At 72.3% G+C, this 112,380-nt stretch carries 100 protein-coding genes and 1 pseudogene (1 of these 101 cut by a window edge); 44 read left to right on the top strand and 57 right to left on the bottom strand.

Features of this window, described 5'->3' with window-relative positions:
* Nucleotides 1-2,278 carry the 3' portion of an FAD/NAD(P)-binding protein gene (locus tag ACFVYX_RS26620; protein WP_389684066.1) on the top strand. Its footprint begins 452 nt before the window's first position, so the window shows 2,278 of its 2,730 coding nt (coding positions 453-2,730); its start codon lies beyond the left edge, outside the window; it ends in the stop codon at nucleotides 2,276-2,278.
* Nucleotides 2,279-2,324: 46 nt separating this feature from the next.
* Here ACFVYX_RS26620 and ACFVYX_RS26615 read toward each other — a convergent pair whose 3' ends face one another.
* Both ACFVYX_RS26615 and ACFVYX_RS26610 read right to left on the bottom strand, forming a co-directional pair.
* A complete protein-coding gene (locus ACFVYX_RS26615) occupies nucleotides 2,325-3,554 on the bottom strand; it encodes an MFS transporter (protein WP_389684017.1) in 1,230 nt (409 codons plus the stop codon).
* Nucleotides 3,555-3,559: 5 nt separating this feature from the next.
* Nucleotides 3,560-4,915, bottom strand: coding sequence for an NAD(P)-binding domain-containing protein (locus ACFVYX_RS26610; RefSeq protein WP_389684016.1), 1,356 nt, complete (start codon nucleotides 4,913-4,915; stop codon nucleotides 3,560-3,562).
* A gap of 188 nt (nucleotides 4,916-5,103) precedes the next feature.
* Here ACFVYX_RS26610 and ACFVYX_RS26605 point away from each other — a divergent pair, with 188 nt between their 5' ends.
* The 3 genes from ACFVYX_RS26605 to pstS all read left to right on the top strand — a co-directional run bounded on the left by ACFVYX_RS26605 (nucleotide 5,104) and on the right by pstS (nucleotide 7,359).
* Nucleotides 5,104-5,472, top strand: a complete 369-nt coding sequence (locus ACFVYX_RS26605; RefSeq protein ID WP_389684015.1) for a metalloregulator ArsR/SmtB family transcription factor — start codon at nucleotides 5,104-5,106, stop codon at nucleotides 5,470-5,472.
* A 99-nt stretch (nucleotides 5,473-5,571) separates the two neighbouring features.
* Nucleotides 5,572-6,060 carry a GNAT family N-acetyltransferase gene (locus tag ACFVYX_RS26600; protein WP_389684014.1) on the top strand — a complete coding sequence of 163 codons (489 nt, stop codon included), beginning with the start codon at nucleotides 5,572-5,574 and terminating at the stop codon, nucleotides 6,058-6,060.
* Nucleotides 6,061-6,303: 243 nt separating this feature from the next.
* On the top strand, nucleotides 6,304-7,359 hold the full coding sequence (gene pstS, locus ACFVYX_RS26595) for a phosphate ABC transporter substrate-binding protein PstS (RefSeq protein WP_389684013.1): 1,056 nt from the start codon (nucleotides 6,304-6,306) through the stop codon (nucleotides 7,357-7,359).
* An 80-nt stretch (nucleotides 7,360-7,439) separates the two neighbouring features.
* Here the strand turns inward: pstS and ACFVYX_RS26590 are convergent, their stop codons facing one another.
* From ACFVYX_RS26590 to ACFVYX_RS26580, 3 genes are all read right to left on the bottom strand, one after another.
* On the bottom strand, nucleotides 7,440-8,501 hold the full coding sequence (locus tag ACFVYX_RS26590) for an ArsO family NAD(P)H-dependent flavin-containing monooxygenase (RefSeq protein WP_389684012.1): 1,062 nt from the start codon (nucleotides 8,499-8,501) through the stop codon (nucleotides 7,440-7,442).
* Nucleotides 8,502-8,576: 75 nt separating this feature from the next.
* On the bottom strand, nucleotides 8,577-9,665 hold the full coding sequence (arsB, locus tag ACFVYX_RS26585) for an ACR3 family arsenite efflux transporter (RefSeq protein WP_389684011.1): 1,089 nt from the start codon (nucleotides 9,663-9,665) through the stop codon (nucleotides 8,577-8,579).
* Nucleotides 9,662-9,970, bottom strand: a complete 309-nt coding sequence (locus ACFVYX_RS26580) for an ArsR/SmtB family transcription factor (protein WP_389684010.1) — start codon at nucleotides 9,968-9,970, stop codon at nucleotides 9,662-9,664. The genes arsB and ACFVYX_RS26580 overlap by 4 nt, the downstream gene beginning before the upstream one ends.
* Nucleotides 9,971-10,060: 90 nt before the next feature.
* On the opposite strand from ACFVYX_RS26580, the gene ACFVYX_RS26575 reads away from it, so the two are divergent.
* From ACFVYX_RS26575 to ACFVYX_RS26565, 3 genes are all read left to right on the top strand, one after another.
* Nucleotides 10,061-10,474 (top strand): arsenate reductase ArsC, encoded by a 414-nt coding sequence (locus ACFVYX_RS26575; protein WP_389684009.1) that lies wholly within the window; start codon nucleotides 10,061-10,063, stop codon nucleotides 10,472-10,474.
* Nucleotides 10,471-11,457: a thioredoxin-disulfide reductase gene (gene trxB, locus ACFVYX_RS26570; protein ID WP_389684008.1), complete on the top strand. Its 987-nt coding sequence runs from the start codon at nucleotides 10,471-10,473 to the stop codon at nucleotides 11,455-11,457. Before ACFVYX_RS26575 ends, trxB begins: the two co-directional genes overlap by 4 nt.
* A gap of 212 nt (nucleotides 11,458-11,669) precedes the next feature.
* The gene (locus tag ACFVYX_RS26565) at nucleotides 11,670-12,104 is read left to right on the top strand and encodes a VOC family protein (protein WP_389684007.1); all 435 of its coding nucleotides are present in this window, start codon (nucleotides 11,670-11,672) and stop codon (nucleotides 12,102-12,104) included.
* Between the two features lie 172 nt (nucleotides 12,105-12,276).
* On the opposite strand, the gene ACFVYX_RS26560 is transcribed toward ACFVYX_RS26565, so the two are convergent.
* A complete protein-coding gene (locus ACFVYX_RS26560) occupies nucleotides 12,277-12,837 on the bottom strand; it encodes a CchlQ (protein ID WP_389684006.1) in 561 nt (186 codons plus the stop codon).
* A gap of 199 nt (nucleotides 12,838-13,036) precedes the next feature.
* Between ACFVYX_RS26560 and ACFVYX_RS26555 the strand changes: the two genes are divergently transcribed.
* Nucleotides 13,037-13,627 (top strand): DinB family protein, encoded by a 591-nt coding sequence (locus ACFVYX_RS26555; protein ID WP_389684005.1) that lies wholly within the window; start codon nucleotides 13,037-13,039, stop codon nucleotides 13,625-13,627.
* An 11-nt stretch (nucleotides 13,628-13,638) separates the two neighbouring features.
* On the opposite strand, the gene ACFVYX_RS26550 is transcribed toward ACFVYX_RS26555, so the two are convergent.
* The 3 genes and pseudogenes from ACFVYX_RS26550 to ACFVYX_RS26540 form a co-directional block, all read right to left on the bottom strand.
* On the bottom strand, nucleotides 13,639-13,743 hold the full coding sequence (locus tag ACFVYX_RS26550; protein WP_389684065.1) for a hypothetical protein: 105 nt from the start codon (nucleotides 13,741-13,743) through the stop codon (nucleotides 13,639-13,641).
* A gap of 274 nt (nucleotides 13,744-14,017) precedes the next feature.
* Nucleotides 14,018-15,193 (bottom strand): annotated as a pseudogene (locus ACFVYX_RS26545) (MMPL family transporter); the annotation flags it as partial.
* A gap of 122 nt (nucleotides 15,194-15,315) precedes the next feature.
* Entirely contained in the window at nucleotides 15,316-16,503 is a 1,188-nt protein-coding gene (locus ACFVYX_RS26540; RefSeq protein ID WP_389684004.1) for a serine hydrolase domain-containing protein, read from the bottom strand.
* 198 nt (nucleotides 16,504-16,701) lie between these two features.
* Here ACFVYX_RS26540 and ACFVYX_RS26535 point away from each other — a divergent pair, with 198 nt between their 5' ends.
* A complete protein-coding gene (locus ACFVYX_RS26535; protein WP_389684003.1) occupies nucleotides 16,702-18,033 on the top strand; it encodes an MFS transporter in 1,332 nt (443 codons plus the stop codon).
* 163 nt (nucleotides 18,034-18,196) lie between these two features.
* Here the strand turns inward: ACFVYX_RS26535 and ACFVYX_RS26530 are convergent, their stop codons facing one another.
* Nucleotides 18,197-18,793 carry a TetR/AcrR family transcriptional regulator gene (locus ACFVYX_RS26530; RefSeq protein ID WP_389684002.1) on the bottom strand — a complete coding sequence of 199 codons (597 nt, stop codon included), beginning with the start codon at nucleotides 18,791-18,793 and terminating at the stop codon, nucleotides 18,197-18,199.
* A 172-nt stretch (nucleotides 18,794-18,965) separates the two neighbouring features.
* Here ACFVYX_RS26530 and ACFVYX_RS26525 point away from each other — a divergent pair, with 172 nt between their 5' ends.
* Complete coding sequence (locus ACFVYX_RS26525) at nucleotides 18,966-20,531, top strand: class I adenylate-forming enzyme family protein (RefSeq protein WP_389684001.1); 1,566 nt, start codon at nucleotides 18,966-18,968, stop codon at nucleotides 20,529-20,531.
* Between the two features lie 23 nt (nucleotides 20,532-20,554).
* Complete coding sequence (locus tag ACFVYX_RS26520; protein ID WP_389684000.1) at nucleotides 20,555-21,748, top strand: acyl-CoA dehydrogenase family protein; 1,194 nt, start codon at nucleotides 20,555-20,557, stop codon at nucleotides 21,746-21,748.
* Nucleotides 21,749-21,928: 180 nt separating this feature from the next.
* Here the strand turns inward: ACFVYX_RS26520 and ACFVYX_RS26515 are convergent, their stop codons facing one another.
* Both ACFVYX_RS26515 and ACFVYX_RS26510 read right to left on the bottom strand, forming a co-directional pair.
* Entirely contained in the window at nucleotides 21,929-22,582 is a 654-nt protein-coding gene (locus tag ACFVYX_RS26515; protein ID WP_389683999.1) for a GNAT family N-acetyltransferase, read from the bottom strand.
* Nucleotides 22,579-23,499, bottom strand: coding sequence for a ThiF family adenylyltransferase (locus ACFVYX_RS26510; RefSeq protein WP_389683998.1), 921 nt, complete (start codon nucleotides 23,497-23,499; stop codon nucleotides 22,579-22,581). Before ACFVYX_RS26510 ends, ACFVYX_RS26515 begins: the two co-directional genes overlap by 4 nt.
* A gap of 33 nt (nucleotides 23,500-23,532) precedes the next feature.
* On the opposite strand from ACFVYX_RS26510, the gene ACFVYX_RS26505 reads away from it, so the two are divergent.
* The gene (locus ACFVYX_RS26505; RefSeq protein WP_389683997.1) at nucleotides 23,533-23,658 is read left to right on the top strand and encodes a hypothetical protein; all 126 of its coding nucleotides are present in this window, start codon (nucleotides 23,533-23,535) and stop codon (nucleotides 23,656-23,658) included.
* Between the two features lie 338 nt (nucleotides 23,659-23,996).
* Here the strand turns inward: ACFVYX_RS26505 and ACFVYX_RS26500 are convergent, their stop codons facing one another.
* The gene (locus ACFVYX_RS26500; RefSeq protein WP_389683996.1) at nucleotides 23,997-26,009 is read right to left on the bottom strand and encodes an ATP-binding protein; all 2,013 of its coding nucleotides are present in this window, start codon (nucleotides 26,007-26,009) and stop codon (nucleotides 23,997-23,999) included.
* Between the two features lie 577 nt (nucleotides 26,010-26,586).
* Entirely contained in the window at nucleotides 26,587-27,552 is a 966-nt protein-coding gene (locus ACFVYX_RS26495; RefSeq protein WP_389683995.1) for a pirin family protein, read from the bottom strand.
* 151 nt (nucleotides 27,553-27,703) lie between these two features.
* On the opposite strand from ACFVYX_RS26495, the gene ACFVYX_RS26490 reads away from it, so the two are divergent.
* The 3 genes from ACFVYX_RS26490 (at nucleotide 27,704) to ACFVYX_RS26480 (ending at nucleotide 29,301) form a co-directional block, all read left to right on the top strand.
* The gene (locus ACFVYX_RS26490) at nucleotides 27,704-28,051 is read left to right on the top strand and encodes a tetratricopeptide repeat protein (protein ID WP_389683994.1); all 348 of its coding nucleotides are present in this window, start codon (nucleotides 27,704-27,706) and stop codon (nucleotides 28,049-28,051) included.
* Between the two features lie 52 nt (nucleotides 28,052-28,103).
* Nucleotides 28,104-28,523, top strand: coding sequence for a DUF6153 family protein (locus ACFVYX_RS26485; RefSeq protein WP_389683993.1), 420 nt, complete (start codon nucleotides 28,104-28,106; stop codon nucleotides 28,521-28,523).
* Between the two features lie 97 nt (nucleotides 28,524-28,620).
* Nucleotides 28,621-29,301: a DUF305 domain-containing protein gene (locus ACFVYX_RS26480; RefSeq protein ID WP_389683992.1), complete on the top strand. Its 681-nt coding sequence runs from the start codon at nucleotides 28,621-28,623 to the stop codon at nucleotides 29,299-29,301.
* Between the two features lie 107 nt (nucleotides 29,302-29,408).
* Here the strand turns inward: ACFVYX_RS26480 and ACFVYX_RS26475 are convergent, their stop codons facing one another.
* Together ACFVYX_RS26475 and ACFVYX_RS26470 are read right to left on the bottom strand one after the other, a co-directional pair.
* Nucleotides 29,409-31,106 (bottom strand): amidohydrolase, encoded by a 1,698-nt coding sequence (locus ACFVYX_RS26475; RefSeq protein ID WP_389683991.1) that lies wholly within the window; start codon nucleotides 31,104-31,106, stop codon nucleotides 29,409-29,411.
* Nucleotides 31,107-31,347: 241 nt separating this feature from the next.
* The gene (locus tag ACFVYX_RS26470) at nucleotides 31,348-32,745 is read right to left on the bottom strand and encodes a purine-cytosine permease family protein (RefSeq protein ID WP_389683990.1); all 1,398 of its coding nucleotides are present in this window, start codon (nucleotides 32,743-32,745) and stop codon (nucleotides 31,348-31,350) included.
* A gap of 213 nt (nucleotides 32,746-32,958) precedes the next feature.
* Between ACFVYX_RS26470 and ACFVYX_RS26465 the strand changes: the two genes are divergently transcribed.
* Nucleotides 32,959-33,603 carry a TetR/AcrR family transcriptional regulator gene (locus tag ACFVYX_RS26465; protein WP_389684064.1) on the top strand — a complete coding sequence of 215 codons (645 nt, stop codon included), beginning with the start codon at nucleotides 32,959-32,961 and terminating at the stop codon, nucleotides 33,601-33,603.
* Between the two features lie 7 nt (nucleotides 33,604-33,610).
* Here the strand turns inward: ACFVYX_RS26465 and ACFVYX_RS26460 are convergent, their stop codons facing one another.
* Entirely contained in the window at nucleotides 33,611-35,053 is a 1,443-nt protein-coding gene (locus ACFVYX_RS26460) for a dihydrolipoyl dehydrogenase family protein (RefSeq protein WP_389683989.1), read from the bottom strand.
* Between the two features lie 115 nt (nucleotides 35,054-35,168).
* On the opposite strand from ACFVYX_RS26460, the gene trxA reads away from it, so the two are divergent.
* Nucleotides 35,169-35,534, top strand: a complete 366-nt coding sequence (trxA, locus tag ACFVYX_RS26455; protein WP_389683988.1) for a thioredoxin — start codon at nucleotides 35,169-35,171, stop codon at nucleotides 35,532-35,534.
* 256 nt (nucleotides 35,535-35,790) lie between these two features.
* Here the strand turns inward: trxA and ACFVYX_RS26450 are convergent, their stop codons facing one another.
* Both ACFVYX_RS26450 and ACFVYX_RS26445 read right to left on the bottom strand, forming a co-directional pair.
* Nucleotides 35,791-36,060, bottom strand: a complete 270-nt coding sequence (locus tag ACFVYX_RS26450) for a hypothetical protein (protein ID WP_389683987.1) — start codon at nucleotides 36,058-36,060, stop codon at nucleotides 35,791-35,793.
* Nucleotides 36,061-36,077: 17 nt separating this feature from the next.
* On the bottom strand, nucleotides 36,078-37,112 hold the full coding sequence (locus ACFVYX_RS26445; protein WP_389683986.1) for a LacI family DNA-binding transcriptional regulator: 1,035 nt from the start codon (nucleotides 37,110-37,112) through the stop codon (nucleotides 36,078-36,080).
* A gap of 153 nt (nucleotides 37,113-37,265) precedes the next feature.
* On the opposite strand from ACFVYX_RS26445, the gene ACFVYX_RS26440 reads away from it, so the two are divergent.
* The 4 genes from ACFVYX_RS26440 to ACFVYX_RS26425 all read left to right on the top strand — a co-directional run bounded on the left by ACFVYX_RS26440 (nucleotide 37,266) and on the right by ACFVYX_RS26425 (nucleotide 41,096).
* Nucleotides 37,266-38,603 (top strand): MFS transporter, encoded by a 1,338-nt coding sequence (locus tag ACFVYX_RS26440; RefSeq protein WP_389683985.1) that lies wholly within the window; start codon nucleotides 37,266-37,268, stop codon nucleotides 38,601-38,603.
* A 44-nt stretch (nucleotides 38,604-38,647) separates the two neighbouring features.
* Nucleotides 38,648-39,355, top strand: a complete 708-nt coding sequence (locus ACFVYX_RS26435; RefSeq protein WP_389683984.1) for an alpha/beta fold hydrolase — start codon at nucleotides 38,648-38,650, stop codon at nucleotides 39,353-39,355.
* A gap of 14 nt (nucleotides 39,356-39,369) precedes the next feature.
* Nucleotides 39,370-39,600 (top strand): hypothetical protein, encoded by a 231-nt coding sequence (locus tag ACFVYX_RS26430; RefSeq protein WP_329285638.1) that lies wholly within the window; start codon nucleotides 39,370-39,372, stop codon nucleotides 39,598-39,600.
* A gap of 83 nt (nucleotides 39,601-39,683) precedes the next feature.
* Nucleotides 39,684-41,096, top strand: a complete 1,413-nt coding sequence (locus tag ACFVYX_RS26425; protein ID WP_389683983.1) for a flotillin family protein — start codon at nucleotides 39,684-39,686, stop codon at nucleotides 41,094-41,096.
* 204 nt (nucleotides 41,097-41,300) lie between these two features.
* On the opposite strand, the gene ACFVYX_RS26420 is transcribed toward ACFVYX_RS26425, so the two are convergent.
* Both ACFVYX_RS26420 and ACFVYX_RS26415 read right to left on the bottom strand, forming a co-directional pair.
* Entirely contained in the window at nucleotides 41,301-41,471 is a 171-nt protein-coding gene (locus ACFVYX_RS26420) for a hypothetical protein (protein WP_389683982.1), read from the bottom strand.
* Between the two features lie 77 nt (nucleotides 41,472-41,548).
* Nucleotides 41,549-42,394 carry a TIGR02452 family protein gene (locus tag ACFVYX_RS26415; protein ID WP_389683981.1) on the bottom strand — a complete coding sequence of 282 codons (846 nt, stop codon included), beginning with the start codon at nucleotides 42,392-42,394 and terminating at the stop codon, nucleotides 41,549-41,551.
* Nucleotides 42,395-42,643: 249 nt separating this feature from the next.
* On the opposite strand from ACFVYX_RS26415, the gene egtA reads away from it, so the two are divergent.
* From egtA to egtD, 4 genes are read left to right on the top strand one after another with little or no spacing between them, the layout of a single operon-like run.
* Nucleotides 42,644-43,903: an ergothioneine biosynthesis glutamate--cysteine ligase EgtA gene (egtA, locus tag ACFVYX_RS26410; protein WP_389683980.1), complete on the top strand. Its 1,260-nt coding sequence runs from the start codon at nucleotides 42,644-42,646 to the stop codon at nucleotides 43,901-43,903.
* Nucleotides 43,900-45,225, top strand: a complete 1,326-nt coding sequence (gene egtB / locus ACFVYX_RS26405) for an ergothioneine biosynthesis protein EgtB (protein ID WP_389683979.1) — start codon at nucleotides 43,900-43,902, stop codon at nucleotides 45,223-45,225. Before egtA ends, egtB begins: the two co-directional genes overlap by 4 nt.
* On the top strand, nucleotides 45,225-45,977 hold the full coding sequence (gene egtC / locus ACFVYX_RS26400; protein WP_389683978.1) for an ergothioneine biosynthesis protein EgtC: 753 nt from the start codon (nucleotides 45,225-45,227) through the stop codon (nucleotides 45,975-45,977). The genes egtB and egtC overlap by 1 nt, the downstream gene beginning before the upstream one ends.
* On the top strand, nucleotides 45,974-46,939 hold the full coding sequence (gene egtD, locus ACFVYX_RS26395) for an L-histidine N(alpha)-methyltransferase (RefSeq protein ID WP_389683977.1): 966 nt from the start codon (nucleotides 45,974-45,976) through the stop codon (nucleotides 46,937-46,939). Before egtC ends, egtD begins: the two co-directional genes overlap by 4 nt.
* Here egtD and ACFVYX_RS26390 read toward each other — a convergent pair.
* From ACFVYX_RS26390 to ACFVYX_RS26380, 3 genes are all read right to left on the bottom strand, one after another.
* Nucleotides 46,834-47,751, bottom strand: a complete 918-nt coding sequence (locus ACFVYX_RS26390; protein ID WP_389683976.1) for a lysophospholipid acyltransferase family protein — start codon at nucleotides 47,749-47,751, stop codon at nucleotides 46,834-46,836. The two genes, egtD and ACFVYX_RS26390, sit on opposite strands and share 106 nt — an antisense overlap.
* A complete protein-coding gene (locus ACFVYX_RS26385) occupies nucleotides 47,748-48,602 on the bottom strand; it encodes a GNAT family N-acetyltransferase (RefSeq protein WP_389683975.1) in 855 nt (284 codons plus the stop codon). Before ACFVYX_RS26385 ends, ACFVYX_RS26390 begins: the two co-directional genes overlap by 4 nt.
* A 139-nt stretch (nucleotides 48,603-48,741) precedes the next feature.
* A complete protein-coding gene (locus tag ACFVYX_RS26380; protein ID WP_389683974.1) occupies nucleotides 48,742-49,992 on the bottom strand; it encodes an extracellular solute-binding protein in 1,251 nt (416 codons plus the stop codon).
* 273 nt (nucleotides 49,993-50,265) lie between these two features.
* Between ACFVYX_RS26380 and ACFVYX_RS26375 the strand changes: the two genes are divergently transcribed.
* Nucleotides 50,266-50,484, top strand: a complete 219-nt coding sequence (locus tag ACFVYX_RS26375) for a dodecin (RefSeq protein ID WP_389683973.1) — start codon at nucleotides 50,266-50,268, stop codon at nucleotides 50,482-50,484.
* A gap of 39 nt (nucleotides 50,485-50,523) precedes the next feature.
* Here ACFVYX_RS26375 and ACFVYX_RS26370 read toward each other — a convergent pair whose 3' ends face one another.
* From ACFVYX_RS26370 to ACFVYX_RS26350, 5 genes are all read right to left on the bottom strand, one after another.
* A complete protein-coding gene (locus ACFVYX_RS26370) occupies nucleotides 50,524-51,012 on the bottom strand; it encodes a hypothetical protein (protein WP_389683972.1) in 489 nt (162 codons plus the stop codon).
* Between the two features lie 28 nt (nucleotides 51,013-51,040).
* The gene (nhaA, locus tag ACFVYX_RS26365) at nucleotides 51,041-52,339 is read right to left on the bottom strand and encodes a Na+/H+ antiporter NhaA (protein WP_389683971.1); all 1,299 of its coding nucleotides are present in this window, start codon (nucleotides 52,337-52,339) and stop codon (nucleotides 51,041-51,043) included.
* A gap of 225 nt (nucleotides 52,340-52,564) precedes the next feature.
* Nucleotides 52,565-54,115, bottom strand: coding sequence for an alanine/glycine:cation symporter family protein (locus ACFVYX_RS26360; protein ID WP_389683970.1), 1,551 nt, complete (start codon nucleotides 54,113-54,115; stop codon nucleotides 52,565-52,567).
* Between the two features lie 358 nt (nucleotides 54,116-54,473).
* The gene (locus ACFVYX_RS26355) at nucleotides 54,474-59,153 is read right to left on the bottom strand and encodes a DNA repair ATPase (protein WP_389683969.1); all 4,680 of its coding nucleotides are present in this window, start codon (nucleotides 59,151-59,153) and stop codon (nucleotides 54,474-54,476) included.
* Between the two features lie 97 nt (nucleotides 59,154-59,250).
* Nucleotides 59,251-61,308 (bottom strand): flotillin family protein, encoded by a 2,058-nt coding sequence (locus tag ACFVYX_RS26350; RefSeq protein ID WP_389683968.1) that lies wholly within the window; start codon nucleotides 61,306-61,308, stop codon nucleotides 59,251-59,253.
* Between the two features lie 368 nt (nucleotides 61,309-61,676).
* On the opposite strand from ACFVYX_RS26350, the gene ACFVYX_RS26345 reads away from it, so the two are divergent.
* The gene (locus tag ACFVYX_RS26345) at nucleotides 61,677-64,046 is read left to right on the top strand and encodes an ATP-binding cassette domain-containing protein (protein WP_389683967.1); all 2,370 of its coding nucleotides are present in this window, start codon (nucleotides 61,677-61,679) and stop codon (nucleotides 64,044-64,046) included.
* Between the two features lie 15 nt (nucleotides 64,047-64,061).
* Here ACFVYX_RS26345 and ACFVYX_RS26340 read toward each other — a convergent pair whose 3' ends face one another.
* The 5 genes from ACFVYX_RS26340 to ACFVYX_RS26320 all read right to left on the bottom strand — a co-directional run bounded on the left by ACFVYX_RS26340 (nucleotide 64,062) and on the right by ACFVYX_RS26320 (nucleotide 69,016).
* Nucleotides 64,062-64,889: a tyrosinase family protein gene (locus ACFVYX_RS26340; RefSeq protein ID WP_389683966.1), complete on the bottom strand. Its 828-nt coding sequence runs from the start codon at nucleotides 64,887-64,889 to the stop codon at nucleotides 64,062-64,064.
* A gap of 24 nt (nucleotides 64,890-64,913) precedes the next feature.
* Entirely contained in the window at nucleotides 64,914-65,306 is a 393-nt protein-coding gene (locus tag ACFVYX_RS26335; RefSeq protein ID WP_389683965.1) for a tyrosinase cofactor, read from the bottom strand.
* A gap of 292 nt (nucleotides 65,307-65,598) precedes the next feature.
* A complete protein-coding gene (locus tag ACFVYX_RS26330) occupies nucleotides 65,599-66,348 on the bottom strand; it encodes a succinate dehydrogenase/fumarate reductase iron-sulfur subunit (RefSeq protein ID WP_389683964.1) in 750 nt (249 codons plus the stop codon).
* Nucleotides 66,345-68,288 carry a fumarate reductase/succinate dehydrogenase flavoprotein subunit gene (locus ACFVYX_RS26325; protein WP_389683963.1) on the bottom strand — a complete coding sequence of 648 codons (1,944 nt, stop codon included), beginning with the start codon at nucleotides 68,286-68,288 and terminating at the stop codon, nucleotides 66,345-66,347. The genes ACFVYX_RS26330 and ACFVYX_RS26325 overlap by 4 nt, the downstream gene beginning before the upstream one ends.
* A 2-nt stretch (nucleotides 68,289-68,290) precedes the next feature.
* Nucleotides 68,291-69,016 (bottom strand): succinate dehydrogenase, encoded by a 726-nt coding sequence (locus ACFVYX_RS26320; RefSeq protein ID WP_389683962.1) that lies wholly within the window; start codon nucleotides 69,014-69,016, stop codon nucleotides 68,291-68,293.
* Between the two features lie 95 nt (nucleotides 69,017-69,111).
* Here ACFVYX_RS26320 and ACFVYX_RS26315 point away from each other — a divergent pair, with 95 nt between their 5' ends.
* Both ACFVYX_RS26315 and ACFVYX_RS26310 read left to right on the top strand, forming a co-directional pair.
* Nucleotides 69,112-70,017, top strand: coding sequence for a LysR family transcriptional regulator (locus ACFVYX_RS26315; protein WP_389683961.1), 906 nt, complete (start codon nucleotides 69,112-69,114; stop codon nucleotides 70,015-70,017).
* Nucleotides 70,018-70,129: 112 nt separating this feature from the next.
* Complete coding sequence (locus ACFVYX_RS26310; protein WP_389683960.1) at nucleotides 70,130-72,304, top strand: hypothetical protein; 2,175 nt, start codon at nucleotides 70,130-70,132, stop codon at nucleotides 72,302-72,304.
* A 142-nt stretch (nucleotides 72,305-72,446) separates the two neighbouring features.
* Here ACFVYX_RS26310 and ACFVYX_RS26305 read toward each other — a convergent pair whose 3' ends face one another.
* Entirely contained in the window at nucleotides 72,447-74,618 is a 2,172-nt protein-coding gene (locus tag ACFVYX_RS26305; protein WP_389683959.1) for a putative bifunctional diguanylate cyclase/phosphodiesterase, read from the bottom strand.
* The gene (locus ACFVYX_RS26300; RefSeq protein ID WP_389683958.1) at nucleotides 74,615-75,427 is read right to left on the bottom strand and encodes an SAM-dependent methyltransferase; all 813 of its coding nucleotides are present in this window, start codon (nucleotides 75,425-75,427) and stop codon (nucleotides 74,615-74,617) included. Before ACFVYX_RS26300 ends, ACFVYX_RS26305 begins: the two co-directional genes overlap by 4 nt.
* A 540-nt stretch (nucleotides 75,428-75,967) precedes the next feature.
* On the opposite strand from ACFVYX_RS26300, the gene ACFVYX_RS26295 reads away from it, so the two are divergent.
* The 3 genes from ACFVYX_RS26295 (at nucleotide 75,968) to ACFVYX_RS26285 (ending at nucleotide 78,064) form a co-directional block, all read left to right on the top strand.
* A complete protein-coding gene (locus tag ACFVYX_RS26295) occupies nucleotides 75,968-76,555 on the top strand; it encodes a hypothetical protein (RefSeq protein WP_389683957.1) in 588 nt (195 codons plus the stop codon).
* Between the two features lie 19 nt (nucleotides 76,556-76,574).
* Entirely contained in the window at nucleotides 76,575-77,339 is a 765-nt protein-coding gene (locus ACFVYX_RS26290; RefSeq protein ID WP_389683956.1) for a hypothetical protein, read from the top strand.
* A 167-nt stretch (nucleotides 77,340-77,506) separates the two neighbouring features.
* On the top strand, nucleotides 77,507-78,064 hold the full coding sequence (locus ACFVYX_RS26285) for a hypothetical protein (RefSeq protein WP_389683955.1): 558 nt from the start codon (nucleotides 77,507-77,509) through the stop codon (nucleotides 78,062-78,064).
* 114 nt (nucleotides 78,065-78,178) lie between these two features.
* Here ACFVYX_RS26285 and ACFVYX_RS26280 read toward each other — a convergent pair whose 3' ends face one another.
* On the bottom strand, nucleotides 78,179-78,664 hold the full coding sequence (locus ACFVYX_RS26280) for a hypothetical protein (RefSeq protein ID WP_389683954.1): 486 nt from the start codon (nucleotides 78,662-78,664) through the stop codon (nucleotides 78,179-78,181).
* 426 nt (nucleotides 78,665-79,090) lie between these two features.
* On the opposite strand from ACFVYX_RS26280, the gene ACFVYX_RS26275 reads away from it, so the two are divergent.
* Complete coding sequence (locus ACFVYX_RS26275) at nucleotides 79,091-79,753, top strand: class F sortase (protein WP_389683953.1); 663 nt, start codon at nucleotides 79,091-79,093, stop codon at nucleotides 79,751-79,753.
* 90 nt (nucleotides 79,754-79,843) lie between these two features.
* Here the strand turns inward: ACFVYX_RS26275 and ACFVYX_RS26270 are convergent, their stop codons facing one another.
* Together ACFVYX_RS26270 and ACFVYX_RS26265 are read right to left on the bottom strand one after the other, a co-directional pair.
* A complete protein-coding gene (locus ACFVYX_RS26270) occupies nucleotides 79,844-80,722 on the bottom strand; it encodes a polysaccharide deacetylase family protein (protein ID WP_389683952.1) in 879 nt (292 codons plus the stop codon).
* 155 nt (nucleotides 80,723-80,877) lie between these two features.
* Nucleotides 80,878-82,092, bottom strand: a complete 1,215-nt coding sequence (locus ACFVYX_RS26265) for a CapA family protein (RefSeq protein WP_389683951.1) — start codon at nucleotides 82,090-82,092, stop codon at nucleotides 80,878-80,880.
* 270 nt (nucleotides 82,093-82,362) lie between these two features.
* Between ACFVYX_RS26265 and ACFVYX_RS26260 the strand changes: the two genes are divergently transcribed.
* The 3 genes from ACFVYX_RS26260 (at nucleotide 82,363) to ACFVYX_RS26250 (ending at nucleotide 84,041) form a co-directional block, all read left to right on the top strand.
* Nucleotides 82,363-82,920, top strand: a complete 558-nt coding sequence (locus tag ACFVYX_RS26260; RefSeq protein ID WP_389683950.1) for a sigma-70 family RNA polymerase sigma factor — start codon at nucleotides 82,363-82,365, stop codon at nucleotides 82,918-82,920.
* 4 nt (nucleotides 82,921-82,924) lie between these two features.
* A complete protein-coding gene (locus ACFVYX_RS26255) occupies nucleotides 82,925-83,338 on the top strand; it encodes a PaaI family thioesterase (protein ID WP_389683949.1) in 414 nt (137 codons plus the stop codon).
* Nucleotides 83,339-83,537: 199 nt separating this feature from the next.
* Nucleotides 83,538-84,041, top strand: a complete 504-nt coding sequence (locus ACFVYX_RS26250; protein ID WP_389683948.1) for a hypothetical protein — start codon at nucleotides 83,538-83,540, stop codon at nucleotides 84,039-84,041.
* Nucleotides 84,042-84,097: 56 nt separating this feature from the next.
* Here ACFVYX_RS26250 and ACFVYX_RS26245 read toward each other — a convergent pair whose 3' ends face one another.
* The 5 genes from ACFVYX_RS26245 to ACFVYX_RS26225 all read right to left on the bottom strand — a co-directional run bounded on the left by ACFVYX_RS26245 (nucleotide 84,098) and on the right by ACFVYX_RS26225 (nucleotide 89,353).
* Nucleotides 84,098-85,306, bottom strand: coding sequence for a histidine kinase (locus ACFVYX_RS26245; RefSeq protein ID WP_389683947.1), 1,209 nt, complete (start codon nucleotides 85,304-85,306; stop codon nucleotides 84,098-84,100).
* Nucleotides 85,303-87,036: a cation acetate symporter gene (locus tag ACFVYX_RS26240; protein WP_389683946.1), complete on the bottom strand. Its 1,734-nt coding sequence runs from the start codon at nucleotides 87,034-87,036 to the stop codon at nucleotides 85,303-85,305. The genes ACFVYX_RS26245 and ACFVYX_RS26240 overlap by 4 nt, the downstream gene beginning before the upstream one ends.
* 37 nt (nucleotides 87,037-87,073) lie before the next feature.
* Complete coding sequence (locus tag ACFVYX_RS26235) at nucleotides 87,074-87,487, bottom strand: hypothetical protein (RefSeq protein WP_389683945.1); 414 nt, start codon at nucleotides 87,485-87,487, stop codon at nucleotides 87,074-87,076.
* Nucleotides 87,488-87,595: 108 nt separating this feature from the next.
* The gene (locus tag ACFVYX_RS26230) at nucleotides 87,596-88,348 is read right to left on the bottom strand and encodes a LytR/AlgR family response regulator transcription factor (protein ID WP_389683944.1); all 753 of its coding nucleotides are present in this window, start codon (nucleotides 88,346-88,348) and stop codon (nucleotides 87,596-87,598) included.
* 132 nt (nucleotides 88,349-88,480) lie between these two features.
* The gene (locus tag ACFVYX_RS26225; protein ID WP_389683943.1) at nucleotides 88,481-89,353 is read right to left on the bottom strand and encodes an Fpg/Nei family DNA glycosylase; all 873 of its coding nucleotides are present in this window, start codon (nucleotides 89,351-89,353) and stop codon (nucleotides 88,481-88,483) included.
* 264 nt (nucleotides 89,354-89,617) lie between these two features.
* Between ACFVYX_RS26225 and ACFVYX_RS26220 the strand changes: the two genes are divergently transcribed.
* From ACFVYX_RS26220 to ACFVYX_RS26210, 3 genes are all read left to right on the top strand, one after another.
* Entirely contained in the window at nucleotides 89,618-90,289 is a 672-nt protein-coding gene (locus ACFVYX_RS26220) for a response regulator transcription factor (RefSeq protein ID WP_389683942.1), read from the top strand.
* The gene (locus ACFVYX_RS26215) at nucleotides 90,286-91,623 is read left to right on the top strand and encodes a sensor histidine kinase (protein ID WP_389683941.1); all 1,338 of its coding nucleotides are present in this window, start codon (nucleotides 90,286-90,288) and stop codon (nucleotides 91,621-91,623) included. The genes ACFVYX_RS26220 and ACFVYX_RS26215 overlap by 4 nt, the downstream gene beginning before the upstream one ends.
* 133 nt (nucleotides 91,624-91,756) lie before the next feature.
* Nucleotides 91,757-93,538, top strand: coding sequence for an alpha/beta fold hydrolase (locus ACFVYX_RS26210; protein ID WP_389683940.1), 1,782 nt, complete (start codon nucleotides 91,757-91,759; stop codon nucleotides 93,536-93,538).
* 37 nt (nucleotides 93,539-93,575) lie between these two features.
* Here ACFVYX_RS26210 and ACFVYX_RS26205 read toward each other — a convergent pair whose 3' ends face one another.
* From ACFVYX_RS26205 to ACFVYX_RS26195, 3 genes are all read right to left on the bottom strand, one after another.
* Nucleotides 93,576-94,943 carry a wax ester/triacylglycerol synthase family O-acyltransferase gene (locus tag ACFVYX_RS26205; RefSeq protein ID WP_389683939.1) on the bottom strand — a complete coding sequence of 456 codons (1,368 nt, stop codon included), beginning with the start codon at nucleotides 94,941-94,943 and terminating at the stop codon, nucleotides 93,576-93,578.
* 98 nt (nucleotides 94,944-95,041) lie between these two features.
* Nucleotides 95,042-97,279, bottom strand: a complete 2,238-nt coding sequence (locus ACFVYX_RS26200) for a SpoIIE family protein phosphatase (RefSeq protein WP_389683938.1) — start codon at nucleotides 97,277-97,279, stop codon at nucleotides 95,042-95,044.
* A gap of 49 nt (nucleotides 97,280-97,328) precedes the next feature.
* Nucleotides 97,329-98,621 carry a DUF6777 domain-containing protein gene (locus tag ACFVYX_RS26195; protein ID WP_389683937.1) on the bottom strand — a complete coding sequence of 431 codons (1,293 nt, stop codon included), beginning with the start codon at nucleotides 98,619-98,621 and terminating at the stop codon, nucleotides 97,329-97,331.
* A 210-nt stretch (nucleotides 98,622-98,831) separates the two neighbouring features.
* On the opposite strand from ACFVYX_RS26195, the gene ACFVYX_RS26190 reads away from it, so the two are divergent.
* From ACFVYX_RS26190 to ACFVYX_RS26180, 3 genes are read left to right on the top strand one after another with little or no spacing between them, the layout of a single operon-like run.
* Complete coding sequence (locus ACFVYX_RS26190) at nucleotides 98,832-99,716, top strand: YndJ family protein (RefSeq protein ID WP_389684063.1); 885 nt, start codon at nucleotides 98,832-98,834, stop codon at nucleotides 99,714-99,716.
* A complete protein-coding gene (locus ACFVYX_RS26185) occupies nucleotides 99,713-100,264 on the top strand; it encodes a DUF1990 family protein (protein ID WP_389683936.1) in 552 nt (183 codons plus the stop codon). The genes ACFVYX_RS26190 and ACFVYX_RS26185 overlap by 4 nt, the downstream gene beginning before the upstream one ends.
* A 22-nt stretch (nucleotides 100,265-100,286) precedes the next feature.
* Nucleotides 100,287-101,693, top strand: coding sequence for a lipase maturation factor family protein (locus ACFVYX_RS26180; RefSeq protein WP_389683935.1), 1,407 nt, complete (start codon nucleotides 100,287-100,289; stop codon nucleotides 101,691-101,693).
* Between the two features lie 99 nt (nucleotides 101,694-101,792).
* On the opposite strand, the gene ACFVYX_RS26175 is transcribed toward ACFVYX_RS26180, so the two are convergent.
* The 3 genes from ACFVYX_RS26175 to ACFVYX_RS26165 form a co-directional block, all read right to left on the bottom strand.
* Nucleotides 101,793-101,963, bottom strand: coding sequence for a hypothetical protein (locus ACFVYX_RS26175; protein WP_198942251.1), 171 nt, complete (start codon nucleotides 101,961-101,963; stop codon nucleotides 101,793-101,795).
* 302 nt (nucleotides 101,964-102,265) lie between these two features.
* On the bottom strand, nucleotides 102,266-103,750 hold the full coding sequence (locus ACFVYX_RS26170; RefSeq protein ID WP_389683934.1) for an SDR family NAD(P)-dependent oxidoreductase: 1,485 nt from the start codon (nucleotides 103,748-103,750) through the stop codon (nucleotides 102,266-102,268).
* A gap of 60 nt (nucleotides 103,751-103,810) precedes the next feature.
* The gene (locus tag ACFVYX_RS26165; RefSeq protein ID WP_389683933.1) at nucleotides 103,811-104,524 is read right to left on the bottom strand and encodes a (2Fe-2S)-binding protein; all 714 of its coding nucleotides are present in this window, start codon (nucleotides 104,522-104,524) and stop codon (nucleotides 103,811-103,813) included.
* A gap of 356 nt (nucleotides 104,525-104,880) precedes the next feature.
* Here ACFVYX_RS26165 and ACFVYX_RS26160 point away from each other — a divergent pair, with 356 nt between their 5' ends.
* On the top strand, nucleotides 104,881-105,897 hold the full coding sequence (locus ACFVYX_RS26160; RefSeq protein ID WP_389683932.1) for a DMT family transporter: 1,017 nt from the start codon (nucleotides 104,881-104,883) through the stop codon (nucleotides 105,895-105,897).
* Here the strand turns inward: ACFVYX_RS26160 and ACFVYX_RS26155 are convergent.
* The 5 genes from ACFVYX_RS26155 to ACFVYX_RS26135 form a co-directional block, all read right to left on the bottom strand.
* A complete protein-coding gene (locus ACFVYX_RS26155; protein WP_389683931.1) occupies nucleotides 105,778-107,205 on the bottom strand; it encodes a transglycosylase family protein in 1,428 nt (475 codons plus the stop codon). The genes ACFVYX_RS26160 and ACFVYX_RS26155 overlap by 120 nt on opposite strands.
* 363 nt (nucleotides 107,206-107,568) lie before the next feature.
* The gene (locus ACFVYX_RS26150; RefSeq protein WP_389683930.1) at nucleotides 107,569-108,243 is read right to left on the bottom strand and encodes an aspartate/glutamate racemase family protein; all 675 of its coding nucleotides are present in this window, start codon (nucleotides 108,241-108,243) and stop codon (nucleotides 107,569-107,571) included.
* Nucleotides 108,237-108,611 carry a GNAT family N-acetyltransferase gene (locus ACFVYX_RS26145; RefSeq protein ID WP_389684062.1) on the bottom strand — a complete coding sequence of 125 codons (375 nt, stop codon included), beginning with the start codon at nucleotides 108,609-108,611 and terminating at the stop codon, nucleotides 108,237-108,239. Before ACFVYX_RS26145 ends, ACFVYX_RS26150 begins: the two co-directional genes overlap by 7 nt.
* Nucleotides 108,608-109,051 carry an aspartate 1-decarboxylase gene (panD, locus tag ACFVYX_RS26140; protein WP_389683929.1) on the bottom strand — a complete coding sequence of 148 codons (444 nt, stop codon included), beginning with the start codon at nucleotides 109,049-109,051 and terminating at the stop codon, nucleotides 108,608-108,610. The genes ACFVYX_RS26145 and panD overlap by 4 nt, the downstream gene beginning before the upstream one ends.
* Before the next feature lie 758 nt (nucleotides 109,052-109,809).
* Complete coding sequence (locus ACFVYX_RS26135) at nucleotides 109,810-110,181, bottom strand: DUF6193 family natural product biosynthesis protein (RefSeq protein ID WP_389683928.1); 372 nt, start codon at nucleotides 110,179-110,181, stop codon at nucleotides 109,810-109,812.
* 257 nt (nucleotides 110,182-110,438) lie between these two features.
* On the opposite strand from ACFVYX_RS26135, the gene ACFVYX_RS26130 reads away from it, so the two are divergent.
* Entirely contained in the window at nucleotides 110,439-110,843 is a 405-nt protein-coding gene (locus ACFVYX_RS26130; RefSeq protein ID WP_389684061.1) for a type II toxin-antitoxin system PemK/MazF family toxin, read from the top strand.
* Between the two features lie 260 nt (nucleotides 110,844-111,103).
* On the opposite strand, the gene ACFVYX_RS26125 is transcribed toward ACFVYX_RS26130, so the two are convergent.
* The gene (locus tag ACFVYX_RS26125; RefSeq protein WP_389683927.1) at nucleotides 111,104-111,418 is read right to left on the bottom strand and encodes a hypothetical protein; all 315 of its coding nucleotides are present in this window, start codon (nucleotides 111,416-111,418) and stop codon (nucleotides 111,104-111,106) included.
* Between the two features lie 559 nt (nucleotides 111,419-111,977).
* The gene (locus tag ACFVYX_RS26120; protein ID WP_389683926.1) at nucleotides 111,978-112,142 is read right to left on the bottom strand and encodes a hypothetical protein; all 165 of its coding nucleotides are present in this window, start codon (nucleotides 112,140-112,142) and stop codon (nucleotides 111,978-111,980) included.
* Nucleotides 112,143-112,380 lie beyond the last annotated feature (238 nt).

The raw sequence follows: 112,380 nt of genomic DNA, 5'->3' as shown, positions 1-112,380 counted from the left end.
CGCCGACGGCGGCACGATCACGGCGGACAGCGTGGTCCTGGCCACGGGGCCCGCGGCGGGCCGGGCCGGCTGGGCTCCCCCCGAGCTGCACGCCTCCGACCGGTTCGTCCCCCACCCCTGGAGGCCGGGCGCGCTCGACGCCGTCGGCGAGTCGGACGACGTCCTCCTCGTCGGCACCGGCCTCACCGCCGTCGATCTCGCACTCGTCCTCGATCGTCCCGGCCGCACGGTGCACGCCGTGTCCCGTGGCGGGCTGCTTCCCCAGTCCCACGCGGTCGCCCCGCTGCCTCCCGTACCACCGCCGCCCGGCCTCGCCGCTCTCCCGTTCCACCGCCTCCGCAGGGAGGTGATGCGGCACTTCGCCGCCACGCGTCGCGCCCACGGCGACTGGCGGCCCGCACTCGACGGGCTGCGGCCGGAGATCGTACGGCTCTGGCAGGGCCTCACCGACGACGAGCGGACGGAGTTCCTCGGCCGTGACGCCACCCCGTGGAACGTGCACCGGCATCGCATGGCCCCCTCCACCGCCGAGACCATCGGCCGGGTACGCGCCGCCCGCAGGCTCCACGTCCACGCCGGCCGAGTCGCCTCCGCAGCACCGTGCGAGGACGGTGGCCTGGTCGTTTCCCTCGCCGACGGCCGTGAGCTGCGCGTGGCCTGGGTGGTGGACTGTACGGGGCCGGGGCTGCGGGCCGACGCCGGCGGCGACCCGCTGTGGAGCGGCCTGCTGTCCGACGGCCTTGCCGCACCCGGTCCGCTGGGCATCGGCGTCTCCACCGAGGGCGGCAGGCTGCTCGACACCCAGGGGCGCCTGGAGCGGCCGCTGTTCACGCTGGGCGCGCCCCGCCGGGGCGAGCTGTGGGAGACGACGGCGATCCCCGAGATCCGCACCCAGGCCGAGGAGGTCGCCGAGGCCGTACTCGCCCCGCTCACCAGCGCCTCCCGGTCGGTACGCCGTCGGCCCACCGACCAGTTCGGGCTGCCGCTGTCCACCCATGCCGCGGCTGCGGCGTCCTTCCGCTGCGGACTCGCCCGGGTGATCACCGTACGGGCGAAGGCGGCCGAGTCGTTCGCGCGCGCCACCGAGCTGGATCCCGGGTTCGCACTGGGGCACGCCGCACTCGCCCTGCTCGGTCACGAGTGCGGAGCGGACGTCGACGTCGCCCGGGAGCTGGCGGACGCCCAGCGCAGCGTGCGGGAACGCGGCGACGAGCGGGAGCGGTCGTTCGTCGACGTCGTCACGCGCCGCGTCAGGGAGCACGAAGCCCACGCAGGCGCCGCGGCCGACGGAACGAACGACAGTGACAGGGCGCTCGTCGACCACCTCGGCCGGTTCCCCGCCGACGCGTTCGTGCTCGGCATCGCCGTTCCCACCATCGCCTTCTCCGGCGTCGCGGATCTCGACGGCACCCTGGCCCTCGCTCTGGTGGAGCGGACCGCGTCCGCCTACGAGGGGCACTGGTTCCACACCTCGCTCCTCTCCTTCGTCCGGCAGGAGCAAGGAAGGATCGAGGAGGCCGGCGAACTCGCCCGGTCGGCACTCGCCGCGCAGCCCCGCTCCGGGCACGCCGTGCACGCCCTCGCCCACGTCCACTACGAGTCCGGTGAGCACCGCACCGGCCGTGACTGGCTCGACGGCTGGATCGCGGGCCAGGGGCGGGGCGCCGTGCACCGGGCGCACTTCTCCTGGCACGTGGCGCTCCACGAACTGGCTCTCGACGACTCCGCGGCCGTACGCCGCCGCTGGTTCGCCCAGCTCGCGCCAGGCCGGGTGAACGGGGTGCGGGCCCTCGTCGACTCCGGCTCCCTGCTGTGGCGGGCCCGCATGTCCCGCAGCTGGACCGGCCGCGACCCCGTCGACAGCGTGCTCGACGCGGTCGCCCGCGATCTGGTCGAACGTCCCGCGACCGCGTTCACGGCTCTGCACGCCGCCGTCGCCCTGACCGCGGCCGGCGACCTCCCCGCACTCCGCCGCCTGCGCACCCACGCGGCCGGCGCGGACCCGGTGCAGCGGGAGGTCGTCGTCCCGCTGTGCAGCGCGCTGGAGGCGGTCCTCGAGGAGGAGTGGGCCACCGCGGTGCGGGAACTGCGCGGACTGCTGCCCTCGCTGCGCCGGGTGGGAGGCAGTGCGGCACAGCGCGAGGTCGTCGAGGAGACCCTGCTGTACGCGCTGGTGGAGGCGGGTCACAGCGACACCGCCCGCCACCTCCTCGAACAGCGCCTCGATCGTCGTGCCTCCCCGCTCGACCGGCGCAGGCTGGCCGGACTGAGCCGCTGACGGCGGAACCGGTGCGGTCACCGCTACGGTCTCCGCTCACACGGCGTCAGGACGCTCCCCGCTGCCGCGGTTGCCGGGCGTCCGCGGCCAGGACGACGCATGCCGCGGCGGCGGACAGCCCCGCGAGCACGCCGAACAGGCCGTCGTATCCGCCGAGCGGGCCGGCGAGGGCGGCCCCGGCCCAGGGGGCGAGGGCGGCGGCGAGGTGGGCGGGGGCGCCGAGGAGGGCGGAGAGGCGGCCGTAGTGGGTGGTGCCCCAGCGGTCGGTGACGGCGGTGGCCTGGAGGAGGGTGAGGTTGCCCCGTACGACTCCGGCGAGGACCGAGAGCAGGAGGAGGAGCGGGATCGGCCCGGGAACGACGGCCAGCAGAGCTGTGGTCGCCCCGCCGAGGGCGATCAGGACTGTGGTGCGCGTGGTGACCGATGTTCTGGAGGCGAGGCCGGCGTAGAGGGTGCGACCGAGGGTCTGGCCCGCGCCGCCGAGGCCGAGAGCCCAGGCGGCGGCCGTGGTGCTCACACCGCGTTCCTGGAGAAGGGGGACGAGGCCGATGACGACGGCGTACATGGCGAAGCCGGAGAGGGTGAAGGCCACGGCCAGGAGGACGAAGGGGCGGCTGCGGGCGGTCGGGGTGCCGTCGCCTGACGCCGGTGGCGCGGGCGGTGCCGGTGGCCAGGGCGCCCGCAGGGCGAAGGCGTGAGCCGGGATGGTGACGACGGCAAGGATCACCGCCAGGACGACGTACGTGGACCGCCAGCTCAGGTGCTCCGCCAGGAGGGCGGTGAGCGGGGCGAAGACCGTGCTGGCGAGGCCCCCTGCGAGGGTGACGACGGTCAGGGCGCGGACGCGGTCGGTGCCCCACCATCGGGTGAGGGCGGCGAAGGCGGGCTGGTAGAAGGTGGCGGCCATGGCGACGCCGGCCGCTGTCCAGGCGGCGAGGAACACGGGGAGGTTCGGGGCCGCGGCCACGGCGAGGACGGCCAGGACGGCGAGGACCGAACCGCCGGTCATCACGAGGTGAGGGCCTCGCCGGTCCAGCATTCTGCCGACAGGAATGCCGGCCACCGCCGAGACGAGCAGGGCGAGGGAGAAGGCGGCCGTCGCGGCGCCGGTGGACCAGCCGGTGTCGGCGGTGATGCGGGAGAGCAGGACGGGAAAGGCGTAGTAGACGATGCCCCAGCTGGTGATCTGGGTGGCGCAGAGCGCGGGGAGTACGACGCGTGGCCGCGACCGGTCCCCCGTTCCGGTCGCGGCCACACCGGCCTGGGTGCCGGACACGGTGGTCAGCAGCCGCCGGAGGAGGCGGGGGCTCCGCTGCCGATGGTGAGGGTGGTGGGAGTCGCGCAGCAGCCGCCGCCGGTCGGGGTCGCCTCGGGCTCGTCGAAGAGGCCGGCGCCGCCGCAGACGCCCGTCTCGGGGAGGGTGAGTTCGACGCGCTCGGCGGCTTCCCGGTCGCCGGCGAGGGCGGCGGCGATCGAGCGGACCTGCTCGTAGCCGGTCATGGCGAGGAACGTCGGAGCGCGTCCGTAGGACTTCATGCCGACGAGGTAGACGTCCTTCTCCGGGTGGGAGAGCTCGTTGACGCCGTGCGGGTACACCGTGCCGCAGGAGTGCTGGTTCGGGTCGATCAGCGGGGCCAGTTCGAGCGGCGCCTGGAGGCGCTCGTCGAGGCCGAGGCGGAGCTCGGAGAGGAAGGAGAGGTCCGGGCGCAGGCCGGTGAGGACGATGACCTCGTCGACCGGGTCGAGTCGGCGGCCGTCGTCACCGACGAGGACGAGCTGCTCGCCGTCGCCTTCGATCGCGTCGGTACGGAAACCGGTGACGGCGTCGGCGTGGCCCTGGTCGACCGCGGCCTTCGCGGCGAGGCCGAGCGCGCCCCGGGCGGGGAGCTGGTCGGCGGTGCCGCCGCCGAAGGTGGAGCCGGAGATGCCGCGCCGCAGGATCCAGACGGCGTGGGTGCCGGTGCCGTCGTCGGACGTCGCGAGGTCGGCGAGGGAAGCGAGCGCGGTGAAGGCGGAGGCGCCGGAGCCGATGACGGCGGTGCGCTTCCCGGCGTATCGGGCCCGCACGACCGGGTTCTTGAGGTCCGGGATGCGGTACGAGATGCGGGCGGAGGCCGCCTTCTCGCCGAGGGCGGGGAGGCCGTTGCCGCCGATGGGGCTGGGGGTGGCCCAGGTGCCGGAGGCGTCGATGACCGCTCGGGCGAGGAGCCGCTGCTCCGAGCCGTCGGCCAGTTCGATCTGGACGGTGAAGGGCTGGTCCTCGCGGTCGGCGTCGACGATGCGGTCGCGGCCGACGCGGGAGACTCCGGTGACGGTGGTGCCGTAGCGGACCGTGTCGCCGAGCACATCGGCGAGGGGCTGGAGGTACCGCTCGGCCCAGTCGGCGCCGGACGGGTACGTCGCGCCGTCCGGCTTCACCCAGCCGGTGGGGGCGAGAAGCTTCTCGGCCGCCGGGTCCACGAGCTCGGACCAGGTGGAGAACAGCCGCACGTGGCCCCACTCACGGACCGCGCTGCCGGCGACGGCCCCCGCTTCCAGGACGAGCGGCTCGATGCCACGTTCGGTGAGGTGGGCCGCGGCGGCGAGGCCGGCCGGGCCCGCACCGATGACGACGACGGGAAGCTGCTGCTCAGACATGACGGGTGTTCTCCTCAACGCGGGGTGGTGGCAGGGCGGTAGGGGCGGAGCGGGTGACTCGGTGGGGGCCGAGGGCGAGCACCGAAGTCTGTACGCGCCGACGATGGGTAACCCCTGTTTCGATGCTTATCGATGTCCTTCTACGGCTGGAGCTTGCCACCTGGATCGACAGCTGTCAACATAGACATATGTCGAATTCACTGGTGGAGCTTTCGGTCGTCCAGCCCGGGCAGGTGACCCCGTGCTGCCCGCCGATCACCTCGGCCGAACTGTCACAGGCGGACGCGGAGAAGATGGCCGCGATGTTCAAGGCCCTCGCCGACCCGGTGCGGCTGCGGCTGTTCTCGAAGGTCGCCTCGCACCCGGCCGGAGAGGCGTGCGTCTGCGACATCGCCGACGTGGGTGTCTCGCAGCCCACCGTCTCCCACCACCTGAAGAAGCTGCGCGAGGCCGGCCTGCTGGCTTCGGAGCGGCGCGGTACGTGGGTCTACTACCGGGTGGAGCCGTCCGTGATCGCTGCGATGGCCGCCCTGCTGGACAATCCCGGGCCTCGCTGACAACGCGGGACGGGCCGGAAACCCCACCTCGTACGAAGTCGAGACCCACGCTCGACGGACCTTTCGACGCGGCCGTACACACGCGATCCTGGGACAACCATGAACATCACCCCGCTCACCACGGATCACGCCGATGAGGTCGTCGCGATCTACCAGGCCGGCATCGACGAGGGCAACGCCACCTTCGAGACCACTGCCCCCACCTGGGAGCAGTTCGACGCGGCCAGAATGCCCGAGCACCGCTTCGCCGCCCTCGACGACGACGGCCGGGTGCTCGGCTGGGTGGCTGCCACCAAGGTCTCCGACCGCCGCGCGTACGCGGGCGTCGTCGAGCACTCGGTCTACGTCCACCCCGCAGCCCGGGGCCGGGGCGTCGCCTCCGCACTTCTGCGGGCCCTGGTCGGCTCCACCGAGGCGGCCGGAATCTGGACCATCCAGGCCGGCATCTTCCCCGAGAACATCGCCAGCCTGGCCATCCACGAGCGGGCCGGCTTCCGGATCATCGGCACGCGCGAACGCATCGGGCGCCACCACGGCCGCTGGCGCGACACCGTGCTCGTCGAGCGCCGCAGCCCCCACGTCGACTGACCTGGCCGGACGCGGCCGGACCCGCCGACCGTCATGATCACCACGATGTCGCCCGGACGATACCTGCTGTTCGCCTGAGGGCCACCCCACTCTCCCGAATATCGGTGAGCATCGATGCAACAGGGCGCCGGTACGGTCCTCGCCCGTTCATCCGTATGCCCCAGGGGGATCAAGGTGCAGCTCCGGCTTTCAGGACGAGCCCGGCGAGGGAAGGCGCTGTCCGCCGTAGCGGCAGGCTTGCTGGTGCTCACGGCATGTGGCAGCAGCGGCTCGGACGGTGCCGCGAAGACGGCCGCTGAAGAGCCGGTCCCCGACATCGACTGCCCCGCCACCGGTCAGGTGCGCGGCTCCGGTTCCAGCGCGCAGCAGAACGCGATGAAGCGGTGGATGCGGCAGTACCAGCGTGCCTGCGGAGGCGTTCAGCTCGCCTACAACCCGCTCGGTTCCGGTGCCGGGGTGGCCCAGTTCCAGCGCGGCGCCACGACGTTCGGGGGTACGGACCAGGCGCTGGCCGAAGAGGACCGCAAGATCTCGCGGGAGATGTGCCCGGGAGGCCGGGCGATCGACCTTCCCATGGTCGGCGGGCCCGTCGCCATCGGCTACAACCTCCCCGGCGTGACCGGCCTCGTCCTGGACGCTCCGACGCTCGCCCGCATCTTCGACACACGGATCACGAAGTGGAACCACCCGGCGATCCAGAAGCTCAACCCGGACGCCAAGCTTCCCGAGCTGCCCATCGTCCCCGTGCACCGCGCGGACGACTCCGGCACCACCCAGAACCTCAACGCCTACCTCAAGGACGCGGCCGGTGACCGCTGGCCGTACCCGGCCGAGAAGAAGTGGCAGGCCAGAGGCGGCCATTCGGCCAACGGATCCGACGCGGTCGCCACCGGGGTGACGCAGACCGACGGCTCCATCGGCTACTTCGAGCTGTCGTTCGCGGTGAAGCGGAAGATCGAGACGGTCCACATCGCCACGGGCGCCGCCGAGCCGGTCGCCCCGACGCCGGAGACGGCCTCGAAGGGCATCGCCACCGCGGAAGTGGTGGGCGAGGGCAAGGACCTGAGCCTCGAGTTCGACTACAGGACCTCCGCCGAGGGCGCGTACCCCATCGTCCTCGTGACCTACGAGATCGTGTGCGACACCGGCAACGCCCCCGACAGCCTGCCGGCGCTCAAGTCCTTCCTCACCTACACCGCCGGCCCGGAAGGCCAGGAGGAGCTGCACGCCATCCACTACGCGCCGCTGCCCGAGTCCGTCGCGACGCAGGTGCGCGAGGTCGTCAGCACGCTGTCCTGACACGGGCCGACGAAGGGGCCGCCGTCCGCCCGGTGGGGGCGTACGGCGACCCAGGGCGGCACGCGGCGGTGATCAGCGGGTCAGCGCGGGTCGAGGAGGTCCATGATCGCCCGGGCGGCGTCGCGGGCAGGTCGGCCGACGCCGATGAGGGTGGCGGAGGCCGGGCCGGTCCAGTCGCCGTAGCCGAGGAGGTGGAGACGGGGCTCCCCGAGCGCCTGGCTGCCGGCGGTCGGGATGTGGCCGCGCGGTCCTCGCAGGCCGAGCGGCGCGAGGTGGGAGAGGGCGGGGCGGAAGCCGGTGCACCAGATGATCGCGTCGGCGTCGGCGCGAGTGCCGTCGGCCCACTCGACGCCGGTACGGGTGAGCCGGGTGAACATCGGCTGCGCCTTCAGGAGCCCGGCGTCACGTGCTTCGCGTACGGGTGGGACGGCGACGATGTCGCCGAGCGACGCGACGCCGCCGGTGTCGGTGCGGCCTTCGTCGAGGGCGCGCCGGCGGGCGGTGGCGTGGTCGAAGAGGGCGCGGCCGTCGATGTCGTCGGCGAGGAAGCGGGCCGGGCGCTGGGCGACCCAGGTGAGGCTCGTGTCGTACGCGAGGTCGGCGGCGATCTGGGCGCCCGAGTTCCCGCCACCGACCACGATCACGCGCTGTCCGGCGAGGTCGGCGGGCCGGCGGTACTCCACCGTGTGGAGCTGAGCGCCCTTGAACTCGGAGCGCCCGGGGACCGCGGGCAGGAACGGGCGCCACCAGGTGCCGGTGGCGCTGATGACCGTACGGGCGATCCAGGTTCCGGCGGCGCTCTCCACCCGCAGGCGACCGCCGTCACGGTGGACCGCTTCGACGCGTACGGGGCGGACGACCGGCAGGTCGTAGCGCTGCTCGTAGTCGGTGAGGTAGCCGACGACGTGGGCGGCGTCGGGGTACGTCTCTCCGGGCTGCGGCGGCATGATCCGGCCCGGCAGCGAGGAGTACGCGGCCGGCGAGAAGAGGTGTAGCGAGTCCCAGGTGTGCTGCCACGCGCCGCCGGGCGCGGCCTGGGCGTCGAGGATGACGAAGTCGAGGCCGAGGCGGCGCAGGTGGTAGCCGGCCGCGAGTCCGGCCTGGCCACCGCCGATGACGACCACGTCGACGTGCCTGCTCATTGCGGTATCCCCTTCCGAACGCGGCTGCCCCGCTGCATGCAGCGGGGCAGCCGAATGATGCCGTACGACGACCTACTACTTCACCTGGGCGGTCGTGAACTTCTTGCGCCAGGCCAGCGACACGTACACCAGCGCGACCAGCACAGGGACCTCGATCAGCGGGCCGACCACACCGGACAGCGCCTGGCCGGAGGTCACGCCGAAGGTGGCGATCGCGACAGCGATGGCCAGCTCGAAGTTGTTGCCCGCGGCCGTGAAAGCCAGCGTGGCGGTCCGGTCGTAGTTCAGACCGATCGCCTTGCCGAGCAGGAAGGTGCCGAACCACATCACCGCGAAGTAGACGAGCAGCGGGAGCGCGATCCTCGCGACGTCCAGCGGCTGGGAGGTGATCGTCTTCCCCTGGAGGGCGAAGAGGATCACGATCGTGAAGAGCAGGCCATAGAGGGCCCAGGGGCCGATCTTCGGCAGGAACGTCGCCTCGTAGGACTCGCGGCCCATCTTCTTCTCGCCGATGCGGCGGGTGAGGAAGCCGGCCACCAGTGGGACGCCCAGGAAGATGACGACGTTCAACGCGATCTTCCACATCGAGATGTCGAGGTGCTCGCCCTCGCCCAGGCCCAGCCAGCCGGGCAGCAGGTCGAGGTAGAACCACCCCAGGACACCGAAGGCGATGACCTGGAAGACCGAGTTCAGCGCGACGAGGACGGCCGCTGCCTCACGGTCGCCGCAGGCCAGGTCGTTCCAGATGATGACCATGGCGATGCAGCGCGCGAGGCCGACGATGATCAGGCCGGTGCGGTACTCGGGCAGGTCCGGCAGGAAGATCCAGGCGAGGGCGAACATGAGCGCCGGGCCGAGGACCCAGTTGATGACCAGCGAGGAGATCATCAGCTTGCGGTCGCCGGTGACCGCGTCGAGCTTGTCGTACCGGACCTTGGCGAGCACCGGGTACATCATGATCAGCAGGCCGACGGCGATCGGGAGCGAGATGCCGCCGATCTCGACCTTGGCGAGCGCGTCGTTCAGCCCGGGGATCAGCCGGCCAAGACCCAGTCCGAGGCCCATGGCCAGGAGGATCCAGACGGCGAGAAAACGGTCAAGCGTCGACAGTTTCGCGACGACCGAGGGCTCCTCGGTCGGGGCGGGCGCTTGGGTGGGGGTCACGGACAGGCCCTCTTGTTCTCGGCAGCGGTACGGGCGGACTCGGCCAGCTCGGCGAACTGGCCGGCAAGTGCGGCGATGACGTTCGGGCGGAGCTTGTAGTAGGTGAAGCGTCCGCACGGCTCGGTCTCGACGACCCCGGCCTCGCGCAGCACTCTCAGGTGGTTGGAGAGGTTGGTCTGCTTGGCACCGGTCTCCTCGACGAGGTGGGTGGTGCAGAGCGTCTCGCGGGCGAGCAGGGTCACGATCTGCAGGCGCAGAGGATCACCCAGCACCCGCATCAGTTCAGTGTCGACTGACGTCATCATGTACTGATACTGTCACATCAGTGGTGGATGACACCACCGGGTGCTGATTTCATTCACGCCTGACTTCGTCGCGAGACAAGAGAGACCGCCGTGTCCGAGAAGCCCTCCGTCCTGTTCGTCTGTGTCCACAACGCCGGCCGTTCGCAGATGGCCGCCGCGTGGCTGTCGCACCTGGCCGGGGACCGCGTCGAGGTCCGCTCCGCCGGTTCCGCCCCCGCCGACCAGGTCAACCCCGCCGCCGTCGAGGCGATGCGCGAGGTCGGCATCGACATCACCGCCGAGACCCCCAAGATCCTCACGGTCGACGCGGTCAAGGCGTCCGACGTGTGCATCACCATGGGCTGCGGCGACACCTGCCCCGTCTTCCCGGGCAAGCGCTACCTCGACTGGACGCTGGAGGACCCCGCGGGCCAGGGCGTCGAGGCCGTTCGCCCGATCCGCGACGAGATCAAGAAGCTCGTCGAGGGCCTGATCGAGGAGATCGCCCCGGAGCACCAGGCGTGAGCGCGGCCTCTGAGACGTCCGACGTCCGGAACGTCATCATCATCGGGTCGGGCCCCGCCGGATACACCGCCGCCCTCTACACCGCCCGTGCCCAGCTGAAGCCGCTGCTGTTCGGCAGCTCGATCTTCGTGGGCGGCTCGCTGACCACGACGACCGAGGTCGAGAACTTCCCCGGCTTCCCGGACGGCGTCGACGGGCCGGTCCTCATGGAGAACATGCGGGCCCAGGCCGAGCGGTTCGGCGCGGAGATGATCGACGACGACATCGTCTCCGTCGACCTGACCGGCGAGATCAAGGAAGTCACCGACTCCGAGGGCACCGTCCACCGGGCGAAGGCCGTGATCATCACGACCGGCTCCGGCTACCGCAAGCTCGGCCTGCCGAACGAGGACGAGCTCTCCGGCCGGGGCGTGTCCTGGTGCGCGACGTGCGACGGGTTCTTCTTCCGTGACCGCGACATCGTCGTGGTCGGCGGCGGCGACACCGCCATGGAGGAAGCCACCTTCCTCACCCGCTTCGCCCGCTCGGTGACCGTCGTCCACCGCCGCTCCACCCTGCGCGCCTCCAAGACCATGCAGAACCGCGCGTTCGCCGACGACAAGATCTCCTTCGCGTTCGACAGCGAGATCGCGGAGATCAAGGCGGAGAACGGCATGCTCGGCGCAGTCGTCCTGCGTGACACCTTCACCGGCGCCACGCGAGACCTGGCGGTCACCGGCCTGTTCATCGCCATCGGCCACGACCCCCGCACCGAGCTCTTCACCGACCAGATCGATCTGGACGACGAGGGCTACATCAAGGTCGAGGCGCCCTCCACCCGTACGAACCTCTCCGGCGTCTTCGCCGCCGGCGACGTCGTCGACCACACCTACCGCCAGGCCATCACAGCAGCCGGCACCGGCGCTGCGGCGGGGCTCGACGCCGAGCGCTACCTCGCCGCCCTCGCCGACAAGGCCCCGGCCCTGGCCACGGCCGCGGTCTGACCCGTACCCCACACCCACGAGGAGGTACCCGCGCACTCAAGACCGTGACCGACGCAGGCCCAGGCGGGTTCCCCCCTTCGGAAGGCACCGCCCTCGGTCCACCCCCACCCCTGCGACCGCACGACACCGCAGCAGATGGCAGGGCCGTCCTCCCGACAACGCGCGTCCCACCCGCCCGAGGAGATGAGAAGGGACTTTGTTATCGTGCGCCGATGTCAACGATCAAGCAGATCCAAGTGACCTTCGACTGCGCGGAACCCGCGCGTCTCGCCGGCTTCTGGTGCGAGGTGCTGGGGTACGTCGTACCTCCGGTCCCGACGGGCTTCGCCACGTGGGAGGAGTACCACCGCTCACTGCCGCCCGAGGATGAGGTGATCTACTTCGCGTGCACCGATCCCTCGGGTGTGGGCCCGCGCCTGCTCTTCCAGCGCGTTCCCGAGGGGAAGGTCGTCAAGAACCGGCTGCATCTTGACGTGCGGGCCGGTCTCGGACTCGTGGGCGAGGAGCGCCTGGCCACACTTGAAGCCGAATGCGCACGACTGGTCGGGCTCGGCGCGGTACATGTGCGGACGATGCTTGCCGATGGCGAGAACGAGTCCTGCATCGTGATGCAGGACATCGAGGGCAACGAGTTCTGCCTCGACTGAGAATCTCGCGGGTCGGTGCGGATCGGCAGCCGTCTCCCTTGGACCTCTCTGGTCTCAGTACTGATGGAGTCGGGCACATTCGCCGTCGTACCGGAGCCCTGGGCGGGGCGCCGTCGCGGAGGTGAGAGGAGATCGATCCGTACGGTCCCGTCGATCGTGGCCGGGGGCGGGGTCAGCGCTGCGCGGGCGCCGTGTCCGCCCCGCGCCGCCCGCAGTGCGCACAGCGCTCGCGGCCGTCCCACACGGACCAGCCGAAGTCGGCCGGGGTGAGGGCGTGGCCCTCCAACTCGTTGCGGACCGCCTCGCGGTAGGCCCAGACCGCGTCCAGGTAGGGGTGGTAGATGTCGTGGAACGCGGGGGTCGAGATGCCGGCGCCCGCGGCGACCGCCCTTCGGAGAGCGCGGAGGCGTTCGAACATGGTCTGGCCCGTGCCCGCGATCCGGGCGCTCGCGTCGAGGAAGAGGCGCTCGCGCACCTCATAAATGCGGGCGTCCGTCAGCGCCAGCCGGCTTGCTTCCTCCAGGTCGGTCGCCCCGCCGCCGTTCTGCGCGAGGCGGCGCAGTTCGGTGTGGGCCGCGCCCGCCGCCGCGATGAACTCCGTGTACACCTCCCGGCGGCGCGCCTGAAGGGCGCGGCGGTGTTCCTGGCGGGTGCGCAAGCGGTCGGCCAGCACCGTGCCCGCTATCGCGATCAGACCGCCGCCCAGTGTGGCGACCAGTGTTCCCCACTCCATACCGTGTCCCCCCGATCGGTGTTCCGAAAGGGCGCGCCTCCGCGCCGTCCCGTCCCACAGATCATGCCCGACGGCCGCGGCCGACCGCCTCGACTTGGCCATCAGGCCAGCTGTTCGGCCAGGTCTCGCCTCTGCCGGTCGTTGTGGGCCGCGTACGGGATCTTGAGGCCACGAGCAGCCCGTGGCAGGCTCATGCCGCATGATCGATGAATTCGCGAAGGACAACCTGCACGGGAGACTGCGGCGGGACCGCGAGGCGCTGCTCTGGAAGCTCGACGGATTGTCCGAATACGACGCCCGCCGGCCTCTGACGGCGACCGGGACCAACCTCCTCGGCCTGGTCAAACACGTGGCCACCGTCGAGGCCAGGTACTTCGGCGAGGTCTTCGACCGCCCTTCCCGGGAACCGCTGCCCCGGTGGCAGGACTCCGGCGGCAGCGATCTGTGGGCGACCGAGGACGAGACACGTGCTCAGATCATCGGGTTCTACCGGCGCACGTGGGAACACTCGGACGCGACGATCAGCGAGCTTCCCCTCGACGCCCCCGGCCACGTGCCGTGGTGGCCGGAGCCTCACGCCGGCACGAACCTGTTCGCCGTCATGGTCCATGTCATCGGCGAGTCCGTCCGGCATGCCGGGCACGCCGATATCCTGCGCGAAAGCCTCGACGGCCGCACCGGGTTGCGCGCCGAACACGAGCAGCAGATCGACGAAGCAGGCCGTGCGGCTTACCGCGCGAAGATCGAGCAGGCCGCCAGGTCGGCCACACCGATCAGGGCCTGGGGCTGAAGGATCCGGCATCAGGTCTCCGGCAGCGGGAATCCGATGCGGAAGGTGCAGCCCTGGCCGGGGGCGGTGGTGAGGGTGATGTGGCCGTCGTGAGCGGTGACGAGGGCGTGGGCGATGGCCAGGCCGAGGCCCGAGCCGCCGGTGGTGCGGGCACGGGCGTACGGAGTTCGTGGCCGGCGTCGGCGAAGAAGCGACGGGTGCGGGCCTCGGCCTCCGCGCGTGCCTGGAAGGCTGTGTCGATCCGGTCGAGCATCTGGTGGAGGCAGGAGGTCAGGTGCCCCACCTCGGTGTGCGGGGCGGCCAGTTCGGGAACGCCGTGGGAGTAGTCGCCGGCGGTGATGGCGGTCGCGGTCTCCTCGATACGGGTCAGCGGTCGCTCCGGGCGCTGCCGCCGTCGGCCTGGACGACCACGGTCAGGGGGCCGTTGTAGCCGGGGCCGAAGCCCTCGGCGACCAGGTCACCAGGTCGTACGCGCGGCGCTGCGTGGTCGAGGCGGGATTGCTCTCGTCGCCCGGCAGCCCCATCTCCAGCGACGCCGCCGGCACGGCGATCACGCCGAGCAGGGCGATGCCGCCCAGGAGGACGGCGACCGGCCGCCGGACGACGAACCGGGCCCAGCGAACGCCCATGGCCGGCTTCGGACTTTTCCCCGCGCCGCGGCGCCGCTTCGCGCGGGGCGAACCGATCCGGCGACCACAGATTCCGAGCAGCGCGGGGATCGGCGTGACGGCGATGAGCACCGCGATGACGACCCTTCCGGCCGCGGCGAGTCCCATCTGCGTGAGCAGCGGAATGCCCACCACGGCCAGCCCCGCGAGGGCGATGACCACGGTCAGGCCCGCGAACACGACCGCCGATCCCGCCGTGCCCACCGCGTGCCCGGCCGCTGCCTCGCGGCTGCGGCCGCGGGCGAGTTCGGCGCGGTAGCGAGACCACGAACAGGGCGTAGTCGATGCCGACGGCGAGGCCGAGCATGGTGGCGAGACCGCTGGTGGTCGAGCCGAGGCCGAGCGGTTCCGCGAGCACCTTGATGGCCAGTCCGCCGATGCCGACACCGAGGATGCCGGTGAGCAGCGGAAGCCGGGCCGCGAGCAGTGAGCCGAAGGTGATGACGAGCACCACGGCGGCCACCGCCAGGCCCAGGGCCTCGGAGGAATGGCCGCCGGCGACCGCGTTGACGGCGTTGCCGCCGACCTCAACCAGCTCCGTCGAGCCCGCGTTCTCGACGGTGTCCTGGAGCGCGGTGCGCGAGCGCTCCTCCAGCTCCGGGGCGGACACCTCGTAGGAGACCTGCGCATAGGCGGTGGAGCTGTCGGCGCTCACCGACCGGGTCGCGTACGGGTCGGTGACCCGCGCGACCTGCGGATCGTTTCCGAGTTCCCGGACAGTCTCCTGGATGGCCTGCTTCGCCTCGGGGTCGGTGATCTTGCCGTCCTCCGCCCGGAACACCACGCGGGCCGTCGCGCCGTCGGCGTTGAGCTCCGGGACGTTCTTCTCCAGGAGGTCGTACGCCTGCTGCGCCTCCGTGCCGGGCATCGAGAAGTCGTTCGGCGGCGGGGCGGGAGCCCTCCCTGATCGACTCCGGAGAGATCCTGGGAACTTCCTGAGAGATCCGAGCGCCACAGGGGGGTCGAAGCATCGGATCCCCCGGTGAGACCGCTGTCACCGCGGCCTGATTCACAGGAAGTTCACCGAGTCGATTCGAGGTGGGTCCCGATCCGCAGGAACGCCTGGACGAGCGGGGCGACCGGCACGTCCGGGGAGATGACCTGCGAGCCGAAGTGGACGGCGACGAGGTCGAGACCGGGTGAGACGAAGAGCCGCTGGCCGTGGATGCCGCTGGCCAGGTAGGAGCCGTACGGGTCGTTCGGAATCCACCACAGGTCGTGGTACGAGAGCGTGGCCGGCGAGTCGGGGGGTGCGGCGGGGAAGCGGACGCGGCTCGGATAGCCGTCGGGGACGCCGCTGGTGATCGTCGTCGCCACCTCCTCGGGCACGACCTGCCGACCGCCGACCGCCCCGCCGCGGCGGAGCATCTCGCCGGGCCGGGCGACGTCGCGTGCCGTGGCGCTGAAGCCGCCGCACGCCGCCTCGACCCCATCGCCGTCGAGGATGTAGTAGGCGTCCTCCTCGGCACCGATCTTCGACCAGATCATCTCGCTGAGCAGCGCGGAGGTGGTCAGGCCCGTGACCCGGCGCAGGACTTCGGCCAGCGTCTCGACGTTGCCGTTCTCGTAGTGGAACTCGGTGCCCGGCCGGCCGGTCGCGCGGGCGGTCAGGAGGTGTTCGCGGATGGTCGTGGGGCCGTTGTAGCCGAACGGCCGCAGCTGCGGGGCGATGACGGCGAAGTACCGCTGTGCCTCGATCGCCTTGTCGAAGGGCCGGCCCGCGTAGCTGACCCGGGTGCCCATGTGCAGCAGGTCCTCGATCGTGGCGTCGCCGAAGGCCGTACCGGTGAGCTCGGGGACGTGGGCGGCCGCCGTGGCCGACCGGTCCAGGAGGCCTTGGTGCGCCAGGGTCGCCGCCATCAGGCCGATGTACGACTTGGCCGCCGAGGCGTTGAAGTGCGGGGTGTGCGCCTCGGTGCCGTACCGGTACGTCTCGTGGACGAGGGCGCCGCGGTGCATCACGAGGAACGCGTCCGTCCGGGCCGCGGCGAACAGGTCGTCCAGTTTGATCGTGGTGCCGCCGAGCTCGATGTCGAGCGCGTCGAGGTCGGCGGGGCGGTCGTGCAGGACCTGGGCGGGCTCCGGGCCGCGCCACACGCGGCGGCTGGGTGTGAGCTCGCGGCCCGCGGACGTGAAGCGGCGGATCCACGCGGGGTCCGTGTAGCCACGGGTCCACAAGAGATCACCCAGTCGGGTCAGGTCGGTCATGGAAAGCACTCCGTCACCGTAGAGGTCTTGAACAAGTACGCCGTTAACGTACAACCTGTTCAGCAGCAGGCGACAGGTGTTGATGCCGATCGCCGTACGCCTGCCGTGCGCGTGCCCGCGTCAACCGTCGACCGCCCCACCGGCCCGGCCGTTCGCACCGCCCTCGCGCCCATCCCCTCCGAGCCGCAGGAGTGCCCCATGGTCGAACCGTCTTCACCCGCACCGCCCCGCGAGATCTCCGCATCGCCACCGCTTCCCGTGTTCGACCGGCGGCGGGCCTGGCTGATCACGGCGATGATCGTGACGTTCATGCTCGTCAACTACGCGGACAAGGCCGTCCTGGGACTCGCGGCCGTGCCGATCATGGACGAGCTGGGCATCAGCAACAGCGCGTACGGGTTGATCTCCAGTTCGTTCGCGCTGCTGTTCAGCCTGTCCGGGCTGATCGTCGGCTTCGTCTCCGCGAAGGTGTCCAGCCGGGTCCTGCTCTTCACCATGGCCGCGCTGTGGGCGGTGGCTCAGCTGCCGGTGCTGTTCGTGGCGTCGATGCCGGCGCTGGTGGCGGGGCGGGTACTGCTCGGGGCGGCGGAGGGACCCGCGGCCTCCATGTCGATGCACGCCCTGTACAAGTGGTTCCCGGCCGACCGGCGCGGCCTGCCCTCCGCTCTGCAGATCAGCGGCGCCGCGCTGGGCATGCTGATCGCGGCACCGGTCCTGACGTGGCTGATCACCGGATTCGGCTGGCGCTCCGCGTTCGCGGCACTCGCGGCGACGAGCGTGGTGTGGAGTCTGGCCTGGTGGAGGGTGGGACACGACGGCCCGTACACCCAGGAGCGCACGCCGGGGACGCGGGCGCAGGGTCCGGGGAACCCACTCCCGTACCGGCGACTGCTGCTGAACGGCACGGTGCTCGGGAGCATCGCGGCGGCGTTCGGCGCCTCCTGGGCGATGGCCCTGAGCCACGCCTGGCTGCCCGTCTACCTGCGCACACAGCTCGGCATGACGCCCGGCGCAGCGGCCACGCTGATCAGCGTCGTCTCCGCGTTCAGCCTCGTCCTGCTGCTGTCGGTGCCCCCGCTCCTCGATCTCATGCACCGTCGCGGACTCTCACGCCGGTGGTCGAGCGGCGCTCCGCAGGGCATCGCCGTCACGGTCGCGGCGCTGGCCATGGCCGCCTTCCCGTTCACGGACGGCGGGACGCAGCTCGCCCTGCTCGGCCTGGCGTTCGGAGGCCACGCCATCGCCTTCCCCCTGCACTACATGACGGCTTCCGCGGTCGTGCCTCCACTCCAGCGGGGGGCCGTATTCGGCATCGTCGCCGCGACGGGCACCTTGCCCGGGCTGATCGCCCCGTATCTGACCGGGCATCTGCTGGACTCCGCCTCTGCGCAGAGCGCCGGATACACCCAGTCGTTCCTCTTGTCCGCCGCCGTCATGGCGACCTGCGGGCTCGTCGCCCTGGTAGCCATCCGGCCGGAGCACGACGCTCGGCGACTGACTACGGCCGTGCCGGCCGATCCCCTGCGCTGAGACCGGCGGACGGCCCGACAGGTGATCGGCCCGGCGGTGGCGAGCGGCCCAACGGGTGGCAAGCGGCCCGACAGGTGGTGCGCGGCCCGTCAGGTAATCGACCCGACGGGCGGCGAGCGGCCCGGCGGGTGGTGAGCGGCCCGACGCTCACCACCCGTCGGGCTCAGGCCGGCGGCTCGAAGCCGCTGGCCCAGTACCGCCCGTGCAGCGCCAGATCGAGGAGCATGCGCACGACCTCCTCGGCGGGCAGGGACGGTGACTCCTGCTCGACCCACCAGCGCAGTACGGCGAGCTGCTCGCCCACCCACACCCGGGCGAGCAGCTCGGGGTCGATGCGCGGCTCGACCCCGTTGCGTTCCGCACGGGCGCGGAACTCCTCCGCGGTCGCCCTGGCGCAGGCGTCCGTGAACATCTGCAGCGGTTTGCCGTCACCGTCGCCCCGCAGCACGATCCGATACAAGTCGCGTTCCTCGCGCGCGTGCCGCAGCATCTCCAGAACCGGCTTGCCCGTGAAACCGATCGCACTGTCCGCGACCGCGGGGGCGAGCCGCTCGGCGAGGTCGCCCAGGAGGTCGGCCGTCACACGGGCGAACAGGTCCTCCTTGTCACGGAAATGGGCGTAGAAGGTGGCGCGTGCCACGTCCGCCCGCTCGGTGATGTCCTCGACGGTCAGAGCGGTGAAACCGCGCTCCAGAACCAGCTCGACCAGGGCGGCCCCCAGGGCGCGGCGTGACCGTCTCGTCCGTCTGTCCTCGGCCATCGGGCCTCTCCTCGATCACTGTTCGGCGTGGGCGCCCAGTCTAGAGACTCTTGACACCCGACACGTTACTGCACAAGCTGTCTGCAATTGAGCAGTCAGTTCAATATCTCGTGGTGCTGGCCACTGTGCCGCCCCGCCGTTCCCACTCTTCCGCTCGGAAGCAGGTCACCTGATGAACCTCGGCACCTATCTGTCGCGCAGCGCCCGCTACTGGCCCCAGGCCCCCGCCCTCGTGTGCGGCGACCGGTCATGGACCTTCTCCGGACTCGACCGCGCGACCGACCGCCTCGCCTCCGCCCTGTCCGCCCGGGGGCTGCGCCCGGGCGACGCCGTGGCATCGCTCGCGTGGAACCGCGGCGAACTCGTCGAGATCGAATTCGCCCTGTACAAGGCCGGTCTGACGCGCGCCCCGATCAACGCCCGGCTCGGGCGCGGCGAGATCGAGCACATCCTGCGCTACGCCCCCGTCCGCGCCCTGGTCTTCGACGCGGCCCACCGCGAGGACGCCCTGGCCGCCATCGCGGCGGCCGGCACCGACTGTCTGCCTGTCCCGCTGGACGCTCCGGAGGAACCGGGCCCCGGCGAGGTCGCGTACGACGCGCTGCTGGCCGAGGGCGACGAGACGCCGTTCCTGGTCGAGGTGGACGAGTCGGAGCCCTGCGTCTTGAACTTCACCTCCGGCTCCACCGGAGCCCTGAAGGCGGCGGTCCAGACGGTCGGCAACCGTCTCGCGAACATGCGCAAGCTGCTGATGGCCGACGAGTCCCGGCCCCGCCCCGGAACCCGCTATCTGGCCTGCGGCCCCATCACCCACGCCACCGGCATGGGCCTGCTGGCCGGCGTGTTCGGCGGCTCCACGACGTACGTGCTGCCCACGTGGAGCCCGCAGAGCTTCCTGGAGACGGTCGAGAAGGAACGCATCACCACCACCTTCCTCGTCCCCGCCATGGTCAACATGGTCCTCGCCCACCCGGAGGCCGAGCGGTACGACCTCTCCTCCCTGACGAGCGTGCGGATCGGCGGCGCGCCGATCTCGCCGCAGCGCCTGCGCGACGCCGTCGCGTTCTTCGGACCCGTCGTCGCCCAGGGCTACGGCCTCGGCGAGACCACCAGCGTGGTCGCGGGCCTGAGCGGTGAGGAGATCGCCCACGCGGTGAAGGACGACGCCGAACTGCTCCAGTCGTGCGGGCGCGCCACGTACGACACCGAGATACGCGTCGTCGACGAGACGGGCCGCGAGCTCGGCCCGCGCGAGGTCGGCGAGGTCATCGTGCGCGGCCCCGACTGCGTACGGGAGTACTGGAAGGAGCCGGACCTGTCGGCCGAGACCTTCCGCGACGGCTGGGTGCACACCGGCGACCTGGCATGGATGCGGGAGGACGGCTATATCTTCCTCGTCGACCGCAAGAAGGACATGATCATCTCGGGCGGCTTCAACATCTACTGCACCGAGGTCGAAGCCGCCCTCTACGAGCACCCGGCCGTCCAGGAAGCGTGCGTCGTCGGCGTCCCCGACGAGCAGTGGGGCGAAGCCGTCAAGGCGGTCGTCGTCCCGCACGCCGGGGCCGCGATCACCGCGGACGAGCTGATCGCCTTCTGCGCCGACCGCCTGGACCGCCTCAAGAAGCCCCGCTCGGTCGACTTCGTGACCACACTCCCCCACAACCGCAACGGCAAGCTCGACCGCAAGGCCGTACGCGAACCGTTCTGGGCGAACGCCGCCCGCCGCGTCAACTGACCGACCGAACCACGGAGTTCCTGATGACCTTCTCCCTGCACCCCACCTACGACGACCCGCGCACTGCCGAACTGGTCGAGCGCCTGCGCGACTACCTCGACGGCGAACTCGCCGACTACGAACGCGAGCGCGGCATCACACCCGCCACCCGCCTCACCCGCGCCGACCTCGAACCGATCTGGCGCCGCAGCCGCGAACTCGGCTTCTACGGCATCCACCTCCCCGAGGAGTACGGCGGCCAGAACCTCACCTACACCCAGCTCGCCGCCCTGAAGGAGGAAGTGGGCGCCAGCGGGCGCGTCCTGTCCCACTGCGTCCTGGGCGACATGGGCGGACCGCTGCGTGCGGGTGACGTCCTCAAGCACGCCACCGAGCACCAGCTGAAGACGTACCTGCTGCCGCTGATCCGCGGCGAGCGGGCCTGCTGCTTCTCCCTCACCGAGACCGACGCCGGCTCCGACGTCCGCTCCATGCGCACCGTCGCCGTGCCGGACGGGGACGGCTACCGGCTCACTGGACACAAGGTGTTCTCCTCGGCCGGCCCCTTCGCCGACTTCGCGATCGTGGTCGCCCGCATGGCCGGTACCGGAGAGGAGGAGGGCGACAAGCCGCTGTTCTCCGCCTTCCTCGTGGACCTCGACAGCCCCGGCTGCCGTGTCGAGGACGGCGCGACCCCGATGTCCGGCGAGCACATCGAGAGCGACATCGTCCTGGACGACTGCTTCGTCCCCGCCGCCAACCTCCTCGGCGAGGAGGGCAAGGGCATGCGCATCGCGCTCGGCCGCGTGACCACCAACCGCCTCCTGCACTGCCCCACCGTGCTCGGAGCCACCCGCCGTGCCGTCAAGCTGACACTGGACCGCACCCGGACCCGGCAGGTCGCGGGCCAGCCGCTGCTCATGCTCCAGGCCATCCAGCACAAGGTCGCCGACATGGCGACCGAGCTGTACGCCGCGCGCTCCATGACGTACGCCGCGCTCGCCGCCCTCGACGAGGGCCGCGAGGTCCACTCCGAGGCGTTCATGTGCAAGCTGTTCGTCGCCGAGTCCGCCTTCCGCATCCTCGACGAGGCCGTGCAGATCCACGGCAAGGAAGGCCTCACCCAGGGCAACGAGATCGAGTACCTCTTCCGCAAGATCCGCATGTTCCGTGTCCTCACCGGCACGTCCGAGATCCAGCGCAACGGCATCGCCAAGCTCCTGGCCTTCCACCACTGACCCACGCTCGTGGAAGGCACCCTCCGGTATGACCCGGTCCGCACTGGTCCACGCTCAGCGGCAAACGCGTTCTCGACCTCTCCCGCCTCGCCGCGCCGCCCTGGACCTGCCGCTGATCCTGCTCGGCGGCAGGCCCAGGGCGGCCCTCACCGTATGGCCGAAGCCCGCCCACGGAAGGATTCATCGGCCGGACGTCACATATGCGGACTGTGCCGGTGCGTCCGAAGCGCCGGCAGGGGAAGGGATAGCAGCACCGCGGAGGATGGCCCGTTCGGCAGGGGTGGCCCGGCGGATCCATGCGGGTGCGAGCGCCGCGTAGGTGGTGACGTCGTGCCATCGGCCCTGAGTGTGGAACAGCTCCCGCAGTGTGGCCTCGGGCTGCAGCCCGGCCGCGAGCATCACCTCACGCATCCGGGTGTGATCCGCGCGGTGCCCGGCCCAGATGCGGTGCAGCCCCAAGTGTCCGAACCCATAGGCCATCAGGAGGCGCCCCGCTTCGTGCCCGTGGCCCCGCACCGGTGCGTCGGGAAGCAGGACCAGGCCGGTGAGCATGGCGTTGCGCCCGTAATCCTCGACGAGCAGGCCCATGGTGCCGACCATGACGTCCTGGCCGGGCGGACAGACGGCCAGTGTGTGCCTGCGCCGCGGATGGGTGTAGGGCTGGGCGAGGTGCTGGGCGAACGCGTCCTGGGCCTGACAGGCATTCATCCGGTCGACACCGAGGTAGCGGGTGAGCACACGGTGGGTGTGGATGCGTTCGAAGGGAGCCAGGTCGGTGGCCCGCAGCTCGCGCAACCACAGGTGCTCACCGTGGAGTTCGGGCAGGTGGTTCACCGGGCCGCTCCCACGGGGGCACGCCCGGCCTCGACGGCCCCGATGATCTCTTCGAGGTCCGTGTAGTAGCGCCCCGAGGCCACGGGCGCGCCGAGCAGGATGCGGCGCGCGGTGTCGGTGACCAGCGCGCCACCCAGCGTCACCCCGCTGGCCAGCTGCGGCCAGCTGGACAGGGAGTGCCCGATCCGGCCGAGAGCATCCTTCATGGCGGGGCTGAGCCGGCTCTCGTCGCAGATGCGCAGCAGGTAGGCCATGGCGTCCGCCGGTGCGAGACGCCGTACGTCCTCGGCACTCAGGTCGCCGCCGCGGCCGTGGAACAGAGGCCGGTCCGGCTCCAGGTCGAAGCGCTCGACGTCCAGCAGCCCCCGGTCGTTGGTGTCCATCAGGACCGGGACACCGTGCCGTCGTGCATGCTCGCGAGCGGCGGTCTTCACCCAGGGGGTGTCACACTCCTCGATCACGAGGTCGAGCCGACGGTCCGCGGCGCCGAAGAAGGCCTCGATGGTGTCCTCGGTGAGTCCCTCCTGCCACAGCTCGATGTCGAGGTAGGGGTCGATCTCGTACATGTGCCGTGCGCACAGCACTGTCTTGGGCAGGCCCAAGTCGTGTACGCCGGCCCGCAACCGGTTGAGGTTGCTGAGTCCGAGAGTGTCGAAGTCGGCCAGGCGAAACGATCCTGCGACCCCCTCCATGGCGCAGGTGAGCGCCGCACTGCTGCCCACCGACAGGCCGATCACCCCGATCCGCCGCGCGAGCAGACGCCGCTGCTCAGCAGTGGTGATCTTGTCCCGGTTGCGGTCGGTACGAACCCGCCGGAACTCCTCACGCGGAAGCACATGCACGAGGCGCCCGGACCACGGGAACCACGCCCATGTTCCGTAACGGCTGAGCTCGGCGCCACCGGTCACCTCTGCCACGGCCCGCGCCAGCCGACGTCCCGCGAGGGCTTCGTGAGGGCGCTCGCAGCGCACCAGCTCGGCAAGCTGCTCGTCGATACGGTCATGCCGCTCGCGTACGCGGCCGGAGGCGAGCAGAGCGTCGAGGGCGGCCCGGTCGTCCTCATCGGCGGGGCGTAGCAGGCTGGGCCGGACGGAGACCTCCCGTCCCGGGGGCATCGGCGTGGGGTCCTGCGGGTTACCCGGACTTTCGGGAAACGAATTGATCACGAGGCCGGAAGCTACCAGCGCGCGATCTTGGAATCCCGCGGCACGAGGGGGCGTACGAGGTCGAATTCGTGCGCGGGTCTTCACCACCTCACGCCCCCACGCTCCGACGCACCCCCGAAGGCGACTTCGGCCAGGTGGCACAACGCTTTTCACCACTCCGCACCAGCGGCGGCGAAAGTCATACCGGACGCGGCAAACGGGTGACCATCAAGGGAAGTCATCTCTTCCGATCGCGTCGCGCCCGCGCCCTACAGGGGTGGCTCACCGCCGGCCGCCCAGGCGAGCATCTCGCCGGGGTCGGCATGGGCGGCCTCGCTGCGGTACGACTCGTAGGTACCCGCACCCACCAGCCTGCGCGCGAGGTCCTCGCCCGCCTCGCGCAGCGGCGCCACGTCCGGAGCTCCACGCTGCGGATGCCCCACCGCATCCCACAGCCGCTGCCCCGCGCCGGATGCGAGCGCCGCGGAATGACCGTTCCCGTTGGCGGAGAAGGCCGCAGCCAGCATGTCGAGCCCCAGCGCGATGCCGAAGGTGTCGCCGATCTGTTGCTTCGCGTGCAGCATCGAACGGGCGTACTTCAGGGACAGTTCACTGTCCCGCGCGCGCAGCGCAATCACACACATCTGGTAATCGGCATACGAGCGGATCCAGTGCTCACCCATGGCGACACACTCCGCGCGCAGCACCGTGGCCGACTCCCGACTCTCCTCCAACTCCCCGAGCCCGGTGAGGGCGAACAGTCGCAGCATCCGGCACATCATCACGGCCTGGCGAGCCGGCTCGTCGCCCGTGTCCGTGCTGCGTGCGTCCGCGTTCCGCAGGGCGTGCTCCAAAAGCTCCAGGCTCTGCCGGGGATTGCCCTGCAGGAGGTCGCTCATGGCCTGCAGATAGGCGGCCCGCAGCAGCGCCGTCGCGTCCTCGGTGACACGGGCGTTCTCCAGGCACTGACGCGCCAGGTGCGTCCCCGTAGCGTGATTTCCCTGCAGGAGATAGGTCAAGCCGAGCGCCCACATGGCTCGTTGCCGCAGCGGTCCCTGGCTGTCGCAGGCATTCAGCGTGTGCGAAAGATAGAGCTGTGCGGTGTGCGCGTGTCCGCAGCAAGTCCAGTAGAACCCCGTCAACGTGGCCAGCTCGAGCGCCGCGTCGACGTCGTGGGCGAGCAAGTGGTCCAAGGCCGCGCACAGATCGGGATGCGCCTCCTTGATGGTGCGATACCAGCCGGTCTGCTCGGCGCTCGTCCACGTGGCGTCCGCCTGCTGCGCCTGAGTCAGGAAGAACGAGGCGTGCCTGCTCGCCATCGCGTCCAGTTCGCCGAGCTCGGCGAGCCACAGGCGCCCGTATTCACGCACTGTGTCGAGCAACAGACAGCGCCCGTGGCGGCGGGTCACGACGGACTTGTCCACCAGCCCGGCCAGAGCGCGGCCCACGTCGAGGGCGGAGAGCGGCCCACCGGAACACAAGGCCACTGCCACGGTCTCGTCGAAGTGCCCGTGGACAATGGACAACCGGGCCCACAACAGGCGCTCCGCAGGCGTGCACAGTTCATGGCTCCAGCCCAGGGCGGTCCGTAGCACGTCGTGCCGGCGGGGCGCCAGTGGACGCACCTCATCCTCCCCCCGGCTCAACTCGTGCCGCGGGCGCCGCAGGAGATCCTCGATGCTGCAGTGCCGCAGCGCCCCCGCAGCCAGCTCCAGCGCCAACGGAAGCCCGTCGAGGTAGGCACACAGCTCGGTGACCTGGTTCAGGTCCCCGGGCGCGGGCACGTGCCCCGATTCCGTGGCACGCTGCAGAAACAACTCGGCGGCATCCGTGGCACACGGCAGCGGCTGGACAACGACAACGAACTCCTCGCCCAAATCGAACAGCTCGCGGCTGGTGGCCACGATCCTCAGATACGGACACTTCTCGAGCAGCACCCTCACCAGGCTCCGGCACGCGGTCAGCACATGCTCACAGGAATCAAGCACCAGCAGCAGCTCGCGATCGCCGATCCAATCGCAGATCACATCGACCGGCATCCTCGGGGTGTGATCGGACAGACCGCAGGCATCAGCCACGAGCGCCGCGAGCAACCCGTCGTCGCGCAACTGCCACAGATCCGCCCAGCAGGAATCTTCCGCAGTGGCCACCAGGCCGAGGTCCACCACCTGCTGCGCAAGCCGCGTCTTGCCGACGCCCGCGACACCGGTCAAGGTCACCAGCCGGTTGACCTTCAACGCGGCCTTGAGCTCAGCCAGTTCATGCTCGCGTCCTACGAACACGGATCCGTCCTCCCCATACCTGTGAACAGGCTTCCGGCTTGACGCAACGGCCTCCTGCATGCCGACGGCCGCACAGGGACACGCATCGCGTGCCGTGCAGCAAGGCGCCGGAGTCTGGGCCGCGCCGAGAACCAAAGCGTGCACGCATCCTGGCAGCCTCGGCCTGATCACGGAATACGAATGGCAAAGCGCGACCCGGCCATGACGACGGTGGCTCCGGCGGAGGGCTTGACCGAACTGGCGGCGGCCCGTCCGAGCGGGACCAAAATGTCGCGGACGGCGGCTACCGGACCAGCGTCATCCAGCACGGCGCCCGGCTCGGGATGGATGGGGAGGTGGTGCCGCGACCGAAGAAGAGCGGCCGCGCGGGCGGCGGCGTAGGCGTCGACAGGGTCGGCAAAAGGTCAGCATTCAGCTGACCGGACCTGCTCACACAAGGACACTCCGGAAACACACCTCCTGTCGTCGCGACTGCGGGAGGGATTCCGACAGGCCCCTTCCCGCAGTCGCGACGACAGCCACAGGAGGGAGCCGAGCACCCCCGATGACATATCGACCCGGGAGAGAAAACCGCAGGTCAGCGCACCCGTCCCCGCGCCTTGAGCTGGGTCGCCGGGACCTCCGGGGCGGCCAGGCGGTCGCCGTCGTAGCCCTTCACCTCGCCGAAGCGGTCGGACGTCATCCACTCCTCGCGGGCCTTGCGGATCTCCTCGTCCGTGCGGCCCACGAAGTTCCACCACATGACGATCTCCTCCTCGAAGGGTTCGCCGCCGAGGAGCATCAGGCCGGCGTCCGAGGCCGCGCGGAGGGGGAGTTCCGTGCGGCCGCAGCCGAGGTAGAGCATCGAACCCGGGTGGACCGGGACGCCGTCGACGTGGGCCTCGCCGGACATCGCAAGGACCGCGTACTCGAAGTCCGGGTCCAGCGGGAGGTTCGTCTCGGTGCCCGCCGTGAGGGCGAGGTCGGCTCCGACGATCGGGGTGTACGTGGTGCCGGGCGAGGCGGCGCCGTCGAGTTCACCGAGGATCACCGTGGCCGTGAGGCCTGGGGCGGTGACCCGGGGCAGGTCGGCGTGGTGCTGGAAGTGCGGCTCCACATGGCGGTGGGTGTCGGGGAGGGCGACCCAGAGCTGGGCGCCGTGCAGGAGGCGGGCGTGCGGCTTGGGACTCTCCTCCGAGTGGGAGATGGCCCGCCCCGAGGTCATGAGGCCGAGTTCGCGCGGCCGGATGGTCTGGAGGCTGCCGGTGGAGTCGCGGTGCAGGACCTCGCCGTCGTGCAGCCAGCTGACGGTCTGGAGTCCCATGTGCGGGTGCGGCGGGACCTGCATCCCCGGTTCGTCGGCGATGTCGTCGGGGCCGTAGTGGTCGACGAAGGCCCAGGCCCCGACCATCCGCCGGCCCAGGTTGGGGAGCAGCCGGCGGACCTCGGTCGACTCTCCGAGCCGGACCCGTCGGGGGCTGAGGAGTTCCCGTACCGGCTCGGCGACGACGAAGCCGCGGCCGCCGCACACGGTCAGCGCGGCCTGACGATCAAGATTGCTCATGCTCAACCTGTTCCTGTCCGGGTTACGGGAGGCGTGGCGCCTCCGTGGAGACGAGAACGACCTTAGTGGAATGTTCAACCACCTCGTCTTGTTGACGTGGTCGTCCACCCCACAGGGTGGCAGATCGGGGACTCAGGAAAGGCTGAGGCAAGTGAGCGACACGTACTACGAGTTCGGAACGGCCGGAGAACGCTGGGACCGCGCGCGCTTCTTCTTCGACGCGAAGGAGTACGGAACCGCCGTCCGCATCCTGCGCGGCCTGGTCGCCGAGCACCCGGAGCAGACCGCCCAGCGGCTCCTGCTCGCCCGGGCGTACTACCACTCCGCCCAGCTCTCCCGGGCCGAGACCGAGCTGAAGGCCGTCCTGGAGCGCGACCCGGTCGAGCACTACGCCCGGCTGATGCTCGGGCGCACGCTGGAGCGCCAGGGGCGCACGGACGAGGCCGCGCCGCATCTGCGGATGGCCGCCGCCATGGCGGGCGAGACGCCGCCGTCCTGACGCGGCCCTGATACCCCCACGCGGTATATTCGTCAGCCAGGAGGTCCTGGCTGTGCGTCCACACCGAGCAGAACACGACAGACGAGCGGAAGGCGCCCTGGCGCGTCTTCTGCTCGTCGTCGTGCTCGCGCTCGGCGTGTTCCTGATGCACTCCGTCGGCCACCCCGAGGGTTCGGGCGGCGGTACGGAGACCACGTCTTCGGCCATCTCCGCGGGTATCGGCCACGACGCCGGAGCCCATGGCGACGGGGGCCCCGGCCCCCGGCACGAGCCGGGCACCGGGATGGACATGACCACCCTGTGCGTGGCCGTCCTGGCCGGCTGGCTGCTCACGGGACTCGTCCGGGCCGCCCTCGGTCGCCGCCCCGACTGGGCCGCACTCCTCCTGGCGCGGCTCGCACCCACCCCGGGGCCGCACGCGCCGCCGCCCCGGCCCCCCGACCTCGCCCAGCTGTCCGTACTGCGGATCTAGACCGTACCCACGCCGCCGCGGGCGCCCCGTGCTGCCCGCGAACGGCTTCGGCCTGCCCTTTTCCGTCTGTACGAACAGCACACGAGGTATCACCCACATGCGCGCCTTCACCTCTCGCACCGCCCGCACGTCCGCCCTCGTCGGCATCGCCGTCGCGACCGGGCTCCTCCTCTCCGCCTGCGGCACGGACAGCGGCACGAGCGGAACGGACCACGCCGGTTCGTCCGCCTCCGCCTCTGCCTCCACCTCTGCGTCCGCCTCCCCCACCGCTTCCGGTTCCGGTTCCGGTTCCGCCACGGATGCCGCCGCCCCCGGCGCCTTCAACGACGCGGACGTCATGTTCGCGCAGATGATGATCCCCCACCACGAGCAGGCCCTGGAGATGGCGAAGCTTGCCGAGGGCCGGGCCCAGGACCCGGAGGTCAAGAAGCTCGTCACCGCCATCGCGCAGGCCCAGGACCCGGAGATCCAGAAGATGAAGGCCTGGCTGAAGGGCTGGGGCAAGCCCGAGTCCGCCGGTCACGGCTCCGGCGGCGGACACGGCATGGCCGGGATGATGTCCGAGCAGGACATGAAGGATCTGGCCGCCGTCACGGGCAAGGACTTCGACCGCAAGTTCGCCGAGCTGATGATCGCCCACCACAACGGCGCCGTCGACATGGCGAAGGACGAGCAGAAGAACGGCAGCAACGCCACCGCGAAGGCGCTCGCCGACGACGTCGTACGGACCCAGTCCGCCGAGGTCGCCGCCCTGCGGAAGATCCTCGACCGGATCTGATAGGGACCCGCTCCCGACTCGACACCGTACGTGGGCGCGAGGCGGCCCGCCGCTCCCCTGGGCGGGCCGCCCCGGCCGCGTGACCCGTGCTCGCGGGCTCGCGGGCCTCAGCGCTCCACCATGACCTCCCCGCCCACCACGACCGTCTCCGCCACCGTGCCCGGGATCTCGTCCGGCGCGATGCGGAGGATGTCGCGGGAGAGGACGACGAAGTCGGCCAGCTTGCCGACCGTGAGCGAACCCCGCTCGGCCTCCAGGAAGTTGGCGTACGCCGAGCCCATCGTGTAGCCCTCGACGGCGGTGACGACGTCGATCGTCTCGGTCGCCGTCCAGGCCTCCCCGCCGCCGGGCGGGCGGCGGGTGACGGCGGCGTGGATGCCGACCATCGGGTCCATCTCGGCGACGTTCCAGTCGCTGGAGAGGGCGAGGACGGCGCCGGCCGCGCTCAGACTGCGCAGCGGCCAGGCCTTGTGCCAGCGGTCGGGGCCGACGTTCTCCGCCCAGTCCTGACCGGGTCCCGCGATGTCCGGGGCGGCGTGCCGGGGCTGCATGCACGCGACGACGCCGAGTTCGGCGAAGCGCGGGGTGTCCGCCGGGTCGAGGCACTCGACGTGCACGATCTGGTGGCGCGCGTCGCGCGGCCCGTTGGCGGCACGGGCCCGCTCGACCGCGTCGAGGACGGTGCGGATGCCCCGGTCGCCGGTGGCGTGCACGAAGCACTGGAAGCCGCGCGCGTCGAGGCGGGTGAGCAGTCCGGCGAACTCCTCGGGCGGGTAGAAGGTGTCGCCGCGGTGGTGGGAACAGCCCGCGTACGGTTCCAGGAGGGCGGCGGTACGGGGCTCCACGACATCGTCGATGTACAGCTTGAGCGGGCCGACCCGCAGTCGGTCGTCCGTGAACTTCTCCGCCGCGGCGCGGAATTCGTCCAGCTCGGCGTCGGTCGTCCCCCTCGGGTGGAAGAGCGCGGCGACGATCCGGGAGCGGAGCCTGCCCTCCGCCCGGGCGCGCTCGAAGAGGGCGAGGTCGTCGAGCGAGTTCTGGGGTTCGACCACGGTGGTGATGCCGAAGCCGATGGCGTCGTCCAGGCTCTTGGCGAGCCGGCCGTACTGCCGGTCCGGCGACGCCCAGGGGACGCCGAGCTCGCGCAGGGCGCGATGGCCGTCGCGGGAGAGTCCCTTGACGGCGAAGTCCTTGACGAATCCCGTCGGTTCGCCGGTCGCCGGGTCGGTGACCGCCCGCCCGAAGGGGAGGTCCGTGTGGTCGCGGTCGACGCCGAGCCGCCGGAGGGCGGCGGTGTTGAGCCAGGCGGTGTGGACGTCGTAGCTGAGGACGAGGGCGGGGGTGTCGCCGGTGGCCCGGTCGAGGTCGGCGGCGGTGGGCATACGTCCGCCGGGAATCGCGGAGTAGTCGAAGGCCTCGGCCTCGATCCACTCGGCGTCCGGGTGCGCGGTGTGCCAGGCGCGGATACGGGCGTGGATCGCGTCGAGGCTCCGGGCGCCGGCGAGCTGGACACAGGCGTCGTCGGAGCCGAGGCGGACGTGGTTGTGGGCGTCGACGAAGCCGGGGAGGACGAGCCGTCCACCGGCGTCGATGACCCGGGTGGCGGGACCGGTCCAGGCCGCGGCCCCCGCGTCCGACCCGATCCAGACGATGCGTCCGGCCCGGACGGCGAGCGCCTGCGCCTCGGGGAGGGCGGGGTCGACGGTGTGGATCCGGGCCCCGGTGAGGACGAGTTGGGCGGGAGCCGAGTCGGCAGAGGAGGCGGAGTCGGGGGCGGCGGTGCGGTCGGGCGTGCTGCTGTTCATGCGGGGTGGCTCCGTGACGTACGTACGAGAGTGTCGGGCGGGCGAGGGGCCGGTGCCGAGCGGGCAGAGGGCTCGGGGCTGCCGCCCGGGGCAGCGGGCGGGGCCTGGTGACGGGAGCGGGGCCTGAAGGCGGAGGGCTCGGGGCGCGAGGGGGCCTGGGGACGGGATCGAGGCCTGAAGGCAGAGGGCTCGGGGCGCGGGGCCTGGGAGCCGTACCTGAAGGCAGAACCGTCGGGCCCGTTCACTCGCGTATCGGGGTCACGCGCCCGCGTGCCAGGGCCACGTACACCAGGGCCGAGACTCCCGCGCCCAGCACGGTGAGGTCCGCGCCGCCGAGTGGGGCGACGAGCGGGCCGGTCCAGAGCTCGGAGTCGCAGGTGAGCGCCGAGAAGAGGAGTCCGGCGAGGAGGGCGGTGAGGCCGGCCGGGTGCCAGCCGGATCGGTACCAGTAGGGGCCTCCGGTGCGCGCGTGCAGTCCGGCGGAGTCGTAGGTGCAGCGCCGGAGCACCATGTCGGCGAGGAAGACTCCGCCCCAGGGGGCGAAGACGATGATCAGGAGGGAGAGGAAGGAGAGGAGCGACGTGGTGAAGTCCGTGAGGAAGAGGGCGCCGAGGGATCCGGCGGCGGTCACGCCGGCGCTGATGAGGATGGCGCGGGCCCGGCTCCAGGGGATGCCGAGGACCTGCAGGTTCAGGCTCGACGAGTAGAGCGTGATGATCGAGTTGGTGACGGAGCCGCCGAGGACCAGGGCGAGGAAGAGCGGCTGGAACCAGCCGGGCAGCAGGCTCTCCGTGCCCGCGACGGCGTCCGTCATGTCGGTCTGGGTCGCGGCGGCCACGCCGGCGACGCCCAGGGAGACGGAGGAGACGAAGCCGCCGAGGGCTCCGCTCCAGGTGACGGCCTTGAGGGAGGTGGTGCGGGGCAGGTAGCGGGTGTAGTCGGCGGGCATCGGGAGGTACGAGAAGGGGCCGGCGAGCATGACGACGAAGGCGAGGCTCCAGGCGGAGGCTCCGGGCGCCTCGGCGGGGGCGGCGGTGTCGGCGCCGGGCAGCACGAGGACGAGCAGGGCGGCGAAACCGGCGGCGAGGACGTAGGCCATCCAGCGTTCGGCGAACTGGACGGTGGCGTGGCCCCAGAGGGCGACGGCGAAGGTCAGCGCGAGGGTGACGCCGAGGGCGAGAGCGCGGGAGGTGTGGCCGCCGTTCCAGCCGAGATCGGCGAAGAAGGCTTCGAGAGCGAGGGTGCCCACCACGGTGTTGACGATCGTGTAGCCGATGCTGACGATCCAGTTGAGCAGCCCGGCGGGCCAGTTGCCGCGCGGACCGAAGGCCGCACGGGAGATGACGAGGGTGGCGGTGCCGGTACGCACGCCGCTGAGTCCCGCCGCGCCGATGGCGAGGAAGGAGAGGCCGCCGAGCACGACGACGGCGGTGGCCTGCCAGAAGGAGAGCCCGAAGGCGACGGCGAGGGCGCCGTTGATGACGTACGTGAAGGTGAGGTTCGAGCCGAACCAGAGCCAGAAGACGTCCTTGGCGCCTCCGTGCCGTTCGGCGTCGGGGATGGGGTCGATCCCGTGCTCCTCGACCTGGAACACCTCGTCCCGGCCCGTGGTCACGGGCGCCGTCTCGTGTCCGAGCACACCGCACTCCTGTCTTGAATGCCGTTCTAAGTCTTAGAACGGCATTCAAGATGTGCGATGGGTTCGGGTCACGTCAAGACCTTCGGAGGTTGCGGTTAGGGTCGATCCCGTATGGAGCGCATGAGCCGGGCGGCACCAGCCGGGTGGCACAAGCCGGGCGGCACCGGCCGAACGGCGCGCACGACGGCGGAACGGCAGGACGGGGCAGCGGCGGTGGCAGGGGCGGCACGACGGCGGGACGGACACGTCACCCAGGAACGGATGCTGGAGGAGGCCATGTCGGCGATCGCCGAGGACGGCCTCTCCTCCCTCACCATGTCGGCGCTCGCCGAGCGGCTCGGCACGAGCGGCGGCCACATCCTGTACTACTTCGGCAGCAAGGACCTGCTGCTGCTCGCCGCCCTGCGGTGGAGCGAGGCCGCGCTCGCCGAGGAGCGCCGCGCGCTGCTCGCCCGGCGGATCACGGCCGAGCGCAAGCTCGACCACTTCCTGCGGCTCTACCTGCCGCGGGGCCCGCGCGATCCGCGCTGGACCCTCTGGATCGAGCTCTGGGCCCGCACCCCCGGCAACGGCGCACTCCGCGAGGCCCAGGAGGAACTGGACCGGGGCTGGCAGGAGGACCTGGAGGCGCTGCTCACGGCGGGCGTCGCGCGGCGGCGGTTCGCGCCGCTCGACGCGTGCGCCCGCGCCTCCGAACTCCTGGCCCTGCTCGACGGGTTGAGCACCCGGGTCGTGCTCGGCCAGGAGTCGGGCCGCGATCCCCGGCCCGCCCTCGAGGCGGCCCGCTCGGCCGCCCGGGCGCTCGTCGCCCCGTACGCGCCCGGAGCCGGCGACAGCGGGGAGAATCCGTCAGGCTGACGGGGCATCAGCCCCGGTAGGCCTCAAGGAGCCGCAGCCACGCCTCGCTCAGCGTCGGATACGAGGGAACGGCGTGCCACAGACGGGCGATCGGGACCTCGCCGACGACCGCGACCGTCGCCGAGTGGACGAGCTCGCCGATGCCCGGTCCGACGAAGGTGGCGCCGATGACGACCTCGCGGTCGAGGTCGACGACCATCCGGGCGTGCCCCCGGTAGCCCTGGGCGTAGAGCCCGGCTCCGGCGACCTGCCCCATGTCGAGGTCCACGGCCCGGACCCGGTGACCCGCCCGCTCGGCCTCGGCGAGGCTGAGGCCGACGGCCGCCGCCTCGGGGTCGCTGAACACCACCTGCGGTACGGCGGCGTGGTCGGCGGTCGCCGCGTGCGCGCCCCAGCTGCCGTCGTCGAGGGGCTCGGTGGCCCGCGCGCGGGCGGCGATGACGGCGCCGGCGATCCGGGCCTGGTACTTGCCCTGATGGGTCAGGAGCGCCCGGTGGTTGACGTCTCCGACCGCGTACAGCCAGTCGCTGCCGGTGACCTTGAGGCTGTCGTCGACGTCGAGCCAGGAGCCCGGCTCGAGTCCGGCCTTCTCCAGGCCGATGTCCTCGGTACGCGGGGCCCTGCCGGTCGCGAAGAGGACCTCGTCGCCGTCGACGTGGTCGCCGCCCTCCAGGACGACGGTGACCGGTCCCGTACCCCCGTCGCGCACCACAGCGGTGACCGTGACGCCGGTACGGATGTCCGCACCCCGCGTGGTCAGGGCTTGGGCCACGTGCTCGCCGACGAAGGGCTCCATCCGGGGCAGCAGCCCCCCGCCCCGTACGAGCATCGTCACCTTCGCGCCGAGGGCCTGCCAGGCGGTGGCCATCTCCACTCCCACCACTCCCCCGCCGACGACGACGAGCCGCTCGGGCACCCGGTCCGCGCTGGTCGCCTCACGGCTGGTCCAGGGCCGGGCACCGGCGAGGCCGGGCAGCTCCGGGAGGACCGCGCGGCTGCCCGTGCAGACGACGACCGCGTGCCGGGCGGCGAGCACATGGTGCTCGCCCTCGGGGCCCGTGACCCCGACCCGGCGGGTGCCGAGGAGGCGGCCGTGGCCCCGGTAGACCCGTACGCCGATGGAGTCGAGCCAGTCCACCTGACCCCCGTCCTTCCAGTGGCCGACGACCTCGTCCCGGTGGGCGAAGACCTCCAGCGCGTCCAGCGGGCCGTAGACCGACTCGCGCAGTCCCGCGACCTTCCGCGCGTCGGAGCGGGCGAGCGCGGGGCGCAGCAGCGCCTTGCTGGGCATGCAGGCCCAGTACGAGCACTCGCCGCCGATCAGCTCGCTCTCGACGATCGCGGCGCTGAGGCCCGCGGCCCGCACCCGGTCGACGACGTTCTCCCCCACCGGGCCCGCGCCGAGCACCACCACGTCGTACGCGTGCTCGTCTTCCACCGTTCGTGTCATGGGTCCCAGTCTGGCGGCAGCGGCCCGGAATAGCGCGGCTCGATACGCCGTTGTGCCGGGCGAGTCCCCAGGGGACCGTGAGGACACCCGCCAGGAGACCCCGAAAGGTAGGAACATGAGCACCGTAGAGCTCACCAAGGACAACTTCGACGAGATCGTGAGCGGCAACGAATTCGTCCTGATCGACTTCTGGGCTTCCTGGTGCGGTCCCTGCCGTCAGTTCGGGCCTGTCTTCGAGGCGGCGTCGGAGCGTCACCAGGACCTGGTCTTCGCCAAGGTGGACACCGAGGCGCAGCAGGAGCTGGCCGCCGCGTTCGAGATCCGCTCGATCCCGACGCTGATGATCGTGCGTGACAACGTGGCCGTGTTCGCGCAGCCCGGCGCGCTCCCGGAGACCGCCCTCGAGGACGTCATCGGGCAGGCGCGCAACCTGGACATGGACGAGGTCCGCAAGTCCATCGAGGACGCCAAGGCGAAGTGACCCGCCGGAAGTGACCCACGAGGGGGCACGGGACGCTCTCCCGTGCCCCCTTCGTGGGTGGTGTGCCGGTCTCAGCCGCACCGGGGCGTGCGACGCACGTCTGAAGCCCGGCGGACGGCCGTGACGGCGGCCGCTCCGCTCGGGTCCATGATCGCGGGGTCGAGTTCCGGCCATTCGGCGCGACCACCGGGGAACGGGGCCGCGCAGGCCTCGCACAGCTGCCGCGAAGACCTCGTGAAGCTTGAGGATCCGCAGGTCAGTCGCGTGCCGGGGGGCGTACGAGGGCTGTCAGACCGTAGTCGAGCTCGCGGCCGTCGACGAGCAGCGCCTCGACCGTCCGCGTCTCCGGGTCGATGTCGGCCCTGACGCCGTGCCCTTCGTAGATCGGATAGCCCGACTCGCCGCGCCGTCCGGTCGCCTCGACCACGGCCGAGCGGATGGCGCTGTCCATGACGGAGGCGTCGCCCCGGTCCTCGACGTGCGAGGGCACAAGCAGGATCTCGAAACGCTTCGGAACTGTGCTCATGAACCGACGCTAAGCGTTCAGCTCGACTCCCGCCGGACGACCCGCGAGGCCAGCAGGGCGCGGGTGCGGAGCGGTGCGTCCGGTTCCCGTACGGCCAGGTCGACGAGCTCGGCCAGCTCCCGCCCGAGCACCATGTCGATGCGTACGGTGCTGAGCCGGGGCCGCAGCAGCCGGCCGAGGAGCAGGTCGTCGGCGCCGATGACGGCGGTCTCGGCGGGCACGGCGACGCCCGCGTCCTGGAGCGCCCGCATCAGGAGCATCGCGTACTCGTCGTTGTAGGCGAAGACGCCGTCGAGCCCCAGCTCGCGCCAGCGCCCGGCGAGCGCGTTCGCCGACTCCTCCTCGTACCGCAGCGGCAGCGGTACGACGGTGGCGCCCGTGCCCTCTACGGCGCGCCGGGCGCCTTCGAGGCGGGGGCCGGAGAAGATCGCGAGGCCCGGCTCCTCGGGCATGACGACGCCGATCCGGCGCCGGCCGGTCTCGAGGAGGTGGGTGGTGGCGACCTCGCCGACCCGCCCCTGGTCCATGACGAGGGCGTGGGTGCCCGCGACGCCCTCGGTGCCGAGGGTGATGACGGCCCGCGCTCCGGAGCGCTTGAGGATCTCGACGCCCTGCCCGGTGAGCTGGATCTCGCCGAGCGAGACCACGGCGACCGGCCGGAGTTCGGCCCAGGCGCGGGCGGCCTCCCCGGCTTCCAGACCGACGCTGCCGTACTGGACCACCGTGTAGTCGAGTCGCCGCAGCGCCCACTGGAACTCGTTGAAGAACTGGCTGTACAGCGGTCCGACGGGGACGTGGGAGGTCGGCAGCAGCACCATCCTGCTGTGGCCTGCGCGCAGGCTGCGGGCGGCGGCGTGCGGCACATACCCCAGCTCCTCGGCCGCTTCGCGCACCCGTCTGCGGGTCGGCTCGCTGATGCGGACGGCCGAGGTGTTGTTGAGGACGTACGAGACGGTCGCCCGGGAGACGCCCGCCAGACGGGCGACATCGGCGCTGGTCGGGACCGTGCGCGCGGCGGGGCGCTCCGGGGACTGTTCGGTTGGCTGGCTCATCGCCTCGGCATCTTTCCAGAACGATCCGGCACAGGGCCTGGCGGATGGCCGGAATCGAATGCTACACAGTGCTCACACGCGTCACTGACACGTGTCACCTCCGGCTTGACTCCGCTCTCGCCCCTCGCCGGGCGATCTCCTCAGGAGGGCACCGTGGCCCTTTCCTCCCCCGGGACCGGCTCGTCCGACGCCGACGCCCAGGCCGACGCCCAGGCCCACGCCGGCACCGGCACCGGCACGACCGCCTCCACCCCGAAGGCCCCGGACTCCCCCATGGCATCCGGCCCGCCGCGGGCGACCCGGCCGACCCGTGGTCTGCTCGCGCTGCTCCTCGCCGGGAACACCGCGATGTACGCCCTGTACGTCGGCGTCCCCGGCCTGCTCCTCGCGCTCCAGATCGAGGAGATCGACCCGGCAAACAAGGTGGCGAACTTCGGCCTGGTCTCCGGCATTTCGGCGATCTTCGCCACCGTCTTCAATCCCGTCGCCGGCGCCCTCTCCGACCGCTCGGGCCGCCGCAACCCGTGGATCCTCGCCGGTGGACTCCTCGCCCTGCCCGTGATGCTGCTCCTCGGCAGCGTCCGCACGATCCTGCTCGTCACCATCGCCTGGTGTCTGGGGCAGGCCGTCATGAACGTCTACCAGGCGGCCCTGACCTCCGTGGTGCCCGACCGGGTGCCCCTCGCCGCCCGGGGCAGGGCCTCGGCCGCCGTCGGCCTCGGGCTGCCCGTCGGCTCCACGATCGGCGCCCTCGTCGGGGCGGCCTTCTCCGAGGACTACCGCACCGGCTATCTCGTCTTCGGTGCGGTCGTCGCGGCCGCCTCCGTGCTCTTCACCGCCTGCGCCCGCGAGCAGCGCATGCCGGCCAGGGCTCCGCTGCCCGTGAAGGCGCAGCTCGCCGCCTTCGGCAGCGCGCTCAAGGACCACGACTTCCGCTGGGCGTTCATCGGCCGCGCCCTCCTGGTCCTCGGCTACTTCGCGGTGGCCGGGTTCCAGCTGTACATCCTCAAGGACCACACCGATCTGCCCGCCGGGCTGAGCGCCGAGAAGGCCGTGGCGGTTCTCGCGCCGCTCACGGCGGTCGCCATGGTGGTCTCCACCGTGCTCGGCGGCTGGCTCTCGGACCGGTTCGACCGGCGCAAGCTCTTCGTGGGCGCCTCCGCCGCGCTCGCCGCCGTGGCACTGCTCATCCCCGCCGTCTCGACGAGCTGGACGGCGATGCTGGCCTTCTCCGTCGTCAACGGACTGGGCTTCGGCTGCTACATGGCCGTGGACACCGCCCTGGTGACGATGGTGCTGCCGAAGGCGGAGGACGCGGCCCGGGACATGGGAGTCCTCAACATCGCCAACGCGGGCCCGCAGATCGTCGCTCCCTTCGTGGCCTCGCTCGTCGTCTCACTGAGTGGCGGGTACACGGCGCTGTTCCTGATCGCCGCCGTACTGTCGGTACTCGGCGCGCTCGCCGTGCGCCCCATCCGCACCGTGCGCTGAACACGTCGGCGTCCGCGGAGCACCGTCGAGAAAGGCCGCACACCGTGCTTCTGCACACGACCACCTGGGGATCCGGTGACCGGATCGCCCTGCTCGTCCACGGCATCATGGCCGACCACCGCACCTGGCGGCGGGTCGGACCGGCGCTCGCCCTGCGCGGCTACCGGGTCATCGCGGTGGACCTGCGCGGGCACGGCCTGAGCGGGCGAGCGTCGGGACCCGAGCAGTACCGGCCGGAGGACTATGCCGACGATCTCGTCGAAACCCTCCCGGCCGGGGCCGAGTTGGCCGTCGGGCACTCGCTCGGCGGGCTCGTCCTGGCCGGTGCCCTGGAGCGGCTGAAGCCCGCCCGCGCGGTCTACTCCGACCCCGCCTGGCACCTCGGGGCGGGTCCCGACGGCTACCGGCCCGAGCTCTTCGTCCGGGGCAAGTCGATGACCCGGGAGCAGATCCGGGGGTTCAACCCGCACTGGGCGGACGAGGACCTCGACACGGAGATGGCATCGGTACGGCTCTGGGACGAGCGATCGGCCTACGGCCTGGTGGACTTCGTGGGGGCCGACCTCTGGCCGGCCCGCGCCACCGTCCCCTCCCTGGTCACCCTCGCCGACCCGAGCGCGCTGGTCTCCCCCGACGACGCCCGGATGCTGGCGGGCCGCGGATTCACCGTGCGCACGGTGGAGAAGTCGGGCCACACCATCCACCGGGACGACTTCGACGGGTTCATGTCCGCGCTCCACGGCTGGATCTGACGTACCGTTCAGGGATGGACGACGCGTCGATGGACTCCTCGATGGTGGGACTGCTCGGCCGGGTGACCGGCACCGTCGGGCCCGGTCTCGTCGGTGAGGTGATCGTCCGGATCCGGGGCGGTGCCGAGCACTTCCTCGCCCATCCGGCCACCCCGAAGGAGCGGATCGACGTCGGAACGGTCGTGATGGTCATGGAACATCTCCCTCCGCGCACCGTCTATGTCACAGCCGCGTACGACAGTTGACGGAACCGTTGAGTGGCGCGCGTCACAGGCGCACACTCCCCTCACCGGATCCGCGTCGGATCCGGTGAAGGGGGACCTGACCCATGGGCATCGGCCTTCTGGCGGGCGTCGTCGTCGGCGCCTTCGCCGTCCTCATCGCCGTCTTCAAAATGATGTGGCGCGTCGCGGAACCCAACGAGGCTCTGATCATCTCCGGTTCCAACCACAAGAACGAGGGACTCGGCGCGGGCATGGGGTTCCGTATCGTCACCGGACGCGGCACGCTGGTGCTGCCCGGTGTGCAGGCGGTCCGGAAGCTCTCGCTCGACCTCAACGAGACCCAGCTGTCCGTCGAGTGCGTCACCCATCAGGGCATTCCGCTCAAGGTCCGCGGTGTGGTGATCTTCAAGGTCGGTGACGACTTCGTGTCGATCGCCAACGCCGCACGCCGCTTCCTCGACCAGCAGAAGCTCATGAGCGAGCGGGTGCACATCGTCTTCGCCGGTCATCTCCGCGCCATCGTCGGCGGGTTGACGGTGGAGGACATGATCCGTGACCGGGAGAAGCTGACCGGTCAGGCCCGTTCGGCCTGTGGCACGGAGATGGAGAAGCTCGGTCTTATCGTCGACTCGCTGCAGATCCACGAGATCGAGGACCCGACCGGGTACATCAAGAACCTGGCCGCACCGCACGCGGCCGCCGTCCAGCGGGACGCGCGGATCGCACAGGCCGAGGCGAACCGGCGGGCCACCGAGGCCGAACAGCAGGCCGCGGCGCGTATGTCGGAGGCGACCCGCGACAGCGAGATCCTCCAGGCGGGCTACCAGGCGGAACGGGACCAGGCGTCCGCGCGGGCCCGGCAGGCCGGTCCGCTGGCCGAGGCGGCCTCCCTCCAGGAGGTCGTCGTCCAGGAGACCCGGGTCGCCGAGCTGGCGGGACACCGCAAGGAGCAGCAGCTCCAGGCCGAGGTCCGCAAGCCCGCCGACGCGCTGGCGTACGAGACCCGGACGCTCGCCGCCGCCGAGCGCGACGCCCGGATCTCGGCGGCCGAGGCGGAGGCGAAGGAGACGGAGCTGGCGAGCGCGGCCAGGGCCACGGCGACCCGGCTGACGGGTGAGGCCGAGGCGGCGGCGCAGCACGCGAAGGGCCTCGCGATCGCCGAGGCGACCCGGGCGAAGGGTCTGGCGGAGGCCGAGGCGATCAAGGCGCGGGCGGCGGCGCTCGCCGAGAACCAGGAGGCCGTGGTCGCGCAGCAGCTGGCCGAGAAGTGGCCGGAGATCGTCTCCGCGGGCGCGTCCGCGTTCGGGAACGTGGACCAGATGGTGCTGCTGAACGGCGCCGACGGCATGGCGGACGTGTTCGCCAAGGCACTGACCATGGGCGGGACCGGGCTCGGACTGGCCCGTCAGCTGCTCACCACGATGAACCCGGGCGCTCAGGAACGCCTCGGCGTGGTGCCGCAGGCGTCCCGCGCGCCGGAGGAGAGCGTGGAGATCCCGGTCGGCGACGGGAAGTAGCGGCGCCGGGGGCGCGGGATACGGAGCGGGGCGCCGGCCGTCGAAAGCGGCTCGGGACGCGGGAAGGGCCGGTGCCGGGACGCCGGGCGCGGGACACGGAGAGGGGCCCGCCGCCGTGAAGGCGGTGGGCCTCACAGCGTATCCCCGTCGGCTCCCGCTCCGCTCGGCCGGGACCGTCGGCTCCCCGCTCCGCCCGGCCCAGTCCTAGTTGTGGCCGAACTTGCGTTCCTTGCGGTGGGACGTGTGCTCGACGAGGGGCATCGGCGTCTCTCTCGTGGGAGTCGCCGTGGACTTCTCCTTCTCGGCCGCCTCGGTGCGGTGTTCATGGCCGCCGGTACGGGCTCCCCGGTTCGTCCGGGTCTGTTTCTTGCCCACGATCGTGCCTCCCGTGACGGGTGTCGGACTCCGGTCCGTGTCCCCTCAGCGTGGCACGTGGGCAGGAGAGCCGCACGTCAGAGCGTGTGGCCAGGGGAGACACGCTCCAGGACCCTGGCGAAGGCGGCGAGTGTCGGGGTGCCTGACGCGCGGTCCAGGATCGCGAAGACCGTCTCCTCGAAGTGGCCGGCGAAGCGGCCTTCGCCGGTGAGCAGCGCCTTGAACGCGCCCGCGACCTGCTCCGGATCGTTCTGGAACACCCCGCAGCCCCAGGCGCCGAGCACCAGCCGCCGGTAGCCCGCCGCGGCCGCCGTCTCCAGGACGCGCTCGGCACGGTTCGCGAGGGCGACGGGCAGCCGGTCGGCGAGTTCGGGGGTGCGGCGGCGGACGACGCCCGCGTTGGGCGCGGGAGAGGTGAGGAAACCGACGGTGAAGGGGGCGTCGAGGAGGGCTCCCCGGTCGTCGCGGAAGACGGGCACCTGGGGCGAGTGGATGACCCGGTCGGTGTAGAAGGCGTCCCGTTCCTCGCGGTGGTGGGCGTAGTAGGCGGGGGCGCGCAGCAGCGTGGCGTGGAGGGCGGAGGAGCGGCAGAGCGCCTCCTCCTGGGCCTGGGCACCGTTGAGGTAGCCGCCGCCGGGGTTGCGGGCGGAGGCGAAGTTGAGGACGGCCACCGGGCGGGTCGGGTCGGCCGCGGTCATCCTGCGGGCGGCGGCCAGGCTGCTCTCGCCGGTGACGTCGATGACGGGGGTGCGGTCGGTGTCGGGGGTGACCGTGACGGGGTCGGGGCCGTGGAGGCGGGTTCCGGCCAGGGCGGCGGTCAGGTCGCCGGTGAGGGAGACGGTCCGGCCGTCCGGGGCGCGGTAGCGGCCCGCGGCGACGATCTCCTCGGTCTCCCGCGCGATCGCGCGCAGTCGTGCACTCATACCGCCAAGGATGATCGTTTCCTCCCCGCCTCCACAACGGGATTTCCCGGAGGCAAGAGGGGCTCCCGGGGCAGGAGAGTCTCCCGGGGCGCCGCGGCGGCCCTCCTGGCAGGGGCCGGATTCGGACGGAAAGAGGGCGCGGGGGACGTGTCCGGCGCGTCGGGGGCGCTCTTGCACGCCGCTCGGCGGTGGCTTTAGGTGGAGACAGCGACTCTCCGGGATCAGTCCCGATGACCAGGAGGTGTACGGATGTCGTCGAGCGGCATACCGCGTGGTGGACCCCCTCTCACCGAGCGGGAGGCTGAGGACCTGCTGCGATGTATCTGCTTCAAGACCGGCCCGCCCCGCACGGTGGGGGTGGAGCTGGAGTGGCTGGTGCACGAGCTGCGTGACCCCCGGATTCCCGTGCGGCCGCCGAGGCTCGCGGCGGCCATCGACACCGTGCGGTCCCTGCCGCTGGTGTCGTCCCTCACCTTCGAACCCGGCGGGCAGCTGGAGCTCAGCTCGCGCCCGGCCGGATCGCTCATGGAATGTCTCGACTCCCTCGCCGCCGATCTGCGGGCGGTGCGGTCGGCGCTCGGCTCCCTCGGTCTGACCCTCAGCGGATACGGGGTGGACCCGTGGCACGCGCCGCGCGGCCGGGTGCTCCACGAGCCGCGGTACGACGCCATGGAGGCCGTGCTCGACCGGACGGGTCCGGCCGGGCGGGCGATGATGTGCGAGTCGGCCTCGGTGCAGATCTGTCTGGACGCCGGTGTCGAGGAGCCGGGTCCGCTCGGCTATCACCGGAGATGGCGGCTCGCGCATCTCGTGGGCGCCGTGCTCGTGGCCGCGTTCGCCAACTCCCCGCTGCACGGCGGCCGCCGCACCGGCTGGCGCTCGACGCGGCAGGCCCTGTGGACGGACCTCGACCCCCGGCGGGCGCTCGCGCCCCCGGCGGACGGTGAACCGAGGGCGGAGTGGGCGGCGCACGTCCTGGACACCCCGGTGATGTGCGTACGGACCGACGAGGGGCCCTGGGCCCTTCCGGAGGGGCTGACCTTCCGCGACTGGCTGCGCACGGGCCTGCCCCGGCCGGCCGGCGCCGATGACCTGCGCTACCACATGACGACCCTCTTCCCGCCCGTGCGGCCGCGCGGGCATCTGGAGCTGCGGATGGTCGACGCGCAGCCCGGCCGGGACGGCTGGATGGTGCCGGTGGCCGTGACGACGGCGGTGTTCGACGACCCGGAGGCGGCGGAGACCGTGTACCGGGCGGTGAAGCCGCTCGCGGAACGGGCCGGTGACGGTCCCGCCCCGCGCAATCCGCTCTGGCTGGCGGCGGCCCGCGACGGCCTCGCCGATCCCGAGCTGCACGCCGCCGCCCGCGCGGTGTTCGCCGCCGCCCTGGAGGCGCTGCCCCGGCTCGGGGCGGGCGAGGAGCTGCGGCGCTCGGTCGCCGTCTTCCACGAGCGGTACGTGATCCCCGGGAGCTGCCCGGCCGACGACTTCGAGGCGGTGACGTCATGACGACGACAGGGACGGGGCTCGATCCGGAGGCCCTGCGCCGGCGGGCGCTGGACGCCCTGACCGTCGCCCGGGCCCGTACGGCGCTGCTGACCTCCTGTGTCGAGGACGGCGAACTCATGGCGCAGCACTCGCCGTTGATGTCTCCACTGGTGTGGGACCTCGCGCACATCGGCAACCAGGAGGAGCAGTGGCTGTGGCGGGCCGTGGCGGGCAGGGAGGCGCTGCGGCCCGAGATCGACTCCGTCTACGACGCCTTCGAGCATCCGCGCGCCTCCCGTCCGTCGCTGCCGCTGCTGGCGCCGGGTGAGGCCCGTTCCTACGCGGCGGACGTCAGGCTCCGTGTCCTGGACGTCCTGGAGGGCGCCTCCTTCGAGGGTCGGCCGCTGCTCGACGCCGCCTTCGCCTTCGGCATGGTCGCCCAGCACGAACAGCAGCACGACGAGACGATGCTGATCACCCATCAGCTGAGGAGGGGTCCGGCCGCCCTGACCGCTCCCCCGCCGCCGTCCCGGACGGGCGGCCCGCTGCCGCCCGAAGTCCTCGTCCCCGGCGGTCCGTTCACGATGGGCACCTCGGACGAGCCATGGGCACTCGACAACGAACGCCCGGCGCATCCGCGGTCCGTGCCCGCCTTCCACATCGACACCACGCCGGTCACGAACGGCGCCTACCTGGCCTTCATGGCCGACGGCGGATACACGGACCGACGCTGGTGGCGGCCCGCGGGCTGGGCGCAGATCAAGGAGCACGGGATCGTGGCGCCGCTCTTCTGGCGCCAGGACGGCGGCCAGTGGCTGCGGCGGCGGTTCGGGGTGACGGAGCCGGTACCCGGCGAGGAGCCCGTCCTGCACGTGAGCTGGTACGAGGCGGACGCCTACGCGCGCTGGGCGGGGCGGCGGCTGCCGACCGAGGCCGAGTGGGAGAAGGCCGCCCGGTGGGACCCGGTCTCCGGGCGCTCGCGCCGCTATCCGTGGGGGGACGCCGATCCTGGCCCCGAGCACGCCAACCTCGGACAGCGGCACCTTCGGCCCGCGACCGCGGGCAGCTACCCGGAGGGCGCGTCGCCGCTCGGCGTACGGCAGCTGATCGGCGACGTGTGGGAGTGGACGGCTAGCGATTTCCTGCCCTACCCGGGGTTCACGGCCTTCCCGTACAAGGAGTACTCGGAGGTGTTCTTCGGCCCGGAGCACAAGGTGCTGCGCGGCGGGTCGTTCGCGGTGGATCCGGTCGCCTGCCGGGGTACCTTCCGCAACTGGGACCTGCCCGTGCGGCGCCAGATCTTCTCCGGATTCCGTACGGCCCGCAGCGCGGAGCTCGGCTGATGTGCCGTCACATCGCCTACGTGGGCGAACCGGTGGCCCTCGGGGAGCTGATCGTCCGACCTTCGCACGCCCTGCTCCGCCAGTCCTGGGAGCCCCGTACGCAGAGCAGCGGTGTGGTGAACGCCGACGGCTTCGGGGTGGGCTGGTACGCCGAGGGGGATCCGGAGCCCGCCCGGTACCGGCGCGCGGCGCCCATCTGGGGCGACCTGTCCTTCGCGGACCTCGCCCGGGTGGTGCGCTCCCGGGCGCTGCTCGCGGCGGTCCGCGGGGCCACCCGGCCGGGCGCCGACGGAGAGGCGGCGGCGGCTCCGTTCGCCGGAGGCCCCTGGCTGTTCAGTCACAACGGCGCCGTCGAGGGCTGGCCCGACTCCCTCGCCGCGCTCGCCGGGACGCTGCCGGCCGGCGAACTCCTCCGGATCGAGGCGCGCACCGACTCGGCGCTGCTCTGGGCGCTGGTGCTGCACCGGCTGCGGGCCGGTGACGCGCCGGGGTCCGCCCTGGCCGACACGGTGCGGGAGGCGGCCGCCGCGGCTCCGGGCTCCCGGCTGAACCTGCTGCTCACCGACGGTGTCCGGATCGCCGCGACCACCTGGGGGAACGGCCTCTGGTACCTGAAGGGCCCCGACCGGGTGGTCGTGGCCTCCGAACCGTACGACGACGATCCCCGGTGGCGGGAGGTTCCGGAGCACACGCTCCTGACCGCGACCCGCGCCGACGTCACCCTCACCCCGCTCAAGGAGCCGTCCGCGTGAGCCCGTTCCAGCTGACCCGTACCCTCGCCCCCGACGCCGCCGGTGCCGATCTGCGCGCCGACGTCCTGCACGGGCTGACCCGATCCGCCAAGGAGCTGCCGCCGAAGTGGTTCTACGACGCCCGGGGCAGCGAACTCTTCGAGGAGATCACCCGGCTGCCCGAGTACTACCCCACGCGGGCCGAGCGGGAGATCCTGGTGGAGCGGGCGCCGGAGATCGCCGCCGCGACCGGGGCAAGGACCCTGGTGGAGCTGGGTTCCGGTTCCTCCGAGAAGACGCGGTTCCTGATCGACGCGCTGCTGCCGGGGCTCGACGCCTATGTTCCCGTGGACGTGAGCGAGTCGGCGCTGACGAGGGCGGCCGAGTCGCTGCTCGCCGAACGGCCGGAGCTCCACGTGCACGCGCTGGTCGCCGACTTCACCCGGGGGCTCGCGCTGCCGGGGACGCCGGGGCCGCGTCTGGTGGCCTTCCTCGGCGGCACCCTCGGCAATCTGCTGCCCGGCGAGCGGCGGACCTTCCTGCGTTCGGTGCGGTCGATGCTCACGCCGGGCGACGCCCTGCTGCTCGGCACGGACCTGGTGAAGGACGAGTCGACGCTCGTGGCCGCGTACGACGACGCGGCCGGGGTGACGGCCGCCTTCAACAAGAACGTGCTGTCCGTGATCGACCGGGAGCTCGGCGCGGACTTCGACCCGGACGCGTTCGAGCACGTGGCGGTATGGGACCGCGAGCGGGAGTGGATCGAGATGCGGCTGCGGGCCCGCCGCGCGCTCACCGTGAAGATCCCGGAGCTCGACCTCGTGGTGCCCTTCGCGGCGGGCGAGGAGATGCGGACGGAGGTGTCGGCGAAGTTCCGTCAGGCGGGTGTCCGTGCGGAACTCGCGGAGGCGGGCCTCGACCTGGAGCGCTGGTGGACCGACAGCGAGGGCAGGTTCGCGCTGTCGCTGGCGACGGCCCGCTGAGCGACGGCTCGCTGAGCGGCCGCCGCGAGGGTACGGCGGTCCGGATGCCGGAGGCCCGGAAGGGGCTCCGGCATCCGGACGACGGCGGTGAGACGGCGGGTGGAGACGACCCGCCACAGCGAGGAGCCCAGGGGGTCGTCCGCCACATAGGCGGCGGCGTCCGTGGGCCGGTAGTCGATCCGTACCGGCTGTACGGCGCATCCGGCGTCCAGGGCCGCCTGGAACGCGGCCCGCCGGAAGCGCCCGCCGGCCCGCCCGCACCAGGTGGAACCCTCGGGGAAGACGATCACCCGGCCGCCGTCAGCGAGCACCCCGGCCATGGCGCGCACGGTGCCGGGGAGCGCCCGGAGGCCGTCCCGGTCGATGAAGAGGGTGCCTCCGAGCGCGGCGATCGTGCCGAGGACGGGCCAGCGGCGCACCTCCGCCTTGGCGACCATCCTGCCCGGCAGGACGGCCGCGATGAGCGGGATGTCGAGCCAGGAGACATGGTTGGCGACGACGAGGAGCGGGCCGGTGGCGGCGGGCGCTCCCTCGTACCGGACGCGCACCCCGAAGGCGCGGACCACCGCCCGCAGCCAGCGCCGGACGAGGGCGAGCCGGACGGCGGCCGGAAGGAGGGCGGCGGCCGGGGCGAGCAGGACGCCGAGGAGGACGGCGCCGAGACCGGCGGCCAGCCGGACCGAGGCGCGGACGGCCCCGGCCCCGGCCGGGGGCGTCCCGGCGTGGTGGGCGGGTTCGGGGTGGGCGGCGCAGTGGCCCGGGGTGCAGGGCGCCGTGGGAAGCCACGGCGAGAGGGCTGTGGTCCCGTTCACCGTGCCGGGGCGAGCGAGAGGAAGTGGTTGAGGTAGCGCGGGTTGGTCCGGCGCAGGGAGAGCAGGACGTAGAGGTCGGCGACGCCGAAGTCGGGGTCGTGCGCGGGGGCGCCGCAGACCCAGGCCCCGAGCCGGAGGTAGCCGCGGAGCAGCGGGGGGAGCTCGGTGCGGCCCTCGGGGCGGGTGATGCCGTCGGGGCTCCAGAGCTTGTGCGGGGTGACCCAGTACTCCTCGGGGGCGAGGTGCTTGCTCTTGACGGTGTCCCAGGTGGCGGCGGCGAGGGAGCCGCCGTCGGCGAGCGGCAGGGAGCAGCAGCCGGCGAGCCAGTTGTGGCCGGTGCGGGTCATGTAGCGGGCGAGGCCGGCCCAGATGAGGGCGATGACGGCGCCGTTGCGGTGGGCGGGGTGGACGCAGGAGCGGCCGACCTCCACCAGGTCGTGCCGGACGGGGGCGAGGCGACTGAGGTCGAACTCGCTCTCGGAGTAGAGGCGTCCGGCGACGGCGGCGCGGTCGGGCGGCAGGATGCGGTAGGTGCCGACGATCTCGCCGGTGCTCTCCTCCCGTACGAGGAGGTGGTCGCAGTACGCGTCGAAGGCGTCGGTGTCGAGGCCGGGCTCGGGGCCGTCGAGCCGGGCGCCGAGCTCGCCGGCGAACACCTGGTGGCGCAGCCGCTGGGCGGCGCGGACGTCCTCCTGGTCGCGGGCGAGCCCGACGGCGTACCGGGGCGTGGGGTCCTCGGCCGCCGCCGGGGCCTGGGGGCCGGGCCGCTCGGCGAGCGGCTGCGGCTGAGCGGGGACGGCGTGCGGCCGGGGCGGGGTGGCGGCGGCGAGCGTGGGGGTCGGTGCGGACATGTCGGGCTCCTCCGGCGTACGGAAGGGGAAGGGTCGGTGCCGGGCCGTGTGAGCGGTGGCCCGGCTCCTTACTTCTTCCGTGACCGGCTGGATTCGACGTGACCGTCCGGGGGATCGCGGGTGTGGAGGCGCTGAACTGCTATTCGGCGAGGGTGTCCGTGATCTCGGTGGAGGCCTGCCTGGCCGCCTTCAGCGGGTCCTCGCCCTGGAGGACGGCCGTCATGTACGGCTTGATGGGGTTGTCGGCCTCGACGTCCGCCCACTGCGGGGAGTTGGGGGTGGCCCGGCCGCGAGCGGCGCCCCGGGCCATGACGGCGGTGGCCTCCTGGCGCGCGACGACGGAGGCGAGCCCCTTCTTGTTGGGCACGTACCCCATGGCGCGGGCGAGTTCGGTCTGCCACTTCTCGCCGGCCAGCGCCTTGACGACATCGAGGGCGGCCCCGCGCTCGGGCGCGTTCTCCGGGATGATGAGGTCGGAGCCGCCGGTGAAGACGGCGCAGGGCTTGTCCGCCGTGGCGCCGGGTATCGGGAAGTAGCCGAGCTTGTCCTTGAGTGCCGGGTTGGCCTTGAGGATGGCGGCGACGGCGCTGGGCGTGGCGATGAGCTGGGCCACGTCCCCCTTGGCGAAGACGTCGGCCTGGGGCGGGTTCTGCTCGTCGGCGTCCTTCGGGCCCGAGCCGAGGGACTGGAGCTCCTTGTAGAAGGCCATGCCGCGCAGGGCCGCCGGGCTTTCGAGTGCGCCGGTCCACTCCCCGCCCTTGCCGGTGGCGAGTTCACCGCCCTCGTCCCAGACGAATCCGGCGAGGGTGTACCAGTCCTGTCCCGCGAGGTAGATGCCCTGGGAGCCGTCGCGGTTGAGCTTCTCGGTGTCGGCGAGCCATTCGGCGCGGGTGGCGGGCGGCTTGTCGATCCCCGCGTCCTGGAACAGGTCCTTGTTGTAGATGACGATGCGGTTGGCCGCGTACCAGGGGATGCCGTACTGGGAGCCGCCGATCCTGCCGGGTTCGGCGAGACCGGGCAGCCAGTCCTCGCTGCCGAGGTCGCGGACCGACTCCAGGGTGAGGTCGTAGAGCTTCTCGGTGTCGGCGTACTGGGCGACCTGGGTGTTTCCGACCTCGATGACGTCGGGTCCGCCGGAGCCCTGGATCGCCTCGGTGACCTTCTTGCCGATGCCGGTCCACTCCTGGAGGGTGACCTGGAGTTCGACGCCGTCGTGCTCCTCCTCGTACGCCTCGGTGAAGCGGTTGAGGAAGTCCTCGCTGGCGCTCTCCCGCATCAGCCAGATGTGGACGGTCTTCGTCCCGCCGTCACCGCCCGGCAGCATCCCGCAGCCGGCGAGGGCGAGCGCGGTGGCGACTGCCAGGGGGCAGGCGAGGGGGCGGTTCTTCACGTGGGTCACCTTCTGCGGTTCAGCACAGGGTCGTGCGCATGGGGGCTGACCCGGCATGGGGGGACCGAACGGGCTGTTCGCGCGGGTATGTGGCCTGGATTCTGGTCTGGACCAACGGGATGGTCAAGTCCTTGACCATCCCGTTCCGCGCCCCGGACGCCCCCTCCGTTCCCTTACCCTCCGGTATACAGCTGTCGGTCGCGTTGGCCGTGTCGCGCCGTGCCCCGCCCTGGGGCACCGTGGAGGGAACGCACCGAGAGGAGTTCGGCCCCCATGTCGAATCACACCTACCGCGTCACCGAGATCGTCGGCACGTCCACCGAGGGCGTCGACGAGGCCATCCGCAACGGCATCGACCGCGCCGCGCAGACGCTGCGGGGCCTCGACTGGTTCGAGGTGACGCAGGTCCGAGGCCATATCGTCGACGGTTCGATCGAGCACTACCAGGTCGGACTGAAGGTCGGATTCCGCCTGGAGGACGAGGCCGCCTGACGGCCCCCTACGGCCCGTCGGCTCCCGTGGGCCGTGCGGTCACGTGCGGCCCTCCTTCTCCTGGGCGTCCCTCAGCGCCTGCGACGGGGTCGCCCACCGGGCGCGTACGACCCGGAAACCGGCCGTCTCCGCCGCGTCGCAGACCAGCGGGTCGTCGTCGACGAGCATCCTGACCACCCGGTCGGCGGCGAGCCGGCGCAGGATCTCCACCTTGGTCACCCGGGCGGGCCGGAAGTCGCGGTTGCGGCGCATGTGCACCGGCCCCTCGGGAAGCCCCTGGCCGGCCAGCCAGGCCAGGGTGTCCCGGCGGCAGCGCTCCGGCCGCCCGGTGAGGTACACGATGGCGCACTCCTCCGCCGCCTCACGGCACAGCGCGATCCCCTCGTCGAGCGGCGGATCGTCGGGCGCCGCCGCGAAGAAGGCGTCCCAGTCCTTCGGGCGCCGCTCCAGGAAGTGCTGGCGGTGGGCGGTCGCGGCGAGCGTGTTGTCGAGGTCGAAGACGGCCAGAGGCCGGTTGTCGGCTGTCACGGGCACAGCCTAGGAGCCGCCCCTTCGTTCAGTCGGAGTGCCGTGTACTGCCGGTCCGGTAGATGTCGGGGATGCCGTCGGCGTCCTCGTCGCGTTCCTCGTCCTCCCACAGCTGCCTGTAGACGCGGTTGCGGCGGCGCAGGAGGACGGCCGCGAGCACCGCGGCGATGAGGGAGCCGACCAGGACGGCGGCCTTGATGTGTTCGGCGGTGGCCGGGTCGGGGAAGGCGAGTTCGCCGATGAGGAGGGCGACGGTGAATCCGATTCCGGCCAGGGTGGCGAGGCCGAAGACGTCGGCCCAGGCGAGGTCGGGGTTGAGTTCGGCGCGGGTGAAGCGCGCGGCCAGATAGGTGCCGAGGAAGATGCCGAGGATCTTGCCCGCGACGAGACCGATGACGACGCCGAGGGGCTCGGGGTCGGTGAAGACGTGGCCCAGCGCGCCGGCGGAGACGCCGACCCCGGCGGCGAAGAGGGCGAACAGCGGGACCGCGACGCCCGCGGAGACCGGGTGGAGCAGGTGCGAGACGCGGGCGGCGGGAGAGGCCTTCTCGCCCTTGTCGCGGGTGGTCCGCAGGATCAGGCCCATGGCGACGCCGGCGACGGTGGCGTGGACGCCCGAGTTGTACATCAGCGCCCAGGTCAGGATGGAGAGGGGCACGTACCACCACCAGCCGCGCACCCGGAAGCGCTGGAGCACGTAGAAGACGAGGAGTCCGGCGAAGGCCGCGCCCAGGGCCCAGAAGTTGAGGTCGGAGGTGAAGAAGACGGCGATGATCAGGATGGCGCCGAGGTCGTCGACGACGGCGAGGGTGAGCAGGAACGCGCGGAGCGCGGAGGGCAGATGGGTGCTGAGGACGGCGAGGACCGCGAGGGCGAAGGCGATGTCCGTGGCCATCGCTACGGCCCAGCCCTTGAGGCTTCCGTCGCCGATGGTGACGGTGAGCGCGTAGAGGGCGGCGGGGACGACCATGCCGCAGACGGCGGCGATGACGGGCAGCGCGGCGGTGGCGGGGGTCCGCAGCTCACCGACGACGAACTCGCGTTTCAGCTCGATGCCGGCGACCAGGAAGAAGATCGCCAGCAGACCGTCGGCGGTCCAGTGGGCGACCGAGAGGTCCAGGCCGAGGGCGGGGATGCCGAAGTGGGCGTCGCGTATCGACTCGTACGCTCCGCTCCACGGGCTGTTCGCCCAGGCGAGCGCGACGACGGCGGCGGCGAGCAGGACCAGTCCGCCGACGGTCTCCGTGCGCAGGGCGTCGGTGACGGCCTGGCGTTCGGGCCAGGGCAGCAGACCGAGAATCACCTTGCGCGGGCGTGACTGGGACATGGGGAAGGCCTCCGGGGCGTGTCGGCGGAATCGGGCACACAGGCCCCTCGGACGCCGACCAGACTTCCCGGCACACCAGCGTCATCCTGACGCGTTCTTCACACCCTATCGGGAGCCGGGGGGCCTCGCCAGGGCGTCTCTCTCCGCCTCGGTGACGGGACGAAGGGCCCCGGTCTCACCGGGACGCGGGGTGAGGCCAGGGCCCTTCGAGAGCTGGTGGAGCGGTCAGGCGGTGGTCTTCACCGGCTCCTGGTCGGTGTCCCCGTCCGTGTCCCCGTCCGTGTCGAGGCCCGCGTCGCGTCGCTTCACGAAGGCGAGGAAGGAGTTCAGTTCGCGCTTGACGACGGGGGCGAGGAGGTAGAGGCCGATGATGTTGATGACGGCGAGCATGAAGAGCACCGCGTCGGCCATGTCGATCAGCGTCTGGAGCGTGAGCAGGGAGCCCGCGACCGCGAAGACGGTGTAGAGGACCTTGAAGGTCAGCTCGCTGGCCCTGCTGCGGCCGAAGAGGTGGGTCCAGGCCTTCATGCAGTAGTAGCCCCAGGTCAGGACCGTGGAGATCGCGAACAGCATGACCGCGATCGTCAGGATGTACGGGAACCAGGGCATGACCGTGGCGAAGGCGTCGGAGGTGATGGTGACGCCGCCGATGGACTCACCGCCGTTGCGGAGCTCGACATAGCTGGCCGGGTTGGCGATGACGATGGTCAGGGCGGTCATGGTGCAGATGACGACCGTGTCGATGAACGGCTCCAGGAGGGCGACCAGGCCCTCGCTCGCGGGGTGCTTGGTCTTCACCGCGGAGTGGGCGATCGGGGCGGAGCCCAGACCGGCCTCGTTGGAGAACGCGGCCCGCTTGAAGCCGATGATCAGCGCGCCCAGGACACCGCCGGCGACACCCTGGGGGTTGAAGGCGCCCTCGATGATCGTGGAGACCGCGGAGGGCACGGCGCTCACGTTGACGGCGATGACGACGAGACAGGCGGCGATGTAGATGCCGGCCATCGCGGGCACGAGCCTGCTGGTGACGGAGGCGATGGAGCGGATGCCGCCGAGGAGCACGATGCCGACGAGGGCGGCGATCAGGATGCCGAAGAACAGGGCGCCGGCCGAGGACCCCAGGGCGCCGTCCTCGCCGCCGGTGACGGAGACGAGCTGGGCGTAGGACTGGTTGACCTGGAAGAGGTTGCCGCCGAACAGGCCGAAGAACAGGATCATGAAGGAGGCGAGGACCGCGAGGACCTTGCCGAGGGTCTTGCCGTTCTTGCCGAAGCGCTCGGCCAGGCCCTTGGGCAGGTAGTGCATGGGGCCGCCGGAGACGGTTCCGTCGGGGTGCACCGTCCTGTACTTCACGCCGAGGGTGACCTCGACGAACTTGGTGGCCATGCCGAGCAGGCCGCAGAGGATCATCCAGAAGGTGGCGCCGGGGCCGCCGATGGAGACGGCGACGGCCACACCCGCGATGTTGCCGAGTCCGACCGTGCCGGAGACGGCGGCGGTCAGAGCCTGGAAGTGGTTGACCTCGCCGGCCGAACCCTTCTCGTCGTACTTGCCGCGCACCACGTCCACGGCGAGCCGGAACTTGCGCAGCTGGACGAAGCCGAACCAGCCGGTGAAGACAAGCCCGGCGACGACGAGCCAGGCCACGATCAGGGGCAGCTGCGTACCCCCGACGGGCACGGAGTAGAAGACGATGTCGCCGAGCCATGTGGCTATCGGCTCGAAGAAGCCGCTGACCGCCTTGTCGACGGACTGGGTGAGGGAATCGAGTGACACGGTGGGGACCTCGGAAGCGCAGGACCGGCGCGCGGGAGGCGGCGCCAGTGAGGGTGCGGTCTTTGAGCGAACGCCGTTGTCCGGTCGGCGACCCGAGCGATCGACGTCCGCGGACTCGGAGCGTGATCACCTCGGTCGTGCTGCCGGTACGTGACCGGCGTTCCGCAGGACGGCGAGGGGTGGTGCCACCTGCGGAGTTGCGCATTCCTATCACGACTTGCCACCCAGTCCACGTGATGCAGATCACATTACGGACGGTGATCTACGAGAATCCCAGGAACCGTGACATGACCGTTATCCGGACAGGGCGGTCCGTTCACGGTGCACTTATTTCCGCTGGTCACGAGCTTGCGGCAGGTCACTCCTGTCGCCTGGCCCGCCTGTGGGCGGCGGTCACCTCGCTCCAGCGCACGGCCTGCTCCGGCGTGAGGGTGCCGCGGAGTCCGGCCAGCCTGAGGAGATTGGCCTCCGCCTCGGTGGTGAGGGTCTGGGCCTCGGCGGCGTAGTGGTCGTCGATCACGGCGGCGAGTTCGGCCTCGTCCATGGCGGGCGAGATACGGGCCACGATCTTGTTCATCGTGCGGTACGAGCCCTGGAGCCTGAACGGCGGCTCCGTGCGGGCCGCGTCGGCGGTGGCGGCCGAGGCGATGTACTCCCTGTTGACGGCGAGCACGGTCGCGCGGGCGGTGAGGAGGTGCCGGAGCACCGCGAGGACCTGGTCGAGCTCGGCCGGGGCGTACGGGTGGGTGAGCCGGTCGCGGCGCGCGGTCGGGTCGCCCGCCGCAAGCCGGGCCAGGAGCCGCAGGTCGGCGCGGTCGCGGCCGGCGAGCGGGGCCAGGACCGGGTGGGACGTGAGGGCGTTCTCGACGAAGCTGAAGGCGAAGGCCTCCTCCTTGCCGGTCAGCACATCGCCGAGGTTCCACACGTCGGCCCGGTCGGCGAGCATGTCCGGCACGCGGAAGGCCTGTCCGGACTCGGTGTAGGGGTTGCCCGCCATGCAGACGGCGAAGCGCTTTCCCCGCAGGTCGTGCCCGTTCAGAGTCCGCGTGGCGTCGCAGAGGGGGATGAACCTCTGCAGGAACTCCGGTGACGTGTGCTGGATGTCGTCGACGTACAGCAGGACGTTGCTGCCCGCCGCCAGGGCGAAGGCGATCTTCTCCAGTTCCCTGCGGGCGCTCGCGTCGGGGGCCTCCGCGGGATCGAGGGAGGTCGTCCGCTGCCCGAGAGCCGGCCCGTCGACCTTCACGAGAAGCAGGCCGAGGCGCTCGGCGACGTACTCGATCAGCGTGGTCTTGCCGTAGCCGGGCGGGGAGAGGAGCAGCAGCAGGCCGTGGGTGTCACCGCGCTTGGCGTCTCCGGCCGCGCCGAGCTGCTTGGCGAGGTTGTCGCCGACCAGGGGGAGGTAGACCTCGTCGACGATCCGGCCGCGGACGAAGGACGACATGACCCGCGGCCGGTACTCGTCCACGCGGAGCCGGGCGCGTTCGGTGGCGACGAGCCGCGCCCTCTGCTCCTGGTACGCGCGGAAGGCGGGCACGTCGGTGGCGGCGAAGGCCCGCGTCCTGGCCAGGAACTCGTCGAGCCGCAGCTCGAGGGCGCGTCCCCGCAGGCGGGGGTGGCTGCCGAGGAGTCCGGTGACCGTCGCCGTGGTCGGGGCGGTGACCTCGTAGCGGTCGAGCCCGGGGCAGAGCTCGACGGCGACGGCCTCGGCGAGCACGCCCTCGTCGGGGCACTCCCCCGACGCCGACGCGTAGGAGGTGAGCCAGGCCTCGACGAGCTGTCGCCTGGCCTCCGGCCCGGTGAGGGCGGCGAGGGCGTCGTCGTACACGGAGGTCCTGCCGACGGCGCGCCGGAACGCGTCGAGGAAGGTACGGACCGCCTCCGAGGCGACGAAGCCCTTGGCCGTGGAGGCGAGTTCGGCCGTCAGATACGCGGCGGCGGTCGCGTCCCCGGTCTCCGCGGCCAGTTCCGCCCGCAGGCCGTCGAGGGCCGACTCCGCGCCGAAGAGGTCACAAGCCCGGGACAGCGCGACGGCTCGGTGTGTCCACTGCTCGCGTGCTTCGGCGGTGGTGGAGTGCGCCCAGAAGATCTGGGCCGCCGCCCGCGCCTCCCCCGGGAACCTGAGGAGTCCCGCTCCCTCGCTCAGTGCCAGGACGGCTTCCAGGATCAGCGCCGCGTCGTGGTCGTGGACGCCGCGCTCGTACCCCTCGTCGTAGGCGGACTCCGCCGCCTGCCGTGCGAGGGCGGGCAGGTCGGCGCCCGCGAGGCCGGCGGGTCCGTGCGCGGTCAGCAGCCGTGCCGCCAGGTGTTCGGACCGGTAGACCTCCGGGGACTCGGAAGGCAGGGTCCGGTGCCAGAACGGTCGGGTGGCGGCGAACTCCGGGTCGGTGACCGGCGCCCGGTAGTCGGTTCCGGTCAGCGCGAGGGCGAGGGTGTCCCCGTACGGGACGAGGGCCAGCTCGGGGGCCTGGCGGTTGACGGCGAAGCGGTGCCGGCCGAGCCGCAGGGTGTCGCCGCCGTCGGAGAACAGCTCGGTGCGGTCCCGCAGCGCCCGGCCGGCCTCCTGACGGGCGGCGCCGAGCCTGCTCTCCAGCTCCTCCGCCCGTACGTCGTCGCCGACTTCCCGCAGCTCGGCGACGGTTCGCCGGACCTTGGCGACCATGGGGTCGGAGGCGAAGTACGTATGCACCTCGTCCAGATCGGTCAGGGTCGCGGTCCGGCGGGCGATCGCTTCCAGTACCCGGCCGGCCGACCCGGCGAGCTGCTCCGCGCGGCGGGCCCGGGCGTCCTGGAGGGAGTGCTTGCGGGCGGTGAAGGCATCGTGGATCTCGGTGCGCCGCTCGGCGATGTCGGCGAGGAAGCCGTCGTGTTCGGCGAAGCGTGACTCCAGGTTCTCCAGGTGGAGCAGGAGGCGGCCGAGCTGGTCGTCGCAGTGGTCGGGGGTGTCGGCGGCGGCCAGCGCTCCGGTCACGGCCTGGCCGAGCAGGGCGGACTCGGCGGCGAACCCCGCGCGGCCCTCCTGGTCGAGGAGCTCCGCGCGGCGGGCGGTGAGGAGGGCGCGGACGCGGTTCAGCGCGCCCATGACGTCGGCGATACGGGCCAGGATCGAGGTGCGTACGGTGGCCTCGCCGATGTCGAGTCCGGCGACGATCTCGCTGAGGGTCCGCAGGCCCGCGGTGTGTACGTCGAGACGGTCGGCGACCGGGCCCGTCCCGGCGACGGTCGTCACGGTCCCGGCCTCGTCCGCGAGGCGCTCCGCCTCGGCGTGGTGGGCGGCGAAGGCGTCCTCGTGGCGCAGGAAGGCGACGGCCCGCCGGGCGGCCGATGCGATGTCGCCCTGGACGTCCACCGCGAGGGCGTCGATGCGGTCCGTGTCGGCGTACCGCATCTCCTTCAGGGTCATGAGGTGACCCTGTGCCTGGCGGAGCTCGGTGATCCGGGAGATCCACTCCTCGGCCGTGGCGGGTGCCTCGCCCCGGACGCGGCGGACCAGTCCGCCGATCCGCCGGGCGGACTCGGCGAGCGCCTCCGCGGCCTGCCGGGTGAGCGTCGTCACGGTCTCGAACTCGTCGAGGACCTGTGCGGCGGTGGCCCGGAGCCCGGTCAGGGGAGCGCTCAGGTCTCCGGCGTCCTGGGCGGTCAGCCAGTGATGGACGTCGGCGGCGCGGCCACAGGCGGCGACGATTCCCTCGTACACCTCGCGGGCGGGCGAAAGATCGGTCGCCCGGCGGGCGATCGACAGGCAGTCGGCGATCCCCCGGACCAGGTCCGCGTTGCCGATGCGGGCCAGTGGGCCGTCTCCCTCGGCGGTCACATGGGTGTCGGAGACGTACGGCGTCCGCCACATCTGCACGGGATGGACCCGGCCGGGCTCGCTCGACTCGCCGCGCAGCACGGCCATCGTCCCGTCGCCGAGCAGCGCGTACCCGCGACAGCCGACCGGATGCGCGATCTCCTTGCGGATCAGGTTGTACGGGAGGAGCAGGCCCCTGCCCTCCGCCTGGGCGTGGAAGGCGAAGAGAAGGTCCTCTCCCCCGGGGGACCGGACCGCCCTGTCGAGGACGAGACCCGACGTCCCGGTGTCGAAGGTCTTCACCACACCGGAGGCGAGGCAGTAGCCGCCGGGGAAGACGATCCCCTCGTCCTCGGGGAGCCGCAGACACGCCTGACCGATGCCGTCCAGCCTGACCACGGTCCCGGTCAGCGCGTTGAAGACGAGGTGGCGGTGGGCCTCCTCCTTGTACGGGCGGACGCGGATCAGGGTCAGGGCGCCGACGACGGCGTACGCGATCTCGGCGTCGGCCAGCGACTGCAGCGGCTCGTCGACCGGCTCGGCGTGGACGCCCTCGGCGGTCCCGGTGTCGTTCTCCGTCTTGAGGGTCAGCGCCCCGCCGGCCGTGGAGACGAAGAGACGGCCGTCGAGCGAGACGTGCGGATGACGGCCCGGCACATGGTCGTCGCGGGTCGTCTCCACCCAGTCGACGTCGTGGGAGGGCGGGAAGACGTGGTCGCGCTCGCCCTGGGCGTCGAGGAAGCGCGTCCCGCCGGACACGTCGACGGACCAGCGCAGGACCCGGAGGTCGTCGGCCTGTTCCCCGGTCCGGAAGACGGCGAGGAGCCGGCCCTCCGTCCGGCGCAGCCGCTGCAGGCGCGCGCCCCGGAAGTAGCGGTGCAGCGCGGAGAACTCCCGTACGAAGCCGGGGTCGTCGAGGAGGCCGGGCACGGCCTCCTCGGGCAGCGGGTTCAGGTCCCGGTCGTAGAGCGTGAAGACATCGGCGACCGAGGTCCCGGTGGTCCCCGTGGAGGACGGGTGGGAGCCGAGGAGCAGCACGTCGTCACCGACGACCACGAGGTCCCGGGGCACGCGGGGGTGCTCGGTGCGGAGGCTGCCGGTGACGGCGAGGGCGAACTCGCCGGAGCCGAAGGCCGCGATCCTGGCCTCGTTGAGGGCCTCGGCGCGTGCGGCCAGTTCGGCCGCCTGCGCGGCGAGCCGGTCGCGGAGCACCGCGTACGTGTCCTGGTCGATTCCGGCGCTCATCTCGTTCCGCTCCTTGTGCCGTGGTGGACACGGGTCCGGCGCCGACAACCCCCGTATGCCGGCTCCGGACCCGCTGTGACCGCTCCCCCCGGGGCGGTCAGTTCGTGACCGCGCCGTTCAGCGCGGTGGTCCCGGCCGGGGGCGCGGGGGCCGGGTGGGGTACGGGCGCGTCGAGCACGCCGGACTTCATGACCTTCGCGAGCAGGGCGGAGACGCTGAGGTTCTGGACGTCGGCGCTGGAGAGCGAGCCGAGCACCTTGCCCAGGTCCTCGGTGAAGGTGCCTTCGCCGTTCAGCCAGGGGCCGGCCAGTGTCCGCGCGGTCTGTGAGTGGTCCATGAAGCCGTCGACGGACTTGCCCAGGGTGATCGACTGCACGAGCCGGTCGAGGAAGACCGACTCCCCGCCGACGATGTTGATGTCGGCGTTCTCCAGGCCGGTGGCGAGGACGGTGGCCTGCGCCTCGGCGACCTGCCGCTGCACGTCGAGGCCGGCGAGACGGATCTCCTTCTCCGCCTCCAGCCGGAGCCGGTACTCCTCGTGCGTACGGGACGCCTCGTCGAGCGCGGCCATCGCCGCCGCCTTCTCGGTCAGGCCCGCGGCCTCGGCCTTCAGCTTCTCGCCGATGGCGGTGGCCTCGGCGAGCGCCTGCTCCCGCGTGCCGGCGGCCACCGCGAGGGCCTTCTCGCGGGCGCCGGTGGCCTCGGCGCGCAGCCGGGCCTCGGTGGCCTCCGCCTCCGCGCGGCCGGCCTTCTCGATGACGTCGGCCTCCTTCTCCCGGACCTGCGCCGCAGCGAGTCCCTCGGCCGCGGCCTCGGCCTGGACGCCCTCGGCGAGTCGGATCTTGGCACGGGCGTCCATGTCGGCGGCCTTGTTGCGGGCCTCGGCCAGGGTGAGTTCCTCGGCGGCGCGGTGCACGGCGGCCTGCTCGGCCGCCTCCGCGGCCTTGATGTCCTTGACCAGCTTCTCCTGTGCCTCGGCCTCGGCCGCGATGACGACGGCCTGCCGGGTGCGCTCGGCCTCCTCGACCGTCCGCAGCCGCTTGATCGACTCCTCCTGCTCGGCGACCGTGCGGTCCACCGCGATCCGCTCGCGGATCACCTCGGCGATGTCCCGGCGCTCCGATTCCACCTCCTTCTCCGCGGAGATGCGGGTCAGTTCGGTCTCCCGGTCACGGGCGATGACCTCGAGCATGCGGTCCTTCTCGATCCGCTCGTTCTCGACGGCGATGACCCGCTCGCGGTTCTTCTGCGCCACCGCCACCTCGCGGGCCTGGTTCTCCCGCTGGATCCCGAGCTGCTCCTCCGTCCTGAGGAAGGCGCTCTGCGCCCGCAGCCGCTCCTCCTCCACGACCCTCGCGGTCTCGGCCTCCTCCCGGGCCCGTACGGTGTCGATCTCGCGCTTCTGCTTGATCTCGGCGTCGGCCTGACGCCGCTCCAGCTCCAGGATGGCTTCCCGGGCATCGACGTTCTGCCGGGTGATCTCCTTCTGTTCGTGCTGCCGGAACTCGTTCGTCCTGACGTTCTCGACGGCGGTCAGTTCGGTGATCTTGCGGATGCCCTGGGCGTCGAGGATGTTGCCGGGGTCGAGCTGGGAGAGCGGCGTCTGCTCCAGGTAGTCGATGGCGGCGTCCTCCAGGCTGTAGCCGTTGAGGTCGATGCCGATGATCTCGATGATCCGGAAGCGGAGCTCCTCGCGCTTGGTGTACAGGTCGGTGAAGTCGAGCTGCTTGCCCACGGTCTTCAGCGCCTCGGAGAACTTGGCGTTGAACAGCTCCTGCAGGGTCTCCTTGTCGCTGGCGCGGGCGGTGCCGATGGCCTGGGCGACCTTGATGACGTCCTCGACGGTCTTGTTGACCCGGACGAAGAACGAGATCCGGATGTCGGCGCGGATGTTGTCACGGCAGATCAGGCCGTCGCGGCCCGTCCGCGAGATCTCGATGGTCTTCACCGAGATGTCCATGACCTCGGCCTTGTGCAGGACGGGCAGCACGACCTGCCCGGTGAAGGTGACGTCGACCTTCCGCATCTTCGAGACGATCAGCGCCTTTCCCTGCTCCACCTTGCGGAACAGCCGGCTGATCACGAAGAGCAGGACGAGGGTGACGAGCAGGACAACGGCGACGAGCACGCCGATGCCCACGGTGAAGGCATCCATGAGAAACCCCGTGTCGATGGAGGAAGTGGGGAGCCGCGGCTTCGGGCGGCGCCATGGGGGCGAGCACCGGACGGCGGGTGCTGCCGGAGGAACCGCCACCCGCTCCGTGTGCGCGCTCCGCTCACACATCGCGATTTCCGTCTCCCGGCATCGGACCCACGCCCGTGCCCTTCCGGGGACCATCCTGGAGCAGAGGGGTTCTCGTTCGCATTGCCGTGACCCGGCAGCTTTTGACGTCTTCTTGATGCCGGTGGCGCGTCACGGCGGGTGCCGTGCCCGCCACGGCCGGCACCTGACAGACTGGGACGTCGCTCCTGGCCGGCGGAGCGGGAGACCAGCGCTCGATCAGTACAGAAGTGGACCGACGGATGTATGACCGCTCCCTTGATCCGTACGTCCGTGTCCGCGGCGCCCGTGAGCACAATCTCGCCGGGGTGGACGTCGACATCCCCCGGGACGCGCTGGTCGTCTTCACGGGGGTCTCCGGTTCCGGCAAGTCGTCCCTCGCCTTCGGAACGATCTACGCGGAGGCCCAGCGGCGCTACTTCGAGTCGGTGGCCCCGTACGCGCGACGGCTGATCCACCAGGTGGGTGCGCCCGCGGTCGGGGAGATCACCGGGCTGCCGCCCGCGGTCTCCCTCGAACAGCGCAGGTCCTCGCCGAACGCCCGCTCCTCCGTCGGTACGGTGACCACCCTCTCCAACTCCCTGCGCATGCTGTTCTCCCGGGCGGGCCGCTACCCGGAGGGCGCCGGGCGGCTCGACTCCGACGCCTTCTCCCCCAACACGGCGGCGGGCGCCTGCCCTTCCTGCCACGGCCTCGGACGGGTCCACGAGACCAGCGAGGAACTGCTCGTACCCGACCCGGAACTGTCGATCCGGCAGGGCGCCATCGCCGCCTGGCCGGGCGCCTGGCAGGGCAAGAACCTGCGGGACGTCCTCGACACCCTCGGGTACGACGTCGACCGGCCCTGGCGCGAGCTCGACGCGAAGGACCGGGAGTGGATCCTCTTCACGGACGAACAGCCGGTCGTCACCGTCCATCCGGTACGGGACGCCGACCGCATCCAGCGCCCCTACCAGGGCACCTACATGAGCGCCCGGCGCCATGTCCTGCGCACGTTCTCCGACTCGAAGAGCCCGACCCTGCGCACCAAGGCGGAACGCTTCCTCACCAGCGCCCCCTGCCCGGTCTGCGGCGGTGGACGGCTGCGGCCCGAGGCGCTCGCGGTGACCTTCGCGGGCAGGACCATCGCCGACCTCGCCGCGCTGCCGCTGACGGCCCTCGCCGGACTCCTCACCGAGGGAGCCGCGTCACCGGCACACGACACGGAGACCGCGCGCGTCCTCACCGAGGACCTCGCCGCCCGGATCGCGACGGTGACCGAACTCGGCCTGGGCTACCTCAGCCTGGACCGCGCCACCCCCACGCTCTCCAACGGCGAGCTCCAGCGACTGCGGCTCGCGACGCAGCTGCGCTCCGGTCTCTTCGGCGTCGTGTACGTCCTCGACGAGCCGTCCGCCGGTCTGCACCCGGCCGACACCGAGGCGCTGCTCGTCGTCCTCGGCCGGCTCAAGGCGGCCGGGAACTCCGTCTTCGTCGTCGAGCACCACCTCGATGTCATCCGGCACGCCGACTGGCTGGTGGACGTCGGTCCGCGTGCCGGCGTGCACGGCGGGCGTGTGCTGCACAGCGGCCCGCCGGAAGGCCTCGCGGACGTCGAGGCGTCCGCGACCCGGCGCTTCCTCTTCGACCGGGCGCCCGCGCCCGCGCGTGCGGTGCGGGAGCCCGCCGGGTGGCTGCGGACCGGGCCGGTCACCCGGCACAACCTGCGGGCGGTCGACGCGGCCTTCCCCGTCGGCGTCCTGACCGCCGTCACGGGCGTGTCCGGCTCCGGGAAGTCGACGCTCGTCGGTGCGCTCACCGAGGAACTGTCGGAGGCCGGACGGCTGGTGACGGTCGACCAGCGGCCGATCGGCCGTACACCCCGCTCCAACCTCGCCACGTACACGGGTCTGTTCGACGTCGTGCGCAAGCTGTTCACGGAGACCGAGGAGGCGCGGGCACGCGGCTACAAGGCGGGCCGTTTCTCCTTCAACGTGCCCGGCGGCCGCTGCGAGACCTGCCAGGGCGAGGGCTTCGTGTCGGTGGAGCTCCTCTTCCTGCCGAGCACGTACGCGCCGTGCCCCGACTGCCACGGCGCCCGCTACAACCCGGAGACCCTCCAGGTGCGGCTGCGGGGCCTCACCATCGCCGAGGTCCTCGACCTCACCGTCGAGTCCGCCGCCGGCTTCTTCGAGGACGTCCCGGCCGCCGCCCGGAGCCTGGGCGCCCTCCTCGACGTCGGCCTCGGGTACCTGCGGCTGGGACAGCCCGCCACCGAACTGTCCGGCGGCGAGGCCCAGCGCATCAAACTCGCCTCCGAACTCCAGCGACCGCACCGCTCCCCCACCCTGTACGTCCTCGACGAGCCGACGACGGGCCTGCACCCGGCCGATGTCGAGGTGCTGATGCGCCAGCTCCACGGCCTCGTGGACGCGGGGCACTCGGTGATCGTCGTCGAGCACGACATGGACGTCGTCGCGACCGCCGACTGGGTCGTCGACCTGGGACCGGGCGGCGGGGACGAGGGCGGACGGATCGTGGCGGCGGGTCCGCCGGCCGAGGTGGCGCGGGCGGCGGAGAGCCGCACCGCGCCGTATCTGGCCCGGGCCCTGGAACCCGCCGGACGGAGCTGAGGTACGCCCGGCGGGTCAGGCCGCCGTGTCGAACGTGTAGTGGCGGGTGTGGTCCAGCATGTCCGCCGGGGTCACGTCGTTCCACGGGCGCATGGTGTCGCCGAGGTCGACGACGTTCGCTGTGCCCGCGGCCGGCAGGTAGGTGGACCCGGGGTGGCGGGCCTGCCAGTCGGCCCACAGCTTGTCGACGAAGGCGTGGTGCAGCCAGAACACGGGGTCGTTGGGGGAGACTCCGGTGCCCATCTGGCCACCGACCCAGACATGGACGCGGTTGTGGAGGTTCACCCCGCGCCAGCCTTCGAGGTGGTTGCGGAAGCCGTCCGAGGAGCTGTTCCAGGGGGCGGTGTCATAGGTCTCCATGGCGAGGACGGAGTCGACCTCCGCGCGGGTGGGGAGCTGACGGCCGCCGGCGCCGAGGTCGCGCCGGAGGTAGTCGCGTCCGTCGACCCGGACGGTGATCGCCCAGCGGTTGGCGCTCCGGGCGAACGGGCCGTCCGTGACCTGGCCGTCGCGGGCGCGTCCGGTGCCGCCGAGGAAGTCGGGCGCCCAGAGCGAGGAACGAGAGGTGCGGTCGACCGTCCAGTCCCAGTAGGGCAGGGTGACGGTCGGGTCGACGGAGCGCAGCGCCTCCTCGAACTCTATGAGGAAGCGCCGGTGCCAGGGCAGGAACGACGGCGACCGGTGGCCGACGCGGTCGCCGGTGTCGGTGTCGCCCATGATGAAGGCGTTGTGCGTGGTGACGAAGGTGTCGTACCGCCCGGAGCGCTTGAGCTCCAGGAGGGCGTTGACGAAGCGCCGCTTCTCGTCGGCGGTGAGGGTGGCCTGGTTCTTGCGTACGGTCATGACGGTGTGCCGCTCCTGGGTCGGTCAGGCGAGGGTGAGAGGTACGAGCGGAGCGCCCTGGAGTTCGCGGACGGCCGCGCGGGCCAGCGCCTTGGGCGTGGCCACCGGCTCGTAGTGGTTGATCACGCTGATCCAGGTGCCGTCGGCGTTCCGCATGACGTGCAGTTCCTGACCGTCGATCGTCACGGAGTAGCCGCCTCCGTGGTGTCCCCCGTGGTGACCGCCCCCGTGCGAGGGTCCGCCCTTGATGCGGCGGCCCTGGTAGACCTCGTCGAAGGCGGCCGGGGCCGGGCCGGACGCGGGAGCGGCGGCCCGTGGAGCGGCGGCGACGGCGGAGCCGGCCAGGGCGACGCCGGCGGCGGCGCCCGCGGCGCCTGCCGCGACGCCGAGGGCCCGGCGGCGGGTGATGCTGGACATGAAACCCCCAGATGGTCGGTACGACCGGGGGTTTGGTCATATGCCCCCGGCTCTCTCCATCAGTACCGGGGGGTGTCGTCGAGGCGGAAATCGCCGGCGGACGGTTGGCCGCGAAGTGGACAACATGCCATGAAATGTACAGAGTTGAACGGAGTTGATCTTGCTGTCGCGACGGGCAGGAGCGCCCGGAAGCGAAGATCTTACGGAGAAAGTGATCTTTCTGTGAACGATCTTTCGCTCCGGGGTGCCGCGTGTGGCAGAGCCCACGCCGTCAGACTGTCCGGATCCGGTCTCAGCCGCGGCCGGCCTTCCGCTGCGCCCGCAGCCACTCCTTGTTCATGGCCGCGATCGACGGCAGCGGGATGCCCTTCGGGCAGGCCGTCGCGCACTCGCCCGTCAGGGTGCAGCCGCCGAAGCCCTCCGCGTCCATCTGGGCCACCATGTCGAGGACCCTGGTCTCGCGCTCGGGAGAGCCCTGGGGGAGGACGTTCAGGTGGTTGATCTTGGCGGAGGTGAAGAGCATCGCCGAGCCGTTGGGGCAGGCCGCCACGCACGCGCCGCAGCCGATGCACTCCGCGTGCTCGAAGGCCGAGTCCGCGTCCGCCTTGGGGACGGGGGTCGCGTGGGCCTCGGGGGCCGCGCCGGTGGGGGCGGTGATGTAGCCGCCGGCCTGGATGACGCGGTCGAAGGCGGAGCGGTCGACGACGAGGTCCTTGACGACGGGGAAGGCGGAGGCGCGCCAGGGTTCGACGTCGATGGTGTCGCCGTCGCGGAACGCGCGCATGTGGAGCTGGCAGGTGGTGGTCCGTTCGGGCCCGTGCGCGTCACCGTTGATGACGAGGCTGCACGCGCCGCAGATCCCCTCGCGGCAGTCGTGGTCGAAGGCCACGGGGTCCTCGCCGCGCAGGATGAGGTCCTCGTTGAGGGTGTCGAGCATCTCCAGGAAGGACATGTCGGCGGAGATGCCGTCGACGTCGTAGGTGGACATGGCGCCGGGGGCGTCGGCGTCGCGCTGGCGCCAGACGCGCAGGGTGAGCCTCATGCGTAGCTCCGCTGGGTGGGGTGGACGTATTCGAAGGTGAGGTCCTCCTTGTGGAGGACGGGGGCCGCGCCGTCGTTGAACTCCCAGGCCGCCGCGTACGTGAACTCCTCGTCACGGCGGGCCGCTTCGCCCTCGGCGGTCTGTGACTCCTCGCGGAAGTGGCCGCCGCAGGACTCGGCGCGGTGGAGTGCGTCGAGACACATGAGCTCGGCGAGCTCCGGGTAGTCGACGACGCGGTTGGCCTTCTCCAGGGACTGGTTGAACTCCGCGCCCGTCCCCGGGACCTTGACGCGCTGCCAGAACTCCGCGCGGATCTCGGGGATCCGGGCGAGGGCGGTGCGGAGCCCGGATTCCGTGCGGGCCATTCCGCAGTACTCCCACATGAGTTCGCCGAGTTCGCGGTGGAAGGAGTCGGGGGTGCGGTCGCCGTCGACGGCGAGGAGGAGGTTCAGCCGGTCCTCGGTCTCGGCGAGCGCCTCCCGTACGGCCGGGTGGGCGTCGGTGACGGGCTCGGTGTGCGGGTGGCGGGCGAGGTAGTCGTTGATGGTGGCGGGGAGGACGAAGTAGCCGTCGGCGAGGCCCTGCATGAGCGCGGAGGCGCCGAGCCGGTTGGCTCCGTGGTCGGAGAAGTTGGCCTCGCCGACGGCGAAGAGGCCGGGGACGGTGGTCTGGAGGTCGTAGTCGACCCAGAGTCCCCCCATCGTGTAGTGGACGGCGGGGTAGATCCGCATGGGGACCTCGTACGGGTTCTCCGCGGTGATCCGCTCGTACATCTCGAAGAGGTTGCCGTACTTCTCCTCGACCGCTCCCCGGCCCATACGGCGGATCGCGTCCGCGAAGTCGAGGTAGACGCCCTGGCCGCCAGGGCCCACGCCGCGCCCCTCGTCGCAGACGTTCTTGGCGGCGCGGGAGGCGATGTCGCGGGGGACGAGGTTGCCGAAGGAGGGGTAGATCCGCTCCAGGTAGTAGTCGCGCTCGTCCTCGGGGATGTCGGCGGCGGCGCGGGTGTCGCCCTTCGCCTTGGGGACCCAGATGCGTCCGTCGTTGCGGAGGGACTCGCTCATCAGGGTCAGCTTGGACTGGTGCTCCCCGGTGCGCGGGATGCAGGTGGGGTGGATCTGGGTGAAGCAGGGGTTGGCGAAGTACGCGCCGCGCCGGTGGGCCCGCCAGACGGCGGTCGCGTTGGAGTTCATGGCGTTGGTCGACAGGTAGAAGACGTTGCCGTAGCCGCCGCTGGCGAGGACCACCGCGTCCGCGTAGTGGGTGGAGATCTCGCCCGTGATCAGGTCGCGGGCGACGATGCCGCGGGCGCGTCCGTCGACGACGACGAGGTCGAGCATCTCCGTCCGGGCGTGCATCTCGACGTTCCCGGCGGCGATCTGCCGGGAGAGGGCCTGGTAGGCGCCGAGGAGGAGCTGCTGGCCGGTCTGGCCGCGGGCGTAGAAGGTGCGGGAGACCTGGACGCCGCCGAAGGAGCGGGTGTCGAGGAGTCCGCCGTACTCGCGGGCGAAGGGGACGCCCTGGGCGACGCACTGGTCGATGATCTCGACGGAGATCTGGGCGAGGCGGTGGACGTTGGACTCGCGGGCCCGGAAATCGCCGCCCTTGACGGTGTCGTAGAAGAGGCGGTGGACGGAGTCGCCGTCGTTGCGGTAGTTCTTCGCGGCGTTGATGCCGCCCTGGGCGGCGATGGAGTGGGCGCGTCGCGGGGAGTCCTGGAAGCAGAACTGGACGACGTGGTAGCCCTGTTCCGCGAGGGTGGCGCCGGCGGAGCCGCCGGCGAGGCCCGTGCCGACGACGATGATCCGGTGCTTGCGGCGGTTGGCGGGGTTGACCAGCCTGGCCTGGAAGCGGCGGGTGTCCCAGCGTTCGGCGATGGGCCCTGCGGGGGCCTTGGTGTCGGCGATCGGCTCGCCGACGGTGTGGTCGAGGTAGCTCATGGTCAACTCACCACTCCGGTCATGACGGCGACGGGGACGGAGACGAAGCCCGCGGTGAGCGCGAGCGCGAGGGTGTTCGCGAGGCCCCTGACGAGGCGCTCACGACGGGCGCTCCCGACGCCGAGGGTCTGGGCGGCGCTCCAGAAGCCGTGGCGGACGTGGAGGCCGACGGCGAGCATGGCGACGATGTAGATGACGTTGCCGTACCAGGTGGAGAAGGTGTCGACGACGTTCTGGTAGGGCCTCCCCTCCTCGAAGCCGCCGGGGTGGGCGGTGCCGGTGGTGAGGTCGAGGACGTGCCAGACGATGAAGAGGGCAAGGATGATCCCGCCCCAGCGCATGGTGCGGGTGGCGTAGGAGGAGCGCCTGCGGCGGTGGACGTACGCGGTCGGGCGGGCCTTCAGGTCGCGGCGGCTGAGCTGGTACGCGCAGACGGCGTGGGCGACGACGGCGGTGAGGAGCGCGATCCGGACGAGCCAGAGGGCCCACTCGTGGTGCAGTACGGGAGCGCCCATGACCCGCAGCCAGTGGCCGTAGGCGTTGAACTCCTCGGGGCCGAAGAAGACCTTGAGGTTGCCCGCGACGTGTGCGACGAGGTAGCCGAGCATGATCAGCCCGCTGACGGCCATGACCGTCTTCTTGCCGAGGGTCGATGACAGGAATCCGCGTGACGGTGTGGGGGACGGCGGGCGGCCCGTCGTCCGGTCCCTCGTGGGTGCCAGAGCCATGTGCATGACGCTAGGGCCGTGAGTCCGAGAGGTCCAAGACATGGTCTGGCTGATATCGATAGGCGCTACCTATCTTTGTCGCCTAGGGTGGAGCCATGCAGTTCCAGCAGCTCCTCTACTTCGTCGCCGTGACCGAGACCCGTCACTTCACCCGGGCCGCGGAACGCGTCCATGTCTCGCAGCCCTCGCTCTCCCAGCAGATCAAGGCCCTGGAACAGGAGTTGGGCGCCGAGCTGTTCAGCCGCGCCCGGGGCAACATCACCCTCACCGACGCGGGCGAGGCCCTGCTGCCGCTCGCGCGCCGCATCCTCGCGGACACGGAGACGGCCCGGATCGAGGTGCAGGAGCTGGCCCAGCTCAAGCGGGGCCGGGTGCGGCTCGGCGCGACCCCGAGCCTGTGCACCGGACTCCTGCCGGACGTGCTCCGGGCCTTCCACGACCTGCACCCTGGGATCGAGCTCCTGATCGAGGAGGGCGGCTCGCACGACCTCGTACGGGAGCTGGCCCGTGGGGCCCTCGACCTGGCGCTCGTGGTGCTGCCTCTGCCGACCCCGTCACCGGCCCTGACGACCGTCGAGCTGCTCCACGAGGACCTGGTGGTCGTCTCGTCCGCCTCGGCCCCGGCGCCACGCCGCCCGGTGCGCGTCACGGACCTCAGGGACCAGCCGCTCGTGATGTTCCGGCACGGCTACGACCTGCGGGAACTGACCGTGGCGGCCTGCCGGGCCGAGGGCTTCGAGCCGACGTTCACGGTGGAGGGCGGCGAGCTGGACGCGGTCCTCGGTTTCGTACGGGCCGGACTCGGGCTCGCGGTCGTCCCCGCGATGGTGGCGGCGCGCGCGGGCCGGGACCTGCGGGTGACCGCACTCGCCCGGCCGGGGCTGCGGCGGACCATCGCCCTGGCGCACCGGAGCGATGTCGCGCCTCCACGGGCGGCGCGGGAACTCCAGCGGATGCTGCTGGCCTCGCGCGGGGGCGTGGCGGGGAGAGCTAGGGCCTAGCGAGGGAGCCGGGCGGAGCCCCCGGCCCGCTGGGGCGGCCGGGGCGGCCGGGGCGGGCGGCCCGCCCGAAATCCGCGTGCGGCGGTGCATCGGGGGCTGCGAGCATGCCCGTATGGTCCACGCGCTCGAACATCTGGTCGTCCGGCACACCCTCCGCCTCCCCTCCCCCACCGGTCCGGCCGGGGACGGGGCCTCGGCCGCGCGCCGGTTCGACGCGGCCCTGATGACCGCGGGGTTCAAGCTCTCGGCCGAGCTCTTCGAGCGCCTGTCGGGATGCGCGGAGCCGGCGGTCGTCGACACCGCCGTCCGGACCCTGGCCACGGTCCGCGAGCTCGTCGGCGACCACGTGCGGCACAACGTCTACTTCGTCGACTTCCCGGCCAACGTGCCGGACACGCTCGACTTCTGGATGGCGTGCGTCGCCGACGCGATCGAGGACGGCGACGCGCGCGCGGGGGCGGTCGACCGGCTGCGCGCCGGCGTCCTCGACCTGCTGACCCTCCCCTCGTACGGCCGATACCGCCACACGTACGAGGAGATGCTCGCCGTGCACGACGAGCTGATCGCGGCGGCCGGTGACCGGCTGACGGTGCTGCACCTGGGCGGGGACGTGGAGGCCGAGGTCACGGAGCTCTATCTGGCCCTGGCCGGCAGCCCCACCCCGCTCGGCGAGGAGCACCTGCGCGATCTCGCCCTGCTCGCCGAGAACGGCGCGGACGGGCCCCAGCCCGGGAGCATCCCGGTCCGGGAGAACCGCGCCGTCGTCAACCGGGCCCGGCTGCGGACGGGCGCGCCCCCGCTGCTCGACACCGTGACCGACGTCCTGCGGCTGGCCTGCGCCCTGGCGGAGGGCGATGTCACCCTGCGCGAGCCCACCCGTTTCCGTGCCCTGTCCCGCCCGCACCGCCGCCTGTTGCTCGCGGGGCTCGACGCGCTCGTGGCCGCGTCCCCGGCCAAACTGTCGGACGTGTCCGCGCACGGGGAGGCCTGGAAGCGGCTCGGGGAGCGGCTGCACCCTCACGAGTACCCGCACTGGCCGCACGCCGCCGAGGTGTTCGCCGTGGCTCGGGGCGAGCGGAAGGCACCGTCGTTGGACAGCCGCGTGGAGGAGATGCTCGGAGGGGGTGATGTCGCGGCCGCGGCCGAGCTGCTGGCCTCGGCGGCCCCGGGGCGCCTGTTCCGCGCCCTGGACCGGCTGCTGCGAGGCGCGGTGGAGGGCAAGGAGCGGGATGCCGTGCTCGCGGCCGCCGAGCGGGCCGCGCCCGAGGTGTCGGGCCGGGTCGTCCTGTCGGTGCGCGAGCACGTCGGGAACCGCGCGGGCGAGAGCCGGGAGCGGCGCGTGTTCGTGAACCGGGAGGGCAGGGCCTGGGTCGCCGCCGACACGCGCCCGCCGCTGCCGGACGCCGCCCGCGAGCGGCTCGTCGAGGTGCTCGACGCGGAGACCCGGCGCCGGCTGCCGGACCCCGGGCACCTCCTGATCGACCCCGACGTCCTGGACGTGGCCCTGCCGTTGAGCGGCCGGGCGGCCTCGGCGGGGCTCGGCGTCCTGCCGCGCGGCTCCGTCTCACCGGTCGAGGGCGAGCTGCTGCGCTTCTTCACGTACTGGAGGGAGGCCGCTCGCACCACCGACCACGATCTGTCCGCGCTCGTCCTGGACGACAACTACGCGACGGTCACCTGGCTCTCGTACACGGCGCTGACCGACGTCGAGGGCAAGCACTCCGGCGACATCACGGAAGCGCCCGACGGGGCATCCGAGTTCATCGATCTGCGGCTGGGGGCGGTGCGCGGCACCTTCGTCGTGCCGCAGGTGCACGTCTTCTCGGGCGAGGGCTTCGACGAAGCGGCGGAGTGCTTCTTCGGCTTCATGCTGCGCGAGTCCGAGCAGGGCGGCCGGCCGTTCGAGCCGCGGACCGTCCGGATGAAGTCGGATCTGCGGGGGCCCGGCCGGGTGGCGCTGCCGCTCGCGTTCCGGCGGGACGAGGAGGGCCGCTGGCATGCCCACTGGCTGCATCTGTACCTGCGGGGCACGCCGTCGGCGAACCGGGTCGAGGAGCACCGGGTGTCGATCGCGGTGCTGCTGCGCGGTCTGCTAGGGCGGAACCCGCTGACGGTACGTCATCTTGTGGCGCTGCTGGCGGAGTCGGGGGCGCCGACGACACTGTGGGACGGTCGTACGCTGCCGGACGCCCCGGTCACCTACATCGGCCTGGAGCGCCCGGAGGGCCTGGCGCCGGGCTCGCGCGTGCTCACCCCGGAAAATCTGCGCGACCTGCTGCCCGTCTGAGTGTTACGGTCGTTCCGGGGCGAGGCCATGGAGAGGCTTCCTTCTCACCACTCCAATGAAATAGCCTCTCCGCTTTCCTCCCCCGTACCTCTTCCCGGCCTCCCCGCTTCGCGCGGGGAGGCCGGTTTCGTACGCGCGGGCCTCAGACCGCGTCCGCCAGAAGCAGCGAGTGGATGCGGTCCGGGGCGCCGGGGCGGGCGTAGTACCAGCCCTGGGCCGTGTCGCAGCCGAGTTCGCGGAGCTGGCGGGCCTGGGCCCCGGTCTCCACGCCCTCGACGGTGACGGCGAGTTCCAGGCTGTGCGCCAGGGAGACGATGCCCTCGACGATCTTGAGGTCGACCGGGTCCACCGGGTGCTGCTGCATGCCCCGGGTGAAGGAGCGGTCGAGCTTGAGGACGCTGACGGGCAGCCTGCGCAGGTTGGCCAGGTTCGAGTAGCCGGTGCCGAAGTCGTCGAGAGCGATGTCCACGCCCATCTCGGCGAGCTGTCGCAGCGGCTTGAGCAGGTCCTCGTCGGCGCCGATGAGCGCCGATTCGGTCACTTCGAGGCAGAGCGCGCCGGGATCGAGCCCGGACCGTTCCAGGACGTCGACGGTGTCGGCGACCAGGCGGGGGTGGTGGAGCTGGGTCGGGGAGAGGTTGACGTTGATCCGCAGCGGGCCGCCGTCGGCGTGCCGGATCTGCCAGAAGCGGGCCTGGCGTACGGCCTCCTGGAGGACCCAGCGGCCGAGGGGCACGATGAGGCCGGTGTCCTCGGCGAGCGGGATGAAGCGGTCGGGGCCGAGCACGCCGTGCTGCGGGTGGCACCACCGGACGAGCGCCTCCGCGCCGTGCACGCTGCCGTCGTCGAGGTGGACGAGCGGCTGGTACTCGATGAAGAACTCGCCGCGCTCCAGGGCGGTCGGCAGGGCCGTGGTGAGTCCGTGCCGGGTGATGGCGCGGGCGTCGGCCTCCGGGTCGGCCAGTTCGAAGCGGTTGCCGCCCGCCGACTTGGCCCGGTACATGGTGATGTCGGCGCTGCGCAGCACCTCGGCCGGAGTGCGCTCGCCCGCCGGGCCCTCGACCACTCCGAGGCTGCCGCGGACGGTGAGTTCGCGGCCGTCGATGCGGAGGGGGGTGGCGAGGGCCGCGAGGATGCGGTCGGCGAGTTCGGTGACGTCCCGTTCCCCGCCGGCGCCGGTGGTGAGGGCGACGAACTCGTCGCCGCCGAGCCGGGCCACCATCTCGCCCGCGCCGGTGACACAGCTCTGGAGCCGGTCGGCGACCTCGACGAGCAGCCGGTCGCCGGTGGAGTGGCCGAGGCTGTCGTTGATGACCTTGAAGCCGTCCAGGTCGAGGTAGCAGAGGCCGAAGCGGGCGTTGTCGCCGGGCGCGAGGGCTTTTTCCAGGCGCTCGAAGAACAGGGTCCGGTTGGGGAGCCCCGTGAGCGCGTCGTGGGTGGCCTCGTACCGCAGGCGCAGATGGAGCAGGCGCCGTTCGGTGGTGTCCTCCATGAGGGCCAGCTGGTACTGCGGGTTGCCCTCGGCGTCCCGGAGGAGGGAGACGGTGAGGTTGGTCCAGAGAACCGTTCCGTCACCGCGGTAGTACGGCTTCTCGACCCGGTAGTGCTCCCGGTCGCCGCGAACCAGCTCGTCGTACAGCTTCCAGACGTGCGGGCCGTCCTCGGGGTGGACCCACTCGCTGACGTTCCGGCTGCGGAACTGGCCCTCCATCCCGCCGAACATGCGGGTGAGGGTCTCGTTGACCTCCAGGACGTTGCCGTCGAGGTCGGCGATGCCGATCCCTATGGCGGCCCCGTCGAAGACCGCGCGGAAGCGGCTCTCGGTGGCGTGCAGGGCGATCTCTGCGGCGCTGCGGGCGCTGAGCGCGGAGCGGGCGATGGCCTCCTGCTCGGCGCGGGTCCGCTCGCGCAGGGCCCCCGCGTAACCGGTGGCCATCGCGTGCTGAAGCCGGGCGCAGCGGGCCCGGAGCTCCTCGGCGGGGAGGTCCGACTCCGTACCGGTCCCGCAGTAGAGCACCAGGTACGAGTCGACGACGCCGAGGCTGCGGCCGAGCGCGTCCGGGTCGGTGCAGTGGGCGGCGACGAGGGCCGCTCCGGTGCGCTGGGCCGGGGCGGTGTCGAAGGGCCTGGCGTGCAGTGCGTCGCACAGGGTGCGGGCCAGCGGCAGCAGATGCCCCTCGAACTCGGTGCGGGTCAGGGAGGTGGCGGTCACCGGGAAGATCGCGCGGCTCCAGATGGTGACGAACCGCCTGAGTCTGTCCTCCGGGCCGTCGGCTTCGGCGACGGTGCCGGACGGCTGCGACGGGACCTTCACGCCTTGCGCCCCACCCCTGCGAAACCGGAGAAGGCGTAGGGATCCTCCTCCTCGACCGGGCTCTCCGGTCGCCAGTGGGGCATCGGGACGAGACCGGGCTCGACCGGTTCGGTGCCCTCGAGGAAGCGGGCGATCTCGTCACGCGAGCGCATCACCAGGGGGTTGCGGATGTTCCGGTAGACCCCGACGGTGCCGCCCGCCTGCTCCTCGGAGAGCGGGATGCCCTCGTACGAGGCGTGGGTGAGGACGACGAGGCTGCCGGGCGCGAGGGCTCCGAGGAGCTCCCTCACGGCCTCGTGCGGCCGGTCCTCGTCCTCCAGGAAGTGCAGGACGGCGACGAGGAGCAGGGCCACGGGCCGGTCCAGGTCGAGGAGTCGGGTGACCTCGGGGCTGTACAGGATGTCGGCCGGCTTGCGCAGGTCGGCGGCGACGACCGCGGCGCCCTCGTCGCCCTCCAGGACGGCACGGCTGTGGGCCACGGCGACCGGGTCGTGGTCGACGTAGACGACGCGTGCGGTGGGGTCGGCGGCCCGGGCGACCTCGTGCACGTTGCCGAAGGTGGGTATGCCGGAGCCGATGTCCAGGAACTGGGTGACGTCGTTGTCAACGGCGTGACGGACGGCGCGCCGCATGAAGGCACGGTTCGCCTGCATGATCTTGGGCAGGCCAGGCATGAACTCCATGGCCTTCCGCGCCGCTTCCCGGTCCACTTCGAAATTGTGCGAGCCGCCCAGATAGAAGTCATACATACGGGACACGCTCGGCACCGAAATGTCGATACCCGGCGGAGCCCAGGCGGGACGCTCCATCAATGTCTCCAACAAGTCGCCATGGGGGATGCGGCCATGTGTTCGCGGCCGGTGTTCGAGGTGAGGCTACTGATCGCCCGCCGGGAGAGCGAGTAGAAACGGAAATTCGCGGTCCGTTCTTGGTCACACGCCATTGGCACGTGCTCTCGGAACGAAGAGTTCACGCCTTCAGACCGTGCACTTTCACGTGCATATGACTGTGCGTCGGCTCTCCGGCCGACGGTGATTCTCTCCGGTGGACGCCCGGTCCCGCCCTGTACCTAGGCCGTTGCCGCGGCCGGGCCCGGTCGCCGGTGAAGGATGCCCCGTCCGCCGCCCCCGGCGACAGGGCGACAACCGGACAGATATCGCCGAGGAGGCCGGAACGCACGGACTCGGCCGTCCTCAGGAATCGAACCGCGCGCCGATACCCGGGCATTGCTCCGCATCCGCCTCCGGGGCGGCGAAACGTCAAACCGGCGCCTCAGGAGATCCCCACCATCCGGCGAATCCCCCGGGATTCCGCCCCGGTGCGGCGCGTCTGTGATCAAGCTCGACGGCGTGTCTCTGTACGGATCACTCCTCGCGCGGCCGCTGGCGGCCCTGGCGCTGGTGTGGCTGCTCTCCACACCCGTGCCCGCCGCCGCCGACTCCTGCGCCTACGCCACCACCGGCCCCGACGGGTCGAACACCTCGGTGGCGGTCATCGGGCCGGGCGCCTGTTCGCCCGAGCCCACCCCGCCGCCGCCACCTTCGCCGCGTCCCACGACGCCCGCGCCCCGGCCGACGCCCGAGCCGCCGCCCCCGCCGGCTCCGGTGCCGCCCCCGCCCCCCGTACGGACGACGCCGCCGCCACCGTCTCCTCCGGTGACCTCCCCGGCCCCGCGACCCGAACCGGCGTCCCCTCCACCGCCCGCCGCGGAGCGGCCTCCGGGGCCCACCCCGACGGCCGCGACGCCCCCGCCCGCGCCCGCTCCCCCGCAGAGCGCGCGACCGCGGCCGCCGGCCGCGGGACCCGTCGCGCTCCCCCACTACCGCCGCACGTCGCGGCCCCAACCGAAGAACAGCACCTCCGTCGTCACCATGACGCTGGTGATCATCGCCCCCGCGGTCCTCGCGACCGCCATCCTGCGCCCCCGCTCCCGCTGACCCTCCTCCGGAGTCACCCATGTCTGAATGGCTTGTTCTCACCCTTGCGATGGCCGCCGCGTGCGCCGTCGTGCTCACGATCGTCGTCATCAACAACCGCCGGATCAGCGAGGACGACGATCCCAGCGAAACACCGGACGTCATCGAGTACATGACGATGATGATCGGCGTGATCTACGCGATCGTCCTCGGTCTGGCCATCGCCGGCGTCTGGGAGGCCCGCGGGGCCGCACAGGAGACGGTGCGGCAGGAGGCGCAGGCCATGCACGAGATCTCGGCCCGCGTCGAGGTGTATCCGGAGGACGTCCGCGCCCGGATCCGCGCCGACGTCGAGGCGTACGTCAGCTACGTCGTCAACGACGAGTGGACGCACATGGCCGAGGAGGGCGAGCTGAGCGAGGAGGGCACCGCGCTCCTGGATCGGGTCCGCCGCAGCGTCACGGACTACCAGCCGGCCAACGACTTCGAGGGCCAGGCCTACCAGCCCCTGGTCGACCAGGTGGCGGTGGCCGACGACGCCCGGGGGGCACGCGGGCAGAACGCGGGGGCGACCATGCCGGGGGTGGTGTGGTTCGGCCTGATCATCGGAGCCCTGGTGACGGTCGGCCTGATCTTCACCCTGCAGATCCGCAGGACCGGGCGGGAACTGCTGCTCGCCGGGCTCTTCAGCGTGCTGATCGCGTTCCTGCTGTTCCTCATCTGGGACTTCGACGCGCCGTTCGGTCGGGGCATCTCGGCCACCGCCGCGCCGTTCACCGATCTGTTCCCGCAGCTCACACCGTGAGGCGAGGCGTCCGGATGGGCCGCACGGGGGACACCGGTGCCCCATTCGCACGCCTGGGATCGCGGTTGTGATAGTGCGCTCCTAGCGTTTCGGTCATCGAGGTGCACGCAAGGTATTCGGCGGAAACCCCCTTCCGCGGCTGCCCCTCGGGACCCGGAGGATTCACCATGCGCGCGATACGTGCCGCGTCCACTGCCCTGCTGGGGGCGGCCGCCCTCGCCCTGGCCGCCCCCTCCGCCCTCGCGGCGGACGGTGCCCCCGCAAGCGACCCGCGGGCCCAGCGGGCCAAAGCACCGGGCGATTTCGTCGTGTCCCCCTCGGTCGTCGCCCCCGGCGGCCGGGTGACGCTCAGCGCCCCCGGCTGCGCCAGTACGGCGACGGCCTCGGCCGGCATCTTCGACACCGTCACCATCGCACCGAACTCCGCGGCGACCGCCACCGTGGACTGGGACGCCCGGCGCGGCGCCGTGTACACGGTGTCGTTCAACTGCACGGGCGGCGTACAGGACACCGTCGATCTGACGATCAGCGGCATTCCGACCGCCAGCCCCACCATCGCCTCCACCGTGCTCACTCCCCCGCGTGGGGTCCAGGGCGGTGTGGGCGGCTCGGTGGGCGGGCTCGAACCGGTCGAAGTGGCCGCCGGCGCGGCGCTCGTCCTGGCCGCGACCGCCGGCGGTGTGTACGTGTTCCGTCGCCGCTCCGCCGCGGGCCGTCGCCACTGAGCGGCGGCTGTGGACCGGAACGGTGCTCGCGTCCCCGCCACGCCCGTCACCCCCGGGTCCCGGCAGGGACTCGGGGGCGACGGGCATGGCGGGCCGACCGGGAGGTTCGGCCGGTCAGACCCCCGCACCGGTCACACGGCGACGACGGATGACGAAGAGTCCGCCGCCGAGCGCGGCGGCGGCCACCAGGCTGCCGCCGACGGCCATCTCGGTGGAGCTGGGCGCCAGCGAGCCGCCGATGCCGCCCTGCGCGCCGCGGCCCGCGAGGACGCGGAACGGGTGCGTGACCACACGGGAGTTGTCGCTGCACTTGACGGCGAGGTTGTAGCTGCCCGGAGTGGCGTTGTTGTGGACACGGGCGATGGCGCTGGAGAGCCCGTTGGAGTTGACCGAGAGATTGGTCGTGGGGAAGGCGTTGGACGTGACCGTGCCACCGTGACCGCACCCCTTGGCGGTGATCGTGATCGTCGACCCCGCGTGGACGTCGAAGGGGTTGACCTGGACATTGCTCGGCCCGTTCGTGGCGACGGCGAGGGGGGCCGCGAGCCCGACCGCAGCGATTGCGGTGGCGGTCACCGCCAGAGTGCGTGCAGCACGCATGGTTGAACCTCCAGTGGAAGACGCCCCAAAGCGGTGCTCCGGGAGTTTCGACGAGTACGCCTTCCATGACGAACCATCACAAGTCGTGGCGAGCTGTGCATGTCGGCGCTGGTCCACCCCGGTGAGGCGACACGCCGGGAAATGGGCCTTCGGAGGCGGGAGAACCGCAGGTCAGAGTCTTCTCAGCTGCTTATCTGACGATTACTCGGATGGGTCAGCCCCCTGTCACCCGCCTGTCGTCACGGGTCCTCTGTCGGTCCGCCCCGGGCGCGCACCGCAGTGACCGCCCTCCGCGGACGGCTCCGCGCACCGCGTCCCCCGTGCTCCGGCACCCGTCCGGCGGCGGCCTCCACCCGTTCGCACCGTCCGGCGCGACGGTCCGGCCGGCCGCCCTTACCGTTCTGACGACGCCACGAAGGGAGAACCATGCCCCCGAAGGACTTCCGCGTCTTCGAACGCAGGAGACGCCAACCCTGGGGCGTCCTGGCCCTCGCCATGCTGTCCGGGATCGCGATGATGCGCAACGGAGTGGACGTCGCGCTCGGGCCCCCGCAACCCGCCGCCGCGGCACGGCCGGTGGCCCGCCCCGTCGCCCCGCCGCCGGACTCGGCGACCGAGGGCCTCGAACCGCTGCCCTTCGCCCCGGCCTCCCGGATCAAGATCCCGGCGATCCGGGTGGCGGCCCCGATCATGGACGTGGGCCTGGACGCCGACGGCTGGGTGGCGGCCCCTCCGCCCGAGGACGCCAACCTCGCCGGCTGGTACCAGAACGGCATCTCCCCCGGCCAGCGCGGCACCACCGTGGTCGTCGGCCACGTCGACAACGCGCAGGGCCCCGCGGTCTTCTACGGCCTCGGGTCTCTGGAGAAGGGCCAGCACGTCGAGGTCGAGCGGTACGACGGCAGAGTGGCCGTCTTCGAGATCTACGGGGTCGAGGTGTACGCGAAGAACGACTTCCCCGGGGTGCAGGTGTACGCCGACACCGGTGAGCCCGAACTGCGGGTCATCACCTGTGGCGGCGGCTACACGCGCGCGCGGGGGTACGACGGGAACGTCGTGGTGTACGCGCGCATGGTCGGCTCCCGCTGAGGGCCTGCCCGACGGACGGACCCCTGGCGGGGACACGGCGAAGGGCCCCGGCACCCGGAGGTGTCGGGGCCCTTCGCCGTACCGCGGGGGTCAGCGCCGGGGCACGGTGATGTGGTAGCCGGCGTCGAGGAGTTCGGGGAGATAGCGGCGGAGCGCGGCCACGCTCTGCGCCCGGTCGCCGCCGGCGTCGTGGGAGAGCACGACCGCGCCCGGGGCGGCGCCGTCGAGAACCCGGCGCACGATGGTGCCGGTGCCGGGTTCCTTCCAGTCCAGGGTGTCGACGGTCCAGGCGAGCGGCTCCATGCCGAGTTCGGCGCCGATCTCGAAGGAGTGCCGGTTCCAGGCCCCGTAGGGGGCGCGGTACCAGAGCGGGGCCGTGCCGAGGGTGCGCTCGACGACCTCGCTCGTGGAGCCGAGTTCGTCGCGGATGCGGGAGGGCCGCAGCTTGGGGATGAGCGGGTGGGACCAGGAGTGGTTGCCGATGACGTGACCGTCGTCGGCCATCTCCTTCAGCAGGTCCGGGTTCTCGACGGCCATCTCGCCGCAGACGAAGAACATCGCCCGGCATTCGTACCGGCGCAGGGTCTTCAGGATGCCGGGGGTGTAGCGGGGGTCGGGTCCGTCGTCGAAGGTCAGCACCATGGAGCGGCCGGCCCCGGACACGCTGAGGAAGGGCCGCTGCCGCACCGGCGGCACCGCGCGCCGGAAGGCGGGCGGCGCGTACGCGGTCATCGGCTGGAGCCGGTAGGCGCTGGGGCGGAGCCGGGGGGCCTGGGCCTGGGGGCCCGCCGCCGGGGCCGCCGCGGCACCTGCCCCGGCGCCTCCCGCCCCCGTCCGCACGGCGCGGGTGGTCCGCTCGGGGGCGGCGAGCCGGTCCGCAGCGAGGACTCCGACGGTGGCGGTGGCCCCGAGGGCGGCGGCGAGCCGCAGCACCGCGCGCCGCCCACTGGTCATCTGATCCTTTTTCATGACTAATGGTTCGTATGGATGAGGGCCCGCGCGGTTCACCGACACCGGCCGCCCGTCCGAAAACACCCGATGAGCCGATAGCCCCGACGCCGGGGACGGCGGGCCGCCGGCCGGTCACCGTCACCCCGTGCTCGGCGCGCGCACCGGGCGGCGGGCTACTCGCCCATCACCAGGCCGTCCCGGTCGGCGCCCCGGCTGAGGACCACCTGCCGGATCGTGTCGCGGATGCCGGCGCGGTGCGGGTCTCCGCCGTCGGCTGCGAGGTTGACCACCCGGCCCCGCGCGGTGTCGAACCACTGCGGGACGAACTCGGCCTTGGTCACCTCCCAGCGCCCGCCCGGCTTCCCTGGCGGGGCGAAGGTGAAGCGGCCGATGCTGCCCTGGTTGCCCCGGGGGTCGTAGGCACCCTGGTGGTTGATCATGTCGCCGGCGATCTGGTCACCCATCCCGTAGACGATCCAGGTGCCGTTGACCTTCTCGTACGCCTGCGGCACATGCGCGTGGGTGCCGATGATCAGGTCGATGTCGGGGCGGCCGCCCGTCTGCGAGGCGGTGAGCGCGCGGCCGAGGGAGAGCTGGCGCTCGTCGGGTGCGGTCTGCCACTCGGTGCCCCAGTGGACGCTGACGACGACCACGTCGGCGCCGGCCGCGCGGGCGGCGCGGGCGTCGGCGATCACCTTCCGCTCGTCGAGGAGCTGAACGGCCCACGGTTGGCCCTCGGGCAGCGGGTAGCCGTTGGTGTCATAGGTGTAGGCGAGCTGGGCGACCGTCGCACCGCCGGCCTTCAGCAGGGTGGGGGTCGCCGCCTCCGCCGCCGTACGGGCCGATCCGGCGTGCCGGACACCGGCCCGGTCGAGGGCGTCGAGGGTGCGGCCGAGGCCGGCCGCTCCGTCGTCGAGGGTGTGGTTGGAGGCGGTGGAGCAGGAGTCGTACCCGGTGGCCTTGAGCGCGGAGGCGACCTCGGGCGGCGACTTGAAGGCTGGGTAGCCGGTGTAGGGGCCGCCCTCCTTCCCGTACACGGTCTCCATGTGGCAGATGGCGAGGTCGGCCCGGGAGACGACGGACCTCACCCCGGAGAGCATGGGGGCGAAGTCGTAGCCGTCGCCGCCGGCGTCCGCGGCCGCCCGGCGGATGATCGAGTCGTGCGGGAGGACGTCTCCCGAGGCGACGAGCGTGAATCCGGCGGTCGCGGAGGCCCCGCCGGGGGCGGCGGACGGGGCGGCGGGCCGCACGTTCCCCGGCCGTCCGGCGGTGGCCTCGGGGGTGACGGCTCCGCCGGCCGGGCCACTCCCGTCGCTGCAGCCGGTGGCCGCCGCGAGCAGGACGGCGGCCACCGCCGCCGCGCCGGCCGGTCTGGTGCGTGAGGTCATGACGGCACTCCACCCAATTCGTGTGATGAACATCTGTTCTGACGAATTGATCTCCCGGGAAAGCCGCAGTCAAGGGTCAAGGCCGCATCGGGGCAGGAACCCCGCTGAAACGGACGCAACACCTCCGTTCGGACGTGCGTCCGACCGCTCGCCGTACCATTCGCCGCTCGGTGCGACCGTTCGTCGCACACCGGTGTCCGTTCCCTGTCCCTCGCCGCCCGGATGCGCTCGTATACGGCCCGGACGACGAGCCGCGGAGAGGCGGGCAGCATGACGACGGCGACCACCGACGAACGGACCCTTGAGGAGTTGCAGCGGGACCACGGCCCCGCGCTGCTCTCCTTCCTGCTCGGCCTCACCTACGGGGACCGCCAGCGGGCCGAGGACCTCGCACAGGAGACCCTGGTACGGGCCTGGCTCCACCCCGAGGCCTTCGACGGCCCCTACGAGTCGATGCGCCCCTGGCTCTTCACCGTGGCCCGCCGCCTCGCCATCGACGCCCGGCGCTCACGCCTCGCCCGGCCCGCCGAGATCGGCGACGGCGTCCTGGCGGTGACGCCCGACCCCGCCGACGCCACGGCCTCGGCCGAGGCCGCCCTGGACGTGCGGGCGGCCGTCCGCGGACTGAGCCCCGAGCACCGCGCGGTGCTCGTCCGGCTGTACTTCCACGGCCTCACCGTCAACGAGGCCGCCGTGGAACTCGGCATCCCCGCCGGGACCGTCAAGTCGCGCTCCCACTACGCGCTGCGGCAGCTCGGCCGTTCCCTGCCCGGCTACCGGCCGCGCCGCACGGCCGTTGCCCGGCCCCGTGCCGGGGCCCCACAATGACGCCGTGACACTCACACTCGCCGCCGCCGAAAAGGTCCTCGCCGACAACTTCGCCCCCTGGGTGCTCGACCTGGGGCTCACCGTCGAGTCCGTCGAAGCCGACGGGGCCGTACTCCGGCTCCCGTGGTCGGACCGGCTCGCCCGGGAGGGCGGTGGCCTCTCCGGCCAGGCCCTGATGGCCGCCGCCGACACGGCCACGGTGATCGCGGTCGCCGCCGCACGGGGCGGCTTCGTGCCGATGACCACCGTCCAGCAGTCGATCAGCTTCCAGCGGGCGGTCCTCGGTACCGACGTCCTGGTGCGGGCCCGGCTCACCAAGGCGGGCAAGCGGATGGCCTTCGCCGACATCACCATGACGGCCGAGGGCACGGAAGAGACCGCGGCGCACGCGACGGCGGTGTACGCGCTCCTCGGCTGAACCGCCCGGACGTGCCCCTCCGGCCTCACCCGTCTCCCGTGACAACAGGAATCCCACCGGCACCGATCCGGCCGGGAAACGTATCCGAAACCACACGGGCCAGTTGAGCAAAGCGGCACCCGCGGGCGCCCTTCGCGGAGGAAGCTCTCCCCGGGCCCCACACATCCGGGTCCTCCATGTCCGGGAGAAGGTGGGAGCGTTGCTGCCCGAGAGCACGAACGGCGCCGGTGGCACGAGTGGCGGCGGCCTCGCCGTCCCGATGGCCTGGCTGTGCGCCGAGTACCTGGCCGACGAGGTGCTGCGGGCCGCCGCACTCGTGGCGCCCGGTTCACTGGAGTACCGCGCGGGCCTCCAGGCACTCGCCCTCACCGTCCACCTCTCGGAGGGGCCGGACGGACCGGCGGGCGGCCGGGCCGCCGGCCGGATCGACGCGTGGCTGCGCCACACCGCGTACGACCGGCCCTGGCCCCCCTGGGTCGAGGAGCGGCTGGCCGCCCGGCGCGCGTCCGGCGGCGACGGCCCCGACCTGGCGCTCGCGGAGAGCGCGTGGCGGCGTCTGCGGGACACCTGGGTGCGCGCCGCAGACCTCGAAGGCCGGGCGGGTGACGACCAGGAGTGCCCCGTCGACGAGGACGAGCAGATCTGGCTGCCCGCCTGGAAGCTGGGCCTGCCGCTGGCCCATCTCTCGCTGCACCTGCGCTGACCGGGGGCCCGGTGACCGGCGGCCCGACGACCCCGCTCCCTGGCGACCTGGCGCCGTCACGGTGCTGAACGGTGCACTCCCGGGCGGTACTTGGGGATGCGTACCGTCACCTTCATCCCGGCGCCGACGCCGGTCTCGATGACGAGCCCGTACTCCGTCCCGTACACCTGGCGCAGCCGCTCGTCCACGTTCGAGAGACCGATGCCGGAGCCCGCCGGGTGCTCTCCGCGCAGGACCGAGCGCAGCAGCTCCGGGTCCATGCCGATGCCGTCGTCCTCGACGGTCACCACGGCCTCCGCGCCCGCGTCCCGGGCCGCGATGGTGACCCGGCAGCCCCGCTCCCGGTCCTGGAGACCGTGCTTCACGGCGTTCTCCACCAGCGGCTGGAGACAGAGGAACGGCAGGGTCACCGGCAGGACCTCGGGGGCGATCTGCAGCGTCACCTTGAGCCGGTCCCCGAAGCGCGCCCCGGCGAGTGCCAAGTACTGCTCGATCGAACGCAGTTCGTCGGCCAGCTGGGCGAACTCACCGTGCCTGCGGAACGAGTAGCGGGTGAAGTCGGCGAACTCCAGGAGGAGTTCCCTGGCCCGCTCCGGGTCGGTGCGCACGAACGAGGCGATGGCCGCGAGGGAGTTGAAGATGAAGTGCGGGGAGATCTGGGCGCGCAGCGCGCGTATCTCGGCCTCCACGATCCGGGTGCGGGAACGGTCGAGCTCGGCCAGTTCGAGCTGTACGGAGGCCCAGCGGGCCACCTCGGTCGCCGCCCGCACCAGGACGGCCGACTCCCGCGAGCCGTAGGCGACGAGCGCGCCGAGCACACCGTCCTCCCCGGTGAGCGGGGCGATGACCGCCCAGCGCAGCGGGCAGGCCGGATCGTCGCAGCCGGTGTGCGCGGACCGGCTGCGGCCGGTCTCCAGGGTGTCGGCGGCCTGCTCCGGCACGTGTGCGCGGTGATGCGCCTCGCCCGGTCCGTCCCAGGCGAGGACGGCGCCCCGGTCGGTGAGGCAGAGCGCCTCCGTGCCGAGCAGGGAGCGGAGTGTGCCGGCCGCCCTGCGGGCCGTCTCCTCGGTGAGTCCGGCGCGCAGCGGCGGGGCGGCGAGCGAGGCGGTGTGCAGCGTGTGGAAGGTGGCCCGTTCGACGGGCGTGCCGAGATCGGGATCGGCGGCGCGGCCGCCGCGCCGGGCGGCGAACCGTCCCAGGACGAAGCCGGCGGCGAGCAGCACCACCCCGGCGGCGGCCACGGCGGCGAGGGCGATGCCGGTCATCTGCGGGCCTCCTGGGCGGGGACGGTGCCGGTGAACTCCTCCGGAAGGTGGAGGCGCGCGAGGAGCGCCGGAGTGCCGGGCGGGACGCGACCGGGCGTCGCGAGCGAGACGAGGACCATGGTGAGGAAGCCGAGCGGGACCGACCAGACGGCCGGCCAGGCCATCAGGGTGTGCGGCCAGCCCTCGGGGGCGAGCCCGGCCCGGGTCGCCATCACGGCAGCGAGGGCGGATCCGCCGCCGAGCAGGAGTCCCGCCATGGCGCCGGGCGGGGTCAGCCGCCGCCACCAGATGCCGAGGACAAGCAGCGGACAGAAGGAGGAGGCGGAGACGGCGAAGGCGAGGCCGACGGCGTCGGCGACCGGCACCTTGGAGGCGACCACCCCGACGGCGAGCGGCACCGCGGTGGCGAGGAGGGTCGCGAGGCGGAAGTGCCGTACGCCCCGGGACGGCAGCACGTCCTGGGTGAGGACCCCGGCGACGGACATGGTGAGCCCGGAGGCGGTCGAGAGGAAGGCCGCGAAGGCGCCGCCGGCGAGGAGCGCGCCGAGGAGGTCGCCGAGGAGACCGCCGAGGATCCGGTCGGGCAGGACGAGCACGGCGGCGTCGGCGGAACCGGTGAGGGCGAGCTCGGGGGCGTAGATCCGGCCGAGGGCCCCGTACAGCGGCGGCAGCAGGTAGAAGGCGCCGACGAGCCCGAGCACGACCAGGGTGGTGCGGCGGGCGGCCCGGCCGTGCGGGCTGGTGTAGAAGCGGACGGCGACGTGGGGAAGCCCCATGGTGCCGAGGAAGGTCGCGAGGATCAGTCCGTACGTGGCGTACAGCTGATGCCCGTCGCGCCCGCCGGCCAGCGGCTGGGACCAGCCGAGGGGGTCGGTGCCGCTGGCGACCCTCTCCGGAAGGGCCGCGCCGGGCTCGAAGACGAGGGTGGTGCCGCCGAGGACGTGGTGGGTGCCGGCGGGCAGGGTCACGGTCCGCTGCTCGTACGGGACGGAGTCGACGCTTCCGGTGACCGTGACGGTCAGCGGGGCGTCGAGGCCGATGCGTACGGTGTCGGCGACCTTGACGACGGTGTGGCCGCGGAGGACGGCGGGCGCGTCGAAACGCGCCCTGGGTGCCCCGTCGCCGTACCAGGCGGCGAGCAGGAAGAGGACGGGGACGAGCAGGGCGGTGAGTTTCAACCAGTACTGGAAGGCCTGGACGAAGGTGATGCTGCGCATGCCTCCGGCGGCGACGGTCCCCGTCACGACGAGGGCGACGAGCAGTCCGCCGACCCAGTCGGGTGCCCCGGTGAGGATCTCCAGGGTGAGGCCCGCGCCCTGGAGCTGCGGCAGCAGGTAGAGCCAGCCGATGCCGACGACGAAGAGGCTGGCGAGCCGGCGGGCCTGCGGTGATTCGAGGCGGGCCTCGGCGAAGTCGGAGAGGGTGTACGCGCCGGAGCGGCGCAGTGGGGCCGCGACGAGGACGAGCAGGACGAGGTAGCCGGCGGTGTAGCCGACCGGGTACCAGAGCATGGCGGGGCCCTGGACGAGGACGAGACCCGCGATGCCCAGGAAGGAGGCGGCGGAGAGGTACTCGCCGCTGATGGCGGCCGCGTTGAGGCCCGGCCCGACGGTACGGGAGGCGACGTAGAAGTCGGAGGTGGTACGGGAGATCCGCAGGCCGAGGGCGCCGATGAGGACGGTGGCGAGCACGACGGCGGTGACGGCCGCGACGGCGTAGGTCTGGTTCACGCGGGCACCGCGCGGGGATCGCTCATGGTGGGGCGCCTCACCGTTCGACGAGGCCGGTGAAGTCGCGCTCGTTGCGTTCGGCGCGGCGCACGTACCAGTGGGCGATCCCCCAGACGACGGGATACACACCCACCCCGAGGGCGATCCAGACGAAGGCCTCGGGCGCGGGCAGCGCGAGCAGCAGCGGCAGGGAGCCGACGAGCAGCGCGAGGGCACCGAGTGCGGTGAGGGCGGCGCGCAGCTGGCTGCGCATCAGGGAGCGGACGTAGGTGTGGCCGAGAGTGGTCTGCTCGTCGATCTCCGAGCGGGCCGGAGGGTGGACGGGCCGCCGCCGGGCGGGGTTCGGCACGGCCCCGGCACCGTGGGCGGAGGCATAGGTGACGGTCTCGCGGCGGGGCCTGCGAGGGGGGTCCCCCCGGCCGGGGGCGGGGGGAGGGTGGTGCTCGGACATCGGGGTCCGCTCCGGCCTCTCGACGACTTCCGACAGCTCCTGCGGGCCGAGACCCGGGACGCGTGGAGTCTACGCAGCGCTTCCCGGCCGCGACAGGGGTACGGAGGGTCAGCCCCCGGCACGCCGCATCAGCAGGTCCCGCAGGTCGCGGGCGTGCCGGCGGCTGACCGCGAGATCGGCGTCGCCGACCCGGACGGAGGTGGCTCCGCCGTCGAGCCGGAGCTCGTCGATCCGGGCGAGGGCCACGAGATGGCTGCGGTGGATGCGGACGAAGCCCCGGGCCGCCCACCGCTCCTCGAGGGTGGAGAGCGGGATGCGGACGAGATGGCTGCCGTGGTCGGTGTGGAGGCGGGCGTAGTCGCCGTGGGCCTCCACGTAGGCGATGTCGTCGACGGGGACGAAGCGGGTGACCCCGCCCAGCTCGACGGGGATCTGTTCGGCGGCGACGGGCGCCGCCGGGGCGGCGGTGGCGTGCACCAGGTCGTGGACCCGGCGGACGGCCTCGGCGAGCCGCTCGCGGCGGACGGGCTTGAGGACGTAGTCGACGGCCTTCAGGTCGAAGGCCTGGAGCGCGAAGCCCTCGTGGGCGGTGACGAAGACGACGAGCGGCGGCCGGGCGAAGCCGGCGAGCAGCCGGGCGACGTCGAGCCCGGTGAGGCCGGGCATGTGGATGTCGAGGAAGACGACGTCCACGGCCTCGTCGCCGTCCGGCCCGGTCTCCAGTGCGCGCCCGATCCTGCGGAGGGCGGCGGTGGCGTCGCCCGCTCCCTCGGCGCTCCGGACGCGGGGGTCGGCGCGCAGCAGGTAGAGGAGCTCCCCGAGGGCGGGTTCCTCGTCGTCGACGGCCAGTACGCGCAGCATGCGGCGGAGTGTAGTGGGCGCGGCTCGCGGGCCGGGCGGGGCGGCAGGGCCGCAGGAGGAACGGGCGGGGCCGCAGGCCGCAGGCCGCAGGCCGCAGGCCGCAGGAGGAACGGGCGGATCGCCGCCGCGCGCCTACTTGAGGAGCTTCGACAGGCGCCGGTCGGCGAGTGGCTTGCCGCCGGTCTGGCAGGTGGGGCAGTACTGGAGCGAGGAGTCGCTGAAGGAGACCTCGCGGATGGTGTCCCCGCACACCGGACAGGCCTCGCCGGTGCGCCCGTGGACGCGCAGGCCGCTCTTCTTCTCGGCCTTGAGCTTGCCGGCGGCGAGGCCGTGGGAGCGTTCGACGGCCTCGTGGAGGGTGGTCCGCATCGCCGTGTAGAGAGCGGCCGTCTCCTCCGGGGTGAGGTTCCGCACGGGCTTGAAGGGGGACATCTTCGCCGCGTGGAGGATCTCGTCGCTGTACGCGTTGCCGATGCCGGCGATGAGGCTCTGGTCGCGCAGGGCGCCCTTGATCTGGCGGCGCTCGCCGGCGAGCAGTGCGGCGAACTCCTCGGGGCCGAAGTCCTCGGCGAGCGGGTCGGGGCCGAGCCGGGCGACGCCCGGCACCTCCTGGGGATCGTGGACCAGGTGGACGGCGAGGCGTTTGGTCGTGCCTGCCTCGGTGAGGTCGAAGCCGTCGCCACCGGTGAGCGCGGTACGCAGGGCCAGCGGGCCCTTGCCGGGCCGGGGCGGCCCCGTGGGCAGCGGGTCCTGCCAGCGGAGCCAGCCGGCCCGGGCCAGGTGGAACAGGAGGTGGAGCTCGCCCGCGGGTCCGGCGGCGGTGAGGTCGAGGAACTTCCCGTGCCGCCCGACCGCGGTGACCTCGGCGCCCTCGACCGCGCTCAGGGGCGGGTCGTACGTCTTGAGGACGCTGATCGCGACGGGCGTCACGCGGGCGATCTCCTTGCCCACCAGATGCGTGTCGAGGAACGCGCGCAACGCTTCCACCTCGGGGAGTTCGGGCATGGTTCCACCCTGCCGTACCGGCGCCGGGGCCGCGCGCCGGTACGCCCCGGGGGCGATCGGTGAGCGACGCGCTCAGGGAGGGGGCGGGCCGTTCGTCGCACCCGTACGGCGGGCACGCGCGCGCCGACGGCGACGGCGACGGCGGCAGCGGCAGCGGCAGCGGCAGCGGCAGCGGCAGCGGCAGCGGCAGCGGCAGCCGAGCGTCCCGCCGCGCGCGTCGGGACCCAGGCGGGGCCTTCCACCTGGGGCCTTAGGGTGAGACTCGTGCGCGTACTGCTCGTCGAGGACGACGAAGACCTCCGGTTCGGGGTGGCCGCCGCTCTGCGGGCCGCCGGGCTCGCCGTCGACGAGGCCGCCGACCTGCCGCGGGCCGACGAGGCCCTGTTCGTCACCGCGTACGACTGCGCCGTCTTCGACCGGATGCTGCCGTCCGGGGACGCCGCCGCCTATGTCGACGGGCTGCGGCGCGCCGGGCGGGACGTGCCCGTCCTGTTCCTGACCGCGCGTGACACGGTCGCGGACCGGGTGGAGGGCTTCGCGAGCGGCGGCGACGACTACCTCGTCAAGCCGTTCGCCGTGCCCGAGCTGGTGGCCAGGGTGCGCAGCCTGTGCCGCCGCTCCGCCGTCGTACGCCCTCCGGTGCACCGCCTCGGCGACCTGGAGATCGACACCGCCCGTCGGCACGTCCGCCGCGCCGGCGTCCTGCTCACGCTCACCACCAGGGAGTTCGCGGTCCTTGAGGTCCTCGCGGCCCGCGCCGACCAGGCGGTCTCGCGCGCCGAGCTGATCGAGAGCTGCTGGGACGAGATGGCCGAGCCGCAGTCCAACGTCCTGGAGGTGCTCGTCTCCCAGCTCCGCCGCAAGCTCGGGGAGCCGCCGCTGATCCACACGGTACGGGGCGTGGGCTACCGGCTCGCGCCCGACGACGCACGATGAGGCCGGCGCTCCCCCGCCGCGCGCCCGCGTCCTCGCTCACGCCGACGGCGCGGGTGCTGCGGCTGCGACGGCGGATCAGCCTCCTGTTCGCGCTGACGAGCGCCGTCGGGCTGGTCGCGATGGCCGTGTTCGCCGTGCGCAGCGACAGCGCTCGCTGGCGGGAACAGCTCGACCACGTGATGGACGCGGACACCAGCTGGGCACTCGGTCTCCTGGAGACCGACGAGAACGGGCGGCTCGCCACCGACGTCCTGGCGGACACCGTGAACACCGGCTGCCCGCCACTGGCCGTGCTCCTCACGGCCCCCGACGACCCGGACGGCCTGACCGTGCGGCACGCGCCGGCCGCGCCCTGTCTGTCCGTCGGCGCCGACGTGCTCCTGGAGGCCGGGCGGGCGGCGGCGCGGGCGGGTGACGCCCGGGGCTTCGACCGGCGCGCGACGGACGGCGCGCCCGTCCGGGTGTTCGCGCTGCCCTTCTACCCGCCGGAAGCGGCCGGGGACGAGGGGCCGCAGGGCGTCCTGGTGACCGTGGCCGACGCGACGGCCCAGTGGGACGACCACCGGCGGCTCGTGTGGGGGGTGGCGGGTAGCTGCGCGGTGCTCGTGCTGCTCTCGGCGGCCGTCGGCCACGTCCTGTCGGGTCGGGCGGTTCGGCCCGCGCTCACCGCGCTCGGCCAGCAGGAGGCGTTTCTCGCGGACGCCGCTCACGACCTGCGGACCCCGGCCGCCTCGCTCCGCACGCTCGCGGAGACGGCGCTGCGCGGCGAGACCGACAGCACGGACGTCCACCGGCGAACGCTGCGCCTCGCGGAGGGCATGGGCCGGCTGGTCGACGGGCTGCTCACCCGGGCCCGGCTCATGTCCGGCACGGCCACGGTGACGCGCCAGCCGCTGCGCCTGGACCAGGTGGTGGAGGCTGTCGTCGACGAGGCCCCGACCGAGGGCCATCACGTCCGGGTGGAGGCCGAGGACACGGTCGTCGTCGCCGATCCGGACCTGGTGCGCAGGGCCGTCGGCAACCTCCTGGGCAACGCGCTCACGCACGGCCACGCCCCGGGGGCTCCGGCGGACGTACGCGTCAGGGTGACCCGGGACGGCACCCTGACGGTCGAGGACGCGGGCCCCGGCCTGCCGGCGGAGGTCGCGGGCGCCCTGTTCGAACGGTTCCGGAGCGGGTCGGGCTCCACGGGTCTCGGCCTGTCCATCGCGTCCTGGGTCGCCCACGCCCACGGCGGCACGCTCACGGCGGGACGTTCGGAGCACGGCGGGGCCAGGTTCGTCCTGCGACTGCCGGCACCGGACGCGAGGGGACGCGGGCCGTCGGACCGGTGAGGAGGCGCGGGCCGTCGTCCCACCGGTGAGGAGGCGCGGGGTCAGGAGGCGTGGGCCGTCGTCGCATCGGTCAGGTGCCTCGCCGTCACGGAGCCGCTCCCCGTCCGCCTCAGCAAATCCTCAGCATCCACGCGTGATCCTTCCCTGGACCGACCACCCATGGGAGTACCTCGTGATCACCGCCCCCGTCCGCCGCAGTCAGGCTCTCGTCCTCGCCCTCGCCGTGCTCGGCGCCACCTCCCTCGCGGCCTGCACGGCCGGGCCCCGTGCGGGCGGGGACCGGCCGCGATCGGTCGGGGCGGTCGACCCTGTCGACCGTCCCGACCTGCGGCGCTTCTACGGCCAGCAGCTCACCTGGCGGCCGTGCGGCGCCCACCGGTGCGCCACGCTCACCGTTCCGATGGACTACGCCCGGCCCGGCGACGGCAGGACGTTCCTGCTGCCGGTGGCGAAGTCGGTCACCGCGCCCCCGGGGAAGCGCGTCGGCTCGCTCGTTCTCAACCCGGGTGGCCCTGGTGAGCGCGGGGTGCGGCTCATCAAGGACGGCGTCGCCGAGGACATGGGCCGGGGCGTGCGCGAGCGGTTCGACATCGTGTCCTTCGACCCGCGCGGGGTCGGGGAGAGCAAGCCGGCCCTGACCTGCCTCACCGAGGAATCCGCGGAGTCCACCGAGTCCGCCGGGTCCACGGAACCGGAACCGGCGGAAGCGGCCGACGAGCAGTCCGCGAGCGCACCGCTCCACCCCCGGACGGACGCCGAGCGCGCCGACGCCCTCGCCGCGGCCCGGGCGACGGCCGCCGACTGCCGGAAGGCCAGCGGCCCGTTGCTCCCGCACGTCGGGACGGACGACGTGGCCCGGGACCTGGACGTGCTGCGGGCGGCGCTCGGCGAACGGCGGCTGACGTACGTCGGCTGGTCGTACGGCACGAGTCTGGGCACCTCGTACGCCGAGCAGTTCCCGCGCCGTGTACGGGCGATGGTCCTGGACGGAGCGGTCGACCCGTCCCTCGACTGGCGGCAGCGCATGCTCGGCCAGGCCACCGGGTTCCGGGCAGCGGTGGCGGAGTACGCCGAGTCCTGCGCAGGCACGATCGGTGACGGCTGCCCCGGTGCGACGCCCGAGGAGATACGCGCGCTCATCGACCGCCTCCTCGAACGGACACGGCGCGAGCCGCTGCCGGTCGACGACTCCGCGTCCGGGCTCGACGCGGCGGGCCTGCTCGCCGCGCTGAGCCTGTCCATGTACACGCCGGAGGACCAGTGGGAGGGCCTGTCCGACGCGCTCGTCGCGGCGGACGAGGGGGACGGGACGAAGCTGGCGGCCCTGGCGTCGGGCGAGGAGGAGCCCCCGGACACGGACGCCGAGACGGACCCGGACGCCGGGACCGGGACCGAGACCGATCCAGAGACCGAGTCCGGCTCCGACACTGATCCGGACGCCGACACCGGCGCCGAGGAGTCCGGGTCCCCGAGCGACGAGTCCGCGAGCGGCGTCCCCGAGGACAACAGCGACGCCGCGCTCATCGCGGTCAACTGCCTCGACGTCCCCCACCCGCGCGACGCGCAGGCCTACTGGGACGCGCTCGCCCCGGCCGAGAAGGCCGCGGGCGTCTACGGCACGACCGGTGTGACGAACGAGCTGGTCTGCCGGGACTGGCCCGCCGGTCCCGGGCGCCCGCACCGGGTGGACGCCCCGGAGGTTCCGCCGGTCCTCGTCGTGGGCACGAAGGGCGACCCGGCGACGCCGTACGGCGAGGCGGTGAGCCTGGCGCGCCAGTTCCCCGACGGCATGCTGCTGACGTTCGACTCGGCCGGCCACACCGGGTACGGCCGCGACGCCTGCGTCGACAGGAAGGTCGAGGAGTACCTGATCTCGCTCACCCGGGTCCGGCCGGGGACCACGTGCGGGGCGTGACGGCCGGGGTCACGCCCTCGGGAGCCGACGGGAGCCGTCAGGGAGTCTCCGGCGGATCGAGGAGGTCGAGTTCGGCCGTGAGCGCGGCGGCCAGCGCGTCCAGGTCGGGGACCGCCGCGCCGTCGGCGACGAGGCCGATGTGGACCTGGCCGCCGTACGGGGACATGGCGACGGCGAGGGACTGGCCGCGGGCCAGCGGGGCCATCGGGAAGAGCGCGCGCAGCGGGGCGCCGCCGAGGGAGAGCGCCGAGCGGGGCAGCGGCACCTGGGTGACGAGGAGGTCGAAGAGGAGCCGGGCCGCGCCGGCGGCGAGGGGGGCGCCGAAGCGGTGCGCGAGCGGGTGCAGCTGGTCGGCGAGGAGGGCGACGGCGCCTGCGCCCCTGAAGGGCCCGGCAGCCTTGTTGCGGTCCATGCCGTGCCGGACGGCGGCCAGGCGTGCGGCCGGGTCGGCTTCGGTGACGGGCAGGTCGAGGAGGTAGCCGGAGAGGCTGTTGCCGGGGCCGGGCGGGCCGCCGGGGCGGCGGCGGGAGACGGGGACGAGGGCCCTCGGGTCGGCTTCGGGCAGGGGCAGGCCGCGTCCGTCGAACCAGCGGCGCAGAGCGCCGGCGACGACGGCGAGGAGGACGTCGTTGGCGGTGCCGCCCGTACCGCGGCGGACGCGGTGGACACGGTCGAGGGGCAGGGTCGCGGTGGCGACGCGCCGGGTTCCGCTCGATTCGGCGGCGAGCGCGGCGGTGGGACGTCCGTCGAGGCGGCCGGCGCGGGCGACGGAGGACCCGACGACCGAGGCGCCGACCTCGACGGCCCGGCCGAGGTCACCGAGGCGGTCCCGGGCCATGCCGAGGAGCCGTCCGGGGCCGGGGTGCAAGGAGCGCGGCGGCAGGGGGCGGGGGCGGCGCGCGGGGCGGTGTCCCGAGGCGATCTCGTCGAAGATCCCGGCGCCGATGGCGACGGCCCGCATGCCGTCGGCGAGGGCGTGGTGGAGTTTGACGAGGACGGCGAAGGATCCGTCGGGAGCGCCGTTGAGCAGGTACATCTCCCAGGGCGGCAGTCCTCGGGCGACGGGGCGTTCCATGAGTTCGGCGGCGAGCCGGGCGGTCTCGGCGGGGAAGTCGGCGCCGGGCAGGGAGATCTCGTGGACGTGGCGGCGTACGTCGAAGTCCGGGTCGGCGCTCCAGGCGGCGCCGCCGACGGGCAGCAGGACGTCGCGGACGCGCATACGGAGCCGGGGGACGGCGGCGGCGCGGCGGGCGAGCAGGTCCAGGACGTCCACTGGGTCCCGGCCGGGCTCACCGTCCGGGGGGACGGGGCCGAAGTGGGCGAGGGCCCCGAGGTGCAGGGGGTGGGCGGGGGATTCCAGGTGCCAGAAGGCCAGGTCAAGCGGTGCCAGTAGCTCGCTGCTCACGGTGTCCTCATGTCCTGCGCGGAGAGGCGGGAGAGCGAAGTCAATCGCGTACCGACAGTTACGGTCAAGTACGATCAGTTTACGCTCGGTTAACAGTGTCAGCTCTCCAGCGTGAACTCGCACCACACGCACTTGCCGCCGCCCCGCGGCTCGACGCCCCACACGTCGGAGAGCTGGTCGACCAGGAACAGGCCCCGCCCGGACACGCCCGCCTCCCCCGCCTCACGGCGCCGGGGCAGCGCGCTGGACCGGTCCTCCACCTCCACCCGGAGCCGCCGTCCGGCCCCGGCCCGCTCGGCCCCGGGCCGCTCGATTCCAGCCCGCTCGGTCCCGGGCCGCTCGATTCCAGGCCGCTCGGTCCCGGGCCGCTCGATTCCAGGCCGCTCGGTCCCAGGCCATCCGGTCCCTGGCCGTTCCGTCCCGGGCCGTTCTGTCCCGGCGAGGACCCGCAGGGTCACGATCGCCCCTCCGTCGGTGTGCATCAGCGCGTTGGTCATGAGCTCGTCGGCGACCAGCTCGATCTCGTCCGCGCGCTCCTCCGCGCCCCAGGCCCGTACGGCGGCCCTGATCATGTGCCGGGCCGAACTCAGCGCCTCGGGGTCGTTCTGGGCGACGTGCTGCCGGAACCGGCCGGCATCGTGGGCCGCCGGGGCGCCGTGGCGGCGCAGCAGCAGAATGGCGACGTCGTCCTCGCCGCCCCGGTCGGCGACCACCTCGCACAGGTGGTCGGCGAGTTCCTGGAGGTCGGCGGGCCCGCGCCGGACGAGGGCCGAGAGCCATTCGAGGCCCTCGTCGAGGTCGGCGCCTGGCTTCTCGACCAGGCCGTCGGTGTAGAGCATGAGGGTCTGCCCCGGGTCCAGTTCGAGGGTGGTCACGGGATAGTCGAGGCGCCCGAACTCCGCGGAGAGGCCGAGTGGCAGTCCGCCCTCCACCGGCAGTCTGCGGCTGCTGCCGTCGATCTCCCTGAGCAGCGGGTCGACATGGCCGGCGCGGACGACCTGGACGACCCCGGTGCCGAGGTCGACCTCGGCGTAGGTGCAGGTCGCGAAGCGTTCGGTGTCGAGCTCGTGCAGGAAGACGGAGGCGCGGGCCATCACCGTGGCCGGGGGGTGCCCCTCGGCGGCGTACGCGCGCAGCACGATCCGCAGCTGGCCCATGACGGCCGCCGCGTGGGTGTCATGGCCCTGTACGTCGCCGATGACGGCGCCGACGCGTCCGCCGGGCAGCGCGATGATGTCGTACCAGTCGCCGCCGATGTCCCGGCCGAGGCGGGCCGAGCGGTAGCGTACGGCGGTCTGGGCGCCGGGCACCTCGGGGATCCGGCGCGGCAGCATGGCCTGCTGGAGGCCCTCGGCGAGGTCGTGCTCCTGCTCGTAGAGCATGGCCCGCTGGAGGCTCTGGGCGATGCTGCTGCCGAGGGCGACGAGCAGGGTCCGCTCGTCCTCGCTGAAGCCGGTCCTGTCGCTGTAGAGCAGGCCGAGCGCGCCGATGGGCCGGGCCTGGGCGATGAGCGGCAGATAGGCGGCGGCGGTGATACCGAGCCCGCTGATGTGGGGCCAGAGGACCGGGAAGGAGCGGGCGAAGTCGTCGGCCGAGTCGATGAACCGGGGCCGCAGGGTGCGGATCACCTCGCTCATCGGGTACGGCTCGTCCACCCGGGTGAAGCGCGTGCCCGGCACGAAGGCGCCTGCGGGGCCCTCGGCGACGAGGTGGATGCGGCCGGCCTCGAGGAGGCCCATGACGAGACTCGCGGCGCCGAAGTGTTCGAGCGCGTGCGAGTCGTTGAGCAGGTCGATGACGTCCTGCACGGTCCGCGCGTAGGCGAGGGCCGCGGTGGTGCCCTCGACGACGCCCGCGCGCTTGCGCCGCCCCTCGTCGAGACCGAGCCGGGCGGCGGACTCGGTGAGTTCGTGGGTGGCGTCGCGGACGACGCCGACGATGCGGACCGGGCGGCCGGTGTCGTCGCGGTGGACGATTCCCTGGGTGTGGGTCCACTGGTGGCCGCCGTCGCGGCGGCGGATGCGGAAGTAGGCGCCGTACTGCTCGCTGCCGTCCTTGAGCGCCTGGGCGACGAGGGTGTCGAGGCGAGTGCCCTCGTCGGGCAGGACCCGCGAGCCGAGGGTCTCGGGGCGGCCGTCGTACTCCGCGCGGTCCATGTCGAAGACGTCGAGGGCGGCCTCGTCCATGTCCATCGTGCCGGCGACGAGGTCCCAGTCGAAGCCTCCCATCCGGAAGGCGGAGCCGTAGTCGGCGAGGAGCTTGGCCCCGACGACCCGCCCCTCCTCCGCGCGGCGGAGCCGCTCGACCGCCTCCCCGCCCCCGCTGACCGCGTTCATGGGGCCACGCTAGGCGCAGCCCCGGCCGTGCGCACCAGGAAGATCCGTTTCACCCTTCGAAGGTCTCCGGCTGATCCGGGACCGGTCCGGCCGGGAAGAGGTCCTCGGGCGGCAGTTCGCCGTCGGGCACGGCGGGCGGCTCGCCCGGGGGCTCGGCGTTCGGGTCGGGGAACGGTTCCGTGTCGGGGTCGGGGTAGGGCTGCGCGTCGGGGTCGGTGTACGGGTCGGGGTACGGCTCCGTGTCAGGGACCGGGTACGCGTCGGGGTCCGCGGGGCTCGGCCCGGTGTCCGTGTCGCCGCTTCCCGAGGCGTCGGGGTCGGCGGGGCTCTCCGGGGCCGGGGGGACGGGCGCGCTGGGCGGCGTCTCCGGGGAGGCGGGGGCCGGGGAGGTGCTGCGGTCCGGGGCGCTGGGGTCGGGCGGCGTGGCCGGGTCGGGGGTGCCGGAGCCGGTCAGGCGGCATTCGTCGGGGTCGCAGGCCGGTTCCACGGCGGGCTTGCGGTCCTTGTCCCCGTCGGTGCCGGTGAGCCGTTCGATCCAGCTGCGGTCGGCGGCGTTCACGATGACCAGGCTGGTGACGACGGTGGTCGTCGGCCGGACGACGATCACGCGGTCGGGGTCGAAGCCGTCCCAGGGGTCGCCCTGGTGGACGGCGCCGGGGGCGGCTGCCGGGGCGCGGAGCGGGTTGCCGCAGGCGCATCGGACGCGCGGGGAGCCGTACTGGTCGACGAGGACCGCCGTACCGGCCTGCAGGACTGCCTGGAAGGCGTCGGCCCTGCGCTCGCGGTAGCCGTGGTTGGTGACGCGGGTGTCCGCGCGCAGGACGACCGGGGTGAGGCCGCGCAGCCAGCCGGCGACGTTGGTCTCGGGGATTCCGGCGGCCTCGGCGAAGGCACGGGTCCTGTCCTGGTCGGCGGCGAGGTAGGAGACCTGCCGCTCGACGTCGCAGCTGCCCTCCGCGCGCGTGCCGCCGTAGAGCCCTGGGGTGGAGCCGGTGACCTCGCGGACGTGTTCGGCCGCGGGGTCCCGGTCGCGGTCACCGGAGGGTCGTGTCGCCGTGTGCCGGGCGGTGGACTTGGTGAAGGGGTCGGGGCCCTGCTCGGCGACCGGCTGGAGGAAGACGTCCTGCACGTCCGCGGCGGCCGGCTGGGCGCCGCCCCCGGCGCCTTCCCAGGCGGCGGAGCAGCCCGCGAGCAGCAGGGAGGCGGTGAGCGCCGCGAGCGCGGAGCGGGCGGAGCCGCGGGGGGTGGCGCGTGCGGAGCGGAGGGCCGCGCGGACGGCGGCGCGTCGGGTCGCGCGGGGAGCCGCGGGGGCCCGCCACGTCCGGCAGGGGGCTGAGCGCACCTGGTTCTCCCGTTCTCTCTCTCCGCCGGGCCACGGCGCCCGGTTCCGGCCAGTCCCTCATATCTGTCGCAGTGCGCGGGCCGCCGCAAGCGGAGCGCGGCCGACCGGGTCCGCGCGAGCGGCAAGCCACTTGAACGCGTTCAAGAAAGGCTCTACGCTCGGACTCGGCAGTTGAACACGTTCAAGTCGGGGTGGTGGCGTATGACCGCACTGTCGGTCCTGGTGAGCACGGTCGTGACGATCGGCATGCTCTGGGTGGTCCCGACGGGGCTCGCCCTCCTCGACGGCCCCCGTCCCCCGGGATGGGACCCACTCCGGCGCGCCTGGCCCCTGTTCGCGCTCCCCGGAGCGCTCAGCCTCTGGCTGCCCCGCTCGGGCCTCTCCACCGCGCTCGCCGCCGTCTACGCGCTCGCCACGCTCGCCCTCGCGCTCCAGGCCCCGGCCCGACTGTTCCTGTCCCGCTCCCTCAGGGCGGGCGAGGTGGCCGTCCTCACCGCCCTCCTCGCCCCGTCGGTCGCCGGTCTCGCGCTCGTCGCCGAGCGGGCCTCGTACCCGCTGTTCGGCTTCGACCTGGACATCCTGGCGCTGACCGTCCCGCACTTCCACTTCGCGGGCTTCGCCGCCGCCCTGGTCGCCGGCCTCCTCTGCCGCGCGTCCGACACCCCCGCCGCCCGCTTCGCCGCGCTCAGCGTCCCCGCGGGCACCCTCCTCGTCCTGCTCGGCTACTTCATCGACGACTGGGCCGAACTCGCGGGGGCGGCCGTCCTGACCGCCGGCATGACGGCGGTCGCCGTCCTGACCCTCCGCGAGCGCCGCGAGACCGCTGCCGACCGCTTCACCCGTACGCTCCTCGCCGTCTCCGCCCTGGTCCTCTTCGTCACCATGCTGCTCGCCCTGAGCTGGGCGGTCGGCGAGGCGACCGGGCTGCCCCACCTCGGCCTGACCTGGACCGCCGCGACCCACGGCCTGGGCAACGCCCTCGGCTTCACCGTCTGCGCGCTGCTCGCCCGCCGCCGCCTCGCCTCGGACCGCGCCGGCAGCCCCGTACCGCCCACCACCCCCACGGCCCGCCCGCGAACGGAGCTCCCGGCATGACCCGCCTCACGCACAGCCTGTCCCGGACCCCACGCCCCCGCCCGACCCTCACCTATGCCGAGGTCGGCGCCACCCGCACCCCGGAGGCGCTCCCCGAGGGCTACCACCACCTCCGGCACACCGAGGCGGTCGGCCACGGCCGCCCCGCCTTCGAGACCGCGGGCGCCGCCGTCACCACCTGGCGGATGCACCGGGCCTCCGGGGCGCGCGTCCTCGCCGATCCCGGCCGCACCGAGCCCGGCGCCACGGTCGAGGTGTCGGCGGGCGTCGGCCCGCTCCGGATCGGCGTCCCCTGCTCGGTGATCTGGACGGCGTACGAGGAACACCGCACCGGCTTCGCCTACGGAACGCTCACCGGACATCCCGAGTGCGGCGAGGAGTCCTTCGTGGTCGACCTCGACCCCGACGGCACGGTGCGGTTCACGGTCACCGCGTTCAGCCGCCCCGCCACCTGGTACACCCGCCTCGGCGGCCCCGTGGTCCCGCTGCTCCAGCGCGCCTACGCACGCCATCTGGGCCGGACGCTCCGGCGGCTCGTCAGGGCGTGATCCACGGCCGATACTGGAGGCGATGGAGTGGTTCACCGCGCCCGACCACTGGCTGAGCCGGATCGTCTTCCAGCGCGGCCTCGCCGGGCTGTACTGCGTCGCGTTCCTCTCGGCAGCGCTCCAGTTCCGGGCCCTGATCGGGGAGCGCGGCATGCTCCCCGTGCCCGAGTACGTGCGCGGGACCCGGCCCCGGAACACCCCCTCGCTCTTCCACTGGCGCTACTCCGACCGCCTCTTCGCGACCGTCGCGTGGACCGGGGTCGCGCTCTCCCTCGCGCTGGTGGCCGGCGTCGGGGACGCGGTGCCGCTGCCGGTGTCGATGCTGTTGTGGCTGCTGCTCTGGGGGCTGTACCTGTCGATCGTGAACGTGGGCCAGACCTGGTACTCCTTCGGCTGGGAGTCGCTGCTCCTGGAGACCGGGTTCCTGGCGGTCTTCCTCGGCAACGACGACACGGGCCCGCCGGTCCTCGTCCTGTTCCTGCTGAGCTGGCTGCTGTTCCGGGTCGAGTTCGGCGCCGGTCTGATCAAGATCCGGGGCGATCCCTGCTGGCGGAACCTGACCTGTCTGTACCACCACCACGAGACCCAGCCGATGCCCGGTCCGCTGAGCTGGTTCTTCCACCACCTCCCGCGCCCCCTGCACCGGGTGGAGGTGGCGGCCAACCACGTCGTCCAGCTGGTCGTGCCGTTCCTGCTCTTCACCCCGCAGCCGGTCGCCACGATCGCGGCCGGTCTGATGATCGTGACGCAGCTCTGGCTGGTGCTCTCCGGGAACTTCGCCTGGCTGAACTGGATCACCATCGTGATCGCCGTCTCCGCGGTGGACGCCTCCCCCGTCGTCGGCGACCACCCCCAGCCGGATCCGCCGCTCTGGTACGTGGTCCTGGTCGTCGCGGTGACCGCGTTCGTCCTGGTACGGAGCTACCGCCCGGTCCGCAACCTGCTCTCCCGGCACCAGGCGATGAACCGCTCGTACGACCCGTTCCACCTGGTCAACACGTACGGGGCGTTCGGCACGGTGGGCCGGGTGAGGGACGAGATCGTCGTCGAGGGCACCGACGAACCCGTGCCGCACGCGGGCACGGTGTGGCGGGAGTACGGCTTCAAGGGCAAGCCTGGCGACCCGCGCCGGCTGCCCCGGCAGTTCGCCCCCTACCATCTGCGGCTCGACTGGCTGATGTGGTTCGCGGCGCTCAGCCCCGGGTACGCGCGCGCGTGGTTCGGTCCGTTCGTCGAGCGGCTGCTCGACGGCGACCGGGACACCCTGCGGCTGCTCGCCCACAACCCCTTCCCCGAAGCGCCGCCGGCTTTCGTCCGCGCCCGGCTGTACCGCTACCGGTACACGACCTGGCGCGAGCTCCGCGAGACCGCGGCCTGGTGGCACCGGACGCTCCTCCGGGAGTACCTGCCGCCGACCCGGCTGCGATGACGGGCTTGACGGACCGGCGTGACAGCGGAGGACGGACAGCGGAAAACCCCGGTGCCCCCGGCCGTGAACGGCGGGGGCACCGGGGTGTGAAGCCAGGACTCAGTCGATGCCGGGCAGGATGTGGGGCTCCGCGAGGTCGTCCTCGTAGCCCGCGAGCCGGATCGGGGCCGCGTGGGCCCAGACTTCCAGGCTCCCCAGCTCGCCGTTCTTGCGCGGCCGGTCGTTGCGTTCGGCCGGTCGCGGTTCCTGCTTCGTCAGTTCGGGTGTCACCGCGCACTCCTTTGTGTCGCGTACCTGTGGGACAAGTGCCGGTCGGTCGCGGTGGCGCCGTTCGTCGGGCGGGACCGCGGCCTTGATGGAAGGCCAGTCCCTGGTCGACCGTGAGGATGGTGTGTCTCCCCGGTGGCGGACCGTGAACATCAGAGTAACCAAATGAGCGCGTCCGCGCTCTACCGGGCTCAGAAGTGTGACGCAATCGGGTGAAGAGAACCGAAAGAGCGCCCCACCGGCCGGTGGGGCGCTCTTGTCAGGACCGCGGGAACCGCTCGCCTGCGGTTCGGGAAACGGCTGCCCTACCAGTTGGCGGGGGCGTAGTCCTTCAGGAAGCAGCCGTACAGGTCCTCGCCCCCCTCGCCGCGCACGATCGGGTCGTACACCCGGGCCGCGCCGTCGACCAGGTCGAGCGGGGCGTGGAAGCCCGCCTCGGCGAGGCGCAGCTTGTCGAAGTGCGGGCGCTCGTCGGTGATCCAGCCGGTGTCGACGGAGGTCATGAGGATGCCGTCGGTCTCGAACATCTCCTGACCGCTGGTCCGCGTCACCATGTTCATCGCGGCCTTCGCGGCATTGGTGTTCGGGTGGCCCGCGCCCTTGTAGCCGCGGCTGAAGACGCCTTCCATCGCGGAGACGTTCACGACGTAGGAACGTCCGCTGGACGCCTTCTTCGCGGCCTCGGCCATCACCGGCCGCAACTTGCTGATCAGGATGAACGGCGCCGTGTAGTTGCACAGCTGGGTCTCGAGCAGCTCCACGGGGGAGATCTGCTCGATGCTCTGCACCCAGGTGTTGCTGTCGACGACGTCCGGCACCAGACCGCCCGCGTCGATCGCGGTGCCGTCGAGGTGCCGGGCGATGCTGGCGTTCCCCGCGACCAGGGCGAGGTCGGCGACCTGCTGCGCGTCGAGGCCGCTCACGCCGGCGGGCAGCGCGGACGACGAGCCGAGTTCGGCGACGGCGCCGGAGTTGAAGGCGCCGATGACGTGCCGCTCGGGAAGGTCCCCGGCCGGCAGCGGGGCGTTCTCGCCCTCGACCAGCGCGGCGTACGCGGACGGCAGCCGGCGCACGGTCTGCGTCGCGTTGTTGATGAGGATGTCCAGCGGCCCGTCCTCGGCCATCCGGTCGGCCAGTGCCACGGCCTGGGCCGGGTCGCGCAGGTCGATGCCGACGACCTCCAGGCGGTGGATCCAGTCCGCGGAGTCCTCCATCGCCTTGAAGCGGCGGACGGCGTCCTTGGGGAAGCGGGTCGTGATAGTGGTGTGGGCGCCGTCGCGCAGCAGCCGCAGCGCGATGTACATGCCGATCTTGGCCCGGCCGCCGGTGAGCAGGGCGCGCTTGCCGGTGAGGTCGGCGCTCGCGTCGCGCTTGGCCCGGTTCAGCGCCGCGCACGGCTGGCAGAGCTGGTGGTAGAAGTAGTCGACCTCGACGAACCGCGTCTTGCACACGTAGCAGGAGCGCGGGCGCTGGAGTATCCCGGCGATCCGGCCCTCCTCCGTGACGGAGGACGGGAGGAGGCCCTCGGTCTCGTCGTCGATGCGCTGCGCGGAACCGGTCGCGGTCGCCTCGGTGACCGCCTTGTCGTTGGCCGTCTTGGCGGCCCGGCGCTCCTGTCGGCGGCGCTGCTTCACGGTCCGGTAGATCCCGGCGGTGGCGCGCCGGACGCGGATGGCGTCCGGGTGGTCGACGTCCAGCTTGTCGAGCTCGTCGAGGACGCTGAGGCAGACGGCCAGGCGATCGGGGTCGACGCCCGGCCCGTAGTCCTGGTTTTCTTCGGTCACCGTCATGGCCTTCGGGGTCCTCGTTCGCTCGTACGTCGCTGTTCGGGGGCTTTCAAAAGCCCAACTTTACGGAGCGGGGGGCCGCGCATCCAAACCCGTTCGGGGAGCGTGGTCGAAGACACAGTCGCCGCACGTCCCGGCGCCGGGACAGCGGTAGTACAGACAGCAGCTGGCGCGGCGCAGACGGGGGCCCCGGACCGTACCGGCGAGGTCGGGGTGGTCGAGGAGTCCCGAGACCAGCGCGGCGGCCCGTTCGGCCACGTCGGGGCGGCCCCTGGCGTGCGCCCAGCGGGTCAGCTCCCGCAGGGCCCCGGCGAGGGCGGAGCCCGCGTTGCCCCAGAGCAGTCGCGGGGAGACGCGGCCGTCGCGGCGCAGCGCCGCGTGGAGCGGTACCAGGTGGGCCTCCTGGACGGCCGCCCGGAGTTCGTCCACGGTGGCGGGCCGGGTCGCGTGACCGGCCCACCACAGGTCGTCGGGCGCGGACAGTGCCCCGTCCCAGTACAGCTCGGCGGGGGCGAGGTCCGGGAAGCGGCCGTGGAGCGCGGCGGGCCCGAGGGCAGTCGACCAGAGCCGGGCGGCGAGCCCGAGGTGGGCGACGGACGCCCCGACGCGCCGCTCGGGGGCGCCGAGCGACGCGGTGACCCGGTCCACGCGCGCGTGGAGGGGGCCGTCCTCCCCCGCGTACAGGAGGGCGAGCGGGCAGTGCGCTCCGCCGCTCTCCGGCGCGGAGGTTCGCAGGGCGAAGAAACCGCCGACTGATCCGCTCTCGACGAGATCCACCTGTGGTCCCCCTGGTTCTGTCCGGTTCAGTCTGGTTCTGTGCGCCGGCCTGTCCGACGGAATGTTCCGACGGACGGTCCCGGCGGGCTGCTGTCGGGGGCCCTCATCTCGGTACCGCCCGCTCCCGCCCGCTTCCATCCGCTTCCACCCGCTTCCGGGGTGCGGATTTTCCGACCACCGTAGCGGCCCCGCAAGCCTCACGGAACAGCTCGAAAAGAACCCTTTGCACCCGTTCTGACCTGCACCGGTGTACATCTCCGGGCGTACGCGGCGGCCTCGTACTGCGTCGGCGGTATCCCCGAGGACGTCCCCTGGTACGACGACGCGATCGGCCGGGAAGGGGGATCGTGGAAGCTATGAGTCCCCTCCTGCTGTCCGTCCTCCTGGCCCTGGTCTCGGCGGTCGCCTACGCGGCCGCGGCGATCGTGCAGGAGCGGGTCGCGGCCTCCGCCGACGGGCCGCGCTACGCGCCGCTGCGCAGCCCGGCCTGGTGGGGGTCCGTCCTGCTCAACGGCGTCGGCGCGGCTCTGCACGTCGCGGCCCTCGCGTACGGACCGCTCAGCGTGGTCCAGCCGTTGGGAGCCCTCACCATCGTCTTCGCGCTGCCCATGGCGGCCCTCTTCGTCGGCCGCAGGGCCGGACGACGGGCCTGGCGGGGCGCCCTGATGGCCACGGTCGGCCTGGCCGGGCTGCTCAGCCTCACCACCGGCGCCGAGGCTCGGGCGCTGGCCGACGGGGACCGGTGGCTGCTGACGGCCTGCACCGTCGGTGTGGTGGCCGGCCTGTTCACGGCCGCGCACCTGGTGGGCAGGTCCGTACTGCGCAGCGTGGTCCTGGCCGCCGCCGCGGGTGTCTCCTTCGGTATGGCCTCGGTCTTCACGAAGGCGGTGGCCGAGGTGTGGACGCCCGGCGCGCCGCTCGCCGAGTGGACCGGTCTGCTCGTGCTCTCGGCGTTCGCGGTGACCGGGCTGCTCCTGTCGCAGGCCTCGTACCGGGGCGCGGGGCTCGCGGCCCCGCTCGCGACCGTCACGGTGGTCAACCCGGTGGTGGCCGCCGCCGTGGGCCTGACCCTGTTCGGCGAGGGTTTCCGCTACGGAGCGGCGGGCACCGTCGCCGCGCTGATCTGCGGCGCGGTCGCCGCCGGCGGCCTGGTCCAGCTCACGCTGGACCGGATGACGGTGCCGGGAGAGCCGCCGTCGGTGTCCGGCCCGGTCCCGGCTCCGAAGACCGGGCCGGGCCGGGGGTCTTCGGCGTCAGAGGGTGACGCCCCGGGCCCTGAGGTAGGCCAGGGGGTCGATGTCGGAGCCGTACCCGGGACCCGTCCGCACCTCGAAGTGGAGATGCGGTCCCGAGCTGTTGCCGGTCGACCCTGAGCGGCCGATGCGCTGGCCCGGCTGGACCCGCTGGCCCTCGCGGACGGTGAGCGCCGAGAGATGGGCGTACTGGCTGTAGCGGCCGTCGTCGTGGCGGAGCACGATCTGGTAGCCGTACGCGCCGCCCCAGCCGGCGGAGACGATCCGCCCGGAGGCCACGGCCTTGACCGAGGTGCCGGTGGGCACGGGGAAGTCGACGCCGGTGTGGTAGCCGCTGGACCAGGAGGAGCCGCGGGTGCCGTAGCGGGTGCCGATGCCCGCGGAGACGGGGGCGGAGTAGCGGTCCTCCGTGGCAGCGGGGGGCCGGGGCTTGGAGGACGGCCGGGGGGCGGGCTTCGTCGCGGGCTTGCTGCTGGGCTTCGCGGCGGGCCTGGGGGTGGGCTTGGCGGCCGGCCTGGTGGCGGGCCTGGCGGTGGGCTTCGTGGTGGGGCCCGTCGCGGGCCGGGCGGCGGGCTTCGTCGCCGGATGGGCCGCGGGCCGGGTCCGGGGGTTCTGGGTGGCGGCCTTCGCCGGGGGCGTCGTGGCCGAGGGGGGCTTCGGGGAGGCGGCCTGCTTCGGTACCGTCCGCGCCGGTCGGGCCTTCTCCGCTGCCGTCGTCCGTCCTTCGGCCTTCTTCGGGGCGGCGATGCGCAGCGTCAGACGCTGACCGGGGTGGATGAGGTCGGGGTCGTCGCCGACGACGGGCCGGTTCGTCTCGTACAGCCGCTTCCAGCCGCCCTGGACCCGCTCATCGCGGGCGATCTTCGACAGGGAGTCGCCGGGCGTCACCGTGTACATCTCGCGGACGGCCGGCACGGCGGTCGGGCCGACGTTCCTGGCCGGCTGCTCGGGTAAGGCGCGCAGGCCCGGCAGGGAGGCCGTCCTGACCGCGTTTCCACCGCTGGGCGCCTCGGCCGACGTACCGCCGGGGGCGATGTCCGGTGCGTCCCCGCCGCGGGCGAGACCCGCGCGGGGCCCGCAGGAGGGCCAGGCGCCGGGACCCTGGCCCTTCAGGACGCGTTCGGCGATCGCGATCTGCTGGTCCTTGGAGGCGAGGTCGGCGCGCGGCGCGTAGTGCGTGCCGCCGTACCGCTCCCAGGTGGACTGGCTGAACTGGAGTCCGCCGAAATAGCCGTTGCCGGTGTTGATGCGCCAGGTGGAGGTGGACTCGCAGGCGGCGACCTTCTCCCAGACGTCGAGCGAGGCGGCCTGCACGGCGCCCGCGCCGATGAGCGGCAGAGCCATTCCGGCGCTTCCCGCGGTGACGGTGAACGAGGCACGGTTGATCCGGCTCGGCTGGTGGCGGCGGTGACGTCCGCGTACGGCCATGGGCCCCCCTTGAACACAGCGACAGCCGTCCAAGTTAGGGGTGGCGCACGCTCCGTGACAAGGGATACGCGAAAGCTCAGGCGCCTTTCATCACCGGCGAGTTGACGCCGGCCCCAGTCCGGCGGGCCCTGGCTGGGGCTGAGGCTCCGGTTCCGGTACAGGTCCGCCGGGCTCCGGCGCCGGAGGCACCGGCACCGGGTTCGGCGGGGGCACGGGCGGTGGGCCCGGAGGCGGAATGGGCGACGGGGGAACAGGGCCGGGATAAGGGGGACGGGTCATGACGGGCCTCTCTGTCGGCGGGTTCGTCCGTCTCCAGGGTGGCCCGGCGGGCCGAACCACGCGCGCCGGATCCCTCCCTCCGGGTCAGCGCCCTGACGTCACGGCCCGCGCGGCGGCCACCGCCGCGGCCGCCGCGGCGAGCCCGGGACGGGGACTGGCCAGGACGAGCCGCCGGGTGGTCATCCGCCCGACGGCGTCCGCCATGGACGCCTGGGCGAGCACGACGACACCGGCGTCGTCGCCGGGCGCGCCGTCCACAGCGCGCGCCACGGCGTCGAGGTACCCCTCCCGATCCCCCGCCTCGAACCGCTCCCAGGCCTCCTCGACCACGACGGTGGTGACGATCGAGGTGTCCGGTCCCGACTCCTCGGCGATGAGGGCGACGGTCGGCTCCAGGGTGGAGCGCAGGGCGGCCACCACGACGATCCGGCGGTGGCGGGCGGCCTCGGCGGCCATGGGCCGGTCCACGCGGAGCACTGGCACGCCGAGGGCGCCCGCCTGCCGCTCGGCCACCCCGCCGATCGTGGAGCAGGTGCAGAGCACCGCGTCGGCGCCGTCCGCGACAGCGGCCGCGAGGGCGGCGGCCACCGCCTCCCCGACCGCCTCGGGCCCCGCGTCCCGGGCCCGTACGAGCAGCTCCTCGTCGACGAGGTGGCGCAGGACGAGCCCGGGGTGGTGCCGGTCCCGCAGCCCGTCGAAGACGGGGACGTGGACCGGCGAGGTGTGCAGCAGGGCCAGGGTGCCGGCCGTGGTCACCACAGGTCCGGGGTGGCCTTCAGCTGGAGCTTGGCCGCGCGGACCACGTCGGACGGCGGGACCGGGGCCTCGTCGGGGTGACGCTCGGCCCACTTGGCGGCGTACGGGCAGAGCGGCACGACGGGCACGCCCTCGCCTGCGGCGATCGTGTAGAACTCGCGCACGAGCGCTCCGGCGATGCCCTTCCCCTCGTGGCCCTCCTCGACGATGGTGTGCACCGCCACGAGCGCGTGCGGCTCGGCGTCCAGGACGAAGTAGACGACGACCCCGACGAAGGTGTCGTCATCGAACGCCTCAAGGCGTCCCTTCGCCCGCTCGTCGCGGATCTTCAGCTCGGCCATGCGGCGGCGCTCCCTCGGCTCGGAATTCAGATCTGCACGGGCGCGGCCACCGGCGCGGGCACGGCGTGCGGGCCGCGCACGGTGTCGCTCCCGGGGACGGGCGCGGACGCGTCGGTCCCCAGCTCCACGATGCGGTTGTCGCCGTCGACGTGCACGACGCGCGGAACGAACGTCCGGGCCTCCGCGTCCTCGACCTGCGCGTAGCTGATGAGGATCACGAGGTCACCGGGGTGCACCAGATGCGCGGCGGCGCCGTTGATCCCGATGACGCCGGAACCGCGCTCGCCCTCGATGACATAGGTCTCGAGGCGGGCGCCGTTGTCGATGTCGACGATGTGCACGAGCTCGCCGGGCAGGAGATCGGCGGCCTCCATCAGGTCGGCGTCGACGGTGACGGAACCGACGTAGTGCAGGTCCGCCTGGGTCACGGTCGCCCGGTGGATCTTGGACTTGAACAGAGTGCGCAGCACTGTGGACTCCTCTAAGACGGCTCCCTGCCTGCTTTGTGCAGGTCAAGGGCGGCTTCGACTCTACACCGACACTTCCGAATGATGTTTGTGAGGAACATCGCCCCGGTCAGGCGAGATGGCTTCCTCCCTGAGATTCCCCTTCGCACCGGCGTCTGTTGGGACGATCGTTCCGGAACGCGCGGGGACTCACGCTGACCGAATGCCCGACTTACCTGATGAGCGATCAGACATGCGGGAGGTCCCTCTGCACACCCGGACGACGTGCGCCCACGCACCAACGAACTGTTGGGCACTGACATCGCTCCGGTTCAGTGACAAGCGGTGGCTGTGCCGCTGCCCGGCGGGGCACGAGGTGCATCTTCGGCTGACCGGTGTCCGTACCGGCGATGCCGAATGTGCGCTCCCCACGGCATCGACCTGACCGGGCCGGCGAAGCTCTACGTGATCACTCACCGGGAGTGGAACGCGGTCAAGGTCGGCACGGCGCGCCAAGCTGTGCCCGTTCCTCACCAAGGAGGTCATGCCGGACGGGTCGAACGAGACCTGCTCCACTGACGCGTCAGCGCCGGCGAGGTGCGGGCCATGGTCGAGGAAGAGACCCGCCGGTCACCCGGCGCCTACGCTCCGAGGGCGGGTGCCCGGCCCCGGCCGCCTTCATGTTCGACGCGGAGGCTGCCGCCGAGGAGATGCGCGCCCGTGGGTACGAGCCGCTCGTGCCCGTCACGCCGGGGGATTCGCCACAGTGGGCTTGACACGCGTCACAGATCGTCCGGAGTGCCGTCGACAGCCGGGCCACAGCCCTCGGGAAGATTGGCCACGATCAACTCATAGGCCTCCTCCACGGTCCCGGCCACGCCGACGAGCGCGCGGTCGGATTCGCGCCGTACGCGGTAGCCGCCGGCGACTTGCGGGAAGGCCGTCGGGACGTCGCGCGTCCACGGGTACTGCGTACACCGGCTCAGGTAAAGGACGCCGTGGCCGATCATGGGGAACAGCTCACGCAGGGCCGGATGGCCGTAAGCGGTGCGGGGCACGACCGGGTCGACACGTTCCGGGCCGTAGGCCAGGACTGTCGCCCATTCCGCGGCCAAGAGGTCTTGCGCGTTCTGGGGCTTCTCGTCGTGTGCCACCGCCCTGTGCTGCTTACGCCGGTTGATCGCCCGCTCGACGGTGTTGCGTTCGGGATTCGACCCGTGTGAAGCACCCCGCTGTCCGGCTCATCAGGCCCTCGAACGCCTCCTGCCAGCAGGCAGGGTCTACGCTGTGACCCACGGCCACCGCATGATCGTTTGCCTTCACACACCGATGATCAACGGTGGCCGCACCCGTCTCCACACCGCGTCAGGTCGCGCAGCCTCTGCCTGCCGTCCTGTGTATCGGAGGGCTTGTGCAACGTGGCGAAGTCTGGTGGGTCCAGTTCGACGAGCGGAGGTTGGTCGTACTGCTGTCAGGAGACGACGCGTCCGGATTCCAGGTGATGCAGGTCGTCGCTCCGGCGGGCCTCGACATCAGCGGTCTGGGCATCGAAGTGACGGTCGGCGCCGGTGAAGGGCTGCCGCTCGAAGGCGTGCTGCGGCTCGCGTTCCCGCATCCAGGCTTCACCCCGTGCACGTGGCTGACCACCGTGTCCCGGGACGACCTGATAGAGCGGGCGGCCGTCCTGTCCTCCAGGAAACTCAGCGAGATCGATGATGCCCTCCGGCTCGCTGAACAAGCACAGGAGCGGACCCCGGCAGCGACCGCGAAGCTCAGCGAGATGAGGGACGCCCTCCGTCGCGGTGAGCTCGGCTAGACGGAGAAGGAGCCGACGCCCGCGACGGCATGGGCGATCTCGGGCGAGATGATCCACGCTGGACACCCGCCGTCTCGACGACCCTCACCATCGAGATCACGATCTGCGGCTGGAGTACTGGGTGATCCCCCGACCGGGGTCGAGCACGTCGTCCCGACCAGCCGGAAAATCATTTAGGACAGCCCTTGGCTAGCGCCACCACCCAATATCTCTCCTTCCAGGCGGTGGCGTCCAGCAATATTCGGCCGGGCCAATTACGGCTATCGGCTTGAGCTAAACGTTTCTTCTTCGATCGGCTCTGCAACGGCGTCCAGATGCCGGAAGGAGAATGGTTTCTCCTGATCAGCGATTGCTTCATCCCTCAATCGGCGGGCGGTGGTCCAGATCGCCTCGAGTCCGAGAGGCGGGTGGTTGTCCGCATACGTCCGTGCCGCCGCCGAGCCGGATCGTTTCTGCACAGCGGGCGCACCCATGGACGCCTCGCGCTCGATACCCTTGAGGCGTCGCTCGAAATCTGCCTGCAGCTCATTCATCGTGTCGAGGAAATCCTCGAGCGGAATACTTCCTTCGTACATAGCCCCTCGCTCCATATTCACCTCCCCGACCGCATACCGAGGTCGGTATGCAGCGACGAGTCGATGTCTAACGGTCGAACAATCTGACAATCGAGTAACAGGTGTCGTCAGTCAACGGTGTCCGAATAACCGTCAAATTCGAAACAAGACACCTTCACCCTTGCCGCACCCCGCCCAACGATCCCCGCAAGGAAAGGGAATGCGGCATTCGGGTGATCTGCACCAGAAGGCGCACAGCCCTCCATCTGGCCATACCCCAAGAGCCGCTCACTGCTGTTCTCGGTGCCGACCACCCGGACCGGCCCGGCCCGCTGCTGGGGCACTGGCAATGTTGGTTCGACGCGAGCACGTCCTCATCGAGGATCACGTCGAGCATTCGAACGCCTGGTCGGCGCACGGGGCGTTGCAGGCGGAGATCGCCGTACAAGACCGTGCAGGACGTATCTACGGTCGGTCCCCCAGGACGGAGAGGAGGCTCGCTCTCTCCAGAACCCCGCGTCTCCTTCGCCTCCGAACCTGGCCCCAGGCAGCATGCGTGCGGTGACCCGGGCGGGACGTGTCACGTCGTCCAGTACCACCAGCATCCGCCTCGCTCGGCCAGCAGTTCCCGGTAGAGGGCGGTCCGCTCGGCGAACCCCACGGGAAGGTACTGCTCCCCGACGCCGAGGGCGCGGAGGCAGCCCGCGAGCGCTTCCGAGACGTCTGCGCCGGCACCCGATCGCAACTCTCACGACAATGACGGGGTTACGCCACCGGTACGATCGGGGCCATGCCGCATCAGGCGTCCTCGCACGACCCCACCCCTTCGGACAACCCAGCCCAGCATCGCCCGCCAACTCCAGGTATAATGCAAAATTTCAGCGGGCAGCGGGCAGCGGGCAGCGGGCAGCGGGCAGCGGGCAGCGGGCAGCGGGCAGCGGGCAGCGGGCAGCGGGCAGCGGGCAGCGGGCAGCGGGCAGCGG

It is taken from the genome of Streptomyces sp. NPDC058326 (genome assembly GCF_042879855.1).
Classification (GTDB): domain Bacteria; phylum Actinomycetota; class Actinomycetes; order Streptomycetales; family Streptomycetaceae; genus Streptomyces.
The sequence above is the reverse complement of the archived record's forward strand: the minus strand, read 5'-3'. Positions and strand labels throughout refer to the sequence as shown.

Excerpts from the sequence above, each read along its gene's own strand:
- ACFVYX_RS26610 (WP_389684016.1), bottom strand. The coding sequence starts at position 4,915 with ATGTCTGAGCAGCAGCTTCCCGTCGTCGTCATCGGTGCGGGCCCGGCC.
- ACFVYX_RS26605 (WP_389684015.1), top strand. The coding sequence starts at position 5,104 with ATGTCGAATTCACTGGTGGAGCTTTCGGTCGTCCAGCCCGGGCAGGTG.
- ACFVYX_RS26600 (WP_389684014.1), top strand. The coding sequence starts at position 5,572 with ATGAACATCACCCCGCTCACCACGGATCACGCCGATGAGGTCGTCGCG.
- ACFVYX_RS26590 (WP_389684012.1), bottom strand. The coding sequence starts at position 8,501 with ATGAGCAGGCACGTCGACGTGGTCGTCATCGGCGGTGGCCAGGCCGGA.
- ACFVYX_RS26580 (WP_389684010.1), bottom strand. The coding sequence starts at position 9,970 with ATGATGACGTCAGTCGACACTGAACTGATGCGGGTGCTGGGTGATCCT.
- ACFVYX_RS26565 (WP_389684007.1), top strand. The coding sequence starts at position 11,670 with ATGTCAACGATCAAGCAGATCCAAGTGACCTTCGACTGCGCGGAACCC.
- ACFVYX_RS26560 (WP_389684006.1), bottom strand. The coding sequence starts at position 12,837 with ATGGAGTGGGGAACACTGGTCGCCACACTGGGCGGCGGTCTGATCGCG.
- ACFVYX_RS26555 (WP_389684005.1), top strand. The coding sequence starts at position 13,037 with ATGATCGATGAATTCGCGAAGGACAACCTGCACGGGAGACTGCGGCGG.
- ACFVYX_RS26540 (WP_389684004.1), bottom strand. The coding sequence starts at position 16,503 with ATGACCGACCTGACCCGACTGGGTGATCTCTTGTGGACCCGTGGCTAC.
- ACFVYX_RS26535 (WP_389684003.1), top strand. The coding sequence starts at position 16,702 with ATGGTCGAACCGTCTTCACCCGCACCGCCCCGCGAGATCTCCGCATCG.
- ACFVYX_RS26530 (WP_389684002.1), bottom strand. The coding sequence starts at position 18,793 with ATGGCCGAGGACAGACGGACGAGACGGTCACGCCGCGCCCTGGGGGCC.
- ACFVYX_RS26525 (WP_389684001.1), top strand. The coding sequence starts at position 18,966 with ATGAACCTCGGCACCTATCTGTCGCGCAGCGCCCGCTACTGGCCCCAG.
- ACFVYX_RS26520 (WP_389684000.1), top strand. The coding sequence starts at position 20,555 with ATGACCTTCTCCCTGCACCCCACCTACGACGACCCGCGCACTGCCGAA.
- ACFVYX_RS26495 (WP_389683995.1), bottom strand. The coding sequence starts at position 27,552 with ATGAGCAATCTTGATCGTCAGGCCGCGCTGACCGTGTGCGGCGGCCGC.
- ACFVYX_RS26480 (WP_389683992.1), top strand. The coding sequence starts at position 28,621 with ATGCGCGCCTTCACCTCTCGCACCGCCCGCACGTCCGCCCTCGTCGGC.
- ACFVYX_RS26475 (WP_389683991.1), bottom strand. The coding sequence starts at position 31,106 with ATGAACAGCAGCACGCCCGACCGCACCGCCGCCCCCGACTCCGCCTCC.
- ACFVYX_RS26460 (WP_389683989.1), bottom strand. The coding sequence starts at position 35,053 with ATGACACGAACGGTGGAAGACGAGCACGCGTACGACGTGGTGGTGCTC.
- trxA (WP_389683988.1), top strand. The coding sequence starts at position 35,169 with ATGAGCACCGTAGAGCTCACCAAGGACAACTTCGACGAGATCGTGAGC.
- ACFVYX_RS26450 (WP_389683987.1), bottom strand. The coding sequence starts at position 36,060 with ATGAGCACAGTTCCGAAGCGTTTCGAGATCCTGCTTGTGCCCTCGCAC.
- ACFVYX_RS26445 (WP_389683986.1), bottom strand. The coding sequence starts at position 37,112 with ATGAGCCAGCCAACCGAACAGTCCCCGGAGCGCCCCGCCGCGCGCACG.
- ACFVYX_RS26430 (WP_329285638.1), top strand. The coding sequence starts at position 39,370 with ATGGACGACGCGTCGATGGACTCCTCGATGGTGGGACTGCTCGGCCGG.
- ACFVYX_RS26425 (WP_389683983.1), top strand. The coding sequence starts at position 39,684 with ATGGGCATCGGCCTTCTGGCGGGCGTCGTCGTCGGCGCCTTCGCCGTC.
- ACFVYX_RS26415 (WP_389683981.1), bottom strand. The coding sequence starts at position 42,394 with ATGAGTGCACGACTGCGCGCGATCGCGCGGGAGACCGAGGAGATCGTC.
- egtA (WP_389683980.1), top strand. The coding sequence starts at position 42,644 with ATGTCGTCGAGCGGCATACCGCGTGGTGGACCCCCTCTCACCGAGCGG.
- egtB (WP_389683979.1), top strand. The coding sequence starts at position 43,900 with ATGACGACGACAGGGACGGGGCTCGATCCGGAGGCCCTGCGCCGGCGG.
- egtC (WP_389683978.1), top strand. The coding sequence starts at position 45,225 with ATGTGCCGTCACATCGCCTACGTGGGCGAACCGGTGGCCCTCGGGGAG.
- ACFVYX_RS26385 (WP_389683975.1), bottom strand. The coding sequence starts at position 48,602 with ATGTCCGCACCGACCCCCACGCTCGCCGCCGCCACCCCGCCCCGGCCG.
- ACFVYX_RS26375 (WP_389683973.1), top strand. The coding sequence starts at position 50,266 with ATGTCGAATCACACCTACCGCGTCACCGAGATCGTCGGCACGTCCACC.
- nhaA (WP_389683971.1), bottom strand. The coding sequence starts at position 52,339 with ATGTCCCAGTCACGCCCGCGCAAGGTGATTCTCGGTCTGCTGCCCTGG.
- ACFVYX_RS26355 (WP_389683969.1), bottom strand. The coding sequence starts at position 59,153 with ATGAGCGCCGGAATCGACCAGGACACGTACGCGGTGCTCCGCGACCGG.
- ACFVYX_RS26350 (WP_389683968.1), bottom strand. The coding sequence starts at position 61,308 with ATGGATGCCTTCACCGTGGGCATCGGCGTGCTCGTCGCCGTTGTCCTG.
- ACFVYX_RS26345 (WP_389683967.1), top strand. The coding sequence starts at position 61,677 with ATGTATGACCGCTCCCTTGATCCGTACGTCCGTGTCCGCGGCGCCCGT.
- ACFVYX_RS26340 (WP_389683966.1), bottom strand. The coding sequence starts at position 64,889 with ATGACCGTACGCAAGAACCAGGCCACCCTCACCGCCGACGAGAAGCGG.
- ACFVYX_RS26335 (WP_389683965.1), bottom strand. The coding sequence starts at position 65,306 with ATGTCCAGCATCACCCGCCGCCGGGCCCTCGGCGTCGCGGCAGGCGCC.
- ACFVYX_RS26330 (WP_389683964.1), bottom strand. The coding sequence starts at position 66,348 with ATGAGGCTCACCCTGCGCGTCTGGCGCCAGCGCGACGCCGACGCCCCC.
- ACFVYX_RS26325 (WP_389683963.1), bottom strand. The coding sequence starts at position 68,288 with ATGAGCTACCTCGACCACACCGTCGGCGAGCCGATCGCCGACACCAAG.
- ACFVYX_RS26320 (WP_389683962.1), bottom strand. The coding sequence starts at position 69,016 with ATGGCTCTGGCACCCACGAGGGACCGGACGACGGGCCGCCCGCCGTCC.
- ACFVYX_RS26315 (WP_389683961.1), top strand. The coding sequence starts at position 69,112 with ATGCAGTTCCAGCAGCTCCTCTACTTCGTCGCCGTGACCGAGACCCGT.
- ACFVYX_RS26310 (WP_389683960.1), top strand. The coding sequence starts at position 70,130 with ATGGTCCACGCGCTCGAACATCTGGTCGTCCGGCACACCCTCCGCCTC.
- ACFVYX_RS26300 (WP_389683958.1), bottom strand. The coding sequence starts at position 75,427 with ATGGAGCGTCCCGCCTGGGCTCCGCCGGGTATCGACATTTCGGTGCCG.
- ACFVYX_RS26290 (WP_389683956.1), top strand. The coding sequence starts at position 76,575 with ATGTCTGAATGGCTTGTTCTCACCCTTGCGATGGCCGCCGCGTGCGCC.
- ACFVYX_RS26285 (WP_389683955.1), top strand. The coding sequence starts at position 77,507 with ATGCGCGCGATACGTGCCGCGTCCACTGCCCTGCTGGGGGCGGCCGCC.
- ACFVYX_RS26280 (WP_389683954.1), bottom strand. The coding sequence starts at position 78,664 with ATGCGTGCTGCACGCACTCTGGCGGTGACCGCCACCGCAATCGCTGCG.
- ACFVYX_RS26275 (WP_389683953.1), top strand. The coding sequence starts at position 79,091 with ATGCCCCCGAAGGACTTCCGCGTCTTCGAACGCAGGAGACGCCAACCC.
- ACFVYX_RS26270 (WP_389683952.1), bottom strand. The coding sequence starts at position 80,722 with ATGAAAAAGGATCAGATGACCAGTGGGCGGCGCGCGGTGCTGCGGCTC.
- ACFVYX_RS26265 (WP_389683951.1), bottom strand. The coding sequence starts at position 82,092 with ATGACCTCACGCACCAGACCGGCCGGCGCGGCGGCGGTGGCCGCCGTC.
- ACFVYX_RS26260 (WP_389683950.1), top strand. The coding sequence starts at position 82,363 with ATGACGACGGCGACCACCGACGAACGGACCCTTGAGGAGTTGCAGCGG.
- ACFVYX_RS26245 (WP_389683947.1), bottom strand. The coding sequence starts at position 85,306 with ATGACCGGCATCGCCCTCGCCGCCGTGGCCGCCGCCGGGGTGGTGCTG.
- ACFVYX_RS26235 (WP_389683945.1), bottom strand. The coding sequence starts at position 87,487 with ATGTCCGAGCACCACCCTCCCCCCGCCCCCGGCCGGGGGGACCCCCCT.
- ACFVYX_RS26230 (WP_389683944.1), bottom strand. The coding sequence starts at position 88,348 with ATGCTGCGCGTACTGGCCGTCGACGACGAGGAACCCGCCCTCGGGGAG.
- ACFVYX_RS26225 (WP_389683943.1), bottom strand. The coding sequence starts at position 89,353 with ATGCCCGAACTCCCCGAGGTGGAAGCGTTGCGCGCGTTCCTCGACACG.
- ACFVYX_RS26215 (WP_389683941.1), top strand. The coding sequence starts at position 90,286 with ATGAGGCCGGCGCTCCCCCGCCGCGCGCCCGCGTCCTCGCTCACGCCG.
- ACFVYX_RS26200 (WP_389683938.1), bottom strand. The coding sequence starts at position 97,279 with ATGAACGCGGTCAGCGGGGGCGGGGAGGCGGTCGAGCGGCTCCGCCGC.
- ACFVYX_RS26185 (WP_389683936.1), top strand. The coding sequence starts at position 99,713 with ATGACCCGCCTCACGCACAGCCTGTCCCGGACCCCACGCCCCCGCCCG.
- ACFVYX_RS26180 (WP_389683935.1), top strand. The coding sequence starts at position 100,287 with ATGGAGTGGTTCACCGCGCCCGACCACTGGCTGAGCCGGATCGTCTTC.
- ACFVYX_RS26170 (WP_389683934.1), bottom strand. The coding sequence starts at position 103,750 with ATGACGGTGACCGAAGAAAACCAGGACTACGGGCCGGGCGTCGACCCC.
- ACFVYX_RS26160 (WP_389683932.1), top strand. The coding sequence starts at position 104,881 with ATGAGTCCCCTCCTGCTGTCCGTCCTCCTGGCCCTGGTCTCGGCGGTC.
- ACFVYX_RS26155 (WP_389683931.1), bottom strand. The coding sequence starts at position 107,205 with ATGGCCGTACGCGGACGTCACCGCCGCCACCAGCCGAGCCGGATCAAC.
- ACFVYX_RS26125 (WP_389683927.1), bottom strand. The coding sequence starts at position 111,418 with ATGTACGAAGGAAGTATTCCGCTCGAGGATTTCCTCGACACGATGAAT.